This is a genomic window from Aeromonas sp., assembly GCF_051657805.1.
GTDB lineage: Bacteria > Pseudomonadota > Gammaproteobacteria > Enterobacterales > Aeromonadaceae > Aeromonas.
The window spans coordinates 1-111,389 of record NZ_JBOFLJ010000027.1 but is presented as its reverse complement, the minus strand read 5'-3'; the positions used below and the strand labels follow the sequence as shown (position 1 = coordinate 111,389).

Genomic DNA, 111,389 nt, shown 5'->3' with positions numbered 1-111,389 from the left:
GGCGGTCGAGGTGACGGTGGAGAGCCTGATTGCTCCCCCCGTGTTCGATTTCGGCATGCGCTGCTGCTACGTCTACACCCTGAGCCCGAACGGTCAGTTGCACGTCCAGTTGTGTGGCCAGCCCTACGGCGGCTATGACGACATCATCCCCAAGATCGGTTTCGAACTGGGTATCCGCCAGGATCTCGATCGGGTGCACTACCTTGGCATGGGACCGGGCGAGAACTATCAGGACAGCCGCCAGAGCAACTGGATCGACAGCTTCCAGAGCACGGTCGCCGAGATGTGGGAACACTACCCCTTCCCACAGGACAACGGCAACCGCCAGCAGGTGCGCTGGGCGACCCTGACCGACCGCCACGGCGAGGGTCTCTATGTGCGGCCCGATGCCCCCATCAACCTGAGTGTCTGGCCCTATAGCTGGGAGCATATCCACGCCGCCCAGCACATCAACGAGCTGGAACCTTGCGGCTATCTGACCCTGAATCTGGATCACCAGGTGCTGGGGCTCGGCTCCAACTCCTGGGGCTCCGAGGTGCTGGACTCCTGGCGGGTACGTTTCGAGCCCTTCTGCTTCGGCCTGACCCTGCTGCCCATCGCCCGCGGCAACCTCAATCCGGCCGCCCTGGCCGGGCTCGACCTCAGCATCAACGGCGGGAGGAACCTCGCATGATCACCCTGGATAACCTGACCCTGTTCAAGAACATCTACCGGGAGGGCAAGAAGTGGGGCCGCTGCGTGGAGGCCATCGACAACCTGCCAAACCTCAAGCCCGGCATCTGTCACTCCATCGGTGACTCCCTCACCTATCGGCTGCAGGAGGGGGCCAGCCCGGCTGGCGCCCTGTTCGAGGGGCAACGCCGCTACTTTGACATCCACTACTACCTGGAGGGGTCAGAGACGGTGGAATGGGCCGACAAGCGTGACCTGCAAACTGACTCGGCCTATGACGACACCACGGACCGCGAGTGGCTGGCCGGCGAGGTGCGAGAGCGCCAGCAGATCGGCAAGGGTCAGCTGGTGATCTTCGAGAACCACGAGGCTTATCGCTTCGTCGGGGATGGCGCGGTGCGCAAGCTGATCATCAAGGTCACGGTGGAAGGCGGCTACTTCAAAAACAAATAATCCGCTGCCGCTTTCGTACTGACAAAAGCCGCAAGGGCGAGGCTCACCCTACAGCCAATGCCTCGCCCTTGCGCCGACAATACATACAGGTCTGGAGATGGAAATGTCTGATACCAAACGCAACACGATAGGCAGGTTTGGATTGCTGTCGCTCACCTTTGCCGCCGTATTCAGCTTCAACAACGTCATCAACAACAATATCGAGATCGGCCTGGCCTCGGCCCCCATGTTCTTCCTGGCCACCATTTTTTACTTCATTCCGTTCTGCCTCATCATTGCGGAGTTCGTGTCACTGAATAAGAACTCCGAGGCGGGGGTCTATGCCTGGGTAAAAAGCTCCCTCGGCGGCCGCTGGGCCTTCATCTCCGCCTACACCTACTGGTTCGTGAACCTGTTCTTCTTCACCTCCCTGCTGCCGCGGGTCATCGCCTACGCCTCCTATGCCTTCCTCGGCTATGAATACATACTCACCCCGCTCGCCACCACGGCCTTGAGCATGGTGCTGTTCGCCTTCGCTACTTATGTCTCCACCAACGGCGCCAAGATGCTGGGTCCCATCACCTCGGTGACCTCCTCCCTGATGCTGCTGCTGACCCTCTCCTACATACTGCTGGCGGGCGCGGCCCTGGTGGGGGGCGTGCAGCCGGCGGATCCCATCACGGTGGAGGCGATGATCCCCGACTTCAGCTGGGCCTTCTTGGGGATCACCACCTGGATCTTTATGGCGGCCGGCGGCGCGGAATCGGTGGCCGTCTACGTGAATGACGTCAAGGGCGGATCCAAGTCCTTCGTGAAGGTGATCATCGTCGCCGGCCTCTTCATCGGCGTGCTCTACTCCGTCGCCTCCCTGCTGATCAACGTGTTTGCCCCCAGCGACACCCTGAAGTTCACCGGCGGTTCCGTGCAGGTGTTCGAAGGGCTGGCGGCCCATTTCGGTTTGCCGGAGATCCTGATGAACCGCTTCGTGGGCCTGGTCTCCTTCACCGCCATGTTCGGTTCCCTGCTGATGTGGACCGCCACCCCGGTGAAGATCTTCTTCTCCGAGATCCCGGCGGGTATCTTCGGCAAGAAGACGGTGGAGCTGAACGAAAATGGAGTGCCCGCCCGCGCGGCCTGGATCCAGTACCTGATCGTGCTGCCCCTGATGGTGATACCGACCCTGGGCTCCAATACCGCCCAGGATCTGATGAATACCGTCATCAACATGACCGCCGCCGCCTCCATGCTGCCACCCCTGTGCATCATGCTGGCCTACCTGAATCTGCGCCTGAAGCTGGATCACCTGCCGCGGGAGTTCAGGATGGGCTCGCGCACCACGGGGATCGCCGTGGTCTCTGTGCTGATCGCCATCTTCTCGGTGGGCTTCCTGGCCTCCACCTTCCCGACCGGCGCCGACATCATGACCATCATCTTCTACAACGTCGGGGGGATAGTGATCTTCCTCGGCTTCGCCTGGTGGAAATACAACAGATATGAGGCCTCCCTGAGTGCCGAGGCCCGCGCGATAGAGGCGCAGCCTGCCGCTCAGGTCCCCGTCCAGGTGTCATGAGTGCCCTTTTTACCCCAGATCAAACCGGGTGGCCGCGGCCACCCGTTACCGGTTGCACAACAGAGAACGAGGAGAGTGGAATGAGCGAGCAGATCGAGTTTGCCGAATTCAAGCGGGTTGAGATGAGGGTGGGCAGGGTGCTGGAGGTGGTGCGCCACCCCGGGGCCGACAAGCTCTACATAGTCCAGATCGACGTGGGAGGCGAGCGGCCACTGCAGACGGTCACCAGCCTGGTGCCCCACTACAGCGAGGCGGAGCTGCTGGGCAGCCAGGTGGTGGTGCTGACCAACCTCAAACCCACCAGGATGCGCGGCGAGCGCTCCGAGTGCATGTTGCTGTGTGCCGAGACGCCGGACGAGAGCCAGAGCGTGCTGCTGCAGCCTCGCGTGCCCATGGCGCCGGGCACGCCCATCGTCTGAAGATGATGGCGTCATAGAGAGAGTCGCAGGCGAGCCGGGAGGGCCAGCCTGACCATAACAAGAAAACAGAGGGCGGGCCCAACGCCCCTGCCGAACACATTCAGAGTCAAAGCGCCGCCTCGCGAAGCGGCGAGGTCCCCGGGAGGACAATATGTCGGATTCAATACGCGGCACCATAGGCAAGTTTGCCCTGCTGTCGATGACCTTTGCCGCCGTGTTCAACGTGCGCAACATAGTCAACAACAACATAGAGCTGGGGCTGAGCTCGGCGCCCATCTTCCTGCTGGCTACGCTCGTTTACTTTATTCCTTTCGTCTTCATCATTTCCGAGTTCGTCTCCGCCAACAGGCAGTCGGAATCGGGCATGTATGACTGGCTCAAGAAGCCGCTCGGTACCCGCATGGCCTACCTCGGCTCCTTCCTCTACTGGTTCGTGAACCTGTTCTGGTTCGTCTCATTGCTGCCAAACGTCATCGCCTACGCCTCCTACGCCATGCTGGGGTATGAGTACAGCTTCTCCCCCATGGTGACCTCCATCATCTCCATCGCCCTGTTCGCGGCGGCGACCCACATCTCCACCAAGGGGGCGAGCTGGCTCGGCAAGATCGCCGAACTGGTGGCCTACGGGGTGTTCGCCCTGTTTGCCATCTATGTGCTGGGGGCCCTGATGGCCCTGAGCGGCGATCATGTGCCGGCCCAGCCCATCACGCTGGAGGCCATGACCCCCACGGTCAACTGGGCGACGCTGGGCATCATGTGCTGGATCTTCCAGGCGGCGGGGGGCGCCGAAACGGCGGCGGCCTACCTCAATGACGTCAAGGGGGGCCAGAAGTCCTTCATCCGGGTGATCATCACCGCCGGCATCGTCATCGGCGCCATGTATGCCCTGGGTTCCCTGCTGGTGAACGTGTTTGTGCCGCGCGAAAGCCTCACCTACGCCGGCGGCATGGTGGAGATCTTCACCGGCATGGCCCAGTACTTCCAGGTCTCCGAGGCGCTGGTGGGCCGCTTCGTCGGCGTGGTGCTCTTCATCGCCATGTTCGGCTCCATGATGATGTGGACCTCGGCGCCGGTGAAGATCCACTTCTCCGAGATCCCCAAGGGGGTCTACGGCGAGAAGACCACAGAGCTGAACCAGCACGGGGTGCCGGTGCGCGCCGCCTGGTGGCAATTTGTGTTCGTGTTCGTGATGCTGGTGGTGAACGGCTTCGGCTCCGAGTCGGTGCAGCAGATGATGAACACCGCCATCAACCTCACCGCCGGCACCGCCATGTTGCCGCCGATCTTCATCATGGTGGCCTACTTCGTGTTCCGCTGGAAACACGACGATACCCCGCGGGACTTCCGCATGGGCTCCCGCACCTTCGGCATGGCCGTGGTGTCCGTGCTCATCCTCATCTTCGTGGTCAGCATGAGCGCCTCCGCCTTCCCGGCCGGGGTGGATCTGGTGCGGGCCTTCTTCATCAACGTCTTCATGACGGCGGTGTTCTCGGCCATCGCCTACTGGTGGATCTCCCGCTTCGAGAAGCGCCAGGCCGCCAAGCTGGTTGGGCCAAGCAAGGGGAGCAAGCTGGTCAAGGAGAGCTGACGACATCGCGGCTCCAGGAACAACGGGTGGCTCAGGCCACCCGTTTTTTATGTTTTTTCGTCCCCACTGCCCGGTCTATCGTTCAGCGTCACACCTGCATGGTGGGTAAACGTTTAATTTTCTTGAACACCTGCGGCCATCGCTCAACTTTGCGCCACCCATTTCTCGGGGTAAGCTGGGGATTCGTTGCAACGGGAGCTGTCCAGCAGCTCCTGTTGTCTTTCCTGTCGTCCCGCGTCCGAGTGCCTCGGCGAAGCGGGGCGCGCCTTCGATGGAGACTCTCCGTGCGTCTGGATCCCTTTACCTCTGTGCTGATTGCCGTGGTGGCCCTGGCCTCCTTCTTCCCCTGCGAGGGAGAGGTCGCCGTCTGGTTCGGTTGGCTCACCAAGCTGGCGGTGGCCCTGCTCTTCTTCATGCACGGCGCCAAGCTGTCGCGCCAGAACCTGCTGGCGGGGCTCGGCCACTGGCGGCTGCATCTGGTGGTCATGTTCAGCACCTTCGTGCTCTTCCCCCTGTTGGGGCTGCTGCTCACCCCCTTCGTACCTCACTGGCTGAGCCCGGCCATCTACCTCGGTTTCCTGTATCTGTGCGCCCTGCCCGCCACCGTGCAGTCGGCCATCGCCTTCACCTCATTGGCCGGCGGCAATGTGTCGGCGGCGGTGTGCAGCGCCTCGGCCTCCAGCATTCTCGGTATCTTCCTCTCCCCCGTGCTGGTGGGGCTGATGATCAAGGTGCAGGGGGAGGGTGTAGACACCTGGCACTCCATCCAGTCCATCATGGTGCAGCTGATGCTGCCCTTCGTGGTGGGTCACCTCTCCCGCCCGCTCATCGGCCGCTGGGTAGACGCTCACAGGCCCCTCATCGGCAAGCTGGATCAGAGCTCCATCCTGCTGGTGGTCTATGTGGCCTTCAGCGAGGCCGTGGTGCAGGGGATCTGGCATCAGGTGGGCTGGTATGATCTGGCCAGTATCGTGCTGCTGAGCTGCGTGCTGTTGGCGCTGGTGCTGGGTTGGAACGTCTGGATCAGCCGACGCCTCGGCTTCAACCGGGCGGACGAGATCACCATCGTCTTCTGCGGCTCCAAGAAGAGCCTGGCGAACGGCGTGCCCATGGCCAACGTCATGTTCCCCGCCGCCAGCGTCGGGGTCATGGTGCTGCCGCTGATGATCTTCCACCAGATCCAGCTGATGGTGTGCGCCGTGCTGGCGCGCCGCTACCGTGAGCGGACTGCCGAGCTCGCCCATCAGGAGGGGTGAGGCGCCGGCGAGGCGACAAGCGCGCTGCGTGGACAAGAGATAGACGTGAACGAGAGAGAGGGAGGCCGGTGCCTCCCTCTCTTTTTGCTGCCTCAGCTTCAGCGTTTGCGCCAGACGGTGAGCTGGGCCAGGGTGTGCTGGTACTTGCGGGCGGTCTCGCGGATGACGAAGGGCACATCCCGTGGCGGGCACAGCTCCTCGAACTCCGCCGCCAGCAGGCGCTGCAGGGCCTGATAGGTGGAGAGTGCCTCGCCATTCTCGCGGATACCGCCGAGCCAGTTCGCCTTGGGGGTGTAATCCGTCAGCCAGGTATAGGGGCTGGTGAGCACCAGCAGGCCGCCGCTGCGCAGCCTGGGGGCAATGTCGCGCAGGAAACGGGCGGGTTCCCGCAGCCGGTCGATGAGGTTGGAGGCGAGCACCAGATCGTAGTCTGTATACTTGGGCTTGAGGTTGCAGGCATCCCCCTGGCTGAAGTGGATACGATCGGCCTGCGCACTACCCAGATCCTGGGTGGAGAGCCGCGCCTCGCAATATTCCACCAGCTCTCCTTCCACCGGCATGGCGTAGCGGAAGCTGTCCTGGCTCGCCAGGGCCAGGGCCACGTCGATGAAGCGGGCCGAGTAGTCCACGGCGTCCACATGCTGGAAGTGGCGGGCCAGCTCGAAGCTGGCGCGGCCGGTGGCGCAGCCGATGTCCAGCGCCCGCTGGTGGTTGCTGCACAGCTCGCCGGCGAGATTGGCCAGGGTTTGGGCGTAGTTCGGGATCCCGAAGTGGGTCGGGCCGTACTGGAAGTCGAGATATTGCGCGACCAGCGTGTCGGTTTCGTAAGGATTCACGGTGATGGGTTCCTGATAACGGGAGACCAGATAGCGGAAGCCCGCGTGCTGGAAGAAGTGGCGGCGAAAGGCGTAGCGGGACGACTTGAGCGCCTCGTTGCCCGTGCTTATCCAGCTGCCCCCCTTGATGAGGCTGTGCTTGCCGTCGAAGGTGGGGGTGGAGAAGTCGTCGTAGAGGGGATGCACCTTGAACCCCTCGAAGCCGTCGATGGCTGTGCTGGTCCACTGCCAGACGTTGCCCACCAGATCGAAGAAGCCGGCCTGGGGGCAGGCGTTGACCGGGCAGGGGGAGGCGAAGCGGGCCAGGTTGATATTGCCGGGGGCTTCCAGCCAGTCAGGCTGATCCCCCGTCAGTTGTTCCCGCAGCAGCGCCCATTCCCCCTCGCTCGGCAACTGAATGGGCAGCCCGGTCTGGGCCGATTTCCAGCGGCAGAAGGCGGCGGCCTCCAGCTGGTTCACCTCGGCAGGCCAGTCCCAGGGCATGTCGACCTGTTCCGTCATCAGCCGAAGTTGCAGTTGATCCGGCTCGGCCGGATCGCCCACCCAGAAGCTCGGCATCCGCGCCCCGGCGAACTGGCGCCAGCCCCAACCCTCGTCATCCCACCAGGTCTGCTGCTGATAGCCATCCCCTTGCACGAACTCGAGGTATTCGGAGTTGCTCACCAGCATGCGGCTCGCCTGGAAGGGGGCCAGCTCTATGTGACGCTCGCCGTATTCGTTGTCCCAGCCATAGGTGGCATCCTGCTTGCCGAGGCGCACCCGCCCGCCCGCCACCGGCAGCAGATCGTTGGCGGGCACCTCCTCTGGCTGGTGGCAGCGTACCTCGCAGGCGGGCCAGTGGCGCCGTGGCCGCACCCAGGCCAGGGGCAGCTGGCGGATCAGCACGCTGGAGGTCTCGAGGTGGATGCGCTCGTGCTCTATGCCCATCAGGATGACCCAGGCCGGGCTCTGCCACTGGATGGGCAGTGCGATCGGCATGCGTTCGATGAAGTCAACCACCAGGGCGCGCACCCGGCCGCGGTAACTGCGGAGCTCGGCGACGGCGGGCCAGTCGTAGTGGGTCTCGTCCAGATCGTCCCAGCTCATCTCGTCCACCCCGATGGCGACCATGGCCTCGATGCGCGGATCGAGCCGGCTATCGATGAGACGAGCCGCCAGCAACTTGTTGATGAAGAAGGCGGCGGTGTGGCCGTAGTAGAAGATGAGGGGATGGCGAAGGGAGATGGCCTTGTTGAACCAGGCGCGCTCGTCCGCCAGGCAGTCGAACAGGGAGTCGTAGAGATCGAAGGTCTGGCAGAAGTAGGCGAGCAGCTCGCGGCGCTTCTGCTCGGGATCCTCGCCGGTCAGCAGCGGGGTGCGGGTCGGGGCTGGCAGGCCGCCGAGAGCGGCAAAGGGATGGCTGGCTTGGGTCACGCTCTGACTCCTTGTGGGCAGTGAAGACGGACGGTGCAGCGGATGCACAAAGTATCACTATTGGCTCAACAGACCGGCGCCACAACAAAAAACTGTCGACGGCGGGTGTCGTGACGACAGGATGAATGGGGTCTTGCAGTGAACAACGTCTCCATACGGGTATGGTCAGTTTCACCACTATATCGTCAGAATGGCACCTTACAGCCTGATGACATGGGCAATAAAGATAGCAAAATCCATAAAAATCATACGATTGAACTTATGGCACAAGGATTGCCATCTAGATCCCCGGATGAGTACAAACAGTCCGGACAGGGCCATCAACAAGGAGAGTGCAATGAAATGGATGCTGGGATTGATATTGGTGCTGGGGCTGGGTGGCTGCAGCAAGCTGGATGATACCCTAGTGAGCGGCGACGGCGCCGTCATCGAGCAGCGCCATCCCCTGGGCGAATCTGTGACCCGGGTGCAGGCCGGGGTGCCCGCCAATATCCATCTGGTGGTCGGGGAAGAGAGGGGCATCTTGATCCGCGGGCAGGAGAATCTGCTGTCCTATGTGGAGCTCACCGAGCGAGACGACAAGCTGGAGCTGGAGGTCAAGGATGGCTACCGGTTCGAGCACTTCGAACCCATCGACATCACCATCACCCTGCCCAGGGTGACGGAGCTGGCGCTGGCGGGCCTGGCTCGCGGGGACCTGAGCGGTTTCTCGGGGAATGAGTTGGTGCTGTCTGTGGCTGGGCTGGGAGACATAGTCGCCAGCCAGCTGACGCTGGATCGGCTGGAGGGCAATGTCGCCGGTGCGGGTAACCTGGATCTGGGGGCAGGCTCCGCCAAAGAGGTTGAGCTGAACCTCGCCGGTGCCGGCGGCGTGTCCGGTGCCGACTTCAAGGGTGAGGAGGTCGAGGTCAATATCGCTGGCAGTGGCGACGTGGAAGTGAATGCCAGCGAGCTGCTGAAGGTGGGCATCGCCGGCTCCGGCTCGGTGAACTATCTGGGCAACCCCAGGCTGGAGAGCGAGATCGCCGGCTCCGGCTCCATCTCCCGGGTCGGAAGCTGAGAACCCAGTTCCAACACAGCTAAAAAAACAGGCCCTGCAGGGCCTGTTTCGTTATCCGTCGTCCTGGGGTTTTCTCTCAGGCCAGGGGCAGGGCTAGGCGCAGATCCGCATTCAGCCGCATCAGCAGCCACTGCATGCCGGCCAGATGCTGGTGGTCGTGGCTGACCAGCAGGCGCACCAGACCGTCCAGGGTCAGCTCCCCGTAGTTGCCGTAGCGGGCTCGCCGTCCCCAGGCCGAGGGAGGCTGAGCCTTAAGCCAGGCGAGAGTCTCGGCGCGGGCGGCGCGAAAACGGGCCAGCTGGGTGGCGGGATCCTGGCGGCGATAATCGTTGTCCAGCGCCAGCTGATAGCCATCGAGGGAGGCGAGCTCGGGCAGATCCTCCTCCAGGGTGCGCTGAAAACGGACCCGATAACCCAGCACCTCGATATCCACCAGGTGGCAGAGGTGGCCCTGGGCGCTGAAGCGCTCGGAGGGAATGCCGTCCCAGTTGGCGGGCTCCCAGTTCAGGTATTCGGTGGGTACCTGGGCCAGCAGCTGTTCGAACTGATCCGGCATGGCCTGCAGGCTGGTGAAGAGATGCATCCTTGTCTCCCTTTCCTTGGATGATGCGGGCCGCCATTTGCAGGTGGCGCCCCGGGTCGCCCCTGACCGCCGAGGATCAGGGGAGGTGGTTGGCTAGCCGCCGAGATGCCCGGCGTGGAAACGCAGGTGCGCCTCGATGAAGCTCGCCACGAAGTAGTAGCTGTGATCGTAACCGGGGTGGCGGTTGAGCGTCAGGGGCCAGCCCTTGATGCCGGCGACCTCGGCCAGGGTATCGATGCCGAGCTGTTCGCTCAGGAAGGGGTCGTCCAGCCCCACGTCTACCAGGGTCGGCAGGGATGGGCCGTCGTGGTGACGCAGCAGCTGGCAGGCATCCCACTCCTGCCACAACAAGGGGTTGTTGCCGAGATAGGCACCGAGCGCCTTCTGGCCCCAGGGGCAGCGGCTCGGGTGGCTGATGGGGCTGAAGGCGGAGACGGACTGGTAGCGCCCGGGTTCGCGCAGGGCGGCGATCAGGGCCCCGTGGCCTCCCATGGAGTGGCCGCTGATGGCGCGCCGGGTCGAGACCGGGAAGTGGGTCTCGATGAGATCGGGCAACTCCCGGGTGACGTAGTCATACATCTGATAGTGATCGCGCCAGGGACTCTGGGTGGCGTTGACGTAGAAACCTGCCCCCATGCCGAGATCGTAGCCAGGGTCGTCCGCTACCCCTTCCCCGCGGGGGCTGGTGTCCGGCGCCACCAGGGCGATGCCGAGCTCGGCGGCGATGCGCTGGGCACCGGCCTTTTGCATGAAGTTTTCATCGGTACAGGTGAGGCCGGAGAGCCAGTAGAGCACGGGCACCTTCTGGCCGGTGAGGGCCTGGGGGGGCAGGTAGATGGCGAAGCGCATCTCGCACCCGAGCACGCTGGAGGGGTGGCGATACTGCTTGTGCCAGCCGCCGAAGCTCTTGTTGCTGCTGATGATGTCCAGATTCATCGACGAACTCCCGGGCCCCGCACGGGCGGGGCCCTCATGGTATCAGTAGTGGATGACGCTGCGGATGCTCTTGCCTTCGTGCATCAGCTCGAACGCCTCGTTGATCTGCTCGAGGGCCATGGTGTGGGTGATGAAGTCGTCGAGACGGAACTCACCCTGCATGTAGCGCTGCACATAGCTCGGCAGCTCGCTGCGACCGCGCACGCCGCCGAAGGCGCTGCCGCGCCAGACCCGGCCGGTGACCAGTTGGAACGGACGGGTGCTGATCTCCTGGCCCGCGCCAGCGACCCCTATGATGACGGACTCGCCCCAGCCCTTGTGGCAGCACTCCAGTGCGGCGCGCATCACCTTGACGTTGCCGATGCACTCGAAGGAGAAGTCGACGCCGCCGTCGGTCATCTCGACGATCACCTCCTGGATGGGCTTGTCATAGTCGTTCGGGTTGATGCAGTCGGTGGCACCGAGCTTGCGGGCCAGTGCGAACTTGCTCTCGTTGATGTCGATGGCGATGATGCGGCCGGCCTTGGCCAGACGCGCGCCTATGATGGCGGAGAGGCCTATGCCACCCAGCCCGAAGATGGCGACGCTCTCACCCTCTTTGACCTTGGCGGTGTTCATCACGGCGCCTATGCCTGTGGTGACGCCGCAACCCAGCAGGCAGACCTCCTCCAGCGGGGCGGCAGGGTCCACCTTGGCGATGGAGATCTCCGGCAGTACCGTGTATTCGCTGAAGGTGGAGGTGCCCATGTAGTGATAGATGGGCTGACCGTCCTTGGAGAAGCGGGTGGTGCCGTCCGGCATCAGCCCCTTGCCCTGGGTGGCGCGGATCTTCTGGCACAGGTTGGTCTTGCCGGACTTGCAGAACTTGCACTCGCGGCACTCCGGGGTGTAGAGGGGGATCACGTGATCGCCGACCTTGACGCTGGTGACCCCTTCGCCGATGGACTCGACGATGCCGCCCCCCTCGTGGCCCAGGATGCAGGGGAAGACCCCTTCCGGATCTTCACCGGACAGGGTGAAGGCATCGGTGTGGCAGACGCCGGTGGCGACGATGCGGACCCGCACCTCGCCGGCCTGGGGTGGCATGACCTCGACCTCTTCGATGGAGAGGGGCTGACCCGGGCCCCAGGCGATGGCGGCCTTACACTTGATGCTTTGAACCTGTGCCATGGATGATGTCCTTATGGTGGAGAGTTGAACGAAATGGGTTCGGACAACCAGTGTAGTTTCCCGCCGATTTGGTGATAATAAGGCGAAATATCAAATCACTTTTACAGATAGGTAATAATGTTCGGCTGGGAAGGGATCTGCGAGTTTGTCAGCGTGGCGGAGCAGGGGGGCTTCACCCCGGCGGCGCGCAAGCTGGGGGTGTCGGTGGCTCAGGTCAGCCGCCAGGTGGCGCAGTTGGAAGACAGGCTGCAGGCCAAGCTGCTGCTGCGCACCACCCGCCAGGTGCGGCTCACCGAGCTCGGGGAGATCTACTATCGCCACTGCCGCCAGTTGCTGGACAACCTCTACGAGGCGGAGCTGGCCCTCGGCCAGCATCAGGCCGAACCCCAGGGGCTGCTGCGCATCACGGCCCCCGTCTCCTACGGCGAGAGCCGCATCGCCCCCCTGGTGAACGACTTCATGGTGCGCTTCCCCCAGCTGGAGGTGACCCTCAACCTCACCAACCAGCTGCTAGACCTGGTGCACGAGGGGTTCGATCTCGCCATCCGCCTCGGCCATCTGAAGGATTCGACCCTGGTGGCCCGCAGGCTGGCCAAGCGGGTACCTTATGTGTGCGCCTCACCGGCCTACACCGCACGCCACGGCATGCCCAACAGCCTCTCCGAGCTCTCCCGCCACACCTGTCTGGTGGGCAATGGGGACGAGTGGCACTTCACCCTGGCCGGCCGTCCCCACAGCGTGCGGGTGCGCGGCATCTTGCAGTGCAACAGCGGCCACGCCCTGCTGGACGCGGCGCTCAAGGGCATCGGCATCATCCAACTGCCGGACTACTACGTGAGCGACCATCTGGCCCGGGGGGATCTCATCGAGCTGTTGCCGGAGCTGAGGGCGCCGGAGGAGGGGATCTGGGCCCTCTATCCCCACAACCGCCACCTCTCCCCCAAGGTGCGGCTGCTGGTGGATTATCTCGCCGAACGGCTGAGCGACCCCAGTCAGCCGGCCCTGGTGCGCCCCATCGGCTGAAGGTTTCCACCCCGCCACGCGCCCATAAAAAAGGCCCACTTCCGTGGGCCTGTTTGCATTTTTTGCACGGAGGGAAGCTATTCCCGTTCCTTGACGTAGGGGGTGCCGAGGGCCTTGGGTGCCACTGCCTTGCCGATGAAGCCGGCCAGCAGGAACACCGTCAGTATGTAGGGCAGCGCCTCGATGGCCTGTACCGGGATCGGGAAGTCGCCGATGCTGACCCCCTGCAACCGGATGGCGACCGCGTCGAGGAAGCCGAACAGCAGGCAGGCCGCCATGGCGCTCCAGGGTTTCCACTTGCCGAACACCAGGGCCGCCAGCGCCATGAAGCCCTTGCCCGCACTCATGTTCGGGATGAACTGGGCGGTCTGGGCCACGGCCAGATAGGTGCCACCTATGCCGGCCAGCAGACCGCCGATGATGAGGGCCGTGTAGCGCATGCGCACCACGGAGATGCCGGCGGTATCGACCGCGGCCGGGGCCTCGCCCACGGCGCGCAGGCGCAGGCCGAAGCGGGTGCGGAACAGCACCCACCAGGCCAGGGGCACGGCGGCGAAGGCCACGTACTCCAGTAGGGAGTGACCGCTCAGCAGCTCGCTGTAGAGCTGGCCGATGACGGGCACGTCGTACAGCTCCTTGGCGTAGGGCAGATCGATGGGGGCGAAGCGGGCCGCACCGGACAGCGCCGGGGTCTGGCCACCCTGATCGAACCAGTAACGGCCCAGGGTGACGGTCAGGCCGGCCGCCAGTATGTTAATGGCCATGCCGCTCACCACCTGATCACCCCGGTGGGTGATGGTGGCGAAGCCGTGCAGCAGGGCGAACAGGACGGCGATACCCACTCCGGCACCCAGCCCAATCCAGGCGGAACCGGTGACGGCTGCCGCCGCCGCACTGGCGAAGGCGGACGCCAGCAGCTTGCCTTCCAGGGCGATGTTGACTACCCCGGAGCGTTCACAAAACATGCCGGCCATGGCCGCCAGGATGAGCGGTGGTGCGGTACGTATGGTCGCATCCAGCATCAAGATCAGCGTTTCGAACATGGTCAGGCTCCTTTGACTTGCGCGGCTGAACGGTTGGCAAAGGCCAGGTAGCACTGCTCGATGCGCGGACGCAGCATGTGCTCCAGCGCGCCGCAGAACAGGATCACCAGACCCTGCAGCACCACGACGATGTTGCGGTCCACCCCGAACTCGAAGCTGAGCTCGGCGCCCCCCTGATAGAGGAAGCCGAACAACAGGCTGGCGATGATGACGCCGACCGGGTGGTTGCGCCCCATCAGGGCCACCGCGATGCCGGTGAAGCCGAAGCCCTCCACGAAGTTCAGCTTGATCTGGTGCAGCTCGCCCTGCAGCACGTTGAGGGCGAAGAAGCCCGCCAGCATGCCGGAGATCACCATGGCCAGGATCACCACCTTGGGATAGGAGATGCCCGCGTAGGCGGAGGCACTCTGGCTGGCGCCCACCGAGCGGATCTCGTAACCCCAGCGGGTATGCCAGATGAAGACCCACACCAGCAGTGCGCAGATCAGCGCCCAGAAGAAGCTGATGTTCAGCGGGCTGTTCGGCATCTCCACGCCGAAACCGGCCGCCAGCTCGCTCATCTTCGGCAGCCAGCTCGCCATGGCGAACACCTTGCTCTCGGTGGCCATGGATCCTGGCGGCTTGAAGACGTCGACCAGCAGGTAGGCCATCAGGGAGGCGGCGATGAAGTTGAACATGATGGTGGTGATGACGATGTGGCTGCCGCGCTTGGCTTGCAGCCAGGCCGGGATGAAGGCCCAGGCCGCACCGAACAGACCACCGGCTATGATAGCGAGCGGCAACAAGAGCGCGAACGGCAGCACATCACCGAGCAGCAGACAGACCAGGCCGACGCCGAGACCGCCGATGTAGGCCTGGCCCTCACCGCCGATGTTGAACAGGCCGGCGTGGAAGGCCACCGCCACCGCCAGACCGGTGAAGATAAAGCCGGTCGCGTAGTAGAGGGTGAAGCCTATGCCCTCGCCGGTGCCAAAGGCGCCGTACCACATGATCTCGGCGGCATCGATCGGGTTGATGTCGAGGTAGTAGAACAGGATGGCCGACACCAGGAAGGCCAGCAGGATATTGATCGCGGGCAGCACGCCCACGGAGATCCAGGCAGGGATACGTGCTTGGCTCATGGGCGAGCCTCCTTGGCAATCTCGTCGGGGACTATGTTAGCCATCATCAAACCGATAGTGCGTTCATCCGCCTTGGCGCCGTCCAGCTCACCGACGATGCGACCATCGGCGATGACCAGAATGCGGTCGGACAGACTCATGATCTCGTCCAGCTCCACCGACACCAGCAACACGGCCTTGCCCTTGTCGCGCATGGCGATGATCTGCTGGTGGATGTACTCGATGGCGCCGATGTCGACCCCACGGGTCGGCTGGCCGACCAGCAGCACATCCGGGTCCTGCTCCACTTCACGGGCGATCACCAGCTTCTGCTGGTTGCCGCCGGAGAAGTTCGCCGTCTTGTGCTCGGGATGGGGCGGGCGCACGTCCCACTTGTCCATCTTCTCCTGGCAGTCCTGGCGGATGGCCGCCTTGTCCTGCAGCATCCCCTTGTTGTACTGGCCACGCCTGTGATAGCCGAGGATGAAGGCCTCTTTCGCCTCGAAGCGATTGATGAGACCCATCTTGTGCCTGTCTTCCGGGATGTGGCCGAGACCGAAGTTGCGCACCATCTCGGGGTTGGCGGGCTGGTCGTGGTTCACCTGATGCACGGCGCTGCTGCCCTTGATGGTGAAGCTGCCCTTGCTCGGCTTGAGGATGCCGCCGAGCAGGCTGAGCAGCTCGGACTGGCCGTTGCCGGAGACGCCGGCGATGCCGACCACTTCCCCGGCCCGCACCTCGAAGCTGACGGACTTGACCCGCTCCACCTTGGCGTCATCGAAGTAGCTGAGCCCCTCGACCTTGAGCTTGGCCTCGCCCGGCTGGGCGGCGCCCTTGTCGACCTTGAGGCGCACCTTGCGGCCCACCATCAGCTCGGCCAGCTGCTCCTTGTCGGTATCCTTGGTGGCAACGTGGGCCACCATCTCCCCCCGGCGCATGATGGAGACCTGATCCGTGATGGCCAGGATCTCCCGCAGCTTGTGGGTGATGAGGATGATGGTCGCCCCCTGATCCCGCAGCTTTTTCAGCACCTCGAACAGGTGATCCGCCTCTTGCGGGGTCAGCACCCCGGTCGGCTCGTCCAGGATCAGGATGCGGGCGCCGCGATAGAGCGCCTTGAGGATCTCGACCCGCTGTTGCAGGCCCACCGGCAGATCCTCGACCTTCTCGTGCAGCGGCACCTCGAGACCATAGTCCCGGGCCAGCTCGCCGAGCAGTTTCTCGGCCGCCGCCAGGCTCTTGCCCAGGTGCCAGCCGTTTTCCGCGCCGAGGATGACGTTTTCTAACACTGTAAAATTGTTAACCAGCATGAAGTGCTGGTGCACCATGCCCACGCCCGCGGTGATCGCGTCTTGTGAGCCATGGGGTTTGAAGGGTTTGCCGTCGATCAGCATCTCGCCCTTATCGGCGTGGTAGAAACCGTAGATGATGCTCATCAGGGTCGACTTGCCGGCGCCATTTTCGCCGACGATGCCGTGAATGCTGCCTTTACGAACCTGAAGGTCGATCTGCTTGTTGGCGTAAACTTCGCCAAAGCGCTTATCGATACCTCTTAATTCGATGGCATAGCGATCTGTCTGGTCCATGATGCAGTCCTTGCGGGTCATGAAGTAGAGACTAAAAACCGGCCCGTGCGGGCCGGTCATCATAGGTTGAGAGTCGTAGCAGAGACTCAGTACTTACAGGAGTTGTCGCTCATGTAGTCGTGCACCTTGATCTTGCCGGCGATGATGTCGGCCTTGATGGCGTCGACCTTGGCCTTCATCTCCGGTGTGATCAGCTTGGCATTGTTCTCGTCCAGTGCCCAATCCACACCGCCTTCCGCCAGACCCAGGGACTGGATGCCAGGCTTCCACTCGCCCTTGGCGGCGTCATCCCAGCTCTTGTAAGCGGCCAGGCCGACAGATTTGACCATGGAGGTCAGCATGGTGCCCGGCTGCAGGTGGTTCTGGTTGGAATCCACGCCGATGGCCAGCTTGCCTTCGTCCTTGGCGGCCTGATAGACACCGATGCCGGTGCCGCCGGCGGCGGCATAGACAACGTCGGCGCCCTTGGCGAACTGGGACTTGGCCAGCTCTGCACCCTTGGCCGGGTCAGCAAAGGCGGCCGGGGTGGAGCCGGTCATGTTCTGGTATACGTCGATCTTCGGATTGATGTACTTGGCGCCCTGCTCGTAGCCGCACTGGAACTTGCGGATCAGCGGGATGTCCATGCCGCCCACGAAGCCGACCTTGCCGGTCTTGGAGGCGATGGCCGCCAGTGCACCCACCAGGAAGGAACCTTCATGCTCCTTGAAGATGAGGGACTGTACGTTCGGCTTGTCGACCACCATGTCGATGATGGTGAACTGGGTTTTCGGGAACTCGGTGGCGACCTTCTCTACCGCAGAGCCCATGTTGAAGCCGACGGCGACGATGGGACCGTTGCCACGGCTGGCCAGACGGCGCAGGCCCTGCTCACGCTGGGCTTCGTTCTGGGGTTCGAACTCCTTGACCTTGACGCCTTTGTCCTTGTTGTAGACTTCGACGCCGTTGCGGAACACGGCTTCGTTGAAGGACTTGTCGAATTTGCCGGCGGTGTCATAGATGACGGCGGGCTCGGAGGCCGCCTGGGCAGACAGGGCAGCGAGGGTGAGGGCGGCCACGGTGGCCAGCTTGAGCACTTTAGTCACGATCGTATCCTTGATTGTTATGTTGAGGGTCCACAACCCGCCGTAGCAGCAGGCTATAAAGCACGCTGGCTAACTGTAAGTGAGCCAACTTGTGGGTCAAGGAGATCATAAAGGAAAAACGTTTGCGTTAACGGTTTGAAATATAAGCAAATTGCTTTATAAGTGTTTGTTTTTAACCTTGTTTTCAGAACTAAATGCTGCGATTAATAGGGTTCAAATGACATTTTTGTTTGTATTCATCGAGTTATGCGCAAGCGTTTTCGTTGTTTGATGAAAAAGGCGGCTTCCATTGACGCTATTTTGTGGCATGGAAACAGCATCTTCTCCTGCTGCGAACGGCCACGGCCCTATGTCACGCGGATTTGGTCTCTGGCCGCTCAGGCCGTATAATCGCCGCCTGTATAAATAAACAGGAGTGGTGATGGACGTTTCAACCCTGCTCGACGGGCTCAACGACAAGCAAAGAGACGCGGTGGCGGCCCCCCGTTGCAACCTGCTGGTGCTGGCGGGTGCCGGTTCGGGCAAGACCCGGGTACTGGTGCACCGCATCGCTTGGCTGATGCAGGTGGAGCGTTGTTCACCCTTCTCCATCATCGCCGTGACCTTTACCAACAAGGCCGCCGCCGAGATGCGTGGCCGGGTCGAGAAGGTGATAGGCGACGGCGTGCGCGGCATGTGGATAGGCACCTTCCACGGCATCGCCCACCGATTGCTGCGGGCCCACCATCTGGATGCGGGCCTGCCGCAAGACTTCCAGATCCTCGACTCCGACGATCAGTACCGTCTCATCCGTCGGGTGCTCAAGGCGCTGAACCTGGACGAGAAGCACTGGGCTCCCCGCGCTGTGATGGGCTACATCAACGGCAAGAAGGACGAAGGCCTGCGCCCCGGCGACATCGATCTCTACGGCGACCCCGTCACCCGTACCTATCAGCAGATCTACAAGACCTACCAGGAGACCTGCGATCGCTCAGGGCTGGTGGATTTTGCCGAGCTCCTGCTGCGCGCCCACGAGCTGTGGCTGAACAAGCCGCACATCCTCGAGCACTACCGGGATCGCTTCCAGAACATATTGGTGGACGAGTTCCAGGATACCAACGGCATCCAGTACGCCTGGCTGCGGATGCTGGCCGGCGACAGCGGCCGGGTGATGATCGTCGGTGACGATGACCAGTCCATCTACGGCTGGCGCGGCGCCAAGATAGAGAACATCCAGCGCTTCCTGACCGACTACCAGGGGGCGGAGACCATACGCCTCGAGCAGAACTACCGCTCCACCGCCAATATCCTGAAAGCCGCCAACAGCGTCATCGCCAACAACGCGGAGCGCCTCGGCAAGGAGCTATGGACCGAGGGGGCCGAGGGCGAGCCGATCTCTCTGTATGCAGCCTTCAACGAGGTGGACGAGGCCCGCTTCGTGGTCGGTCGCCTCAAGGACTGGAAGGAGAAGGGGGGCCTGCTCACCGACTGCGCCATCCTCTATCGCTCCAACGCCCAGTCACGGGTGCTGGAAGAGGCGCTGATGCAGGACGCCATGCCGTACCGCATCTACGGCGGTCTGCGCTTCTTCGAGCGCCAGGAGATCAAGGATGCCATGGCCTACCTGCGCCTCATCAACAACCGCGGCGACGACGCCAGCTTCGAGCGGGTCGTTAACACCCCGACCCGCGGCATCGGCGATCGCACCCTGGAGATCCTGCGTAACAACGCTCGGGATCAGGGCCAGAACCTGTGGCAGTCCGCCAAAACCCTGCTCAACGACAAGGTGCTGACCGGCCGCGCCGGCAACGCGGTGCGCGGCTTCGTCGATCTCATCGATGCACTGGAGGAGCAGGTCTCCCTGCTGCCCCTGCATCAGCAGGCGGATATTGCCATCCAGCACTCCGGCCTCAAGGCCATGTATCTGGCGGAGAAGGGCGAGAAGTCCCAGGCGCGGGTGGAAAACCTGGACGAGTTGGTCACCGCCTGCCGCCAGTACCAGCGGCCGGACGAGTTGGAGGACATGAGCGATCTCTCCGCCTTCCTCGCCCACGCGGCGCTGGAGGCGGGGGAGGGTCAGGCGGACGAATACGCCGATGCGGTACAGCTGATGACGCTGCACAGCGCCAAGGGCCTGGAGTTCCCCCTGGTGCTGCTGGTCGGCGTCGAGGAAGGGATGTTCCCGAGCCAGCAATCCACCGAGGAGTCGGGCCGTCTCGAGGAGGAGCGCCGCCTCTGTTACGTGGGCATGACCCGCGCCATGGAGAAGCTCTACATCTGTTATGCGGAGAGCCGCCGCATCTACGGCCGCGAAATGTTCCACAAGCCGAGCCGCTTTATCCGCGAGATGCCCGCCGACTGCCTGGAAGAGATCCGGCTGCGCACCCAGGTGAGCCGCCCTACCCAGTACGGTCGTTTCAGCCAGAACGAGGTGCAGCAGAGCTTCGACGCCAGCGGCATCAAGCTCGGTCAGCGGGTGCTACACCCGAAATTCGGGGAAGGCATAGTGCTGAACTTCGAAGGGGTCGGCCAGCAGAGCCGGGTGCAGATCCAGTTCGACGACGTCGGCGCCAAGTGGCTCGTCACTGCCTACGCCAGATTGGAAGCGCTCTAATTCCCTCACCCTGACCCTCTCCCAACGGGAGAGGGGATCATCCTAGCGATAGTCCTTGCCCCCTTATCCTCCCGTGGGAGACGTGCTTTTTCCAGAGATCATCTTTGCTCCCTTCTCCTCTTGCGGGAGAAGGGTTGGGGACGAGGGGGACGTTTGCAAATGGTGTCGTGGCCTGCCGTCGTGCAGAACGCGAAGGCATGGCCCTCGACAGGGTTTCGCCCGCCCTGTGGGCCAGGCTAGTTATTCCTCTTTGCATTGCCAAGAAAAGTCACTAATTGATTACTGCTAATTAGTGGCTTCGCAATCATTCTTGGCGTTGGCTTGGTAATTGGAGGCTAATCACTCTCCTTGCTCCGCTTTGCCCCAACTGTATTTAACCGGATTGGCGGCTCCTTTTTTTTGGAAGGCTTTCGGAACGGATCTACCTACGTACTGAGACCGGATATTTTCAGGCGCTTCATGACCAAAAAAACCCAATCTGCCGGTCATTGGCTCGCGGCCAGGGAAATGTTCTGGTGTGGCTGGTAGCCACTGTTCTGGGACAAATGCACCGACAATCATGCCTTGAATGGTGGCTAGGACTAGTTCGGCTTCCTCGACCTTCACTCTACTCAGTTTCCAGGCATACCTGGTAGCTTCGTAGATTGAGTGCTCAGCGGCACTGCGGTTAATTGTGATGAGGAGAGCTTTGTGTTTAATCACGGCTGGTTTGGCTGCATAGCGGCGAATGATCTCAGTTGCATGCATTACGCCGAATTCGCCATTACCCATCCCGCCAGCAATATTGGTTAGTCCTGGATAAGCTTCGATAAGAGCGGCTTCTACCTCAAATGCCGTATTATCATCCATTCCATGGCGGTGAATCACATGCCCAACCTCTAACCCAGCCAAGTGAATCTCACGAATTCGCTTAAGTTTATTGCTTGGATCTTCGGAGTCCCCTTCTTCTCGAATATGTGCAAATACTCGATCTCCTACACCTTTCCCAACATAGAAGGTTTCACCATTGCGAGGGTCAATTAGCCGATACACATAAGTTTTTAGCTTCTCGGCTACACCCTTCGGAAATCCGTCAGTCTTATTATTGTTCATTAGTAGTCCTGTAACGCCCGCATCAATCTAGGCGAGAGCATTGGCAATGCCAAACCAAATGAGTTTCAATCTGGAATGAAACTGTATTTTCACTCTATATATCAAAGAGTGAGGATATTTTTCTTGCCTCAATATACTCCTAGTAATATGCACCACCTGCTTTAAAGGCAGTCCATGCTACGGCATACTGCCTTAATATGTGATGGGAGTCATTAATGTCTCGATGGATACCGATGATTGATCTCCTGAGGCGATGGCTCTGGCGAAAAACGCTGTTGGCGCTGCTGACCAGCCTGCTGTTTCTGCTCTCGTTCACCCTGTTTCAATACGCATCCTGGTGGCCAGCGCTGGAGGTCGATTCCTTCCTCGAATGGAACTGTTTCTCTTCAGGGCGCACCTTTACCGAACTAGCCCTGCCCATGCTGGAGTTTGGTGCCTTGTTGGGAGCTTTCTTCTGGCCGCTGTTTTTGTTGACACCGCGTTCACTGCTACCAGTGCTCTTTGCCGGGCTCTGGTTGTGGCAGACCTATGATATCGCCTTTATGACGGCGACAGCCTCTACTTGGCTACCGCGAGAAGTCATTCATGCCTTTATCCTGCCCCACACCCACTGGCTGTTACTTTCCCTGCTGCCGCCTCTGCTGCTGATCCGTTATCTCGGCAGGCGGCTGCTGGCACCGGCGCCAGAAACCCAGTCAGGGGCGGTCATAGTTTCAGGCAAGCCATAGCCAGAGTGGGGAAACAAGGCGTGGTCAGGGCCTGATCCGCACGGTTCTATGAGGGCCAACCCAAGGGGCCATGGGCATAAACGGGGAGAAACGCGGGGGAGGGGGAACCAGAAACCCGACCGTCTGACGGGGCGCGGCGGCCGGGTGAATTGTAAAGAGTAGGGTGACAGCTAATGCCGGTATCAGCCTAGTCTAATCAACTCGATGGGCGCGTAACGCTCTCGGGTGTTGGCCAGCAGTACGCACTTCTCGTGCTCTGCCTCATAGGGGGTCATATTGTCGGTGTGGGCCTCCTTCAGGGTATCGACGGCGCCGGTGGCGGCGATCATCACGCGCTGACCCAGGTGCAGCGCGTTTCTGTTCCGGTCATAGATCTTCATGACATCCTCCTTATCTGTGTCCAGGAAACCGCTTCAGACTACGCCTCTGAAAAAGGGTGATGCATGTCACAGATCAAAAAAGAGGCGAAGAGGGACTCATTGTGGGGTTGGGCTCCGGAGCATCGGCAGCATGGGCTTGCCGGGTTTGTCATCCCTTGTCGTCTCGCACCGAGACCCTCTGTGCTTTTTGCCAGTCAGGGCTCGAACCGGGGAGGGGATGCGCTATAGTGATGCCGCTTGTTTCACTGCCTTCAACCAACCGAGAGTGCATTATGAATCGTGATATCGCCGCCCAGTTTATCAAGATGCTGACCAACCTCGACCACTGCCTGGCCAAGGCCGAGGCCCACGCCGAAGGGAAGAAGTTCAACGTGGACAACTTTGTGGGCGAGCGTCTTATCGTCGACATGCTGCCCTTCTCCAAGCAGGTGCTGATCTGCTGCGACAGCGCCCGCGCCGTGATCGCCACCGCCAGCCTGAGCGAGCCGCCTGTGCTGGGGGACGATCCCAAGACCATGGCGGATCTGCGCGCCCATATCGGCAAGACCATCGCCTATCTGCAGAGCAAGCTGGAGGCCGATTTCAGCCAGTATACGAGCGGTCACTACTATCCCTATTGGGCCGGTGGCAAGGGCATGGATGGCCATACCTGCGTCCACGAGTACGGCATCCCGAACTTCTACTTCCACCTGACCATGGCCTATGCCCTGCTGCGCCAGGCCGGGGTGAACCTCGGCAAGGGTGATTATCTGGGTGGCCTGAACCTGCAATAAGAACCCATCCCATCAGGCTAGTTAACTCGCCATGTTGAACCCAGGCAGTGCTCGACATCCTCACGTACTCCAGTACGCTCCGGTTTCTGCGCGCTGGCTGTGTCCAAACTGCCTTCGACAATGACGCCTATTGGGATAGGAGTCGCGGTCTGTCGAAATGAAGAGAGCCTGCCAGTTTGGCAGGCTCTCTGTTTTTTGGGCGCCGGGTTCGGTCTGCGTTGGGCCCCTGACGCAGGGCCGTTATTCGCTCGGGAGCTCCGGCTCCACCAGGGCGGCGAGCTGGGCCAGGGACTCCTGCCAGCCGAGGTAACACATCTCCACCGGGATGACCGCCGGGATCCCGGCCTGCTCGATGGCGAGCTCGGTGCCGCACAGCACCTCTGTCAGTCTGATGGTGACCTTCATCTCCCCCGGCAGGTTGGGATCATCGAAGCGGTCCGTGTAGCGGATGCGCTTGCCCGGCTCCAGCTCCTGATATTCGCCGCCAAAGGCGTGGCTATGGCCGGTGCCGAAATTGGTGAACGCCATGCGAAAGTGGCCGCCGACCCTGGCGTCCAGCTCTGCCACCTTGCAGGTAAAGCCATTAGGCGGCAGCCACTTGGCCAGCGCCTCCCCTTCGATAAAGGCGCGATAGACCCGCAGGGGCGGGGCCTTGAGGACGCGATGCAGCGTCACTGTTCCTGTGCTCATATTGGATTCCTTCTCTGTGGTGTCCGAGCAAGGATAGTCGCTCGGGGGAAGGACAACCGGGGGTCGGGAGTCGTGGCGCCCCCATGGAAGGGTCAGCTTGCAGTCAGGCGTAGTTCACCCTGGTCGCCATGAGTGGCCGCATTTGCCGCTGGCGGCTCCTCCTCTGTCAGGCACGCCTGCACGCACTCCATAAACACCCGCATGGCGGGGCTGACAAACTTGCCGGCGTGGTGGGCGCACAGGGCCGTGATGACGAGGGGGGTGGGGGAGAAGGGCAGCTCCTGCAGCTCACCCGAGCTAAGCTCCCGCTCGATGGCGAAGCGGGGCAGGAAGGAGACGCCGAGGTTGCTGGCCACGCAGCGCTTGATGCTCTCTATGCTCCACAGCTCTATGGTGCCATCCAGGGTGATGGCGCGCTGGCGAAGGGTGCTCTCGAACAGCTGACGGAAGATGCACTGAGGCTCGTTGATGATGAAGCTGACCGGCAGGTGCTGATCCGGGCGGGTGAAGTCGATGCCGCTGAGGGCAGGGGAGGCTACCAGCACCAGGGGTTGCTCGCCAAAGCTCTCCATCTGCAGGGCGGCGTCGTTGCCGACCCGGTAGAAGATGCCGAGATCGGCCTCGTCCGCCAGCAGCGCATCGCGAATAACGTAGCAGTTCAGGGACTGAAGCGACAGGCGCACTCCCGGGGCCAGCCGCTTGAAGCGCTCGAGCACCGCCGGCATCTTGTAGGCCAGCAGGGTTTCGCCGATGGCGACCCTGAGCTCGCCGCTCGGCTCGGCGTCCTGCTGCGCCGCCTGGCGCAGACCCGCCATCACCCGGATCATCTCGTGCACATGGGGCATGATGTTCTGCCCAGCCTTGGTCAGGCACATGCGACGCCCTATTTTTTCGAACAGTTGCAGCGAAAGTTCCTGCTCCAACTGCTGGATATGGAAGGTTATCGTCGACTGGGTGCAGCAGAGCTTGCGGGATGCCTTCACGAAGGAGCCCTCCTCGATCACCGTCTTGAGGGTAATGAGACGTCGCAGATCCATGGGGACTCCAATTCATCGAAATAGTTGAATTAAGCATGCTAAAACATTCGATTTTTTGATGCCAGTGGCCGCGTTAAGGTATCACTCCCATTCGGAGAAACACCATGACCTCGACCCTTGTCAGCGCATTTTTGACCTACACCCTGATCACGGCCATGACGCCGGGACCGAACAACATCCTGGCCCTGAGCGCCGCCAACCAGCATGGTCTGCGCCGCAGCGGCCGGGTGCTGGCGGGCATGAGTGCGGGCTTCCTGCTGATCATGCTGCTGTGTGCCCTGTTCACCTTCACCCTGATCAGCCTCTCCCCCGGGCTGGTTGGCTGGCTCGGCTGGGCCGGGGCGGCTTATGTGCTCTGGCTGGCCTGGCGCATTGCGACCAGCGGCTCCAACCTGTCGAGCACAGATGGGGCCTTGCCCGGCTTCTGGACCAGCTTCTGGCTGCAGTTCGTGAACGTGAAGATCATCCTCTACGGCATCACGGCGCTCTCCACCTTCGTGCTGCCCCACACCACAGAATTCGTCTGGGTGCTGGGCGTCAGTCTGCTGCTGGCGCTGATCGGCACCTTGGGGAACCTCTGTTGGGCTCTGGCGGGTCATCTGCTGCAGCCCCTGTTCCAGCGCCACGGCCGCATCCTGAACCTGACCCTGGCGGCCCTGCTGGTCTACTGTGCGGTTCGAATGCTGATCTGACGGGGCACAGGCCGGGGCTGCGTCGCAGTCGTTCGCTAACACAGTGATTTTTCATCGGATCTTCGAGGAGTTGATCAAGATAGAGGTTATTGCCGCCGTTCGCTCATATAATCGCCGCCATGCAAGCGACTCGGAAGGATTCGATGATAAAGCTGATGGTGGCCCTGCTCGGGCTCTGCTACGCCAGTCTCGGCGGGGCGGCGCCCACTCCCTTCGTGACGACCCCTGCCGAGCAGCCGGTCAGCGCCGGGGCCCGGCAACAAGTTCATGGACAGGGGGTTCAACCGGTCGGCGCGGATCTCTCCATGGAGCCCCTGCTCTCCTGGTTCTCCGGCGAGTTCTCCAGCCGGGAGCAGGCCGGTTACGACAAGCGTTTCACCAGCGCCGAGCTGCGGCTGGTGGAGATCTGGCCCGACTACCGGGGCTTTCGCTGGGTCTATGCCGAACAGTTCCTCACCGAACGGGCGGTGCGACCGTTTCGCCAGCGCATCTACCGCTTCTCGCCGGTGCCGGATGGCCGCATCCTGATGGCGGAATTCACCATGCCGAGGGCCACCGACTTCGCCGGTGCCTGGCGCAGACCCGAGCTGCTCGATACCCTGACCCCGCAACAACTCTCCCTGCGCCAGGGCTGCGAGATCTGGCTGAGCCGCCAACTCACGGGGGAGTACAGGGGTCACAGCAAGGTGGGCAGCTGCGCCACCGACTTCGGCGGCGCCAGCACCCTGGTGCAATACCTCTGGATCGGCCCCAACAGCATCAGGCTGCTGGACAGGGCCTATGACAACGAGGCGCACCAGCGCTGGGGCAGTCCGGGGGAGGGTTATGTCTATCTGCGGCGGGTGAAGCAGCGGGGGGAGTGAGGGGCCGATTTGGCCCCTTTTTGATCCGTCTGACCCGGGCTCAGGGGAGGGCGCTGCGTCTAGTCGATCAGGGTGCCTATGCCGGCACCGATGAGCATGCCCGAGGTGGTATTGCCGCTGAGGCTGCCGACACCGGCACCGACCATGCCGCCGGCGACGGTCGAGCAGCCCGCCAGGAGCCAGAGGGCGAATAGCAGGGCGGTGGGGGTCAGTTTCATCTCTTCCTCCAATGGGCTCAGTGGCCCTGCTGGTTCTGCAGCCTGGGTTTGGCCACTTCGTTCCACATCACGACGATGACTGGGGTATCGAGCTTGCCCGGGTTCGCGCCGTACCAGCGATCGATGCGATCGGACACCTCACCGAGGGATATATCGGCGAGCCCGATCTTGGCCCGACGTGAGAAGGTCTGCTGCCCGGCGGGCACATGGCGCTCGTCCCAGTCGACGGCCACAGAGAGCAGGTTGGCCACCCCGAACAGGAAGGCGTGCCGCATCTGGGGCGTGGCCCGCAGCCAGTCGTTGCCATTGGCGAAGTGCTGGGCAGTGACCGCAGTGGCGGGGGATGGGGGGGCCACCTTCTCCTGTGCCGCAAGGGGGGAGGCGAGGGCGAGCAGGATGGCGACCGATGCCGCCAGGGAGTGAAGACGCTTCATGGGAGCCCTCTTGAATGGGGGAAGCGTTCGGTGGCAAGCCTGAAGAGGCGCCGCCAGACGCCCCTCTAGTATGGGCTCCTGCCGGCAGCCTTGCCTCCCGACACGGCGACGGAAGGCAGGGCGGGAATGGATGCCCCGGCCCGGGGCATCCAGAGGATCAGCGTGCCAGCCCGAACAGCGGCCGCAGGCGGATGCCGATCAGGCTGCCGCCGAGCGCCATCAACATCCAGACCCAGCCGTGCAGGCTGCCGGAGGCCGTGCCGTCGAAGTAACCGCCGAGGTTGCAGGCACTGTACATGGCCCCCATCCCCATCAATAAGCCCCCCAGTACGGCCGCCAGGCTGTTGCCGAGGCGCGCGGGCGCGAAGCTGGCGCCGCCGCTCAGGCAGCGGGCCAGGGCCGCCCCCAGGATCCCGAGCCAGAACATGCCCACCATGGGGTTCTGGAAGAAGGGCTGGGCCAGCTTGGGATTCTCCTGATAGAGGCCGAACAGGGAGGCGCCGCGCAGGGCCATCTCGTGCACGGCCCCCGTGATGGTCCAGGCCGAGCCGTGCAGGGCGACCACGGCGGAGTTGAGCAGGGCGATGAGGATGCCGCCGGTCAGCACGGTGAAGCGCCCATCCCGCCAGAAGGGGTTGCCGCCGCCGAGCAGGGGTTGCACCTCACCGGTGCGTTGCCGCTCGCTCTTGCGAAACAGCCAGAACAGGGCGCCGACCAGCGCCAGGTTCAGCACCATGCCGCTCCAGTGGTTGCCGGTCAGATCCTTGAACAGCACCGTCTGGCTGCTGAAGGTGGCATCCAGGGCCGGGCGGAACTGGCTGCTGATGAGGGTGCCTATGCCGTAGCAGACCAGCACCAGCCAGAAGCGGGGCTGCCCCTCGCCGCAGCAATAGAGGGTGCCGGTGGCGCAGACCCCGGCCAGCTGCATGCCGATGCCGAACAGGAAGGCGCCGACGATGAAGGGCACGCCGATGGCCATGACGTTGCCCACCATGGCATCCCCGAACAGGGCGTGGCTGAAGGAGAGGAAGCTGGTAAACAGCAGGATCTCGATGGCGATGGTCAGCAGGTGAATGCGCACATAGTAGCTGTTGCGCCGGGTCAGCATCTCGCGCCAGCCGAAGACGATGCCGAAGCGGCTGAAGGAGAGGGTGAAGCCGAAGCCGAAACCGATGAGGGCCATCAGGGCCCACTTCATGCCGAAGTGCTGGCCCAGATAGAAGAGCGCTCCCCCCGCGAGAGCCACGATGGGGAGCGACCATTGTCGAGTCATGCCGATACATCCTTCACATTGTTGTGGTAAAGGCGTGCATCCTAATCCCGCAATGAGTCCAACGCCAGTCCGATCGGGCCCGGGCACCCGAGTGAGTGCCGGGGGCTGCGCCGGCCGGCTTATTTGTTGCCCGCCTCCACCGCCGAGGGAGCGGGCTGCGGGGGTGTCCGGGTCCGGGCGGCACCGGCCAGGGCGCGATAGAGCAGCAGATAACCCAGGGCGCTCACCAGACTCGCCACCAGGAAGATCTCCTGCACAGGTACCCAACTGCCGAACAGCGCCACGATGAGCCCGGCCAGGGGCAGGCTGAGCTGATTGAGCAGCACCATCAGGCTGATCACCCGGCCCCGCTGCTGCTCCGCTATCCAGTGCAGTCGCTCGGTGCGGATGAAAACGTTGAACAGGCCGCACAGGCCGTAGCTGAGGCCGCAGCCCAGTAGATACCAGCCGAAGCTGGGAGCCCTGGCCATGATGAGGCCCCCCGCCAGGATCAGCAGGAAGGCGAGCTGCCCTATCCAGTAGACGCTGAAGCGGCGCAGCAGCCAGGGCATCAGCAGGAAGGCGGCGATGGAGATGATCCCCATGGTGAGCTGGACGCTGGCCAGGGTCTGATCGCTCTGACCGAACAGCCCCAGGGTCATGGGGGCGGCGGTGGCGAGGGCCAGGCCGACGATCAGGTTGACCAGCATGGCGAGCCCGACCAGGCGCAGCAGGGTGGGCTGGGCCAGCAGGGCTCCCAGCCCCTCCCTCAGCTCGGGCAGCAGGGCGCGCCGCCCCGCCGCCGGCACCAGGGAGGCTCCCCGGGTCAGCCCCAGCACGCCGGTGGCGCTCAGGGCGAACCCCAGGGCGCACCCCCACAGCAACTGGGTCGCCGGCATCCAGATGAGCAGGGCCGCCGCCAGGGCGGGGCCGAGCACGCTGGCCCCGTTGTTGGTGAGCTGCAACCAGCTCTGGGCCTTGGCCATCTCGGACTGGGGCACCAGCTGGGGCAATGTGGTCTCGAGGGCGATGAAGGCCTGGGCGTAGCAGAAGGCGCAGAGCGCCATCATCAGCAGGATGGGGGCCAGACCGCTGCCGGGCCAGAGGGTCATGATGAGGGCTGTGACCACGCAGGCCGCCGCTCTCAGACCGTCCGCCAGTATGTAGACGCGCCGCCCCCCGACCCGGTCGGCGAACACGCCGGCCAGGGGCAGGGAGACGAGGCGGGGCAGCCACTCGATGAAGAAGGCCAGCCCGGACAGGGCGACGCTGCCGGTGCTGCGATAGACCAGCAGGGGCACGGCAAACTGGAGGATCTGATCGCCGAGCCCGGACAGCAGGCGAGAGCCCAGAAAGACGGAGAAACGCATTCCCTGCATGGTGATGCTCCTCAGTAACTGGCGACGGGGGCGTCGCAGGTGATGACGGTGGCGGCCTCGATGGCCTCGGCCAGCGCGTCGAGCCGGGTGCGCAGGGTGTGATAGTCCGCATGGTGCAGCACTATGTGGCCCATGAAGCCGGCATTATCGGTTACCCGGCTGCTGACCCTGTCCCCCCTGCTCCTGCTGTAGCTGCCCTGATGCAGCGTGATCCCGAGCCCCCTGGCCAGCTCGGCCATGTCCGGCAACTGGTGCAGCACCCCCGCCTGACGGGGACGCAGCATGCGGATCCCGCTGTAACCGCGCAGAGCCGGCTGGACTGGCTGGTTCTGGCCCGTCATGGCCCAGTGCAGCCAGGCCTGCCAGGGATCGAACCCGTCGAAGCTCAGGGCCGCGAGATCCCAGATGTGCATGCCGGCCGGCCTCATGTTGCTCTCGACGGCGCTGGCCCCGTCCGCTCGCAGGAACAGCTCGTTGTGATAGGCCCCCCAGTCCTCGGCCAGCAACTGGCGCATGAACTCCCCGGCCTGCAACAGCCAGTCTCCCTGCTCCGGCGGGAGGGGGGCCGGCACTATCTGCTGGTATTCCGCCCGGTATGCCCCCGTGGTGGTGTGCTTCTCGGTCAGCCAGCGGCAGCCGGCGACATAGTCCCAGCTGTACTCCTGCGCCGCCTCGATGAGGGGCTCCATGATGAGACCGGCGGCTCTATAGGGGGCCAACTCTTCCCAGATGGCGGCGCAGTCGCTGTGTTCGAGGACGGCGATGCAGCCGCGGCTGTTGCCCTCCGCCACCGGTTTGATGAAGCCCCTGCCCCCGAGGGCCTGACGGGTGGCGATCAGCGACGCCAGGCTGTCGATGGGCTGGGCCGTCAGCGGCAGGTAGTGGGCCGGAGCAGCCGCCTCGGCCTCCATGAGCCGGAAGCGCCGCTTGTCGAGACCCGCCAGCGCCGCCTGGGGTTGGCCGCCCGGCAACCGGTAGTGCCGGGCCAGTTCGGCGCCGAGAGGCACTCCCCGATCGGAGAAGGGGAGTATGCCCACCGGAGTCAACGCCGCCTCGGTGAGCGCCTGGCTGACAGGGGGCAGGTCGGGGGACTGGCCGAGTTCGGCCTCGATCACCAGGTCGGCGGCCTGCGTATCCTGAGGTCCTATGCGCTCCACGACCAGCACCAGCTTGCAGCCGAAGCTGCGATGGGCCAGCTGGCGCAGCTTGGCGACATCATAGATGCGCACATTGTTGTAACCGACGATCACGAAACAGGGGGTCATGCGGATGCCTCCATCAACGAGGGGGAAGGGATAATCGTCTCGACAGGGGTCTGTGCCAGCAGTTCGGCGAGGGCCAGCGGCAGGCGCTCCCCGCGCCCCTGCACTATGCCGGAGAGGGGGGTGGCACCGGTGGCATAGCTGATGTTGCCGAGACGCGCCGTCCTGGGGGCGGCCTGATGCCAGCTATGGAGCAGTGCCCCCCAGCGCAGGGGCTCGAAGCGGATGTGCTGGGCCCCCGCGGTGTGGTGGGCCGGATAGACGAACCAGCCGTAGTGGGTGTCGCAGGGTGGCTTCGCCTGCTGAGCGATGACCCCGTGCAACTGGTATTGCAGATCGATGTGATAGAGGTTGATCCCGGTGCGCAGCGCGAAGGTCTCCGCCACGCCGGCCCCGCCGACCCGGCAGGCTGTCTCGAGGAAACAGGGGTGACCGCGCTCATCCTTGATCAGCTCGAAGTGGAAGCAGCCCTGGCGCTGGCCGAGGGCCGCCAGGGTACGGCGCAGCAGCCTGGCCATCGGCTCGTCACCGGGTACCTGCACCGAGCCAAGGGGCGCGCCCCCGGCGTAGTCCAGGCAGTTGCCGACGTAGCGGCTGGCGATCGACTGGATGACGACGCCATCGCGCAGGAAGCCGTCCAGATGATAGATCTCCCCCGGGACGAAGGCCTCGACGAAGTAGGTCTCCGGGGTGTCCAGGCGCTGGATGGCCTCGAGCACTGTCCGTCTGTCTCCCGCCACTATGCCCGTGCTGGACGCCTCCAGCCGGGGCTTGAGCACGAAGAGGCCGGGGCCGTCCGGCTGGCGCACGAAGTCGCCCAGTGACCAGAAGTCGGGCTGGGGGATGCCGGCGGCACGGCACTGGGTACGCATGGCCCACTTGTCGCGCAGGGGTAGTATGGCGGCCGGGGGATCCCCCGGGATGGCGAACTGCTCGCGCAGCTCGGCGGCGACCAGCAGCTCGTACTCGGAGCGGGCGATCAGCCTGTCCGCCCTGGCGAGCAGGGCGGCGCACTGCTGGCTCAGGGTCTGGGTCTCGAAGTGGCTGACCTCCTGATAGTGGCTGCCGGGGGGAAGGTCCCCCTGCCCACCGGGCAGGCAGAGGTAGTCGACCCTGTGCTCTGCATGATCGATCACCAGGTCGTAGCGGATCTTGGCATAGGGCAGCCGGTGCAAGATGACGATGTTCATGCTCGATACTCCACCTGGAAGTGATGGGCCGTACTGGCCGCGAAGTCGGGGAACTTGTGCTCGGGCAGATCCGAGATGTCCCACAGGGCCTGGCCGATGAAGATCTCCCGCTCGGTGTCGGGCAGGCGATCCCCGTGCTGGACGAACAGCCGCTGATCCAGCAGGGGAGCCTGGTCGGTGGGCTGAGGCTGGATCCGGGCGACCGTCTGCCCGCCCTGGCCGAAGAAAACCCGGAAGAAGCTGCGTCGGTTGGTCGGAGAAGAAGGGGCGGCGGGCTGGGCGAGCAGGCTGTCCAGCCAGCGGGAAAGCAGGTCGACGCCGGCGTGGTGCCGGGTGCTCTCCAGTATGTAGGCGCCGCCCACCCGTGGGTTGATCTCCACTATCTCCCAGCCCGACGGGGCCGAGAACTTGGCCTCGATATGAAACAGGCCAGTCTCTATCTCCAGACAGGCGAGGCAGCGTGCGACAAAGGCCTTGCCCGCGGCCAGCTGGGCTTCCCGCAGGGAGACGGGGGGGCACACGCAGGCGTTTTCCAGCACGGTGAATCCCTGCTGGCACACTTCGATCTTCTCATGCACGGCCAGGATCTCGGCCTGACCCTGCTCCACTATCACCTCGAAGCAGAACTCGGATCCGGCGATCAGATCTTCGATGATGAACTCGGGCTCACCCTGAAAGACGCCGGCATAGGCCTTGTCTGCGCAGGCTTGCTGCCAGAGCCGTGTCAGCTGCGACAGCTGGTCGAGTTGACTGGCTCGAAACGCCCCGAAGGAGGCGAGCCCTGTCCTCGGCTTGATGAAGAAGGCGTCACGGTCGGCGATCTGCTGCCAGCGAGACTCGGTGAGGGGATGCGCCTCTATGCGTGAAAGGCCGTGGCGGTGCAGCCATTGGCGCATGGTCAGCTTGTCCCGCAGCCGGGCCACGCCGTTGACGTCGAGATCCGTCGCACCAAGCATGGCGTTGGTCTCCGCCATCAGCTCGCGATAGGCGTCCCAGACACTGATGCAGGCGATCAGTTTGACGTCGGCCGAGAGCCGGGCCAGGAAGTGCGTGATGTCCTGCATGGTCAAGGCGTGGTCCTGGGTTACCTCGAGCCGGGTCACCCGATCGACCCAGGGGGGATTCAGCTCGCGCACCGGCTGGGAAGAGAGCACATGGCTGTCGAGGCCCCTGGCGGCGAGCAGTTGCTGCAGGGGCGTGACCATGGAGAGCTGTTGATGGGACAGGATGAGGATGCCCGGGCGTGAATTCATGGGATGACTCCTTGGGGGCCTGCCAAGGCAGGCCCCACCGGCTTGCTATGCCGCTTGCTCTGTGGCGTTGGCGTGGGTCTGGTACAGCTCGACGAAGAACAGCTTGAGCAGCTCCTGGATCTCGCTGAAGTAGCGCTTGATGTCGACGATGTCCTGCTCCTGTTCGATGAGCAGGTGCAGGATGTCCCACATCTCCTGGGTATGGTCTTCCACCAGATCCGTATTCAGATGGGCAGCCTGCCCCGCAATCTTCTCCTGGCCGAGGGAGTCGGCCATGGCCGCGATCTGCTTGGGGGTGATCTTCTGGGTGGTGTATTCGACCAGATAGCTGTAGCAGACCACGCCGATGGGCTTCTCGTGCTCGGCCACGAAATAGAGGTAGCCTGCCAGCAGCCGGGTATAGAAGCTGGGCTCGGTGCGGTAGATCTCCTCCTGGCTGACCCCGATGCGGGCCGCATCCTGGATGAAGAGGGTGTCGTGCAGCATCTCCTCGTCCTGATAGGCGGCGTACAGCTGGGCGGCCTCGGCGTTGATGCGGCTTATCTTGTGCAGGTTGTTGCACTGGGCGCTGCGCATCAGGCGGATGCGCCAGGCGTGCTCGATGAGGGTCTGGCGATAGTAAGCCAGGTTGATCTCGCTGCCCTCCAGATGACGGGCGAAGGGAACGGTACGGTTCCACTCGTCTATCTTGGTGTCCAGAAACGCATCCAGCTCCCGTTTCACCTGGGCGCTCTCCTGAAGAGAGAGCAGAGGCTTGCGGCGTGCGATGGCCTGATCCGTGATGCGGTTTTTCAATTCCATTTGATTTCCCTTGAGTTGGCTTAACGAAGAGTGACATCCCCCAGCACCCGGCATTGGCAGGCCAGGCGCAGGTTGGCATCGGTTTGCCCCTTGAGTGCGAACAGACGCTCCTCTCTGGGGGTCAGGGCCGAGAGATGTTGCAACCCCTCGACCACATTGATGGTGCAGGTACCGCAATTGCCTGCGCGGCAGGCGAAAGTGATGTGATCGTCCATATCGAGCAGCCGGATTGGCTCGGGTGAGTCGATGACGATGCCGGTTTCCAGAAAGGTGATGCTTGGCATGCTTGAATCCCAACGAATGAAGGGAGGCCACCAGAGGCCACCCGCACTGACGCCAACTCTAATGAGTGGATGGACAGTAGGGCAGGGAAAGGGGGTATTCATTTGGCATTACTTTGCCGGTAGAGTGGCCGGTAAAGTGAGGAAGGAGTCTCGCAGTCATGATGATCCCCGACCTGGCATTCAAGCCGAGGGAACCCAAGGTAGTACAGATCACGGACCATCTCGGTCAGCTGATTAAGGAGGGGGCCTTGCCGGCCGGCGCGCGCCTGCCCTCCATCCACGCCCTGATGCGGCAGTTCGGGGTGAGCAAGTTCACCGTGGTGGACGCCCTGGACAGGTTGAAGGGCCAGCAGCTGGTGCAGGCCAGCCAGGGACGCGGCTACTTCGTGTCGCGCCACAGCCCGCAGCCGGATAGCGACTGCCTGGGGCAGCTGCTGCCCCAGGACTTTCTGAGCGTCTCCCGCCGTGCCCTGATCGGCGAACAGGTCGCGAGCAGGCCGGGCTGTGGCTTCCTGCCCGCCGACTGGCTCGACGATGACAGCTTGCGCCAGGCCCTGCGTCAGGTGAGCCGTCAGCCCCATCTCAGGCTGGCGGAGTACGGGGACGCCGCCGGCTATCGCCCCCTGCGCGAGACCCTGAGGGCCCGTCTGGCCGGCCTCGGCATGTCCCTCGGCACCAGCCAGATAGTGACCACGGCCAATACCATGCAGGCTCTGGATCTGCTGCTCCGGCTGCTGGTGCGGCCCGGGGATGCGGTGCTGGTGGACGATCCCTGCTACTTCAACTTTCACGGCATCCTCGGCCTGCACGGCGCCCGGGTCTTCTCCCTGCCCCGGGGCCCCAACGGGCCCGACATGGCGCTGCTGGAGCGCTGGCTGAAGGAGGAGCAGCCCAGGCTCTACCTGACCTCTGGCCTGCTGCACAACCCGACCAGCCAGTCCCTCTCCGCCGCCCAGGCCTTCACCCTGCTGCAACTGCTGTCGCGCTGGAATTGCCATCTCATCGAGGACGATCTCTACGGGGATCTGCTGGGGGAGGGCATGCCCCGTCTGGCGAGCCTGGGGGGCTCTGAGCGGGTGACCTATGTCTCCGGCTTCTCCAAGCTGCTCAGCGCCAACCTGCGGATAGGCTTCGTGGTGGCGAGCCCGGCCCTGGCGGCGAGCCTGGCCGGGTTGAAGCAGGTGTGTGGCGGGGTCACCGCCGAGATCGGGGAGCGGGTGCTGACCAGTCTGCTGCGCGATGGCGACTATGACAGGCAGGTGCGTCGCATCCGGCAGCGCCTGTACGACGCTGGGGAGCGGGTCGATGGCTGGCTGCTGGGGCTGGGATGCCGGCTGGAATTCAACGGCCGGTGCGGCTTGTTTCGCTGGGTGAGGCTGCCCGATGGTGTCGATGGCGAGGTGCTGACCCAGGCCGCCCTGGCGGATGGCATTGCGCTGGCCCCGGGGTCACTGTTCACCCGGGGCCTGCAGGGCCGCCACTATATGCGGCTCAACCTGGCCCACACAGATCACCCCGAGCTGATGGCCCGCCTGGGCCGGCTGATTGCAACCTGCCGGGAGCAGGCCAGCGCCTGAGTCAGAGATAAGCGCTCGCCTCGACGGCCAGCTCGGCCAGGATGGAGAGGCTGACGGCGCAAAACAGCAGGCCGGTCACCAGGTTGAGCGGTCGCTGGACCCGGCCGAGCAGCCCCTGGGCGCGCGGGGTGGAGAGGCTCCAGGCCAGCAGGCCGAACCAGGCCAATGACAGCAGGAACAGCTCCAGGATCAGCAGGCCACGGGTCAGGCCATCCACCTGTGGCGTCACCATGGCCGCTAGCAACCCCATGAAGAACAAGAGCGCCTTGGGGTTGAGCAGGTTGGTGGCGAGGCCACTTTTGATGCCCTTGCGCCAGCCCTGGCGATCCCCCCCCGCCCTGAAGGCCTGCCCCGCCGCCCCCTGCCAGGCGCCCTTGAGCGCCCCATAGCCGAGCCAGCCGAGATAGAGGGCCCCCACCACCTTGACCCCGAGGAACAGCCAGGGATGGCTCGCGATCAGCAGGCTGATGCCGGTGAGGCTCAGGGTGGCGTGCAGCAGGATGGCGAGCGCTATGCCGAGCGCCGCCCCGAGGGCGGTTGGCCTGTGCAGACTGGTGCGCAGGATAAGGGCGAAGTCCGGGCCCGGGCTCGCCAGGGCGACGAGATGGATGAGACCTATGGTCAGGAACAGGCTGGTAAACATGGGATACCTCGACGACAAGACGAGGGCACAGCATGGGGCATGGTCGGGGTGGCTGGCTTGTAAAAGATTGCACGGCGGTGGCGAGGGGCCCGGGAGTTAGGGGGGCCTGATCGCCGGGCTGGCGGCTCTAGGGTCGCATCTGCTGGCGGTACTCCGCCGGGGTGAGCCCGAAGGCCTGGCGAAAACCGTGGTGGAAGTGGCTCTGATCGAAGAAGCCGACCGCCAGCGCCACCTCGCTCACCGGCAGGCCGCTGCCGAGCAGGCGTTTGCCCTGCTCGAGGCGCAGCCGCTTGAGCCAGGCGTAGGGGGTCATGCCGGTCTTCTTCTTGAACTGGCGCAGGAAGGCGAAGCGATCCAGCCCGAACTGGGCGGCGAGATCCTCCAGGCTGTGATGCCCGTCCAGCCGGCCGAGCAGATAGTCCCGCAGGTACCGCAGCTGGGGATCCGCCAGGGCGTGGCGCTCGGGGGAGAGGTGCAGCAGTTCGCCGAGCAGGCCGAGCAGCTCGCTCTCCGCCAGCAGGCCGTCCGGCTCGGGATTGTCCAGATACATGTGCAAGCGGGCGAAGCCCTGATAGAGGTCGGGTCGGCTCTGCAAGCCCTTGTCGAAGAAAGGTTCCGGGCTGTTTGGCAGCCAGCGGGCCAGCTGTTCGGGGGCGATGGCGAACACCCGCACCTCATACCCCTCCGGCAGCAGGCTCAGGCCGTCGTGCATCTCGTCCGGGTTGACGGTGGAGAGCTCGCCGCGCACCAGGTTGTGGCTGCTGCCCTTGTGGATGAACTTCTGGCCGCCCCGCTGCACCAGACCGATGTGGTAGTCCAGGTGCACGTGGCGGCCGTAGCTGAACTCCCTGTGGTGGGAGTGGGAGAGCTCGACCCCCGGCAGCAGCCGGGATTGCCAGTAGTGGATGCGGGATTGGGGTGCGTTCATGGGTTATTGATACCCCAAAACCCGCGTCCTGGCTTGTAGATTATTGCGACCCCATCAGGAGGCCGCGGGCTTCTGCCTGCCGTTGCGCAGGCCATCCAGGGTGAACAGCACCAGGGCGCTCCAGATGCAGGCGAAGGTGATCATCTTGTCCAGCGCCAGCGCCTCCCCGTACAGGGTGACCGCCAGGATGAACATCAGGCTGGGCCCTATGTACTGGAAGAAGCCCAGGGTGGAGAGCTTGAGCCGGGTAGCGGCGGCGGTGAAGCAGAGCAATGGGGCCGTGGTGACGGCGCCGGCGGCGATGAGCAGCAGGTTCAGGTGCCAGTCGTTCTGGGTGAGATGGCTGGTGGGGCTGTCGGCGAATCCCCACAGATAGATGGCCGCCGGCGGCAGCATGATAAGGGTCTCGATCAGCAGGCCGGTCAGGGCATCCAGCGCCAGTTTCTTGCGGATGAGGCCGTAGATGGCAAAGCTCGAGGCCAGCACCAGGGCAATCCAGGGCAGGGAGCCGAACGCGATGAGCTGGATGGCGACCCCGATGACGGCGAGCCCCACCGCCCACCACTGCAGGCGGCGCAGCTTCTCGCTCAGAAACAGCATGCCGAGCAGTACGTTGAACAGGGGATTGATGTAGTAGCCGAGACTGGCATCCAGCATGTGGCCGTTATTGATGGCCCAGATGAACAGCAGCCAGTTGCCGCCGACGGTGACCGAGGTGAAGGCCAGGGTGAGCAGCACCCTGGGCTGGCGCAAGACCGCCTGCACCTTGTGCCACTGGCGGGCGAGCAGGGTCAGCACCATCAGCAGGGCGCAGGACCAGATCATGCGGTGGGTCAGGATCTCGGCGGCCGGCACGGCGGCTATGGTCTTGAAGTAGATGGGGGCCAGGCCCCAAAGGGTATAGGCGCACAGGGCATAGATGACGCCCTGGCGCTGGCTGTGTTGCTGCATGCGGATAACCTTCACTGGAGGGCGGATGTTAGACAACATCGCAAAAGTGCAGTGTAGCCATCCTTTTGGGGGGAAAGAAGTGAATAAATTGGTCGGAGGCTATTTTTACAGCATGACCCAGGGTCAGCGTCGGCCCCCGCGGCGGATCTTCTCCACATCCCGCAGCAGCCACAGCATGAGCACGATGGCGGAGATCCAGGGGCCCCAGGTCACATAGGCTTCACCCTGACCCATCACGAAGAACAACAGCGGCAATCCCACTACCAGAAACAGGACACTTCCCAGGAAGAACAGCATTTTTATCTTTAAATTTAACGGCTTGCTATTTGATGATTATATCGATTGAGGCTTGTGATGAAAGGATAAAAATGAAAAAGGGGGATTTCTCCCCCTTTATTGCCTGATCTCGTCATATTCGACGTTAATCGAGCTGGATCCAGGTACTTTTCAGCTCGGTGTATTTCTCCAGGGCGTGGAGCGACTTGTCGCGGCCGTTGCCGGACTGCTTGAAGCCGCCGAACGGCATCGTCATGTCGCCGCCGTCCCAGTTGTTGACGAACACGGTGCCGGCGCGCAGGGCGCGGGAGCCCTTGACCGCCTTGTTGAGATCCGCGGTCCAGATGGCGGCGGCCAGGCCGTAGTCGGTGTCATTGCCGAGCGCGATGGCCTCTTCCAGGGTGTCGAAGCCGGTCACCGCCAGCACGGGGCCGAAGATCTCCTCCCGGAAGATGCGCATCTGGGGTGTCACCTCGTCAAAGATGGTGGGCTCTATATAGTAGCCACCGCTCTCGGTATTGGTGCGCTGGCCGCCGAGCAGCAGCTTGGCCCCCTCCTGCTTGCCGATCTCGATGTAGTTCAGCACCTGATCCATCTGGATGCCGTCCACCATGGCACCGATGCGGGTGGCGGGATCCAGCGGGTTGGATGAGATCCACTCCCTGGCGTGGGCCAGCAGCCGCTCCATGAACTGCGGCTTGATGCTGTTCTGCACCAGCAGGCGGGAGGCCGCGGTGCACACCTCCCCCTGGTTGTAGAAGATGGCGCCCACGGCGCTTTTCGCGGCGGCGTCCAGGTCCGGTGCGTCCGCCAGCACTATATTGGGGCTCTTGCCGCCACACTCCATAAAGGCGCGCTTCAGATTGGATTTCCCGGAGCACTGCACCAGATGCTTGCCGATTCGGGTGGAGCCGGTGAAGGTGATGCAATCCACGTCCATGTGCATGGCCAGCGCCTCGCCCACGGTATGGCCAAAGCCCGGCAGCACGTTGAACACGCCGTCCGGGATGCCAGCTTCCTTGGCGATACCCGCGATGCGCAGGGCGGTGAGGGGGGACTTCTCGGAGGGCTTGAGGATCACCGAGTTGCCGGTGGCGAGTGCCGGGCCCAGCTTCCAGCAGGCCATCACCAGGGGGAAGTTCCAGGGGACGATGGCGGCCACCACCCCGAGTGCCTCCCGGGTCACCAGCGCCAGCGCGCTCTCTTCTACCGGGGCGACCTGATCGTAGATCTTGTCGATGGCCTCGGCGTTCCAGGCGATGCAGTTGGCGGCGGCGGGGGCGTCATAGCCCATGGCGTCGCCGATGGGTTTGCCCATGTCCAGCGACTCCAGCAGCGCCAGCTCCACCTTGTTCAGGCGCATCAGATCGGCGAAGCGCTGCATGATCTGCTTGCGCTGTTTCGGGGCCAGCCCGCTCCAGCGCTTGTCATCGAAGGCGGCGCGGGCGGCCTGCACCGCCAGCTCGGCGTCGGCGGCGTCGCAGGACGCGACCTTGGTCAGCAGCTGGCCGTTGGCCGGGTTGATGCAGTCGAAGGTGGCGCCGTTGACGGCGTCCCGGTAGCTGCCGTCGATGAAGGCTTGGGAGGGCAGGGTCAGGTGGGAGGCCTTGTGTTGCCACTGGGCCAGGGTCAGGTCACTCATGTTCACTCCTTGAACCGACAGATAAGGTCTCTGCGTATCAATATGCTAAACATGCCGCCGCTTGTAAATCCATCCTGTAACATTTTATTAAACATTCGCCCTCGCCAGCGGTGAAGCACTGACGAGGGCGCTGGCCCGGTTCGGCCCGGTCTGCGCGGGTCTGACCGCCGTTGCCGACGGTCAGGAGCAGATGGGGGATGAGCCGGGATCGGCCAGGTTTGTGCGGGTCTGACCGCCGTTATTGACGGTCAGAAGCTGGCCGGGGTGTTGGCGGAGATTAGCACGCATTCGTGCTCATCCACGTTGCGGAAACGGTGGGGGGTGCGGCTGTCGAAGTAGTAGCCATCCCCCGGCGCCAGCAGATAGACCTGCTCGCCGACCGTGACCTCGACCTGACCCTGGATGACGATGCCGCACTCCTCGCCCTCGTGGCTCAGCATGTCGTCGCCGGTATCGGCACCCGGGGGCAGGATCTCCTGCATCATGCCGATGGCGCGGTTCGCACGGCTGTGACCCACCAACCTGTAGCTGATGGGGTGAGTGCCGAGATCCGGCATGTCGTCCGCACGGAAGATCACCTCGGAATCCATCTCCGTCTCATCGGTGAAGAAGCTGGCCAGGGACATGGGAATGCCCTCCAGCACCTTGCGCAGCGAGGCCACCGAGGGGCTCACCTGATTTTTCTCGATCTGGGAGATAAAGCCGTTGGTCACACCGGAGCGCTTGGCCAGCTCGCGCTGGGAGAGGGCCGCCTTGGTGCGAACCGCCTTGAGGCGGTGACCGATATCCATCGATAGACACTCCTTGACTGTTTACTATTATTAAAATTGTGTTAAATATCTTATACCACCCATGGCGGGTGACACCAAGCAGGGCGACACAGAGCCCTTTTTTATGGATTCAGGTGTTTAATTTAATAGGCAATGGCCAAGCGTTACTAAACGCCTTAAGGATGAGGTGACCATGAAACCTGTCAGCGACATCAATACCCCCGACATGTCCGCCTTCTGGATGCCCTTCACCGCCAACCAGCAGTTCAAGGCGGCCCCGCGCATCCTGAAGTCGGCGCAGGGGATGTATTATCACTCAGAGGATGGCCGCAAGATACTGGATGGCACCGCCGGCCTCTGGTGTTGCAACGCGGGTCATGGTCGGCGGGAGATAGCCGAGGCGGTCTCCCAGCAGATCTCCCACCTCGACTTCGCCCCCACATTCCAGATGGGCCATCCCCTGCCGTTCGAGTTGGCGAACCGGCTGGTTGAAATCGCCCCCAAGGGGCTGGGCCACGTCTTCTATACCAACTCCGGCTCGGAGTCCGTGGACACGGCGCTGAAGATCGCCCTGGCCTGGCAGCGAGCCCGGGGTCAGGGTACCCGCACCCGGCTCATCGGCCGTGAGCGCGGCTATCACGGGGTGGGCTTCGGCGGCATCTCGGTGGGGGGCATCCCCGGCAACCGCAAGTGGTTCGGCTCCCTGCTCGGCGGGGTGGATCATCTGCCTCACACCCTCAACATAGGGAAAAATGCGTTCACCAAAGGGCTGCCGGCGGAAGACCTCACCCTGGCCGATGAACTGGAGAAGATCGTCTTCTTGCACGACGCCAGCAACATCGCCGCCGTCATCGTCGAACCCATTGCCGGCAGCACAGGGGTCATAGTGCCCCCCCAAGGCTACCTCAAGCGGCTGAGGGAGATCTGCACCAAACACGGTATCTTGCTCATCTTCGATGAGGTGATCACCGGTTTCGGCCGCCTCGGCTCTCCCTTCGCCGCCCAGGAGTTCGACGTCATCCCCGACATGATCACCTGTGCCAAGGGCCTCACCAACGGAGCCATCCCCATGGGGGCCGTGCTGGTGAGCGACGGCATCTATGACGACATGATGGCCGCGGGCAAGGGGGCCATCGAGTTGTTCCATGGCTACACCTACTCCGGCCACCCGGTGGCCGCCGCTGCAGGCCTGGCGACCCTGGAGATCTATCGCAACGAGAACCTGCTGAGCCGCGCCGCCGATCTGGCGGGTTACTGGGAGGAGGCGGCCCATTCGTTGAAGGGCTGCAAGCATGTCAAAGACGTGCGCAACTACGGCCTGGTGGCGGGTATAGAGCTGGAATCCATGCCGGATGCGCCGGGCAAGCGTGCCTACGAGGTGTTCGTGCGCTGCTTCGAGAAGGGGGCCCTGATCCGGGTTACCGGCGACATCATCGCCCTGTCGCCGCCCCTCATCATTGAGCGCAGCGAGATCGACGACCTCTTCACCCTGTTGCAGGACGCCCTGCAAGCCCAGGCCTGATCACCCCTCATTTGCGGGGCGCCCGCTTGGGTGCCCCCTCCTCGCGCCTGACGCTCATGGCCGCGCAGGAACCCCATTCCACGGAGGATTTATGACCTACAGGATCAACAACTTCATCGGCGGCGAGACCACGGAGAGCCGCAGCGAGCGCTTTGGCACCATCTTCAACCCGGCCACCGGCCAGCAGCAGGGCCAGGTGGTGCTGAGCACCGCCGCCGAGTGCCAGGAAGCCATCGCCAGCGCCGAGCGCGCCTTCGCCGACTGGTCCCAGACCCCGCCTCTGGTACGGGCCCGGGTGATGTTTCGCTTCAAGGAGCTGATGGAACAGCACAGGGACGAGCTGGCCCGGCTCATCAGCCGCGAGCACGGCAAGGTGTTCTCCGACGCCCAGGGTGAGCTGACCCGGGGCCTGGAAGTGGTGGAGTTCGCCTGCGGCATTCCCCATCTGCTCAAGGGGGAGCACTCCCTCAACGTGGGCCGTGGGGTGGACAGCCACTCCATGATGCAGCCCGTGGGGGTCTGCGCCGGCATCACGCCGTTCAACTTCCCAGCCATGGTGCCGCTCTGGATGTTCCCGGTGGCGCTGGCCTGCGGCAACAGCTTCATCCTCAAGCCCTCCGAGAAGGATCCGTCGCTCTCCCTGCGCATGGCCGAGCTGCTCAAGCAGGCGGGCCTGCCGGACGGGGTGCTGAACGTGGTCAACGGCGACAAGGAGGTGGTGGATGTGCTGCTGACCGACCCGCGGGTGGCGGCGGTTTCGTTTGTCGGCTCCACCCCCATCGCCCAGTACATCTATGCCACCGCCTCGGCCCACGGCAAGCGGGTACAGGCCCTGGGTGGCGCCAAGAACCACATGCTGGTGATGCCGGACGCGGATCTCGATCAGGCGGTCTCCGCCCTGATGGGGGCGGCCTATGGCGCCGCCGGTGAGCGCTGCATGGCGATCTCGGTGGCCCTGGTGGTGGGCGACGAGACCGCCGATGCCCTGGTGGCCAGACTCTCGCCCCTGGTGGCGGCGCTGCGGGTCGGCCCGGGTCTGGGTCAGAGCCCGGAGAACGAGATGGGGCCTCTCATCAGCCGGGAGCATCTGGCCAAGGTGCGCGGCTACGTGGATCAGGGGGTGGCCGAGGGGGCCGAGCTGGTGGTCGATGGCCGCGGCTTGAGCCACGAGGAGGGCTACTTTATCGGCGGCAGCCTGTTCGACAGGGTGAGCCCCGAGATGCGCATCTACCGGGAGGAGATCTTCGGCCCCGTGCTCGCCATAGTGCGGGCGCCGGACTACGAGACGGCCCTGCGGCTCATCAACGAACACGAGTACGGCAACGGCACCGCCATCTTTACCTGCGACGGCGACACCGCAAGGGACTTCACCACGCGGGTGCAGGTCGGTATGGTAGGGGTGAACGTACCCATCCCCGTGCCCATGGCATTTCACAGCTTCGGTGGCTGGAAGCGGTCCATCTTCGGGCCGCTCAACATGCACGGGCCGGATGGGGTGCGTTTCTACACCCGGATGAAGACGGTGACCGCCCGCTGGCCCCAGAGCCTGCGTGCCGGCGCCGAGTTCTCCATGCCGACCATGAAATGACAACCATGCAGCAGCTAGCCCTGGCATGGCCCGGCGGAAGGGATCCGCCGGCTTGTCCCGCTATCCCTGTGAAGGAGTGACTGATGAGACTGGGAATTCTCGATTGTGACCGGCTTGACCCTGATCTGGTGGGTGACTTTGGCCCCGTTTACTCCGAGATGTTTATCAAGGGATTCCGGGCGCTGGCTCCGGCGCTGGAGTACAGGGTCTGGTCGGCCCTCGACGGCGAGCTGCCCGGGGACTTGACCGAGTGCGATGCCTGGCTCATCACGGGATCCCGCCACGATGCCTACAGCGATCTGCCCTGGATCCTGGCGTTGCGGGAGTGGATCCGCCAGGCCCACGACGCCAACGTCAAGCTGGCCGGGGTCTGCTTCGGCCATCAGGTGATCGCCCAGGCCCTGGGGGGCGAGGTGATGAAGTCCACCAAGGGCTGGGGGCTCGGCGTCTCCGTCCACCCCATGCTGGAGTCGGAACCCTGGATGCAGCCGGGGCTCGAGACCATCCGGATCCTGGCGAGCCACCAGGATCAGGTGGAGCAGCTGCCGCCCGGGGCGACCCGGCTGGCGGGCAACGATTTCTGCCCGAACTTCATGTTCCTGCAGGGGGACAACATAGTTGCCATTCAGGGTCACCCCGAGTTTTCGGTGGAGTACAACCGGGCGCTGATCGAGCGGCGGCGGGACAGGTTGCCGGATGCCCATTACCAGCGCAGCCTTTCCTCCCTGGAGGGGGAGGTGGACTCGGCCACCATGATGCAGTGGCTGCTGCAGTTTCTCGGCATCTTGCCGGTCGAGTCTGTCTAACGCCGTCGCTGGTTTGTCATATCCCCCCCGCTGATGCTAGATTTTGTAGCAAAATGAAGGATCAAGCGGCGATATGCCAAGTTCGGATGATACACTGGCCGCCATTTGTGGCGGCCTTGTTTTCTGATGTTGGCAGCCGCGCCAGCCTGTGAGGGTGCAACCTTGAAACTACAGCAGTTGAAGTATCTGATCGCGGTGCGGGACCACAACCTCAACGTCTCCGTCGCTTCCGATGCGCTCTATACCAGCCAGCCCGGGGTGAGCAAGCAGATCGGCCTGCTGGAGAGCGAGCTGGGGGTGCGCATCTTCGAGCGCCGCGGCAAGCACCTGCACCGCATCACCCCGGTGGGGGAGGAGATCATCAAGTGCGCCGAGGCCATGCTCAACATCGAGAGCAAGATCAAGGCCATCTCCCGGGAGTACCTGGATCCGACCGTGGGGACCCTCAATATCCATACCACCCACACCATAGCGCGGCATCTGCTGCCCAAGAGCGTCACCTATTTCACCAAGAAGTACCCCAAGATCTCGTTCCACCTGCACCCCGTGATGTCGGCCACCAAGGATCAGATCAGCAAGGGTTACTCGGATTTCTCCATCGTGGCCCACGAGATAGGCTTCGACAAGGAGCTGATCGCGCTGCCCGCCTACCTCTGGACCCTCTCCCTGGTGGTGCCTCTGGATCACCCCTTGGCCAAGGTGAAGAAGCCGACCCTGGAGCAGCTCTGTCAGTACCCCATCCTCAGCTACGAGAGCGGCGCCACCGGGCGTCAGGCGCAGGATGCTGTGTTCCAGGCGGCGGGACTCACCCCCAATTACTACATGACGGTGATGGATGCCGGCGTCATCAAGCGTTACGTGGAGCTGGGATTCGGCATCGGCATCATCGCCTCCCTGGTGGCGAACGACCACGATGCCCCCGGCCTGGTGGCCATCAATCTGGAGCACCTGTTCGCCCCCTGTCCGGCCCAGCTCTGCTTCAGCAAGAGCATCTTGCTGCAGAACTACATGTACGACTTCATCAGCTCCTTCTCTCCCCACCTCACCAAGGAGGTGATCCAGAACGTCATGCAGCAGCCGACCCAGGCGCGCATCGATGAGCTGCTGGCCGGGGTGGAACTGCCCGTCTACTGATTTCGTCCCGCATCCTCAACCCCGGGTTGAGGATGCCGCCATCGCGGGCCCCAGGCCCTGTCTTCGAGGTTTCCATGTCCCGCATCCTGCTGCTCGCCAATCTCAACTGTGATCACGTGCTCTCCCTGGCCGAACCCCTGGTGGCGGGGGCACGGCTGCAGTATGTGGATCAGGGGCGCAGGCTCGGCGGCGGCGCCGCCAACACCGGCATCGGCCTGGTGTGGGCGGGGCACGAGGTGCGCATCGCCTCCCGGGTCGGGCTGGACGAGACCGGCGACTGGCTGCTGGAACAGGCTACCTCATACGGCCTGGATTGCAGCCATGTGGAGCGTTTCGGTGGCGAGACCGGGGAGCTGCTGATCCTGGTGGACTCCACCGGTGAGCGCACCATACTCAGGCGCCCCCGCCGGCCGGATCTGCCCGGGGACTTGCCGAGCGAGGGGGTGGATTGCCTCTACGTGAACTACCCCGGCACCGCCATCATCGGCTACATGCGCCAGATGCTCGGCAAGAGCTTCGTCGTGGCCCAGTACCCCAAGGGGGGTCAGGCCCGCCGTCCCTGCCACGTGCTGGTGGCCTCCCGCTCGGATCTCGCCGAGGTGAGCGACCCCTGGCAACACGCCCGCCAGCTCGCCGGTGATCAGCTCGAATGGCTGGTGCTGACCGAGGGCAAGGCGGGGGCCGTGGCGATCCATGGCGAGGAGCAGATCCGGGTGGCGGCGCGGCCTGTCTCGGTGGTGGACACCACGGGGGCGGGAGATGCCTTCGCCGGCGGCCTCATTCACGGTCTGGCCCGGGGCATGGCTATCAAGGATGCCCTGCAGTGCGCGGTGGACTGGGGGGCCTTCGCGGTCGCCTCCGAGAGCTCCATCCCCTCCCAGGCCCTGAAAAACTGGTTGAAGCAGCCCCACTGACGGGGGCGTGGGGGGCGCTTTCATGAGGGCGCCCAGCCTGGCCGGATGGCGGGACTTCGCCGCCAGAAAGGGCCGAAACCCTGGCTTCAGCCTGCAAGTTTGCGATCAATCAAAGAAAGTGTCGATTTATGTACATCTTCGTCGACACCCGTCCGGCCTGCTCTTAACCTTGTCATTCCACGACTCGGCCAACGACGCGGACCCCGGGCAGGCGCCCCTGTCATCTCCCTCTCTTGGCCCCCGGTTGTCGTCCTGATTTCTGGCTTGTAGTAAGAGGCAAGTGCGACCATGCAACTGACACGATTTACCGACTACGCCCTGCGTACCCTGACGTTTCTGGCGATCCAGCCGAGTGATCGCCTGTCGACCATCACAGAGGTGGCCGACACCTTCGCCATCTCCCGCAACCACGTGGTCAAGATAGTGCACCAGCTCGGCATCAAGGGGTACATAGAGACGGTGCGTGGCAAGCATGGGGGCATCCGCCTCGGCCGCGCCGCCGTCTCCATCAACCTGCGGGACGTGGTGATGGACATGGAGCACGTGCTCTGCCCGGTGGACTGCAAGCGCGAGAACTGCCGCCTCTCCGGTGGCTGCCGCATCCAGGGCATCTTGCGCCGCGCCATGAACGCCTTCCTGGAGGTGCTGGGGGAGTACACCCTGGCGGATGCGGTGCGCGATCCCACCCGTCTGTGCCACCTGCTCGGCATAGAGCAGGAGAATATTCTGACCATGGCCTGAGGGTCATGATGGTGAAAGGGCCCCTCGGGGCCCTTTTGCTGCCTGGGATCCATGTCGGGGGACGAGTGCGTCGGGATGCAGAGGCTCGTGGTGCGCGGCCGGCGCCGTCAGGGCTGGGGGATCAGGGTGATGGCCCCGTGCAGGCAGGCGAGGCCGCAGGCGCCGCAGCCGTCGCAGGCCGCCATGTTGACGCTGATGCCGTCGCTGCTGGCCTTGATCGCCTGCTGGGGGCAGGCATCCTCGCACAACAGGCAGTAGAAGCCCTGGCGGGCCTGACAGCTCGCCTCTATCCGCACCCGGGTCTGCACCTGGCGGCCGAGGCGCAGGTCCAGCGCCCCCGTGGGGCAGGCCCTGGCACAGCTGCCGCAGTAGCTGCACTGGCCACAGGCGAGATCCAGCACGGGGGTGCCGGCAATGGGGCTGCCGTCATACTCCGGGCGATCGGCGGGCTTGAGCAGGGCGTTCGGGCAGGCTTCGAAGCAGTCGCCACAGCGGCTGCACAGGGAGATAAACTGCGACTCCTCGATGGCCCAGGGCGGGCGCGCCTCCTGGCAGGCCACGGCCGGTTTGGCGGTGTCCCCCAGTGCTTGCCTCAACCAGCGACAGAAAAAATGCGTCATGCCTACCCCAACTACCCAATAGGGGTTAATTTTAGCCAGTTCTCCGCCGACAAGCCAGAGAATAGCGCGCCCCAGGATCGCAAGCCGGGTTGCCCTTGTGTAAGCTAGGCGAGTCTTTTTACGTGGTTGAACATACACATGTGGTTATTTCTCTGGCGTGCCTCCCTGCTCTATGTCTTCCCGCTGCTGATGTGGGCCTATTGCCACATCAAGGAGATCGAGTTCGCCGAGCTCGATACCGGGGTCAACAGCCACAAGTGGGTGGTGCTGGCCGCCTACCTCATCTATGTGCTGCTCTGGCTGCTGCTTAACCGCTACCTCGAACTCTTCCTGCGCCAGCGGGGGCGCCGGTGATCCCCTCGGCGCTCTGGTTGCCTGCCCTGCTGGCGGGGCTGTTGGCCCTCGGGCTCGGCTGGCTGGTGGGGCGTCGCGGCGCCCGCGAGCAGAGCCTGCTGCTGGAGGAGCGCCATCAGGTGCTGCAGGACAGGTTCGACGAGTTGCAGGACGAGAAGATGCTGGGCCAGCAGAAGCTGGAACAGCAACAGGCCCTGTTGCTCAAGCTCACCGCCCGCCTCAAGGATGCCGAGGCGACTCTGCGCAGCGAGCGTCTGGCCAGCGCCGAGAAGCTGCAACTGCAGCAGCAGGCGGAGGCCCGCCTCAGCCAGCAGTTCGAGAATCTCGCCAACCGTATCTTCGAGCAAAACTCCGGTAACTTCCGAGAACTGAACCAGAACAGCCTGGATCTGCTGCTGACGCCGCTCAAGGAGCAGCTCGAGGGCTTCCGGCGTCAGGTGGGGGAGACCCACGCCCAGGAGACGGCCCAGCGCCACAGCCTGAAGTTCGAGCTGGAGCGCCTCGCCGAGCTCAATGCCCGCATGACGGAAGAAGCCGCGGCCCTGACCCGCGCCCTCAAGGGGGACAGCAAGCAGCAGGGCAACTGGGGGGAGGTGGTGCTGGCCCGGATCCTCTCCGAGTGCGGCCTGCGGGAGGGTCACGAGTACCACACCCAGGTCAATATCGAGGTGGAGAAGAACAAGCGCTACCAGCCCGATGTGATCGTCCACCTGCCTCAGGAGAAGGACATCATCATAGACGCCAAGGTGTCCCTGACCGCCTACGAGCGCTGGTACAACAGCGATGACGAGCTGGAGAAGGCGGTGGCGCTCAAGGAGCACGTCGCCTCGGTGCGCAACCACATCCGCGAGCTGGGTCGCAAGGATTACCAGCAGTTGCCAGGGGTGCGCACCCTGGACTACGTGCTGATGTTCGTGGCGGTGGAGCCCGCGTTTCTGACCGCGGTGGAGGCGGACCCCTCCCTGGTGCGCTACGGGCTGGATCACAACATACTGCTGGTGAGCCCCACCAACCTGATGGTGGCCCTGCGCACCATAGAGAACCTGTGGCGCTACGAGCGGCAGAACCAGAACTCGCGCCAGATAGCGGAGCGGGCCGGGCGCCTCTACGAGAAGCTGCGGCTGTTCGTGGAGGAGATGCAGCAGATGGGGGGCAGCCTGCACAAGGCGCAGGAGAGCTACGACAAGGCCATGGGGCGGCTGGTGAACGGCCGCGGCAACCTGATCGCCCAGGCGGAGCGTTTTCGCGAGCTGGGGGTGGAGGTGACCAAGCCCCTGCCGGAATCTCTGATCGACCGGGCGCTGGAGCGGGAAGACCAAGCCGACTAGCGTCCTGTGATCCGCTCATCCCATGAAGAAGGGCAGCCCGTGGCTGCCCTTCTCGTTTTTTGTCCGGCGCAGGGGTTCCACGCCTTATTGCTTCCAGAAGGAGGGGAAGAAGAGCACGGCCACCGTCAGGATCTCGAGGCGCCCCAGCAACATGCCGAACGACAGTATCCACTTGGCCGAGTCAGGCAGGCTGGCGAAGTTGGTGCTGGGGCCGATGACGGGGCCCATGCCCGGCCCCACGTTGGCCACGGCGGTGATGGAGCCCGAGATGGACGTCAGGGGATCCAGCCCGATGGCGGCGAGCAGGGCGGCGATCAGCAGTATGATGGCGAAGTAGGCCAGCACGAAGGAGATCAGGGAACGGATGATGGCGTCGTTGACGGGCCGGCCGTTGTACTTCTGCGGGAAGACGGCGGAGGGGTGCATCAGCTGGCGCATCTGCTTCTTGAACAGGGCGAAGGCCACCTGTACCCGGAAGATCTTGAGGCCGCCGGCGGTGGAACCGGAGCAGGCGCCGAGGGCCAGCAAGATGATGAAGAGGATGCTGGTGAGCGGCCCCCAGGCGCCGAAGTCGCCGAGACCGAAGCCCGTGGTGGTGAGCACGGAGACGATGTTGAAGCTGCTGATGCGCAGGGCATCCATAAAGTCGTAAATATCTCTGACCCACAGATAGAAGGTAACCACGACCGTCACCCAGATCACCAGCCAGAAGAAGCCCTGCACCTGGGCGTCCTTGAACAGGCTGTTGTCGCGGCGGGCGAGGGCCTGCACGTAGAGCAGGAAGGGCAGGCCGCCGAGGAACATGAAGAGGGTACCTATCCAGTGCGCCTCGTGGGAGAAGTGGGACATGGATTGATCCGAGGTGGAGTAGCCCCCCGTGCTGAGCGTGGTCATAGCGTGGTTGACCGCCTCGAACAGCGTCATGCCGCTCACCCAGTAGGCGAGGAAGCAGAGCATGGAGAGCACCAGATAGACCAGCACTATGTTGTTGGCCACCGTCTTGGCGCGCGGTGCGCTCTTGTCGGACCAATCCGAGCTCTCGGTCTGGAACAGCTTCATGCCGCCGACGTTGAGGTAGGGCAGCACGGCCACCGCCATCACGATGAAGCCGACCCCGCCGAGCCACTGCAGGATGGAGCGCCACAGCAGTATGCTGTGGGCCATGCCGTCGAGGCCGGACAGCACGGTGGAGCCCGTGGTGGTGACCCCGGACATGGTCTCGAAGTAGGCGTCGGCGAAGTTGATGTGGGTGATGAAGACGAAGGGCAGGGCGCCGAAGATGCAGGCCACCACCCAGACCGAGGTGGTGAGCAGGAACATCTCCCGCACCCCGAGGTGGAACACCGCCTTGCGGCCGTAGTGCAGGCAGAGCAGGGCGGCGCCGTGGGTGATGAGCACGGATTTCAGGAACTCGACGAAACCCTCAGAGCCGGTCAGCAGGGCCAGCAGGGTGGGCAGCCACATGAAGAGGGCCAGCTTGGAGAGCACCAGGCCGAGGGTGAAGACGATGGGACGCAGCTTGATCATGCAGGATAACCTGGTCGTTGATTAACAAAAGACCCGGACGATTCTCTGTAGAAAGGTCCGGGTCTGGTTGTTGTTGCCTGTCGCATGGCAGATCAGAGGAAGAAGGGGCTTGGCTGGAACAGACGCTCCACTTCCGGGATGTACTTCTTGTCCACCAGGAACATGACCACGTGGTCATCCTGCTGGATCTGGGTGCGATCGTGGGCGATCAGCACCTCATCCCCCCGGACTACGGCGCCGATCGTGGTGCCCGGCGGCAGCTTCAGCTCGCCCACCGTCTTGCCGACCACCTTGGAGGTGTTCTCGTCCCCGTGGGCGATGGCTTCGATGGCTTCGGCCGCGCCCCGGCGCAGGCTGTAGACGTTGGCGATGTCGGCCCGGCGCACATGGGTCAGCAGGGCCGAGATGGTGGCCTGCTGCGGCGAGATGGCGATGTCGATGGAGCCGCCCTGCACCAGATCCACGTAGGCGCCGCGCTGGATCAGCACCATCGTCTTCTTGGCACCCATCTTCTTGGCGAGCAGGGCCGACATGATGTTGGCCTCGTCCTCGTTGGTCACCGCGATGAAGACGTCGATCTGATCGATATGCTCCTCCGCCAGCAGCTCCTGATCCGCCGCGTCGCCGCAGAAGACTATGGTGTTCTCCAGCACCTCGGAGAGCTGCTCCGCCCGCTTCTGGTTGCGCTCGATCAGCTTGACGCTGTAGCGCTTCTCCAACTGACGGGCGAGGCCGGCCCCTATGTTGCCGCCGCCGACTATCATGATGCGGCGATAGGGGCTCTCGAGGCGCTGCAGCTCCGACATCACGGCGCGGATGTGGCCGGCCGCCGCGACGAAGAACACCTCGTCATCCGCCTCTATGATGGTGGTGCCCTGAGGGCGGATGGAGCGCCCCTGGCGGAAGATGGCGGCGACCCGGGTCTCGATGTTCGGCATGTGATCCCGCAGGGTGGAGAGCGCATTGCCCACCAGGGGGCCGCCGTAGTAGGCCTTGACCGCCACCAGACCCACCTTGCCGCCAGCGAAGTCCACCACCTGCAGGGCACCTGGGTACTCGATGAGGCGGCGCACATAGTCGGTCACCAGCTGCTCGGGGGCGATCAGGTGATCCACCGGCACGGATTCCGGCAGGAACAGGCGATCCCGTTCCACTAGGTAGGCCGGGGAGCGGATCCGCGCCACCTTGTTCGGGGTGTTGAACAGGGAGTAGGCCACCTGGCAGGCGACCATGTTGGTCTCGTCGCTGTTGGTGACCGCGACCAGCATGTCCGCATCCTGGGCACCGGCTTCGCGCAGCACCCTGGGATGGGCACCGTGGCCGTTCACCACCCGCAGATCGAACTTGTCCTGCAGCTCCCGCAGCCGATCGCTGTCGGTGTCAACGATGGTGATGTCGTTGTTCTCGCCGGCGAGGTTCTCCGCCAGGGTGCCACCGACCTGGCCTGCGCCAAGAATGATGATTTTCATAGAGAAATCTTGCTCAAGGTTGCTTCGAAACGAGGGCGCCCGCAGGCGCCCCAACCCTTCATCTGCAGCTTACTGCTTGATCAGCTTGGCGTAGTAGAAGCCATCCATCTCGGCTTCCCCCGGCAGGAACTGACGGCCCGGATGGTCCGGGTTGTCCTGCTCGTGCAGGGGTACCAGGCGGGCATCCGGGGTGGCGGCCAGGAAGGCGCGGATCTGATCCCGGTTCTCCTCCGGCAGCACGGAGCAGGTGGCGTAGAGCAGGATGCCGCCGCTCTTGAGCTTGGCCCAGAGGGCGCCCAGAATTCGGCGCTGCAACTCGGCGAGTTCGCGGATGTCCTGATCCCGGCGCAGCCACTTGATGTCGGGATGACGGCGGATGACGCCGGTGGCGGAGCAGGGGGCGTCCAGCAGGATGCGATCGAACTGGCCTTCCGGCCACCACTGATCCGGGGTGCTGGCGTCACCGTGGATCACCTGGGCGTGCAGGCCGATGCGATCCAGGTTCTCCTGCACCCGCTTGAGGCGGTTCTCGTCGGCATCGACGGCGACCACGCCGGCGAGCCCAGGCTGGCGCTCCAGCAGGTGGGCCGTCTTGCCGCCGGGGGCGGCGCAGGCATCCAGCACCCACTCGCCCGGTTGCGGGTCGAGCAGGCGGGCGGCCTGCTGGGCGGCGCCATCCTGTACCGAGCAGTCACCCTGCTCGAAGCCGGGCAGCTTGGTCACGTCGCAGGGGCGCTCCAGCAGGATGCAATCCTCGCCCTCTTCACCGGCCGCCGCGTTGATGCCGGCCTCCGCCATGCGCGCCAACATCTGCTCGCGGCTCTGGTGCTGGCCGTTGTTGCGGATCCACATGGGAGGGCGCTGGTTGTTGGCCTCCATGATGAACTCCCAGTCATCGGGATAGGCCTGGCGCAGGCGCTTGGTGAGCCATTCCGGGTGGCCGAGGCGCACGCTGGGGACACGGTCGATGCGCAGCAGTATGACCTCGGCACTGCGCTGGAAGTTGCGCAGCACGCCGTTGATGAGGCCGCGCAAGGAGCTGCCCTTGAGCAGCTTGACGGCGTTGACCGTCTCCGCCACCGCGGCATGGGCCGGAATGCGGGTGTAAATCAGCTGATAGAGGCCAACGAGGATCAGGTAGTGGAAGATGCGGCTCTTGTTCTTGAGCGGCTTGTCCATCATCTCACCCACCGCCGCGTCGAGACGGGGCAGCCAGCGCAGGGTGCCGTAGCAGAGTTCTTGCAGGAGGGCGCGATCGCGAGGGGCCACCTTCTCCTGGGCAGCAGGCAGAACGGCGGAGAGGGACTGACCCTGATCCAGCACCTGTTGAATAACGAGAGCGGCCTGTGCACGTGTTTTCATAGCGTTACCTTAAATGCGCAAGTCGGGGCCCGGGCCCCGCTTGTTTCAATTCAATTGCGTGCCGGGGGCAAACCAGTCGCGGCGGGAGTTGAGCAGATCCGCGGCCGACATGGCCTTCTTGCCGGGGGGCTGCAGGGCCAGCAGGCGCAGCACGCCCTTGCCGGTGGCGATGTCGATGCCCTGCTTGTCGGCCTTGAGCAGGGTGCCGGCCGCCTGACCGTGATCCTGGTCGATGACCTCGGCCTGCCACACCTTGATGGTCTGCTCGGCCACCTCGAACCAGCTGATGGGCCAGGGGTTGAAGGCGCGGATGCAGCGCTCGATGGCGACGGCCTCCATGGACCAGTCGATGCGGGCCTCTTCTTTGGAGAGCTTCTGGGCGTAGTTGGCCAGGGCGTCGTCCTGCTGCTCGGCTTGGGCTTCGCCGGCGGCCATGGCGTTCAGGGTATCGACCAGCGCCTGGGGACCCAGCTCAGCCAGCTTGTCATACAGACTGGTGGAGGTCTCATCTGCGGCGATGGGGCAAGTAACCTTGCGGATCATGGCGCCGGTATCCAGCCCCACGTCCATCTGCATGATGGTGACGCCGGTCTCGGCATCGCCTGCCCAGATGGAACGCTGGATGGGGGCGGCACCGCGCCAGCGCGGCAGCAGGGAGCCGTGGACGTTGATGCAGCCCAGACGGGGGGTATCGAGCACAACCTTCGGCAGGATCAGGCCATAGGCCACCACCACCATGAGATCGGCACCCAGGGCGGCCAACTCGGCCTGGGCCTCTTCATTGCGCAATGAGGCGGGCTGATAGACCGGCAGATCGTGGGCGAGGGCCAGCTCCTTGACCGGGCTGGCGGTGAGCTTCTGGCCACGGCCGGCGGGCTTGTCGGGCTGGGTGTAGACGGCGACGACCTCGTGGTCGGAAGACAACAACGCCGCCAGGTGACGGGCGGCGAAGTCGGGAGTACCGGCAAAAATCAGTTTCAGTTTATTCAATGGGGCAGATCCTTAGAGGACTTTGCGATCTTCACGGGCCATCTTTTCCAGCTTCTGACGGATGCGCTGGCGCTTGAGCGGGGACAGGTAATCCACAAACAGCTTGCCGACCAGATGATCCATCTCATGCTGAATGCAGATGGCGAGCAGATCGTCCGCTTCCAGCTCGAACGGCTGGCCGTTGCGATCCAGCGCCCGCACCTTGACCCACTCGGCCCGCGGCACCAGGGCGCGACTGCCGGGAACGGAGAGGCAACCCTCTTCGATGCCGGTGCTGCCGGACTGTTCCAGGATCTCGGGGTTGATCAGCACCAGCTGATCCTCGCGGTCTTCGGAGACGTCGATCACTATGATGCGCTGATGAATGTCCACCTGAGTCGCGGCCAGGCCGATGCCTTCCTCCGCGTACATGGTTTCGAACATATCATCTACAATCTGTTGTAACTCGGGTGTAATGGTCTCGACAGGGGCTGCGATGGTACGCAGGCGCTCATCGGGGAAACGCAATACATCTAGAATGGCCATAGTTTTTTCTTTAGTTTCGTATAAATGCAGTCAATATTGACGTAATTCTAGTCATTTACGCCGACAAAAAACAGCAACACTTTGCGAGCAGAAATAACAGGGAGTGTTATGTATCTGAAGCAAACCATCCTCGCCTGCCTGACGGCGGCCATGACGAGCGGCGTCCTGGCGGCGCCACTGGCTTTGAAAGCCGGTCATCCCGACAACTATGTGGTGCAAAAGGGCGACACCCTCTGGGACATCTCGGGCCAGTTTCTGGCGGAGCCCTGGCTCTGGCCACGCCTCTGGAACATCAATCCCCAGATTGCCAATCCCCACTGGATCTACCCGGGGGATGTGCTGCAACTGAGCTGGGTCAATGGGGAGCCTCGCCTCGGCAAGGCCAGCCAGGGAGGCAAGCAGGTCATCCACCTCTCCCCCAAGAATCGCTACGAGAACAAGGCCAACCCGGTGCCGACCCTGCCGCTCAGCGAGATAGGTCCCTTCCTGCAGACCGATCACATCCTGGCGAACAGCCAGCAGGCCAAAGAGATGCCCTATGTGCTCGGCAACAACGAGAAGCATGTCGGCATGCTGGAGGGGGACGTCCTCTACGTCCAGGGCACGCTGATCCCGGGCCAGGACTACGGCGTCTATCATCCCGGGACCATCTACAAGGACAAGCAGACCGGTGAGCAACTCGGTCAGGAGGCTGTCTTCGTCGGTGTGGTGCGGGCCGAGGAACAGTTGCCCAACAACACCGCCAGGGTGACCCTGGCCCAGAGTCGGCGGGAAGTTTATCAGGGGGACAAGGTGATGCCACTGCCGCCCCAGGAGACCCTCGCCGCCGTCTTCATGCCCAAGGCGGCCCCCGTCATCAGCCCCGGCTATGTGATCGAGCTGCCGAGCAAGGCCAGGGGAGGCGGCAAGTTTGACGTGGTGCTCATCAACAAGGGGCTCAGAGACAGCGTTTCCCCCGGCGATGTGCTGGATATCCAGCGCCCGGGGGCCGAGATGGTGGACAAGAATGGCAAGGTCTCTTACCGCGAATATGCCTCCGTCTATGACAAGGCGTTCTACTCTGCCGGCAAGTCTTCCCTGCCGTCGGAATCCGTGGCCAGGGTCATGCTGTTCAAGGTATACGACAAGCTGAGCTATGGCCTGATCTTGCAGAGCCGGGAGCTGGTGAGCTCGGGTTATCAGGTCAGCAACTTCTGACGTGCGACTGCCTCCCGATCGCCTCGCCCTGTGGTTGACCCTGAATGCGGTAAGCGGCATTGGGCCGGTGACCGCCTCCCGCCTGCTGAGTCACTGTCAGGGCGACATTGAGGCCCTGTTTGCGCGCGATGACGGTCAGTTGCGCGCCATGGGGCTCAACGAGCAGCAGCTTCGGCAGCTCAGGTGGCCGGGTCCCGAGGTGGAACAGGGGCTGCGCTGGGCCAGTCAGCCCGGCCATCATCTGATCTGCCTGAATTCCCCCCAATATCCCTCCCTGTTGCAAGAGATCCCGGCGGCGCCTCTGCTGCTCTATTGCCGTGGCGATCTGGCCGCCCTGGCATTGCCGCAACTGGCCATGGTGGGCACCCGTCACCCCACCCATGCGGGTAAGGATAACGCCGCTCGCCTGTGTGCTGAATTAGTGGAATGCGGGCTTGCCATCACCTCAGGCCTGGCCCTCGGTATCGACGGTGTCTGCCATCAGCAGGCGCTGGCAACAGGGGGGACGACCCTGGCTGTGCTGGGCTCCGGGCTCGACTGCCTCTACCCCAAACGCCATCAGGGCCTGGCGGAGCAGGTTCTGGTACAGGGAGGCTTGCTCATCTCGGAGTTGGCGCCGGACAAGGGGGCCCTGGCCGAACATTTCCCGCGCCGCAATCGCATCATCAGCGGCTTGTCGCTTGGCACCCTGGTGGTGGAGGCTGCCGAGCAGAGCGGCTCCCTCATCACGGCCCGCTACGCCCTGGAGCAGGGGCGGGAGGTGTTTGCCGTGCCCGGTGCCCCGCAGAATCCCCAGGCGGCGGGCTGCAACCGGCTGATCCAGCAGGGGGCCAAGCTGGTGCTGACTGCGGCCGACATCCTGGAGGAGTTGCCGACGCTGGCGGCCGCGATGAGACCCGCCGAGCATTCCCCTGAGCCTTCGCATAATAGCGAATTGCCTTATGCCGATTTGTTGGATAACGTAGATTATGAAGCCACGAGCGTGGATACCGTTGCCGAACGGTCCCGGCTTCCTGTCGAACAAGTTCTCGGCAGGTTGGTAGAGCTGGAGCTGGCCGGTGCAGTGATGGCGGTAGCCGGTGGATACGTCAGAACGAGGAGGGCGAATCATGTTTGATGTATTGATGTACCTTTTCGAGACCTACATCCACAGCGATGCAGATGTGATGGTCGAGCAAGATGAACTCACCGACGAACTGAGCCGGGCCGGTTTCAACCCGGACGAGATCGAGAAGGCGCTCAACTGGCTGGAACGGCTGGCCAATCTGCACGACAGCGAGCGGGAGGTGTATGTCAGCGCCAGCGCGCAGGGGTCGATGCGGATCTATGCTCCGCAAGAGCTGGCCCGCCTCAGCACCGAGTGCCGCGGTTTCCTGCTGTTCCTGGAACAGGCGCAGGTACTGAACGCCGAGACCCGCGAGATCTGTATCGAACGCCTGCTCGAGCTGGATAAACCGGATATCGAGCTGGATGATCTCAAGTGGGTCGTCATGATGGTTCTTTTCAACGTGCCAGGCAGTGAAAACGCCTACCAGCAGATGGAAGAGCTGGTGTTTGATGAGTCAGACGGCGTCATCCACTGACAGTCCAGCGCCGCGCTGGTAGAATTCAGGCCATCTGGATTCCGAGGCGCGGCCCATGTCAAAGATCGATCACCACCTGTTTTCAGCCCACGAGCCTGCGTTCGAGCGAGAGCCCTGCCCGCAGTGTGGCGCCGAGCTGGTGATCCGCCAGGGCAAGCATGGCCCTTTCCTGGGTTGCTCCGCCTACCCCGCCTGTGACCATATTCGTTCCCTCACCCCCTCCGGCCGAGACATCGAGAAAGTGCTGGAAGGATCGGCCTGCCCGGATTGCGGACAGCCGCTGGCCATCAAGAAGGGGCGCTACGGCCTCTTCGTCGGCTGTACCCAGTATCCGGCCTGCCAACACATCGAATCCCTGCAGGAGCGTGACGACACCCAGATCCTCTGCCCGGAGTGCGGCAAGGGTCATCTAGTGAGCCGCACCTCCCGCTACGGCAAACAGTTTTACTCCTGCGACGGTTACCCCCACTGCAAATACGTGGTGAACGACAAGCCGATCCCCATGCCCTGCCCCCAGTGCGGCTGGGGCATCATGGTGGAGAAGAAGGTGAGGGGAACGCTGAGCTGGGTCTGCCCGCAAAAGAAATGCGGCCATCAGAGCGAGCGGGTATAATCTCGCCGCCGTAACCAAATTGAAACATCTCGGGGGAGCCGGATCCCGGCTGGCGCAGGCGCCCACGGGGCCGAGTCCATTTTGACCGCTTACCCCTCTCCCCGATGCAGTTCAACCCGAACCAGTGACGAGGTGGCAGCCAGCCTGCCCATTTCCTATGCAAAACGAATTTGAACAAGCCGTCGCCGCCCTTCGTGCGGATGGAGTGATCGCCTATGCGACCGAGGCCGTGTTCGGTCTGGGTTGCGATCCCGACTCCGAGCTGGCGGTACAGCGATTGCTGACCATCAAGCAGCGGCCGGTGGAGAAGGGCTTGATCCTGATCGCCGCCGATCTGGCGCAGTTGCAGGACTACATCGACCTGAGCCAGCTCAGTGCCGAGCAGCTTGAGAGAGTGGAGGCCAGCTGGCCCGGCCCCTTCACCTGGATCATGCCGGCCCGCCCCAGCACCCCGGCCTGGCTGACCGGTCGTTTCGATACCCTGGCGGTGCGGGTGAGTGGCCATCCCCAGGTGCAGGCCCTGTGCCGCGCCTATGGCAAGCCGCTGGTCTCCACCAGTGCGAACCTGACCGGTGAAGAACCCGCCCGCAGCACCGCCGAGATCGGCGCTCCGCTGGCGGACATGCTGGCTTATATATTGCCGGGGAACGTCGGCGGGCAAGCCAACCCGTCCGAGATCAAGGACGCCAGAACCGGCGCCGTCATCCGCCCCTCCTGAGGGACAGTACCCCGCGGCAGCGGGTTGGCCCGGGCATGACCCCATAATAAAACGGGCGGGACGGGATCCCCCCTGACTGGAGACGAGATGAGCAAACCGGACGTGGCCGGGATCAAGGCCTTCCTGCTGCAGTTGCAGGATCAGGTCTGTCGTGGCCTCGAGCAGGCCGATGGGACTGGGCGCTTCGTGGAGGATGCCTGGACCCGCGAGGGGGGTGGCGGTGGCCGCACCCGTGTGCTGCGCCATGGCGCCGTGATCGAGCAGGGGGGGGTCAACTTTTCTCACGTCCATGGGGATGCCATGCCTGCCTCGGCGACTGCTCACCGCCCCGAGCTGGCGGGCCGTCGCTTCGAGGCCATGGGTGTCTCCCTGGTGATCCACCCCCACAACCCCTATGTACCGACCAGCCATGCCAACGTCCGCTTCTTCATCGCCGAGAAGGAGGGGGAAGCGCCCATCTGGTGGTTCGGCGGCGGCTTCGATCTGACGCCTTTCTATCCCTTCGACGAGGATGTGCGGCACTGGCATCGGGTCTCCCACGATCTATGCCAGCCCTTCGGTGAAGGCGTTTACCCCGAGTTCAAGGGCTGGTGTGATCGCTACTTCTTCCTCAAACACAGGGGGGAGACCCGGGGGGTCGGCGGCCTCTTCTTCGACGATCTGAACCGCTGGCCGTTCGAGGAGTGCTTCGCCTTTATGCGGGCCGTGGGGGAGGGCTACCTCGCGGCCTATCTGCCCATCATAGAGCGCCGCAAGGCAATGCCCTTCGGCGAGCGGGAGCGGGAGTTCCAGCTCTATCGCCGCGGTCGTTATGTGGAGTTCAACCTGGTCTACGACAGGGGCACCCTGTTTGGCCTGCAGACCGGCGGCCGTACCGAGTCCATCCTGATGTCCATGCCCCCGCTGGCCCGTTGGGAGTATGACTGGCAACCCGAGTCGGGGAGCCCAGAGGCGGCGCTCTATCGTGACTACCTCACGCCAAGGGAATGGTTGTGACAAAAGGGGCCCATGGCCCCTTTTCGCTGCCGATTTTTGGCTTGTTCCCGGACAGGAAAACCCGTTAAATCGGGACATGACCCTCTGATGGAACTCCCCGATGGATCGTTATCTGGTTTTTGGCCACCCGGTGCGCCACAGCAAGTCCCCCTTCATCCATACCCTGTTTGCCAGGCAGACCCAGCAGGCGCTGGAGTATGGTCTGGCCGAGCCCGCCCCCGACGAGTTTGAGACAAGCCTGCGCGCCTTCTTCGCCGAGGGGGGCAAGGGCTGCAACGTGACCGTCCCCTTCAAGGAGCAGGCGTTCTCCTTGGTCGACAGATTGAGCCCGCGGGCCAGGCGGGCGGGGGCCGTCAACACCATCAAGCTGACCGATGACGGCGTGCTGCTGGGGGACAACACGGATGGCGCTGGCCTGGTGGCGGATCTCAAGGCGCATGGGGTGGCGTTGGCAGGGAGCCGGATCCTGCTGCTCGGTGCCGGTGGGGCAGCGAGAGGGAGCCTGGCCCCCCTGTTGGCCGAGTCGCCGCATGAGTTGGTGATCGCCAATCGCACCCAGGCCAAGGCGGCCCGGCTGGCCGAAGAGTTCCAGGATCTGGGAGCTATTCAGGCCGTGGCGTATGAGGCGTTGCAGGGACCGTTCGATCTCATCATCAACTCCACCTCCGCCAGCCTGCAGGGGGACTTGCCCCCCCTCTCCCCGGCGTTGATCCACGGCGACATCGCCATCTACGACATGATGTACGGCGCCACAGATACCCCCTTCATCGCCTGGGCCAAGTCCCACGGGGCCCGGCTGACCATGGATGGCCTGGGCATGCTGGTGGAACAGGCCGCCGAAGCCTTCACCGTGTGGCGCGGTCTTCGTCCCGGTACTAAACAGGTATTGAGAGAGCTGAAACGCAATCTGGGGATCCTGTGAACCAAGGCATACTATTTCCCGACCTGATGAGCTGGGAAGAACAGGCGCAGCGAGTGCATTTCCCGGCCCAGTGGCAGGGGGCTCGGATCGACTGCTATATCAGCCGGCGGCGACTGGAGAAACTGGCTGGCCTGAGCCTCGCGAGGGAGGAGGAGATCCTCAAGGCCTTCGAAGCCCTGCGCTTTGATATCGAGGAGTTGGCAGAAAAACTCATTGAAGAACAAGCATTTGGTGAGGACGGCGCCATCTACTTGTAGATTTTTCAAGTTTTTTTCCGATACAGCGGAACTTGAGTGAAAAACTGCTGACTAACTAGATAGTTGAGGAAGTGCTAGCTAGTCACCTTTATAACTCCCCGGTCTTCGTACTGGGGATTTTTTTATCTGCATGAAAAATAAAGAAATTTATGTCATTCATTTTTCATGAAACTAAATTACATAAATTACTTTCACTTTTTGCTGCTTTGCTGTACAGTTCTCTGCGTAGGGTACAGAGGTAAGATGTTCTATCTTTCAGACCTTTTATTTCACGTAATTGAATGTGGCTGAATAGCAGCCCCGATGAGTCATCGTCGGGGCGTTTTTTTATGGGATTCGTTTAGAGTAAATGCTTTAGTTCGTCCAATTTTTTGTTAGAATGGGGGCCTTTCTTGAGGAAAACCAATCGTCTTTGTTCTCGAGAATTAGCTTTTTCCCAATTTTTTGAATTGATTGCTTAGGGCCAGTCTTGCGGATCGCTGCACTGGCCTCATTTTTGTCCTTTCTTCATGCCTACCGCCTTTGTCCCGTAATAAACTTTCAGTTTGGTGTTTATCTTGTCCCGAAAAAGCCCCATATCCGGAAAATCATGAAAACGCTGTCAATGCAGTAATAAGTTAATTATTGCTACATTCTAAGTGTTTATCACATTGATTATTAAGGAATCGACTTCCTGGGCGACGGAGCGCAGCGAGGCTTCGGGGAGAGGGGGAAAGAGAAGAGGGAAACTGAAAGTCTTTCAATCAGCGGAGAACCAACTCCGCTCATTGCAGGGAGGCGAGGAGTGTTTACTCCCCGGCCTGATCTTCTTCGTCACCGTCTACCGGCGCTATGTCGGCACCGGACAGATACCAGCCCGTCAGGGTCTGGGCCAGCTTCTCGACACCTATGTTGGTGAGGGAAGAGAAGGCTTCCACCTGGATCTGCGGACCCAGTTCCGCCACGGCCTGACGCACCTTGATGACCTGATTGTTGCGGGGACCCGGGCTCAGCTTGTCCGCCTTGGTCAGCAGCAGCATGACCGGCAATTCGCGGTGGGCGCTCCACTCCAGCATGTTCATGTCGGTCTCCTTGAGCGGGTGGCGGATGTCCATCAGGATCACCAGCCCTTTCAAGGACTCACGGCGCTGCAGGTATTCAGCCAGCGACTTTTGCCACTTCAGCTTCATTTCCAGCGGGACCTGGGCATAACCATAGCCCGGCAGATCCACCAGGCGCTTGCCCGGTTCCAGCTCGAACAGGTTGATCAGCTGGGTACGGCCAGGGGTCTTACTGGTACGCGCCAGGTTCTTGTGCTTGGTCAGGGTATTCAATGCAGACGACTTGCCGGCGTTGGAGCGACCGGCAAACGCAATCTCGACACCCCCATCATTCGGCAGGTGGCGGATATCGGGTGCGCTGGTCACAAAATGCACCTTATTGAAATTCAGAGTTTGTGTATCCAACGTAAATTCCCTATAGAGAGAGAGGGTTATCAGTTACTTTATTGTAAAATCGTGTAAAATAGCGTCGCTTATACGCGTTTATTTTAACATGCCTTCGGCGGCATGGGATCTGGAAGCCTAATAACGAGAAAGTTGGAACGCCATGAAGAACCTAGTCATTACTCTTGCTCTGATGGTTGGCGTAACTGGGATGGCACAAGCCAAGGGCGATGCCGCTGCGGGACAAACCAAGGCGGCCGTCTGCGCAGCTTGCCATGGACCGGACGGCAACAGCCCAGTCGACATGTATCCCAAGATTGCTGGTCAGCACGCATCATATATCAAAAAACAATTAGTTGAACTGAAGGCTGCCGCTTCAGGCCAAACTGGCCGGGTGGCACCCATCATGGGACCCATGGCCTTGCCCCTGTCCGAACAGGACATGGATGACCTGGCCGCCTACTTCTCCACCCAGAAGGTCACGCCGCTGGCCGTGCCGGATGAGGTTGTTGCCGCCGGCAAGGCGCTCTACATGGGTGGCGACATGAGTCGGGGTCTGGCGGCTTGCACTGCCTGCCACGGGCCGCGGGGCTCGGGTGTCGAGCAGGCCAAGTATCCCAGCCTGTCTGGGCAGCATCCTGCCTATATCAAGGCGCAGCTCATCGCCTTCCGCAGCGCTGCCCGGGAGAATGACCCCAACGGTATGATGCGGGACGTGGCCAGGAAGCTGACGGATGAAGACATAGAGTCATTGTCCAAATACGTGGCCGGTCTGCACTGATAACAGCTGTAACCTATCTTGTTGAAAAGCACGGGGAACTCAATAGTTCCCCGTTTCTTTTTCACCTTTAGCCCCATTGGCCATAAATGGCCTGAGTTGTTGTAAGAGATCTCCCATTTTCTGGTTCGCCCGGGCTGAAACAGACATCAGCCTTCATTCTCGAAACCATAATTTTCAATATCTTAGGTATGAGCAGATAGTTTTATCTTCGTTTGAAAACATTCTGAGTGGATTGAGCCATTCTGCCAACTTGTTACAGTGAGCTCATGGAGTGACCCCTGGGCGCATGTCCCATCGGGTTGGACAGGAAGTCGGCTCAGCATGCACAGGTGATGAGCACGGGATAGCAAGACCAGGATGGTGATCGCCCGGGATGGGCGAGGCTGCGGGAGGCAACCACCCCGGATGGATGGCAGGATGTCGTCGAGACGGGTCAGGCAAGCACACGCACATTCAGGAACGACCTATAAGGGTCAGGAAGACCCCACAACACGATGCGCAGAAGTACGCCCAGGGACAAGGCGTTTTGCAACCAGGGAATGGGACTCGCATAAACATATAAAGGCAGCTTCGGCTGCCTTTTTTCCATTGGGTGATTAACCCGCTCAGGCATTCTGTGTCAAAATAGCAGCAACATGCCCAGAGGATGCCGATCCTGCGGTGTTCAGCGGTCAATATGGCCGAATTGGTGCAGGATCCTCCTCTTGTCCCAGATTTACTGTTCCCGCCCCAGCATCCTTCCCGCCCCAAGCAATCACGGGATCGGGCTTCAATCCAGCTATTTGTCGGAGTCATTCATGTCGGCCAAACAACCCACCCGCAAGCCCACCGGCAAGCGCAAAGAATCAGATGCCAGTGCCCAGGAAGGCCGCGAGCGCAAGCGCGCCGCCAAGCGAAAGGGTTTGAAAGCAGGCTCCCGCCAACAGGCAGGGTCTGAGCAGAAACAAGGCAGCGGTAAGCAGGCCAAGGATCCGCGCATCGGCTCTCGCAAGCCGGTCGTGCTGATCGTGGAAGAGAAGAAGAGCAAGCCGGTGGCCCCCAAGCCACTGAAAGAGAAGAAGCTGGTGATGACGCCGGAGCAGGAGCTCGCCTCCATCGAGAACGACGACCGTCTGAACGATCTGCTGGATCGCCTGGATAACGGCGAGACCCTGGCGGCGGGCGAACAGACCTGGGTCGATCAGCGCGTCGATCGCTATCAGGAGCTGATGGACGAGCTCGGCATCATAGACACCGATGAAGACGAAGACGGCGATTTCGATGACGCCGACTTCGACGAGCCGAGCCAGCCCGCCTCCGAAGAGGAGCTGTGGGAGCGCTTCAGCCAGGTTGACTATCAGCCTGAGCCCAAGCCCGAGCCGAAGAAGAAGTGATGAGTGGATGGATGCTGGCCGCCCTGCTGGGTGGCCTTGTCTTGCTGGGGCTGGCGGTCTATGTCGGCACCCTGCTGGCTCGCCTCAAGCGTCAGCACGACATGCAGCAACAGGCCATCGCGGCCCGCAATGAACGGATCCTCGAGAGCGTCAGGGTGATCGCCCATGCGGTACGGGACGGTCAGTGTGACTACTCGGAAGGGGCCATTCGCCTGACCAATCTGCTGGATGCCCTGCAGATCAAGGGGGGGCGCGCCTTCACCGAGGAGTTCCCCGGTCTGTACGGCCTCTACGAGAAGGTGAAGGAGATGCCGACTCACGAGGCGAGGCGGGCGCTCAAGCGCAATGAAGTGATGAGGATGGATCTCGAGCGCAGCGGCTATGAAGCCGAGCTGGAGGCGCAGATCCTCAAGGATGTCGCCCTGTTGAAGGACTTCCAGTTAAGCCGTCGATAAAAAGAGAGAGGAAGCAAGCGTGCAAGTAGAACAGATTGTGTGGGACCAGGCCCTGATCGAGAAATACAACTACAGCGGCCCGCGTTATACCTCCTATCCCACCGCGCTGGAGTTCAACGAAGGGTTCGGTTACCCGGATTTCGTCCACGCCGCCGGCCAGTACCCGGCCCGCAACCTGTCGCTCTACGTGCACATCCCCTTCTGCCACAAGCTCTGCTACTACTGCGGCTGCAACAAGGTGATCACCCGCCACCAGCACAAGGCCGATCAGTACCTCGACTTCCTCGAGCAGGAGATCAAGGCCCAGGCTCCCCTGTTCAAACACAGGCTGGTGACCCAGCTGCACTGGGGCGGTGGCACGCCGACCTATCTGAACGAAGCCCAGACCCGGCGCCTGATGGCCATGTTGCGGGAGCACTTCCAGTTTGCCGACGAAGGCGAGATCAGCATCGAAGTGGATCCGCGGGAGATAGAACTCTCCATGTTGGATGTGCTGCGGGAAGTGGGCTTCAACCGCATCAGCCTCGGGGTGCAGGACTTCAACAAGGCGGTCCAGGTCGCGGTCAACCGCGAGCAGGACAACGACTTCATCCGCGCCATGCTGGAGCGCGCCCGCGCGCTCGGTTTCCGCTCCACCAACCTCGATCTGATTTACGGCCTGCCCCACCAGAACCGCGACAGCTTCCACCACACCCTGGAAGAGGTGCTCAAGACGGATCCGGCCCGCCTCTCCATCTTCAACTATGCCCACCTGCCGAGCCGTTTCGCCGCCCAGCACAAGTTGAAGGAGGCGGACATGCCGGCCCCCCGCGAGAAGCTGGCCATGTTGCAGGACACCATCGCCTTCCTCACCGGCCAGGGTTACCAGTTCATCGGCATGGATCACTTCGCCAAGCCAGACGACGAGCTGGCGGTGGCCCAGCGAGAGGGCAAGCTGCACCGCAACTTTCAGGGCTACACCACCCAGGGGGACTGTGATCTGCTGGGCCTCGGCGTCTCCTCCATCAGCATGATCGGCGATGCCTACTCCCAGAACCAGAAGGATCTCAAGGCCTATTACGCCCAGGTGGACGAGCTGGGCCATGCCCAGTGGAAGGGGTGCTCCCTCAACCGGGATGACCTGATCCGCCGGGAGGTGATCAAGCGCCTCATCTGCGACTTCTCCCTGAACTTCGCCGCCGTCGAGCAGGCCCACGGCCTGGTGTTCAGGGAGTACTTCGCCGAGGATCTCAGGCTGCTGCAGACCTTCGTCGACGATGGCCTGGTGCGCATGAACGACGACGGCCTGGAGGTGGTCTCCACCGGCCAGCTGCTCATTCGCAACATCTGCATGTGCTTCGACGTTTACCTGCGCAACAAGGCGCGCCAGCAGCAGTTCTCCCGGGTGATCTGACCGATTGCCGGCTGGTAAGAATAAAAAAACCGCCTCTCGGCGGTTTTTTTATTGGGGGCGGGATGGGGATTATCCCTGGCGGTTGGCGGCGCGGGCGCTCAGTTCGGCCTTCTCAGCCTCGCTCAGGAAGGCCAGCGTCAGACCATTGCGCTGTGCGGTACGGATTTCATCCCCAGTCATGCCGGCGGCCGGGGCTGCGACCTCGTACTCGTAGGGCAGATCTATGCCTTCCACAGCTGGGTCGTCTGTGTTGAGGCAGGCCAGTACACCGGCGGCCAGGAACTGGCGGATCGGGTGCTGGGCCAGGCTTGCGACCGTGGTGGTCTGCAGGTTGGAGGTGAGGCAGGACTCGATGCCGATGCGATGCTCCGCCAAGTAGGCCATCAGGGCCGGATCCTGGATCGCCTTGACGCCGTGACCGATACGCTCGGCCCCCAGGTCGCGAATGGCCTGCCACATGCTCTCCGGGCCCGCCGCCTCGCCGGCGTGCACGGTCACGCGCATACCCGCATCCCGCACCCGGCGGAAGTGGTCGGTGAACAGCTCGCCCGGGAAGCCCAGCTCGTCCCCCGCCAGATCGATGGCGACCAGGCGATCCCGGTGAGCCAGGCAGGCATCCAGTTCGACCCGGCACTGCTCGGTGCCGAAGGTGCGGCTCATGATGCCGATGAGGTTGGTCTTGATGCCAAAATCACGGCTGCCGGCGGCGACGCCGTCTATGATGGCCTCCACCACGCCCTGCGGGTGCAGCTTGTGGGCCATGGCCATGTAGGCCGGGCTGAAGCGCAGCTCGGCGTAGTCGATACCGGCGCGCAGCAGATCTTCCACGTTCTCGTAGGCGACCCGGCGGCAGGCATCGTAATCGGCCAGCACGGCCACGCCCCAGTCCAACTTCTTCAGGAAGGCGACCAGGCTCGGCTCGTTCTCGACGATCTGCACGTGGGGGCGCAGCGCCTCCAGCTCATCGGCGGGCAGTTGGATGTTGTGTTGCCGACCCAGCTCGAGAATGGTCTGGGGACGGATGTTGCCGTCCAGATGGCGGTGCAGGTCGGTCAGGGGGAGGGATCTGTCAATCATGGTGGCGCCTTCTGCGAGTCGGGTTGGAAAGCCTGCCATTCTAGGCGGGACTCCTGAAAAAGATACCCCGTTTGCGCGCAAACGGGGTCTGATTGGCCAGGGATTCGTCAAGGCGTGATGGGAATCGTTTTTCCCAACGGCTCAGGGAATGTCGAGTTCCTTGAGCTTGCGGGTCAGGGTGTTGCGGCCCCAGCCGAGCAGGCGGGCGGCCTCCTGCTTGTGGCCACGGGTGTGCTCCAGCGCGGTTTCCAGCATGATCCGCTCGAACTGGGGCAGGGCATCGGCCAGGATGTCGGTCTCCCCCAGCGCCAGCTTGGCGGCTACCCAGTCCTGCAACTGCTGTTGCCAGCCACCGGTGAGGGCGGGCTGGCCCGGCTCCGCCGTGCTGGTGATGGGGGTCAGCAGCTCCGGCGGCAGATCGCTCACCAGCACCTCCTGGCCCGAGGCCATCACGGTCAGCCAGCGGCAGACGTTCTCCAGCTGGCGCACGTTGCCCGGCCAGGGCAGGCGGCTGACATAGGCCTGGGTGTCCGGGTGCAGGCTCTTGGCCTCCACGTTCAGCTCCTTGGCGGCGCGTAGCAGGAAGTGCTGGGCGAGCTGGGGGATATCTTCGCGGCGCTCCTTGAGGGCCGGGATGTGGATGCGGATGACGTTGAGGCGGTGGAACAAGTCCTCCCGAAACTCGCCGTCCGCGACCCGCTTCTCCAGGTTCTGGTGGGTGGCGGCGATGATCCGTACATCCACCTGTACCGGCTGATGGCCGCCGACCCGGTAGAACTGGCCATCCGCCAGCACCCGCAGCAGCCTAGTCTGCACCTCGAGGGGCATGTCCCCGATTTCGTCCAGAAACAGGGTGCCGCCGTCGGCCTGCTCGAAGCGGCCGTGGCGTATGTTGTTGGCACCGGTGAAGGCCCCCTTCTCATGGCCGAACAGCTCGGATTCGATGAGATCTTTCGGGATGGCCGCCATGTTGAGGGCGATGAAGTTCTTGTGGGAACGGGGGCTGTGCTTGTGCAGGGCGTGGGCGACCAGCTCCTTGCCGGTGCCGCTCTGGCCGTTGATGAGCACAGAGATGCTGGAGCGCGACAGCCGGCCGATGGCGCGAAACACCTCCTGCATGGCGGGGGCCTCGCCGATGATCTCCGGGCTGTTGCCGGGCTCCTGCTGGCGCCCTTTGCGCTTGGTACGCTGCTCTTTCAAGTGATTCTCGGCCCGGCGAACCAGACTGACCGCCTCGTCGATGTCGAACGGCTTGGGCAGGTATTCGAAGGCGCCACGCTGGTAGGCGTTGACCGCACTGTCCAGATCCGAGTGGGCCGTCATGATGATGATGGGCAGGTCTGCCTGACGGCGGTGAATTTGCTCCAGCAGGCTGAGGCCGTCGATACCTGGCATGCGGATATCGGACAGGATCACGTCCGGCGAGCGGATCTCCAGGGAGCTCAGCAGGGCCTCGCCGTCGGCAAAGCTCTCGCAGTCGAAACCTTCGCTGCCCAGGGTGCGCTCCAGGACCCACCGGATGGAGCTGTCGTCATCGACGATCCACACTTTTGCTGTCATGAGGTTCCCTTATTTGCGAAGCGGTAGATAGATGGTGAATTCGGTGTGGCCCGGCCAGCTGATGCAGTCGATGCGCCCCTTGTGCTGATTGATCAGGTTCTGGGCGATGGAGAGCCCCAGCCCTGTGCCCCCCTCCTTGCCGGTGATCATGGGGTAGAAGAGGGTGTCGCGGATGGCATCCGGAATACCAGGCCCGTTGTCGATGATCTTGATCTCGGCCGCCAGCCGGTAGCGCTGGCCGTGGATGGTGATCTGGAAGGCGGTGCGAGTCTTGATGCGGATGAGCCCGGTTTGTTCCCCCAGGGCCTCGGCGGCGTTGCGCACTATGTTGAGGAAGGCCTGCTGCAGCTGATCCGGCTCCATCTCGAATTCCGGAATACTGGGGTCGTAGTCCCGCTCGATCCGGATCTGGGGCAGCAGCTCCAGATCTACCAGGCGGCGCACCTGCTCAAGGACCGAGTGGACGTTGTGCATCTGATGGCGGCCGGGGCGCTGGGGACCGAGCAGGCGATCGACCAGCACTCTCAATCTATCTGCCTGCTCTATGATGATGCCCGTGTATTCGCGCAGCGCCGGGTCCGGCAGCTCCTTTTGCAGCAACTGGGCCGCGCCGCGCAGGCCGCCGAGGGGGTTCTTGATCTCGTGAGCCAGGCCGCGCACCAGCTCCTTGGCCGCCTGCTGCTGGGCGTGCTGCTGCAGCTCCTGGCTGATCTTCTTCTGCTGATCGATCTTGCGCAGCTCCACCACCATCAGCCGCTGCTCGCTGTTGGAGAGGGTATCGGCCATGGGGCTGACGCTGATCTCCACCAGCCTGGGCTCCCCTTCCACCACCAGGGTGACTTCGCTGTCGGTGAAGCCCTGCCCCGAAATGAGGCACTGCTTGAAACGCTGCAGATCGAGGGAGATGTGCTCGAGTAGATAGGGCAACTCGATGCCGATCAGGCGCCGTTCGCTGAGGGAGAGCAGCTGCTCGGCCGCCGGGTTGACGAATTGAATGCAGAGCCGCTCGTCCATCAGGATGACGGCGGTCAGCAGGTTGTCCAAGAGGGTCTTGGCGTTGTCCGAGCGGGTTGGCACAGGTTTCTCCCTAAAACGGTGCTGCTCACCGGTTATGCACCGATATGGTGCATTGAGTTTACCCGCATCGGTGCATCACATCACCCCTAATTGGCCTTGGGGGTGGCCTTGGGAGCCTGATCCACCGTGGTTCTGTGCAGGTAGAAGGTGGTTGGCTTGGATTTAGCAAGGATCGTACCGTCTTTGGCGAGCAGCTCGAGCTGTGCCTGATGGGCGCCGCGATCCAGGTTTTCTACCCGGATGGCCAGGCTGTTGTGGACCAGAGGGGCGGCCTTGCCGTTGAGCAGCAGGCGCAGATCGAACTGCACCGGCGGCTGGGGGCTGACCTCGGCCTGGAAGACGATGTTGCCGGTGTTGTCGCGCAGGGTGCTGCCCGGCTCGGGGGAGATCAGCTCGATCGCCAGCTTGGCGGCCTCTTTCGCCTTCTTCTCGTCCACCCCGGTCAGATGGTTGAAGTTGTCGACCTGGACCGAGTGGGGGGCGGTGCCGATGAGGGGGGAGACCCGCAGGTCTATCTCTTTCGCGCTCTTACCCGGGGGAGGGGCGTCCGTGTAGTGGGTCACGCCGTTGGCATCGACCCAGGAGTAGACTCTGGCGGCTTGGGCGGTGCAAGGCAGCATCAGCAAGAGGCTCAGTATCCATGGAACTCTGTTCATCCATCTCTCCTTGACGGGGTTCAGCTTAATCCTATCAGAGAAAAAAACGGTCAGACCGATTGTCGGCGATATGGTGCAGACATAGATCGATAAGTTAGATGCTTCCCCGACGGTAGCGCCTGCAGAGCCGGTCAGACGGGTATAAAAAAACCCGCCAGTCGGCGGGTTTTCATGATGATGACGCGAGGACACCCAATTAGACGGAGTAGTACAGCTCGAACTCCAGCGGGTGCGGGGTCATGCGTACGCGATCCACGTCCTGCTGCTTCAGCTCCAGGTAGGAGTTGATGAAGTCGTCGCTGAACACGCCGCCGCGGGTCAGGAACTCGCGATCCGCGTCCAGGGCGGACAGGGCTTCGTCCAGAGAGCCGGCAACGGTCGGCACTTCGGCGGCTTCTTCCGGCGGCAGGTCATACAAGTTCTTGTCCATGGCATCGCCCGGATGGATCTTGTTGATGATACCGTCCAGACCGGCCATCAGCTGGGCGGCGAAGGCCAGGTAGGGGTTGGCAGCCGGATCCGGGAAGCGAACCTCGATGCGACGGGCTTTCGGGCTCGGCACTACCGGGATGCGGATGGAGGCGGAGCGGTTGCGGGCGGAGTAGGCCAGCATGACCGGTGCTTCGTAGCCCGGCACCAGACGCTTGTAGGAGTTGGTGGTCGGGTTGGCGAAGGCGTTGATGGCCTTGGCGTGCTTGATGATGCCGCCGATGTAGTGCAGCGCCATCTCGGACAGACCGCCGTACAGGTCGCCGGCGAACAGGTTGACGCCGTTCTTGGCCAGGGACTGGTGGCAGTGCATGCCAGAGCCGTTGTCGCCGAACATGGGTTTCGGCATGAAGGTGACTGTCTTGTTGTAGGCGTGGGCCACGTTGTGGATCACGTACTTCAGCACCTGCACTTCATCAGCCTTCAAGGTCAGGGTGTTGAAGCGGGTCGCGATCTCGTTCTGACCAGCGGTCGCCACTTCGTGGTGGTGCGCTTCGACCACCTGACCCATCTCTTCCAGCACCAGACACATGGCGGCGCGGATGTCCTGGGAGGAGTCAACCGGCGCAACCGGGAAGTAGCCCCCCTTGACGAAGGGACGGTGCCCCTTGTTGCCATGCTCGTAGTCGGTACCCGAGTTCCAGGCCGCTTCTTCGGATTCGATCTTCACGAAGCTGTGGCCCATGGTGTTGGAGAAGGTGATGTTGTCGAACATGAAGAATTCCGGCTCCGGCCCGAACAGCACGGTGTCGGCGATGCCGCTGGACTTCAGGAAATCTTCGGCACGCTTGGCGATGGAGCGCGGATCGCGGTCGTAGCCTTGCATGGTGGCGGGCTCGAGTACGTCACAGACGATGTTCAGGGTGGTCTCTTCGGTGAAGGGATCCAGCTTGGCGGAGGCCGGGTCCGGCATCAGCACCATGTCAGACTCATTGATGCCCTTCCAGCCTCCGATGGAGGAACCATCGAACATCTTGCCATCTTCGAAGAAGTCTTCATCGACCTGATGGGAAGGAATGGATACGTGCTGTTCTTTACCCTTGGTGTCGGTAAAGCGCAGATCAACAAACTTGACTTCGTGTTCCTGGATCAGGGCCAAAACGTTCTGGGCTGACATGCTAAGTAACCTCCGGTGTTAAAACTCTTTGGGTGAATGCGTCGTCACATTCACATAAGCCAGTATCGTGCCAAGTTTGTGACAGCTTGATTTCAGGGCATTTGCACCGTTTCAGGCTGTCGGGTCACCCGCTCTCGTGCAGAGTTGCGCCTCATAGTGGTGCAACCTTGGATCGTTTTGGTGCACCAATGTGGTGCGCCAGCGTTCCAACGCCATCTAAGCAGGCTTTTCACCCGGGGTCTATGATCCTGATCCCCTGTTGTGCACGAATGGTCTGCAATTCTGCTAGGCAGATCACAAAGGCGAGAGTACAATTAGCGCCCAATTTTACCCGGTGATTTGAGGCGAGAATGTTAGAGAATTTACGCAATATTGCGATTATTGCGCACGTTGACCACGGCAAAACGACTCTGGTTGATAAGCTGCTGCAGCAATCCGGCACTCTGGATCGCACCAGCGAAGGTCAGGAACGGATCATGGACTCCAATGATCTGGAACGGGAACGTGGCATCACCATTCTCGCCAAGAACACTGCGATCCGCTGGAACGACTACCGCATCAACATCGTTGATACCCCGGGTCACGCCGACTTCGGTGGTGAGGTTGAGCGCGTACTGTCCATGGTTGACTCCGTGCTGCTGCTGGTCGACGCCGTCGACGGCCCGATGCCGCAGACCCGTTTTGTGACCCAGAAGGCGTTCGCCCAGGGTCTGAAGCCGATCGTGGTCATCAACAAGATCGACCGTCCGGGTGCTCGTCCTGACTGGGTAATGGATCAGGTATTCGACCTGTTTGACAACCTGGGTGCCACCGATGAGCAGCTGGACTTCAAGGTTGTTTACGCCTCTGCACTGAACGGCTGGGCCACCATGGATCAGGACGTGCCGTCCGAGAACATGGAACCCCTGTTCCAGGCCATCGTCGACAACGTGGAAGCCCCCAAGGCTGACGCCGACGGCGGTTTCCAGATGCAGATCTCCCAGCTGGACTACAACTCCTACGTCGGTGTTATCGGTATCGGCCGTATCACCCGTGGTCGCGTCAAGACCAACCAGCAGGTCACCATAGTCGGTGCCAACGGCAAGAGCCGTACCGGCAAGGTCGGTCAGGTGCTGGGTTACCTGGGTCTGTCCCGTACCGAAGTGGCCGACGCGCAAGCGGGCGACATCATCGCCATCACCGGCCTGGGCGAGCTGAAGATCTCCGACACCGTCTGTGACAACAACGCCGTCGAAGCCCTGCCGCCGCTCTCCGTTGACGAGCCGACCGTGAACATGACCTTCCAGGTCAACACCTCCCCGTTCGCCGGTAAAGAAGGCAAGTTCGTGACCTCCCGCAACATCCTGGAGCGTCTGAACCAGGAGCTGGTCCACAACGTGGCCCTGCGCGTGGAAGAGACCGAAGATCCGGACAAGTTCCGCGTCTCCGGCCGTGGTGAACTGCACCTGTCCATCCTGATCGAAAACATGCGTCGCGAAGGTTACGAGCTGGCCGTATCCCGTCCGGAAGTTATCCTGCGCACCGTTGACGGCGTTCTGCAAGAACCGTTCGAAACCGTTACCGTGGACGTGGAAGAGATCCACCAGGGTTCCGTGATGGAGCAACTCGGCCTGCGTAAGGGCGAGATGACCAACATGACCCCGGATGGCAAGGGCCGTGTCCGTCTGGACTTCATGATCCCGAGCCGTGGCCTGATCGGCTTCCAGACCGAGTTCCTGACCATGACTTCCGGCACCGGTCTGCTGTACCACACCTTCGACCACTACGGTCCGCACAAGGGTGGCAGCATCGGTGAGCGCCAGAACGGCGTGCTGATCTCCAACGCCACCGGCAAGGCGCTGACCTTCGCCCTGTTCGGCCTGCAAGATCGCGGTCGTCTGTTCATCGGTCACGCGACCGAAGTCTACGAAGGCCAGGTGATCGGTATCCACTCCCGCTCCAACGACCTGACCGTCAACTGCCTGAAGGGCAAACAGCTGACCAACATGCGTGCCTCCGGTACCGACGAAGCCCAGGTGCTGACTCCGCCGATCCGCATGACCCTGGAACAGGCCCTCGAGTTCATCGACAACGACGAGCTGGTCGAGATCACCCCCAAGGCGATCCGTATCCGCAAGAAGCTGCTGACCGAGATGGATCGCAAGCGCGCCGGTCGTGCTTGATATCTGTTCATCGACAGACCAAAGAGAGGCCTTATGGCCTCTTTTTTTATGGGCGTCAGATCCCTGCATCCACGGCTCTGACGGGTCAGGAGGGCAGGCAGGTGGCCAAATGGCCACCCTATCTGACACAATATCCCCATGATGAATTGTTCGAGAATTGCGATGTTGCAGAAAATCCGTGGCCGCCTCGGTCATGCTGTTTCCTTCTTGCGCCACGATGGTGGCCACTTCGCCCAGTTTGTCTGGGGCCGTTTCCAGCAGGACAGGCTGACCGTCACCGCCGGCTACCTGGCCTATGTGACCCTGCTCTCCCTGGTGCCCATGATCGCTGTGGTGTTCGGCATGATGTCCGCCTTCCCGGTGTTCCAGAGCCTGAAACAGGGGATGGAGCAGTTCGTCTACCACAACTTCGTGCCCACCGCCGGCGAGATGCTCAAGGAGTACATAGACGGCTTCGTGGCCAATGCCACCAACACCACGGCTGTGGGGATCGGCGCCCTCATCGTGGTGGCCCTGATGCTGATCTCGGCCATCGACAAGAACCTGAACTACATCTGGCGCTCCACCCAGAACCGTCCCCTGGCCCAGGCCTTCGCCATGTACTGGATGATCCTGACCCTGGGGCCCGTGCTCATCGGCGCCAGCCTCGCCATCTCCTCCTATATCCTGTCCCTCAAGCTGTTTGCCGCCGACAGCCTGTTCGGTGCCGGCTACCTGTTGCTGCGCAGCCTGCCGTTCCTGTTCTCCGTGCTCACCTTTTTGCTGATCTACACGGTCGTGCCGAACTGCAAGGTGCGGCTGACCCACGCCTTCATCGGCGCCCTGGTGGCGGCCACCCTGTTCGAGCTGGCCAAGCGCGGTTTCGCCATCTATATCACCAACTTCCCCTCCTATCAGGCCATCTACGGCGCCCTGGCGACCATTCCGATCCTGTTCGTCTGGGTCTATCTGAGCTGGCTGGTGATACTGCTCGGTGCCGAGACCACCGCCTGCCTCGGAGAGTACGAGAAGCCGGGCGCCGAGGAGCTGGGCTGAGCTCGCGGCCTGCCATCGCCATGTCCAAGTGGGCGCCGTGCCGAGACATTGGCCTGACCCCATCCCTTATTGCTAACATCAACGACCGCCTTCTGGCGGTCGTTTCTTTCCCACAGACAGAGGAGTCGCGGGTGATTGCATTGATCCAACGGGTTGCCGAGGCCAGCGTGACGGTGGACGGCGAGGTGGTGGGGGCCATAGACGGGGGCCTGCTGGTGCTGCTCGGGGTGGAGCAGGGGGATGATGAAGCCAAGGCCGACAAGCTGCTGCACAAGGTGAGCGGTTATCGCATCTTCTCCGACGAGAACGGCAAGATGAACCTCAACGTGAGCCAGGCCGGCGGCAGTCTGCTGGTCGTCTCCCAGTTCACCCTGGCGGCGGATACCGGCAAGGGGATGCGGCCGAGTTTCTCCGGCGGCGCCCACCCGGTGGAGGCCGAGCGGCTGTATGAGTACTTCGTCGCCAGGGCGCGGGCGGGCGGTCTGCCGACCGAGACCGGCCGCTTCGCCGCCGACATGAAGGTGAGACTGCTCAACGATGGCCCGGTGACCTTCTGGCTGCAGGCCTGAAAACCTGTCGAGGTGTCGACGGCCTCCCTCGGCGGATCGGCGGCCGACCTTATGGCTGCTGGCGGCGGCTGTGCAAAATCACATTGCGGTAACCGGGCACGGCATGGGCCTCGGTGGGCCCTATCCACTCCCGGGTCAGCCGCAGGGCCTGATCCTGCTCGAGACGGGTGCGCGGCAGCAGGTTGACGATGAGGGTTCCCTCTAGGCGCTGGGCCAGGGCCTGATAGAGGGGGGCTTGGAACAGCAGCAGCGGGTTGCCGTCCTGGCTGAACAGGTCCAGCAGCACCAGATCATAGCGCTCACGACTCTGGAGCAGGAAGTGGAGTGCGTCGGCCTGGTGCAGCCGCGGAGCCCGCAGGGTCGATGGTTGAAAGAACTGCTGGAACAGGGTGAGGATCTCGGCGTCCAGATCCACGCAATCGTGCCGTGCCTTGGGCCAGCGCATCGCCAGATGGCGGGTGAGATCCCCGCCGCCGAGCCCGAGCTCCAAGATCCGGTTCGCCCGCGCGGGCAGCCGTTCGGCGATGCTCTGCTGATGGGGCAGGCAGAGGCTGCCAGGCTCGGCCAGGCTCATGGCGGACTGCACCACGCCGTCCATCTCCAGCCAGCGGTGCTGCCGGTTTTCCAGGATACTGAGGCGACGTTCGGGTTTGACGCTGAGGTGCAATAAGTGATCGGCTTGGTACGCTTGCAGATTGAAGTCCATGAATTTGCACGGCAAGATGGATTTCGACCAGTGTAACTCAAGGATGTATCTATGTACCGGGTGGTCACCCCCCAAACGGCAGCCGAGCTGGATGCTTACTACCAATTGCGCTGGGAGCTGCTGCGCAAGCCCTTCAATCTACCCGTCGGCTCCGAGCGGGACGAATACGACACCGTCGCCATCCACCGCCTGATGCTGACCGAGGACGGTACCCCCATCGCCGTCGGTCGCCTGTTCGTCGGCGGTGACGAGGCCCAGATCCGCTTCATGGCACTGCGGCCCGAGTACCGGGGCCAGGGGCTGGGGGCGCGCATGGTGGAGGATCTCGAACAGCTGGCCCGGGACGAGAAGGTGAAGCGGCTGGTGATGAACGCCCGCCAGGAGGCGGTGGAGTTCTATCGCCGCTGCGGCTTTCTGGAGGTGGGGGAAGGTCCCGTCTCCTTCGGCCGCATCCCCCATCGCCAGATGATCAAGTCCCTGAGCCCGCTGCAGACCATCCAGTTCCGGCCGGAGTGGTGTCAGGATCTCACCACCCGCTGGTCTCGGGGCATCCCCATCAGCGAGAAGATGGGAGTCCACATCACCCATTACGACGGCCAGACCTTCCACCTCAAGGCCAACCTGGCGGCCAACCTCAACGTGCACGACACCATGTTCGCCGGCAGCATCTACAGCCAGTGTGTACTGGCGGGCTGGGGCCTCATCTGGCTGCAATTGAAAGAGGCCGGGCTCGGGGGGGACATAGTCCTCGCGGAGGGGAACATCAAATACTACAGGCCGGTGAGCGAGGAGCCGGAGGCCAGGGTGGCCCGTGAAGGCATGCCCGCCGTGCTGGATCCCCTCAAGAACAAGGAGTCCGCCAAGTTCAGCCTGCGGGTGCAGCTGTTCAGTGGTCGCAAGCTGGCGGTGGAGTTCGCCGGCCAGTACGTGGTGCAGCCCATCAAGCGCGGCTAATAGCGTCGCGAACCTGCATTACTCATAGCAACAAGGCCTCGTGATGAGGCCTTGTTCGTTTATTGCGTTGCCGCCTGTGGCGCCGGTTTGGGCTGCACCGGCCGCCAGAGGGGGCTGCTGCTGCCCTGGGCCGGGTAGCGCACGCCGGGATCCCAGCCGCACTCGCTCTGCCCGCTCGGGAAGCCCCACCCCAGAGTAGGGGTATCGAGGGGGCCGCGCCATTGGGCCAACAGCTCGGCGCAGCGCTGCTTGTTCAGCACCCCGAGGTCCAGCTGCCACTCTCCCTTGGCGAAATCCACCCCACCCCGCAGGGCGAGCAGGTGGGTGATGGTGGAGGCGCCGGCCTGCTCGATCTTGAGTTGGCCCTGCTCCGCCTTGGCCTGCAACTTGACGCGGTAGAAGGGGGTGTCTCCCTTCTGCAGCGCCTGCCACAGCGCCTCCGGCGTCAGGGTCGGCGGCTGGGCTCCCTTGAACCACTCGTCCAGCAGGGGATCGATGGCGACCTTGTCCCAGAAGGGGTCCTTGGCATCCAGGCTCAGGCTGCCCTGCAGGGTGCTGCGCCAGCTGTCCGGGGTCTCCCCCACGATGGCCTGCAGATCGGCGTTGATGTCCAGTTTGCCCGCCAGCGAAACCGGTGATGGAGAGCCGGGGTGCTGCAGCTTGTTCCACTGCTCCAAATCCAGCTGCTTGCCCTGCAACTGCAGGCTGCTGCTCTGGCCCGGCTCCTTGCCCCACTGGCCGCTCAGGCTGAGGGAGCCCTCGTCCGGCAGGGTGCTGGTCAGCTTGTTGAGCTGCCAGGCGCTGGGGGTGAGCTCGCCGTCCAGCTCGCCGTTGCGGGCGCTGAGACCGTCCCACACCAGCTCGAACCACTTGCTCTCCACCCGGGCACGGCCCAGCAGGGGGCCAGGCTGGCTGCCGCGCAGGCTGAGGTCGGTCAGGTAGAGTTGCCAGCCGGTCAGCGACAGCGGCAGGGCGTCGTCGAAGGAGAGCACCTTCAGCCGATCGAACGTCAGCTTGCGCACGTCGATCTGCCGGGGGCGCCAGCCTTGCCAATCCCGCCACCAACCGTCCGGCAGGCTGATGTCCATGCCGCTCAGACTCATCTCCTTGAGGGTCAGTCGTTGCAGATCCGGGTCCAGCGCCAGCTCCAGGTTGAACTCCCCCTCGTAGGCCTTGCCCTGCAGCTCGGCATCGTATTGCTGGGGGGAGAAGGCGAGCCGCCCCTTGATCTGCTCCAGCTGGAACAGGCCGCGGCCGAAGTCGGCCAGGGTGCCGCTGAGGTAGCCGCTTGGGCGGCTGCCGGCCTGCCAGTCGAAGCCGGTCAGCTGGCCGCTGAAGTTGTTGAGGGCGATCTCCTGGCCGATGGCGTTGACGCTGGTCTGCTCGAACTGGCCCCTGTTCAGGCTGATCTTGCGCAGGGGGAACTCACCCTCCGGTATGTCGCCGAGCTCGACCCGCAGGGCGCGGGCCTTGAGATCGTGCAACTGCAGGCTGCGTTCCGGCCAGTTGAGCACCATGCCGCTCTCCAGCAGACCGTCGAACAGATTGGTGGTCAGCTTGTCGGTGCTGAGCACCTGCCCCTCCAGCCTGCCCTTCAGGCTGAGGCGGGCCAGGGTGAGCTGGGGGATCTCCAGCTGATTGATGCCGAGGGTCAGGTTGGCCTGGGGCTGGCGCTTGGGATCGATCAGCTCCCAGTCGCTCAGGGTGGCGCTCAGGCCGCGCAGGGTCAGCGCCGGGCTCAGCAGGCTGAGGTTGTCTATGGAGCTGTCGCCGATGGTCAGCGAACGTACCGGCAGGGTGGGCAGCTGGTTGGGGAGCGGCAGCTTGATGATGGGGCGGATGAGGTCGAGATGGGCGATGCGCACGTCCCGGTTCAGCCAGTCGATCTTGTCTATCTCCAGGTAGATCTTGTCCAACTGCACCGCATCCCCGTAGTGCACCTGCTCCGCCAGCAATGTGTAGGGGTGAAGCGGATTGAACACCAGCCGGCCTATGGTGATGGGTACCCCGGTCTGCTGGCTCAGCCAGTCGGCGATGGGGCCTTTGGCGCGCTCGGCGTCGAACAGGCCGAGACCCACCCAGACGAACAGCAACAGGAAGGCAAAGAGATAGAGCAGGGCGCGTAGCCAGGAATTCATCGGTGCTTTTCCTCCCTCGGAGTGTCGTCAGGCGTTGGAATAGTGATCTCTCAGGCCGAGCCAGCGGCGGATCAGGGGGTCGACATGGCTGGGATGCCTGTCCATCAGGAAGCGAGCCATCTTCTGTACCTGAGGGATGAGCGGCTGGTCGCGCACCAGGTCAGCAATCTTGAGATCCGCGAGCCCGGTCTGGCGGGTGCCGAGCAGTTCCCCCGGGCCGCGCAGTTCGAGATCCCGCTGGGCGATGAGGAAGCCGTCATTGGTCTCTCTCAATACCCCGAGCCGGCTCTGGGCCGTCTTGGAGAGCGGCGCGTGGTAGAGCAACACACAGTGGGAGGCGACGGATCCCCGTCCGACCCGGCCGCGCAGCTGGTGCAACTGGGCCAGCCCGAGTCGCTCCGGGTTCTCGATGATCATCAGGCTGGCGTTCGGCACGTCCACCCCCACCTCGATGACTGTGGTGGCGACCAGCAGTTGCAGTATGCCGGCCTTGAACTCCTCCATCACCCGCTGCTTCTCGATGGGGCGCATGCGACCGTGCACCAGGCCGATGTGCAGGCCGGGCAACTTGGCCTGCAGCTCGGCGGCTGTGTCCTCGGCGGCCTGGCACTCCAGCACCTCGGACTCCTCGATCAGGGTGCAGACCCAGTAGGCCTGCTTGCCCTCCTCGCAGGCCAGCCTGACCCGCTCGATCACGTCGCCGCGACGGCTGTCCGGCAGAGCGACCGTGGTGATGGGGGTGCGCCCCGGCGGCAGCTCGTCGATGACGGAGGTGTCGAGATCCGCGTAGGCGGTCATGGCCAGGGTGCGGGGTATGGGGGTAGCGGTCATGATCAGCTGATGGGGATGAACCCCCTCCCGCTCCCCCTTCTCCCGCAGGGCGAGGCGCTGGTGCACCCCGAACCTGTGCTGTTCGTCGATGATCACCAGGGCGAGGCGCTGGAACACCACCTGCTCCTGGAAGATGGCGTGGGTGCCCACCACCATCTTGACGCTGCCATCGGCAATGGCGGCGAGCGCCTCTTCCCGCGCCTTGCCCTTCTGCTTGCCAGACAGCCAGCCGACCTGGATGCCGAGGGGCTCCAGCCAGTTCGCGAAGTTGATGGCATGTTGCTCGGCCAGCAGTTCGGTCGGGGCCATCAGCCCCACCTGGCAGCCGTTGCCGATGGCCTGCAGGGCCGCGAGCGCCGCCACCAGCGTCTTGCCGGAGCCCACGTCCCCCTGCACCAGCCGCATCATGGGATAGGTGCGCTGCAAGTCCTGGCTGATCTCCGCCACCACCCGGTTCTGGGCCCCGGTCGGCTTGAACGGCAGTGCGCCGAGCAGCTGCTTGACCAGGGTGGGGGCGGGCTTGAGGGCGCGGGCGAGCTGGGTCTGGGCCTGGGCTCGGACTTTGAGCACCGACAGGTTGTGGGCCAGCAGCTCTTCGAGCACTAGCCGCTGCTGGGCCGGATGCTGGCCGCTCTCGAGCAGCGCCAGCGCCACCGAGGGGGGCGGGCGATGCAGCAGGCGCAGGGCGGCGGCGAGTTCGATCTGGTGCGGATAGAGGCCGGCTGGCAGCAGCTCCTCCACCCCATAGAGATCGAGCTGGGCCAGGGCCTGGTCGGTGAGGCTGCGCAGGGTTAGCTGGCGCAAGCCCTCCGTGGTGGGGTAGACGGGGGTGAGGGCCTCCTCGGTCTGGCCGGCCTGTTCCTCGCCGAGCAGCTTGTACTCGGGGTGGGCCATCTCCAGCCCGTATTTGCCGGGGCGCACCTCGCCGAAGCAACGGAGCAATCGGCCCTGGGCCAGGCTGTTCTTCTGGGCGGCGGTGAAATTGAAGAAGCGCAGGGTCAGGGTGCCGGTGCCATCGCTGATGCGGCACACCAGCATGCGGCGGCGCCCCATGACCAGCTGGGTATCCTGGATCTCCCCCTCGACCGCGCCGTGCAGACCCGGCGGCAGATCGCCGATGGGCCACACCTGGGTGCGATCCTCGTAACGTAAGGGGAGGTGGAACAGCAGGTCCTGCACGGTGGCGAGTCCCAGCCGTTCGAGTTTCTCCAGCATCTTGCTGCCGACGCCCTTGAGGCTGTCGAGGGAGATTTTATCCAATTTCATCAATTAGATGCCCGGAAACACTGTAAATATGTCCAGATGATAGGGGTTATTGATGTTGCGATGCAAGCCGCGCCTTGCCCGGGTGTGACGATGGCGCGCCATGAATGACAAAGGCCTGCCGAGATTGGCAGGCCTTTGAAGGGGCGAGACGGGCCGCGCTTCGCACCCTGGATAATGCGCTCTGACCCGTCAGCGGTTGGTGTGCTGACCTAGATGATGCGCTTGAGCAGCAGATGGGCCTTGACCCTGTGGATCCGGGCCAGCAGCTTGCGCACCTGATCCGGGTAGTCCTGGATCTGCTCTATCTGATCGAAGCGGCTGATGCGACGGGTATGGGCCAGGATGTTCTCCCGCTCCTCGGCGAAGCGCGCCCGCAGGTGATGGTGCTGATCGTGTACCAGCAGGCCGTTCTCCAGATCCAGCGCCCAGGCGCGGGGGTTGAGGTTGTTGCCGGTGAGCAGTGCCCACTCCTCGTCCACGAAGATCCCCTTGAGGTGATAGGAGTTCTTCTCGCAGCACCAGAGCATCAGGTTGAGGCGGCCGCTGTCGATGTGACGCTGGTTGCGTTCGGCAAACTTGCGCAGGTTGGTCTCGTACAGATAGGGCAGGCCGCCTATGGTGGAGAACTTCTCATCCGGCGGGATGAAGAAGTCGTTCGCCGTCTTGTCGCCGACCACTATGGTCACCTTGCAGCCGCGCTTGAGCAGCGCCTCCACGTCCTTATTCAACTCCTTGGGGGGGTTGAAGTAGGGGGTGCAGATGAAGATCTCGCGATCTGTGGCCCGCACCAGGTTGCGGATCATCCGGTTCAGCTGGTTGCCGCGCTTGCCCAGGCCCGCCATGGGGGTGACGGCCACCTCCTGGCTGTTGGGCAGTATGGTCTCGAAGCGGTACTGACTGGTGCGCAGGGCCTGCTTGAAGCGGCGGATCTGCCCTTTCAGCTGCTTGGCACCCGGGATGCCGGTGCGATCCAGCCGCTGGACGGCGTCACTGCGCAGGAAGACGTCGTCCACGTAGTTGACCATGCTGCGGGTCAGCGCCTGGCTGCGGATCTGGTGATAACGGTCGAAGCGGTAGCGATCCTGTTGGTGCAGGTAGATGTCGTTCAGGCTGGCGCCCGAGTAGAGCAGGGTGTCGTCGAAGATGAAGCCCTTGAGGTGCAAGACCCCGAGCAGCTCGCGCCCCTTCACCGGCACGCCGTAGATCTCGATCGGGTGCTCGTGGCGGGCGGCCATCTCCTGATACATCAGGTGGTTGCCACCCTGCTTGCCCTTGCCGATGAGGCCGCGCTGGGCGCGATGGAAGTCGACGAAGACCTTGATGTCGAGGGCCGGGTTGCGTTGCTTGGCGGCATAGAGGGCGGAGAGGATCTCCCGCCCCGCCTCATCGTCTTGCAGGTAGAGGGCGATCAGATAGATGCGCTGAGTCGCGCCGGCGATGAGGGAGAGGATCCGGCTCTTGAATTCCTTGGCGCTGCTGAGTACCTGAAACTGATCGGCGGAGACCGCGATCTGGGGCAAACGTGTCAGCGACTGTCGATAATGTGCCGATGAATGCATAGAGAAACCTGAAATCACGGGGTTAAGCGTTCCACTCGGGGCAATGAATAGGCGATTCTAGCAACCTCACTCCCTCAGCCAAAGTAAAAGAATCATCAAGAAGTTGAAAAGGCCTCACATGGGAGGCCTTTTCGATGGGTCGCTGCCTTACAGGAAACTGTAGATGATCATCGCCATGACCCCACCCGTGGTGCCTATGATGGTCTCCATCACGGTCCAGGTCTGCAGGGTCTGCTTCTCGCTGAGGCCGAGGTAGCGGTTGGCCAGCCAGAAGCCGGAGTCGTTGACGTGGGACAAGACGATGGCCCCGCCGCCGATGGCGATGGTGATGGCGGCCAGCTGGGCGCCATTGAGACCAAGTGGCTCCAGCATGGGCAGTACCAGGCCGCAGGCGGTCAGCATGGCGACGGTGGCCGAGCCCTGGATGACCCGCACCGCGGCGGCCAGGATGAAGGCCAGCGCGACTATGGGCAGGCCGGAATCCGCCAGGGTGTTGCCGAGGGCGGCGCCGACGCCGGAATCCACCAGTACCTGCTTGAACACGCCGCCGGCACCCGTCACCAGGATGATGACGCCGGCAGGCTGGATGGCGCTGTTGCAGACGTTCATCACCTCGTCACGGGACATGCCGCGACGCACCCCCAGCAGATAGAAGGCGGCCAGGCAGGCGACCATGATGGCGGTGAAGGGGTGGCCGATGAACTCCAGCCAGTCGTGCAGGGTGGAGCCCGCCTCCACGAAGCGGCTGACGATGGTCTTGAGGCCGATCAGCAGCAGCGGCAGGCCGATGAGGCCCATGGCCAGCCCGAAGGAGGGCAGTGTCTTGCTGTCGTCGTGAATGCTGTTCTGGGCATCGGCGGGGAGCGGCACGTCCACGACCTTGCTGATCAGCTGGCCAAACAGCGGGCCCGCCAGGATCATGGCCGGAATGGCGGCGACCAGGCCGAACAGTATCATGTAGCCGAAGTCGGCACCCAGCTGGGAGGCCACCAGGATGGGGCCCGGGGCGGGAATGAGGAAGGCCTGGCAGGTGGCGATGCCCGCCAGCAGGGCGATACCTATCTTCACCACGCTACCGCCGCCGCGGCGGACGATGGCGAAGGCGACCCCGATCAGCAGCACCACGGCCACGTCGAAGAAGAGCGGCAGGGCGCACACAAAGCCGGTGAGGGTCATGGCCCAGTTGGCGCGCTTGACGCCGAAGGTGCCGAGCAGGGTGTGGGCTACCCGGTCGAGGGCGCCGGTCACTTCCATGACCTTGCCGAACATGGCGCCAAGCGCCACCACTACGGCCACGAAGCCGAGGGTGCCTCCCATCCCTTTCTGGATGGTGGCGGCGATCTCGGCCGGGTTCATGCCGGCGGCGAGGCCGGCGACCATGGAGACCAAGATGAGGGAGACGACGGCGTGCAGGCGGGCCTTCATCACCAGAAAGAGCAGCAGCACTATGGAGCCGGCTGCCGTCATGATCAGGGAGAGGTCTGACATTGTTATGCGTTCCTTATTCCAAGTTCGATAGCGATAGCCTGGTGCGCGGGCATCAAGCATATCTGCATGATTTATTTATATTTATTTTTCACTCGTCGACCCGTGATGGCGGGGATGACTGAGTGTGTCCAGTCTGTGGCAGACTTCACATTTCTAGTTGTTACCGGTAACATGTTACCGGTAACGTGCTAAGTTAGAACCCATCGACAGCACGTTTTTTGAAAAATGAGATAGAGGTCAAACAATGGCGGGTAAGAGCATTATCGTGATGGGTGTGTGTGGTAGCGGCAAGTCCAGCGTCGGCCTTCGGGTGGCCCAACTCCTCGGCGCCAAGTTCATCGACGGTGATGACTTGCACCCCCGTGCCAATATCCAGAAGATGGCGGGGGGCAACCCCCTCAACGACGAGGACCGCGCCCCCTGGCTCGAGCGGATCCGTGATGCGGCTTACAGCCTAGAGCAGAAGAACGAGCTGGGGGTGATCGTCTGCTCCGCCCTCAAGAAGCAGTACCGGGATCAGATCCGCGAGGGCAACAACTCGGTGCACTTCCTGTTCCTCGACGGCAGCCAGCCCCTGATCCTCGAGCGGATGCGCGCCCGCAAGGGCCACTTCATGCGTGAAGGCATGGTGCAGAGCCAGTTTGATACCCTGGAGCGGCCGGATGGCGAGGCCGGGGTATTCCATATCGATATAGACGGTACCTTCGAACAGGTGGTCGATCGCGCCGTCACAGCATTGGAGCAAGCCCAATGATCCATCAGGTAATTGCCAGCGTCACCGACCGCATCCGCGAGCGCAGTCGCGCCCGCCGCGCCGCCTTCATGGCCCGCATCCAGCGCCAGGCCGAGCAGGGCAAGACCCGCGCCGCCCTGGCCTGCGGCAACCTGGCCCACGCAGTGGCCGCCTCCAGCTGTGACGAGAAGGGGCGCATCCTCGACATGACCCGTGCCAACGTCGGCATAGTCACCGCCTACAACGACATGCTGAGCGCCCATCAGCCCTATCAGGGCTATCCGGACCAGATCAAGACGGTGCTGGCGGAGCTCGGCCACAGCGCCCAGGTGGCCGGCGGCGTGCCCGCCATGTGCGACGGCGTGACCCAGGGGCAGCCGGGGATGGACATGTCCCTGTTCTCCCGGGATCTCATCGCCCAGGCCACGGCGTTGTCGCTGTCCCACAACACCTTCGACGCCACCCTGCTGCTCGGCATCTGCGACAAGATAGCCCCGGGCCAGATCATGGGGGCGCTCTCCCATGCCCATCTGCCCACCGCCTTCGTCCCCGCCGGCCCCATGGCCAGCGGCATCAGCAACGACGAGAAGGTGAAGGTGCGCCAGCAGTACGCCGCCGGCGAGGTGGGTCGCGACGCCCTGCTCAAGATGGAGTGCGGCGCCTACCACTCGGCCGGCACCTGCACCTTCTACGGCACCGCCAACACTAACCAGCTGGTGTTCGAGGCCATGGGCCTGATGCTGCCGGGCTCCGCCTTCGTGCATCCCCACAGCGAGTTGCGCCAGGCCCTGACCGCCGAGGCGGCCCGCCGCATCAGCGCCATGATCCCGGGCTCTCCGGCCTATCGCCCCCTCTGTCAGGTGCTGGACGAGCGCGCCCTGGTGAACGGCCTGGTGGCCCTGCTCGCCTCAGGTGGCAGCACCAACCACAGCATCCACATGGTGGCGCTGGCCCGGGCCGCCGGCCTGGAGCTGACCTGGGATGACCTGAGCGATCTCTCCGATGTGGTGCCGCTGCTGGTGCGTATGTACCCGAACGGCCCGGCGGACGTGAACGCCTTCGAGCAGGCCGGCGCCGTGCCGGGCCTGATGCGCCGTTTGGCCCAGGAGGGACTGATCCACATGGATGCCACCCCGGCCTTCGGCGAGATGGAGGATTACCTCAGCCGTCCGCAACTGCGGGATGGGGAGCTGGTGTGGCAGCCGGTGGGGGAGAGCCAGGATCCGAGCGTCTTGTCCCCCTCAGGGTCAGTGTTCCAGGCCACCGGCGGCACCAAGCTGCTGGCGGGTAACCTGGGCCGCGCCGTGGTCAAGGTCTCCGCCGTGGCACCGGAATACCGCGTCATCGAGGCGCCTGCCCGGGTCTTCTCCTCCCAGCATGCCGTGGAGGCGGCCTACAAGGCCGGTGATCTCAATCAGGATGCCGTCATCGTCGTGCGTCACAACGGTCCGGCCGCCAACGGCATGCCGGAGCTGCACAAGCTGATGCCGGTGCTCGGCAACCTGCAGAAGGCGGGTCACAAGGTGGCCCTGGTCACCGACGGCCGCCTCTCCGGCGCCTCCGGCAAGATCCCGGCCGCCATCCACGTTACCCCGGAAGCCCTGCACGGCGGTGCCATCGGCCTGCTGCGAGACGGGGATCTGCTGCGGGTGGATGCCGAGACCGGCCGCCTCGATTGCCTGACCGACTTGAGTGGCCGCACTCAGGCCGAGATTGACCTGACCCTGGAGCAAGAGGGCTGGGGTCGTGAACTGTTCAGCGTGATGCGTCGCGCGGTATCGAGCGCCGAGTGTGGCGCCACCATCTTTGATTAAGGAAGAGCTATGCAAAACTGGAAAGTGACTCCCGCCGAGGTGTTTGCCGCCTCCCCCCTGGTACCCGTGATGGTCATCAGCGACCTGGAGCAGGCCCTGCCTATGGCCAAGGCTCTGCTGGCCGGCGGCATCTCGGTGTTCGAGATCACCCTGCGCACCCCGGTGGCGCTGGACGCCATCGCCCTCATCGCCCGCGAGATGCCGGAGGCCATGGTGGGCGCGGGGACTGTGCTCAACTGCGCCCAGTTTGACGCCGCCGTGGCCGCCGGTGCCCGCTTCGTCATCTCCCCGGGCATGACCCCGGCCCTGCTGGCCCATGCGGCCGGGAGCACGGCGCCGCTGATCCCCGGGGTGGCGACGCCGTCCGAGGTGATGCAGGCGCTGGAGGCAGGCTACGATCACCTGAAATTCTTCCCGGCCGAGGCGAACGGTGGCACCAAGGCGCTGTCCGCCATCGCCGCACCCCTGCCCCAGGTGAAATTCTGCCCCACCGGCGGCATAGGCCCGAAGAACGTGGCCGACTATCTGGCGCTGAAATGCGTGGCCACCGTCGGCGGCTCCTGGATGCTGCCGGCTGACGCGGTCAAGGCCGGCAACTGGGACGAGGTGACCCGCCTCTCCCGTGAAGCGGTTGAATTGGTTAAACGCTAAGCCTTCACAGTTTAGAAAAATCAAACAGGCCACCCCGGGGTGGCCTGTTTTTCATTCGAAGGGGAATGAGGGGCGCATGTCTCCCCCAGAGGGCGAGGCCCGGAGCCGTCTAGCCCAGGCTCTCCCCCTCATAGAGGGAGAAGCCCATGTCCCTGCGGCGCTCGGGCTGGGGTTGGCCGCTCAGCCGGGCTAGCAGCATGGCCGCCGCCTCGCGCCCTATCGCCTGGCGCGGGGTGACTATGCTGGCGAGCTTGGGGGTCATGGCGTGGCCGATGTCGAGGGCGTTGCTGCCGGCGATGGCGACCTGCTGGGGCACGGGGATCCACTTGGCCTGGCACTGCAGCAGGGCCCCCACCGCCAGGTCGTCGTTGGTGCAGAACAGGCCGTCCAGATCCGGATAGCGCGCCAGCGCCTGATCCAGCAACTGGCCCCCCAGGGTGAAGGTGGAGGATTGCTCGGTCAGCAGGTGCCGCCCCTCGAGACCGGCCTCGTTCATCGCCTGGTAGTAGCCCTCCATCCGCAACTGGGTGCGCACGTCGAGCCGGGCCCCCAGATAGACCACCTTGCGCCGCCCCCGGCGCAGCATCTCTGTTACCATGGCCCGGGCGGCGGCCCTGTGATCCATGCCGACCACCATGTCGATGGGATCCTGGGGCAGATCCATGGTCTCCACCACAGGGATGCCGGCGGTGGCGATCATCTTGCGGGTGCGCTCCGTGTGCTGGCTGTCCGAGAGGATGAGGCCATCCACGTTGTAGGAGAGCAGGGAGGCGACCTGCTCCTCCTCCCGCTGGGGGCTGTAGCCGTAGTGGGCCAGCAGGGTCTGGTAGCCGGCGGGCCGGGTCACCGACTCGATGCCGTGTACCACGGCGGAGAAGACCTGGTTGGAGAGGGAGGGGATCAGGATGCCGATGGCCTTGCTGGTGGCGTTGGAGAGGATCTCCGGCGCCCGGTTCGGAATGTAGCCGAGGGCCTCCACCGCGGCGGCGACCCGCTCGCGGGTGCCTTCGGCCACGGCCTGGGGATCCCGCAGATAGCGGCTGACGGTCATCTTGGTGACGCCGGTCAGGTCGGCGATGTCTTGCAGGGTGGGGCGGCGCTTGCGGGTGTCGTTCATCTCGGGATCCGGTGAAAATGTTACAGGTAACATTACCGGTTTTGCGCAACAAAGTCAGCATATGACACCATGGGAGGAGGATCCCGATGATCAAGGGCAAGCGCTTCGAGGGGAAGCGGTTCGAGCAGCGGGAGGTGGATGAGGAAGACTTCAGTGACTGCCGCTTTATCGACTGCAACTTCTCCTGGCTGGATCTGAGCGAGAGCCGCTTCGTCGACTGCAGCTTCTACGACAGGGAGCGCGAGCTGGGCTGCCAGTTGCAGGGCTGCGATCTGCGGGAGGCCAGCTTCCTGCGATGCGATCTCACCCTGGCGGACATGAGCCGCAGCCAGTGCCTGGGGCTGGAGCTGCGGGAGTGCCAGGCCATGGGCATCAACTTCGCCAACGCCAGCTTCGCGAACCAGATCACCCCGAGGAGCTACTTCTGCGAGGCGCACCTGACGGGCAACAACTTCAGCTACGGCAACTTCGAGGGCTGCCTGCTGGAGAAGTGTGAACTCGGCGGCAACCGCTGGCAGGGGGCCAACCTGCTGGGGGCTTCCCTGGCGGGGTCGGATCTCAGCGGTTCCGAATTCGGGCAAATAGACTGGACCAGCTTCAACCTGCAGGGCTGCGACCTGCGCCAGTGCGATCTGCCCGGGCTGGATCTGCGGCGGGTCAACCTGGAGGGGGTGCAGATCAGCGAAGAGCAGCAGCAGGGGCTGCTGGAGCAGATAGGGCTGATCGTCTTCCCCTGATGGGCAGGAGAGTGGGGCAGGGGGATAGGCCGAATATTCGGTAAGTTTTCATCATCCCTGGCCATCCGCCGGATCGAAAAAGCCTGCATCATGCAGGCTTTTTATCGGGGACGTGGGTCCTTGATGGAATGGGGACGGCTCAGCGCCTGGCCAGCCACTTGGTGGGGTTGATGGCCTCACCCTGATAGCGGATCTCGAAGTAGAGGCCGGATCGCTCCTGACCGCCGCTGTCGCCCACCAGGGCCACGGGTTCCCCCTGCTCCACCTTCTGGCCGACCTGGCGCAGCAGCGACTGATTGTGACCGTAGAGGCTCATATAGCCCTTACCATGATCGATGACCAGCAGCATGCCGAAGCCGTCCAGCCAGTCCGCGTAGACCACCTGACCCGGAGCGACCGCCTTGACCTGGGTGCCTTCACTGGCGCCGATCAGGGTGCCCTTCCACTTGAGCTCGGCGGTGCGCGGCGAGCCGTAGGCGATGAGGATGGGGCCCTGCACCGGCCAGCGCAGGCTGCCGTTGGTGCTGAGGCCACCGTAGCCATTGCTCGCCTTGGCGCTGTTGCGGGCGGCGGCTTGCTGCTGCTCCACCCTGTTCTGCTGTTCGCTGACTCTCTTCTGCTCGGCGGCGAGTCGTTGCTGCTCGCCGACTTGTCGCTGTTGGGCCGCGATCCGCTGTTGCTCCTCGATGCGTTTCTGCTCGGCGGCCAGGCGTTGTGCCTCCAGCCGGCGTTGGCGCTCCTGCTCGGCCTTCAGCTTGGCGAGGCGTTCCCGCTCCGCCCGCTCGCGCCGCTCCTTCTCTTCCTGCTGCCGGCGCAGCTCTTCCAGCCGGGCCTTGAGGGCCTTCTCCGCCTTCACCAGCTTGCTCAGCTTCTGCTCGTCATCCTGCACCGATTGCTGCAGCTGGTTGCGCACGGTGGCACGGCTCTGCTGGCTGGCCAGCAGGCTCTGATGGGTGGCCTGTTGATCGGCGAGCAGGCTCTGCAGCTTGCTCTCGGTCTCCCTGGTGGCCTGCTGGTTGTGGGCCAGCTTGGTGCGGGTCGCGCGCAGGGTTTCGATGGCCTCGATACGGGCCTTGTTGAGATAGTCGAAATAGTCGAGGGCGCGGCTCAGTTTGGCCGGATCCTGCTGATTGAGCAGCAGCTTGAGGTAGTCATGATTGCCCGCCTGGAAGGCGCTCTCCGCCTGTTTGGCCAGCAACTGTTTCTGATGGCTGGCCTGTCGTTCCAGCTCCAGCTTGTCCTGTTGCAGCTTCACCAGCTTCTGCTGGTTCTGTTTCAACTGCAGTTTGGTCTGATCGAGTTTGGCGGCGGCGGCCGAGATGGCCTGTTCATCCGCCTTGAGCTGGGTGTTGAGTTTGGCCAGCTCTTGCTTGCTCAGTCTGATGGTCTTCTGCTGCGCCTTGATCTCGCTCTGCATGGCCCCAAGCTGCTGATTGGCAGCCTGCGCCTTGCCGGCGCCGCCGAGCAGGCAAAAAAACAGCGCGCCGGCCAACAGGCCGACGCGACTGGTTTTGGTTGAAATAACTTCGCATCCCCGCATGGGGAAGGATTATTTCAGAATCATCAGGGGCTTGCCAGTCATTTCCGGCGGCACCGGCAGGCCCATCAGGGTCAGCATGGTGGGGGCCAGATCGGACAGTTTGCCGCCTTCAGCTACCTCGGCCTTGCGACCGAAGTAGATGAGGGGAACCGGCAGATTAGTGTGGGCGGTATGGGCCTGACCAGTCTCTTCGTCCATCATCTTCTCGGCGTTGCCGTGGTCGGCGGTGATGAGGCATTCGCCACCCACTTCGGCCAGGGCCTCGGTGACGCGACCGATGCAGTGGTCGACGGCTTCACAGGCCTTGACGGCCGCATCGAACACGCCGGTGTGGCCGACCATGTCGCCGTTCGGGTAGTTGCAGATGATGACGTCGTACTTGCCGCTCTTGATGGCGCCGACCAGCTTGTCGGTCAGCTCGCCAGAGCTCATCTCGGGCTGCAGGTCATAGGTGGCGACTTTCGGGCTGGCGACGATCTCGCGATCCTCACCGGTGAAGCAGGCCTCTTCGCCACCGTTGAAGAAGAAGGTGACGTGGGCGTACTTCTCGGTCTCGGAGATGCGCAGCTGGGTCTTGCCCTGCTTGGCCAGCCATTCACCCAGGGTGTTGACCAGGGCGGTGGGCGGGTAGGCGCAGGCGGTCTTGATGTCGGCCGCGTACTCGGTCAGCATCACGAAGTTCAGCTTGGGAGTGGCGGTGCGGGCGAAGCCGGTGAAGTCGCTGTCGACGAAGGCACGGGTGATCTCGCGGGCACGGTCGGCACGGAAGTTCATGAAGATCAGCGCATCGCCATCCTGCATGGGGGCGGCGGCACCGATACGGGTAGCCTTGACGAACTCGTCGTTCTCGTCGCGGGCATAGGCATTGGCCAGGGCCTCGGTGGCGCTGTCGGCAGTGAACTCGCCCTTGCCCTGGGTCATCAGGTCATAGGCCTGCTGCACGCGGTCCCAACGGTTGTCGCGGTCCATGGAGTAGTAACGACCGATCATGGAGGCGAAACGACCCTTGCCCAGCTTGGCGAACAGGGCGTCGAACAGCTCGATGGAGGACTGGGCGGAGCGCGGCGGCACGTCACGGCCATCCAGGAAGGCGTGGAAGTAGATCTGCTCGGCGCCACGCTTGGCGGCCATCTCGATCATGCCCATGATGTGCTCTTCGTGGCTGTGCACGCCACCCGGGGACATCAGGCCCATGATGTGCACGGCCTTGCCCTGGGTCACTGCGGAGTCAACAGCCTTGGCCAGCTCGACGTTCTGGAAGAAGTCGCCGTCCTGGATCTCCTTGGAGATGCGGGTCAGCTCCTGATAGACGATGCGACCGGCGCCGATGTTGACGTGACCCACTTCGGAGTTACCCATCTGGCCATCGGGCAGGCCCACGTCCAGGCCGGAGCCGGAGATCAGGGTGCTGGTGTAGTCACGGGCGAGACGGTCGAGGTTGGGGGTCTTGGCGGCAGCGACGGCGTTGTACTCTTGCTTGGTGCTGTAGCCCCAACCGTCCATGATGACCAGAACCAACGGTTTCTTAGCTGTTGACATAAGGCTATGTCCTCTCGGATAGGAATGAATTGCGGGAACTGAAACTAGCGTAATATTACTACATCTGCCGAAATAGTCACCTGATAGCCAAGTCCCTCTGTGGCCTGGGTTTTTAACTGTTACCCTGCTGTATTCGGCATGTTGCCGGCTTGTCTGCCCATCGGTTTTTTCGTCCCGTCGCGGGATTCACTTCGTGATTTTCATGGCCTGACGGCAGCCATTTTCTCCCCGCAAACGGCGGCCAATCCCCGATGGGAGCTTGCTCTCGCTTTACCGCCAAGGTGGCTGATCTTATCAAGGGCCCCATGTATACTCGGGCACTTGTCTTGGTCCCTGGATAGTAGAAGATGCAAGAGTATTTGGATTTTGCGACCCGCAACCCGCTGCTGACCGCAGCCTGGTTGGGTCTGGCAGGCACCCTGGTTTACACCACGGTGCGTGCTCGTTTGTCTCCGGTGAAGTCGGTGAACAACCACACGGCCACCCTGCTGATCAACCGTGAAAATGCCACAGTGGTGGATATTCGCAGTCAGGATGAGTTCGCCAAGGGTCATCTGGCCGGTGCTCACCATCTGCCCCTCACCCAGATCCAGGCCAACAATCTGGGCCCGGTTGAAAAGCACAAAGACGCCCCCATCATAGTGGTGTGCGAGTCGGGGATGACCGCTGGTGGTGCGGGTCGCCAACTGAGCAAGGCCGGCTTCAAGCAGGTATATACCCTCAGCGGTGGCATGGCCCAATGGCGGGCAGAGAATCTGCCGGCGACCAAAAAACGCTGATTTAAGGGCCCGCGCCCACTCATTTTCTTAAAAAGGAATCAAACGAAATGGCTGACGAAATCAACAACCAGGAAGTACAACCGGAATTCCACATCCAGCGCGTTTACACCAAGGATGTCTCTTTCGAAGCGCCGAATACCCCGCACATCTTCCAGAAAGAGTGGCAACCGGACGTCAAGCTGGACATGGACACCAAGACCAACGTCCTGGCCGACGGCGTGTACGAAGTGGTGTTGACCCTGACCGTGACCTGCAAGCTGGAAACCGAGACCGCCTTCCTGTGTGAAGTGCAGCAGGCCGGTATCTTCACCATCGGCAACCTGCCGGAAGCCCAGCTGGCTCACTGCCTGGCCGCCTTCTGCCCGAACATCCTGTTCCCGTACGCCCGTGAAGCCGTGGCCAACCTGGTGAGCAAGGGTTCCTTCCCGCAGCTGAACCTGGCACCGGTCAACTTCGATGCCCTGTTTGCCCAGCACATGGCGCAAGCACAGGCCCAGCAGGCGGCTGCGGAAGCCTGATAATGGCCGACCAGATCGCTATCTCGGTCCTGGGGGCGGGGTCTTACGGCTCCGCCCTTGCCATTTCTCTGGCGCGCAACGGTCATCCGACCCTGCTGTGGGGTCACGATGCCGCCCACGTCGCCGAGCTGGAGCGGGATCGCTGCAACAGGGCCTTCCTGCCGGACGTACCCTTCCCCGCGGATCTGCAGCTGACGTCGGATCTGCAGGCGGCGGTACAGGCGGCCCCCGTGCTGCTGCTGGTGGTGCCGAGCCATGTGTTCGGCCAGGTGCTGACCCGGGTCAAACCCTTCCTGCGCCCGGACACCCGCATCGCCTGGGCCACCAAGGGGCTGGAACCGGACAGCGGTCGTTTGCTGCAGGAGGTGGCCCGCGAGGTGCTGGGTGACGAGATACCGCTGGCGGTGATCTCCGGCCCGACCTTCGCCCGCGAGCTGGCCGCCGGTCTGCCGACCGCCATCTCGGTCGCCTCGACCCACGACGACTTTGCCGACGATCTCTCCCTGCTGCTCCACTGTGGCCGCTCGTTCCGGGTCTATACCAACCCGGACTTCATCGGTCTGCAGCTCGGTGGCGCGGTCAAGAACGTCATCGCCATCGGTGCCGGTCTCTCTGACGGGCTCGGCTTTGGCGCCAACGCCAGAACCGCGCTCATCACCCGGGGTCTGGTGGAGATGCAGCGTCTCGGCGCCGCCCTCGGTGCCGATGCCAAGACCTTCATGGGGATGGCGGGGCTCGGGGATCTGGTGCTGACCTGTACCGATAACCAGTCCCGCAACCGCCGCTTCGGTCTGGCACTGGGTGCCGGCAAGGACGTGAACACCGCCATGACCGAGATCGGTCAGGTGGTGGAAGGCTATCGCAACACCAAGGAGGTGCATCTGCTGGCGGCCCGCTGCGGCGTCGAGATGCCCATCTGCGAGCAGATCTTCAAGGTACTCTACGAGGGGAAGAACCCGAAAGAGGCCGCCATTGCCCTGCTCAGCCGGGACAAGAAGGACGAGTAGCCGTCATGGTGCTCGGTGCGCCGGATAGCAAAAGGCCCTGCCAATTGGCAGGGCCTTTTTCATGGGCAGGGCGGGGAGATCAATAGTAGGAGTGATCGCCGCGCTGGTGCTCGGTGGCATCTTTCACGCCATTGAGCTCGCCCGGGAATTTCTCCAGCAGCTGCTTCTCGATCCCCTCTTTCAGGGTGTAGTCGACCATGGAGCAGCCGTTGCAACCACCGCCGAACTGCAGGATGGCCAGCTTGTCCTCGGTCAGCTCGACCAGGGTCACCTTGCCGCCGTGACCGGCCAGCATGGGGTTCACCTCGGACATCAGCACGTATTCGATGCGATCGATCAGGGGGGCGTCGTCGGCCACCTTGCGCATTTTGGCGTTCGGTGCCTTTAGGGTGAGCTGGGAGCCCATCTGATCGGTGACGAAGTCGATGGTGGCGTCCACCAGGAAGGGGGCGCTCAGGGGATCGACCAGGCAGTCGAAGCCGCTGAAGGGCAGGTGTTGATCTTCCGGATCGACCGCGTCGGGTGGGCAGTAAGAGACGCCGCACTCGGCATTCTGGGTTCCCGGATTGACCACAAACACCCGGATGTTGGTGCCATCAGGCTGCTTCTCCAGCAACTTGCGGAAGTGGGCCTGGGCGGTGTCGGAAATGCTGATCATCACTATCCTCATAAACCTGAGTGTACGACTAAGGTATTCATGATAACTCTCTTGGCAGGGCTTGGGTAGCATGGCGGCGGCAGCTTGTGATGCGCGGCGAAAGATCACCGCCGACGCTGGCCGTGGAGTCCAGCAACTAAGCCGTATCTGGCCGCTATCCCCTTCGTATTCCTATTTGATGTGCCTCAGGGTGCGGCAGAGCGCCCACACCTCCACCCGTTCGACACCGCTCTCACGAAGCAACCGACTGAGTTGCCCCGCCGTGGCCCCCGTGGTGACCACATCGTCGAGCAGGGCCACATGGCGATAGGCGTGGGGGGCAATCCGGAAGGCGCCGCGCAGGTTGCGCCGACGCTGACCCGCGCTGAGGTGGGTCTGCTGCGGGGTGGCCTTGGCTCTGCGCAGCAGCCTGGTGTCACAGGGGATGCCGGTGATCTCGCCGAGCGCATGAGCAATCTCCTCCGCCTGATTGAAGCCGCGCCACCACAGGCGCCACCAGTGCAGGGGCACCGGCAGTATGACCTCGGGAGGCTGCGCCAGCTCCAGGTGATCCGCCAGCACGCGGGCGAGCGGCGGCGCCAGCAGGATCTGGCCCCCGTACTTCAGACCGGGGATGAGCAGGGGGTAGGGGGGCAGATAGTCCCCGATCACCTGTAGCCGCTGCCAGGGGGGCGGCCTGCGCTGGCAGCGACCGCAGACCCGCTCCGCTTCTTCTATATACTCCGGCAACGGGGCGGCGCAGAGTCGGCAACGGCACTGGGGTTGACGAAGTGCCGATCGGCACCAGTTACACAGCAGGGGATGCTCATCACAGGGTTGGCGGCAGAGCTGGCACAGCCCCAGCCAGTCGGAGGGGCGGCCGAGGATCGGGCTTGCTTTGCCGAGCAGCAGCTTTAACATGCGGGCATCCACGCAGATACACAGGATCTTGAGTCTAGATGAGCATATCGGTTGAACGGTTTGGCCAGGGCCCTGACCTGGCGTTGTTGCACGGCTGGGGGATGAACGGGGCCGTCTGGCACGGCATAGTCCCGGCGCTGTCTCAGCACTATCGTCTGCACCTGATCGATCTGCCGGGGTTTGGCAACAGTCCCCTGCAGGAAGGCAGTGACTACTCCTTGCCCTGGTTGGCGGAGCAGGTTGCCGCCGTCTTGCCGGCGCGCTGTCATCTGCTCGGCTGGTCCCTCGGTGGTCTGGTGGCGAGTCAGCTGGCCCTGACCCGGCCAGAGCGGTTGCAGTCCCTGATCACCGTGGCCAGCTCCCCCTGCTTCATGGCGCGGGAGGAGTGGCCCGGCATAGCCCCCAAGGTGCTGGCCGGTTTCAACCAGATGCTGGCGGGGGATTTCAAGCAGACCATAGAACGCTTCCTCGCGATCCAGGCCATGGGCAGCGAGCACGCCCGTGACGACATCCGCCAACTGCGCCACTGGCTGGCGGAACGCCCGGCCCCCCAGCTGGCTGCGCTGGAATCGGGTCTCGGTCTGCTGGCTGATATCGACCTGCGCGATGAGCTGGCGGCGTTGAGCCTGCCCTGGCTGCGGATCTATGGCCGGCTGGACTCGCTGGTGCCCAAGGCCAGCATACCGCTGCTGGACGAGCGCTATCCCCACAGCCAGAGCCGGGTGCTTGACAAGGCCTCCCACGCCCCCTTCATCTCCCATCCGGATCAGTTCATCACCCTGGTGCGACAATTCATCGGCTGAGCCTCATCTGGCTAAATAGTGAGCCGCAGGCTTCAATAACGCCTCGTTCTGGTTGATAATTGGCCAACAGCAGAGGAGTGATGCAATGCGTATCGATTCAGCCATGACCACGGGCGTACAGGGGTTCCAGCGGGCGGAGCAGCAGGCCGCCCAGGCCTCCAGCCAGATAGCCCGCCTCAATACCCCGGCGGGTGACCAGGTCCAGTTGCCGGATGAGCTGGTCAATCTCAAGGTCGCCGAGCTGCAGGCCGGCGCCTCCGCCAAGGTGATCCAGACCGCCAGCGACATGATGGGCACCCTGATCGACATCCGGGTCTGAGATGAACATCCACGTCAACCCGTCACCCATCATTGCCAATCCGCTGCATCCGCAGACGGCATGGATGGGTGTCTTGATCGACATCCTGGCCTGAGATGAACATCAACGTCAGCCTGCCGCCCATCATTCCGAACCAGCTGCATCCGCAGACGGAAGCGGCGCAGACTGACAATCGCCGTGCCGAGCTGGTCCCCCAGCTGCGGCAGGGGGAGGCCGCCAACGCCGAGTCCGGTGTCGCCTCCCAGAAAGACCGCACCAGATCTGCCCCCAACAATCCCAACCCGCAATCCCAGTCCAGAGACAATGCCCAGACCGGCAATCCGGCGGCCTTGCCCCATCGTTTCGTGGAAGCCACGGACGAGGAGGGGAGGCGCAGGCAGCAGCAGGAGTCCGGTCAGCAGGAACAACAGAAGCAGCAGCGGCAGATCGAGGTGCTGGCGGAGCGGGGTCTGGAGGTGCGCAAGCACGAGCAGGCTCATCAGGCGACCGGCGGCGAACATGCGGGCAGCCCGACCTATGAGTATGCCCAGGGGCCGGATGGCAAGCGCTATGCCACGGGGGGCGAGGTAGCCATCGATATCGGCGTCATCCACGGGGATCCCGCCGCGACCCTGGCCAAGATGCAGCAGGTGCGTGCCGCCGCCCTGGCACCGATAGAGCCCTCTTCACAAGATCTGAGCGTGGCCCGCAGCGCCACGGTCAAGGAGGCGCAGGCGCGCAAGGAGTTGATGGCGGCAGGATCAGAGGAGCCGTCGACCAGCCCCCTCGGCCTTTATATGGACAAACGCAATCGGGTCATCGCCCATCACTATCAGCAGGCGAGCCGGCCGGCGCCCCGCCAGAGCTTCGGCCTGGATATCTGAGTGACGCCGGGATGCAACATTCGCCGCTCGTGATGACATACACCACCAGGCAGTGAGTCAGGCACTGACAATAAAAAAGCCCCTCGCGGGGCTTTTTGTATATTGGGCTTCTTACTTCTTGGCCTTGGAGAGGGCGGCGGCGAAGGCGTTGCCCATGGCGCCATCCATTCCGGCCTGGGGGGCACTCTGACGAGGCTCGTTGCGCGGCTTGTCTCTGCCGGCGTGGCCCTGGCGTGGTTCCGCCGGCTTGCGCCCCGGCCCGCTCTTCTCGCCAGCCTTCTCCTGCAGGCGCATGGTGAGGCTGATCCGCTTGCGGGGGGCATCCACCTCAAGCACCTTGACTCGCACTATGTCACCGGCCTTGACCACCTCGCGGGGATCCTTGACGAAGCGATCGGTCAGGGAGCTGATATGCACCAGACCATCCTGATGGACCCCGATGTCGACGAAGGCGCCGAAGTTGGTGACGTTGGTGACCACCCCTTCCAGCACCATCTCGGGCACGAGATCGCTTATCTTCTCCACCCCTTCCTTGAAGGTGGCGGTCTTGAACTCGGGGCGCGGATCCCGGCCCGGCTTGTCCAGCTCGCCGATGATGTCAGTGACCGTGGGTACGCCGAAGCGCTCGTCGGTGTAATCGGCGGGTCTCAGGCTCTTGAGCAGGCTGGTGTTGCCGAGCAGGCTCTCCACCTGCTGCTGGAGCCGCGCCAGGATCCGCTCCACCACGGGGTAGGACTCCGGGTGCACCGCCGAGCCGTCCAGCGGGTTGCTGCCGCCACGGATGCGCAGGAAGCCGGCGCACTGCTCGAACGCCTTGGGGCCGAGCCGGCTCACCTTGAGCAACTGCTGGCGGTTGTGGAAGGCGCCGTTGTCGTCCCGGTAGGCGACGATGTTCTGGGCCAGGGTCTGGGAGAGGCCGGAGACCCGGTTCAGCAGGGCGACCGAGGCGGTGTTCACATCCACCCCGACCGCGTTTACGCAATCCTCGACCACGGCGTCCAGTCGGCGGGCCAGCTGGCTTTGACCCACATCGTGCTGATACTGGCCCACGCCGATGCTCTTGGGATCGATCTTGACCAGCTCGGCCAGGGGATCCTGCAGCCGGCGGGCGATGGAGACGGCACCGCGGATGGAGACGTCGAGATCCGGGAATTCCTGGGAGGCGAGCTCGGAGGCGGAGTAGACGGAGGCGCCCGCCTCGCTCACCACGATTTTCTGCGCCTTGGCGGCGGGGTAGCGCTCGAACAGATCGCTCACCAGGCGGTCGGTCTCCCGCGAGGCGGTGCCGTTGCCGATGCTGATGAGTTCGACCCTGTGCTTCTGGCACAGCTCGCTCAGGGTCTTGAGGCTCTGATCGATCTGGCGTTTCGGTTCGAACGGATAGATGGTGGCGTGATCCACCAGCTTGCCGGTGGCATCGACCACGGCGACCTTGACCCCGGTGCGGATGCCGGGGTCCAGACCCATGGTGCAGCGCATGCCGGCCGGCGCCGCCATCAGCAGATCCTTGAGGTTCATGGCGAATACCTTGATCGCCTCCTCCTCGGCGCTCTCGCGGATGCGGCCGACGAGCTCGGTCTCCATCTGCAGGGAGAGCTTGATCTTCCAGGTCCAGCTCACCACCCCCTGCAGCCACTTGTCCGCCGGGCGGTTCTGCAGGGCCAGCCTGAGGTGGTGGGCGATGATCCCCTCGCAGGGGCTGGCACTCTCGTCCTCGCCGGTCACCAGCGCCAGGTTGAGCACCCCCTCGTTGCGGCCGCGCAGCATGGCCAGTACCCGGTGGGAGGGGGCCTTGTGCAACGGTTCGTCGTGTTCGAAGTAGTCCTTGAACTTGGCCCCCTCCTGCTCCTTGCCCGCCACCACCCGGGCGCGCAGGGTGGCGTTGTGCCACAGGTAGTCCCGCAGCTTCTCCAGCAGGTCGGCCTGCTCGGCGAAGCGCTCCATCAGAATGTAGCGGGCGCCATCGAGGGCGGCCTTGGTATCGGTGATGCCCTGCTCGGGGTTGAGGAAAGCTGCCGCCGCCTGCTCGGGATCCTGCATGGGGTCGGTGAGCAGAAGATCCGCCAGGGGCTCGAGCCCGGCCTCGATGGCCATCTGCCCCTTGGTGCGGCGTTTGGGCTTGTAGGGCAGGTAGAGATCCTCGAGCCGGGTCTTGCTGTCCGCCTCGCGCAGATCGCGGGCGAGCTCCGGGGTGAGTTTTCCCTGCTCCTCGATGGAGCGGATGATCACCTGGCGGCGATCCTCCATCTCCCGCAGGTAGCCGAGCCGGCTCTCCAGGGTGCGCAGCTGGCTGTCGTCCAGACCGCCGGTCACCTCCTTGCGGTAACGGGCGATGAAGGGCACGGTCGAACCTTCATCCAGCAGGCGTACGGCAGCCTGTACCTGTTCGGGGCGAGCATTGAGCTCGGTGGCGATCTGTCTCTCTATGAGTTGGCTCTGCATCGGGGATCTCTAATGGTCGGTTCTATCTAACTGGCCTGAGGGGTGCCCTGGCTCAGGAAGAGGGCACAACTCGGCCGGTTTGCGCCCTGGGCACCGGGTGGGAGCACTATATGGGCTCGAGGCGGTGGATGCCAGCCCGGCCGGGGACGTGGCCGGCGGGTCGACCCGAATGGGGGCCGGGGAGGCCGACCCCTCGCCAGTTTATTTGGGGTAGCTTATCTCGTTCACATACCAGCAGGCGTCACCCACTGGCGTACGCACTATGGCCTCATCCCCCACTTCCTTCTTGAGCAGGGCGCGGGCCATGGGGGAGTCGATGGAGATGTAATCCTTGCGACTGAAGATCTCGTCATAGCCGACGATGCGAAAGCGCTTGGTCTCTCCCTCCTCGCTCTCCACCTCAACCCAGGCGCCGAAGAACACCTTGCCCTCCTGGGAGGGGGAGTAGTCGACTATGGTGAGCTCCTCCAGACACTTGCGCAGGTAACGCACCCGTCTGTCTATCTCCCGCAGCCGCTTCTTGTTGTACTGGTAGTCGGCATTCTCGCTGCGGTCCCCGAGGCTGGCCGCCCAGGCGACCTTCTTGGTGACCTCGGGCCGCTCCTCTCGCCACAGCATGTCGTGCTCTTGTCGCAGCCTGTTGTAGCCTTCTCGCGTGATGAGTTTGGTTTTCATGGCGTAATCAGCCCCTGTTACGACTGGGTAAGGGAGGTTGTACTGGCCGGGAGCTCTGTCATGGCGCCCCGGTGTGAGCGCAAAGGTATCAGAGAGCCCCGGCCCCTGACCATAGTCCGGGTCTCCGAGCGAGGTCGGGGTAATAACCGGTAACATATTTATGCTTTTCCCCCGGGAGGGGGCGCCCTAGTATTGGGATCAGACAGAGAGGAGTGGCAAGCATGAGTCAGCAATACAAGGTCCTGGTGGTCGACGACGACCTGAAATTACGTTCCCTGCTGGAGCGTTACCTCACCGAACAGGGGTTCATGGTGCGGGGCGTGGCCAACGGGGAGCAGGCCGACCGCCTGCTGACGCGCGAGAATTTCAGCCTGATGGTGCTGGATCTGATGCTGCCGGGGGAGGATGGCCTCTCCATCTGCCGCCGACTGCGGGAGGCGGGCAACCAGATCCCTGTGCTCATGCTCACCGCCAAGGGGGATGAGGTGGATCGCATCGTCGGCCTCGAGATGGGGGCCGACGACTACCTGCCCAAGCCGTTCAACCCCCGTGAACTGCTGGCCCGGATCCGCGCCGTCTTGCGCCGCCATACCGTCGAGCTGCCTGGTGCTCCCTCCGCCGCCGAGAAGATGGTGACCTTCGGTGCCTATCAGCTGAACCTGGCGACCCGGGAGCTGAGCCGGGGCGGTGAACCCGTCTCCCTGACCAGCGGCGAGTTTGCCGTGCTCAAGGTGCTGGTGAGCCATCCCCGCGAGCCACTCTCCCGGGACAAGCTGATGAACCTGGCCCGTGGCCGGGAATACACCGCCACCGAGCGCAGCATAGACGTGCAGGTTTCCCGCCTGCGCCGCCTGCTGGAGCAGGATCCGGCCCAGCCGCGCTACCTGCAGACCGTCTGGGGTCTGGGCTATGTGTTCGTGCCGGATGGTGAGGGCGCATGAAGAAAGTGAGCAGCATGTTCTCCCGCATGCTCTGGTTTCTGGCCGCCGTGCTGGTGGTCTATCAGTTTGTCTCCTACGTCACCTTCTACAACTACCTGCTGTCGCCCACAGTCAAGCAGATCAGCCACCTGCTGGCCAACCAGGTCAAACTCATCTTCCCCGTGGACAACAATCAGCTGGCCCTGAGCGACGATGCCGAGGCCCTGGTCTATGTGGCGACCGGCAGCGACATCTATACCCAGAGCGAGGCGGAGCAGCACGGGCTGAACGACTCCAAACCCTATCCCTTCCTCGAAGAGAACATCAGCAGCGAGCTGAAGGGCAAGACCCGGGTCAGGGTCGAGATCCAGGATCACTACATCATCTGGATCCAGCCGCCCCAGGCGAACCAGATGTGGGTGCGGATCCCCCTGACCGAGATCGAGGATGACGACATAGAGCCGCTGCTGCTCTACATGAGCGTGCTGCTGGTGGTGACCCTGTTCGCAGCCTGGCGCTTCGCCCGCCAGCTGGTGCGCCCGCTGGAGGATCTGGAGGCGGGGGCCGTGGCGGTGGCCCGGGGCAACTTCCCGGATGCACTGGGGGAGCTGGGCTCCCGGGAGGTGCGCCGGCTGACCCGCACCTTCAACCACATGTCGAGCTCCATCAAGAGCCTGATCGAGGAGCGCAACCTGATGATGGCGGGGGTGTCTCACGACTTGCGCACGCCGCTGACCCGCATCCGGCTGGCGACCGAGATGATGTCCTCCGGAGATGAGTACCTCAAGGAAAGCATCAACGCGGACATCGACGAATCCAACGCCATCATCGATCAGTTCATCGACTACATCCGGCCGGACGAGGGGCTGGATATCCAGCAGATCGATCTGACCCAGTTGATCCACGACGCCCTGCTGATGCAGACGGATCAGGGGCTGGAGGTGGAGCTGCTGCTGCCGGAGCAGGCGGTGCGGGTGGCCTGCAACCCCGTCAGCCTGAGGCGCATCCTCAACAATCTGTCGGGCAACTCCTTGCGCTATGGGGCGAGCCGGCTGCAGGCAGAGCTGAGGGACGATGGCCACTGGGTGCGGCTGCGGCTCTCAGACAACGGTCCCGGCATCGCCGAGCAGGACTATCAGCGGGTACTCAAGCCCTTCATGCAGGGCAATGTGGCGCGTACCGGTGGTGGCAGTGGGCTGGGGCTGGCCATAGTCGCCAAGATAGTGTCCCAGCATCACGGCACCATCCGGCTCGGCGGTTCGGCGCTCGGAGGCCTGCTGGTGGAGATACGGCTGCCGAAGCAGCAGCCGCTGGAGTGGATAGATTGAGAGAAGGGCGCATCGATGGATGCGCCCTTCTGCTTTCTCAGATTTCGGGTTCGACCTTGCTGCGATAGCGCTTGCCGTATTTCAGCTGCTGGATGAGCAGGGCCGCCACGATCAGCGCCAATCCGATGGGGGTCGCCGGGTGTATGGCCTCGCCGATGAGCAGGTTCAGCAGCACCAGAGAGGCGAACGGGGAGATGAAGATGAGGTTGCTGATGGGCGCCGTGTTGGTGGCGTGGCGCAGGGCCATCAGCCAGAGCACGAAGCCGAAGCCCATCTCGAACAGCCCCACATAGATGGCGCCGACCCAGCCCTGCCAGGCGGTCATGGCGAAGTCGGCCATCAGCCAGGTCACCGCGACGATGAAGGGCAGGCTGATGAGGAAGCCGAGCAGCAGGCTGACGATGGGATCCCCCTGATTGCGGGTGTTGAGGATCCAGTAACTGGCCCAGATGAGGGTCGATACCAGCGCCAGCGTCACCCCGAGCGGGCTGTCGAACTGCAGGCCGAACACGTCCCCCTTGGTGGCGATGACCAGGGCGCCGAAGTAACCCAGCACTATGGCGACTCCGTCACGGCGGCGCAGCTTCTGGCCGAGGAAGGGCACCGCCAGCAGGCTGAGGGTGATGGCCCAGGTGTAGTTTAGGGTCTGGGCCTGCTGGGCGGGCAGCAGATCATAGGCCTTGAACAGCAGCAGGTAATAGAGGAAGGGATTCAACACCCCCAGGGCCAGATAGTAGAGGGGGCGGGCCTTGATATAAGTCAGCAGCAGGGACAGCTTGCCCTGTTTGGCGACGATGGCAGTGAGGGTCAGGGTCGAGGTGAAGGCGGCGACGAGCAGCAACTGCACCGGCTCGAAATAGGTGAGAGAGATTTTGAAGGCGGTGGCCACAGTCGACCAGAGCGCCACGGCGCAGAGTCCATACTGGTAGGCTTTTTTCTGATCTTTGAGCATCGAGGTCGTTCCGTTGACAGAGGCGAGGGCGCAGTCTAGCAGCCGGATCGACCCCTTGTCGTCACTGCCGCATGGATGTCATGGAGGGCTGTTTTGACGAGATCCGTCCGCGACGGATGATTGTGCACAATCTGTTCACCATCCCTTGCATGAATTGAAAAAATCCGTATAATCCCCTCCGCTTACCCATGAGGTAAGCCAGACGATATGTCTGCTTGCTGAGCGTCTTGTTTACGGGGGCCAGCCATACAGTCCTCCCGATATGGGAGGAAACGTGAAAAATCACACCTCTGGCGGGAATATTCCCGGTCGGGCGGTGTTGATTTATGTTCTTTTATCTATTGGAGCTCTGTCAATGCAGAACCAAAGAATCCGTATCCGCCTGAAGGCTTTTGATCATCGCCTGATCGATCAATCCACTGCGGAAATCGTTGAAACTGCAAAGCGCACCGGCGCGCAGGTTCGCGGTCCTATTCCGCTGCCGACTCGCAAAGAGCGCTTCACCGTTCTGATCTCCCCGCACGTCAACAAAGACGCGCGTGATCAGTACGAGATCCGCACTCACAAGCGTCTGGTAGACATCGTTGAACCGACTGACAAGACCGTAGACGCTCTGATGCGTCTGGATCTGGCAGCTGGTGTAGACGTCCAGATCAGCCTGGGTTAATTACGGAAAGAGGTTGATAACAATGACAATCGGTCTTGTAGGTCGCAAAGTGGGTATGACTCGCATCTTCACCGAAGATGGCGTTTCTATCCCGGTGACTGTTATCGAAGTTGAAGCTAACCGTGTAACTCAGGTCAAATCTGTAGAAACCGACGGCTACAACGCTATTCAGGTTACCACTGGCGCCAAGAAAGCCAGCCGTGTGACCAAGCCGGAAGCTGGCCACTTCGCCAAAGCTGGTGTAGAAGCCGGTCGCGGTCTGTGGGAATTCCGCCTGAACAACGGTGAAACTTTCACTGTTGGTAGCGAGCTGAAAGTAGATCTTCTCGCTGACGTTAAGCTGGTAGACGTTACCGGCACATCCAAGGGTAAAGGTTTTGCCGGTACTGTTAAGCGCTGGAACTTCCGTACCCAGGATATGACCCACGGTAACTCTCTGTCCCACCGTGTACCTGGCTCCATCGGTCAAAACCAGACCCCGGGCCGTGTATTCAAGGGCAAAAAGATGGCTGGTCACATGGGTGCTGAGCGTGTAACGACTCAGAACCTGGAACTGGTTCGTGTTGACGCTGAACGCAACCTGCTGCTCATCAAAGGCGCAGTACCGGGTGCAACCAACGGCAACGTGATCGTTAAACCTGCCGTCAAAGCGTAACGTCTGAGGAGATAGTAATGGAATTGGTAATGAAAGACGCCAAGAGCGCTCTTGAAGTTTCCGAGACTACCTTCGGGCGCGAATTCAACGAAGCCCTGGTTCACCAGGTTGTCGTTGCTTATGCCGCTGGTGCCCGTCAGGGTACTCGTGCGCAGCTGACTCGCTCTGAAGTGTCTGGTGGCGGCAAAAAGCCGTGGCGTCAGAAGGGTACTGGTCGTGCCCGTGCTGGCTCCATCCGTTCGCCCATCTGGCGTTCCGGTGGTGTGACCTTTGCTGCTAAGCCGCAAGATCACAGCCAAAAAGTAAACAAGAAGATGTACCGCGGCGCTATCCGTAGCATCCTGTCCGAGCTGGTACGTCAAGAGCGTCTGATCGTTGTTGAGAAATTCGGCATCGAAGCTCCGAAGACCAAAGAACTGATCGCCAAGCTGAAAGAGATGGAACTGACTGACGTTCTGATCGTGACCGCTGAAGTCGATGAGAACCTGTTCCTGGCTGCTCGCAACCTGTACAAAGTTGACGTGCGTGACGTTGCCGGTATCGACCCGGTCAGCCTGATCGCCTTCGACAAGGTTCTGATGACTGCTGATGCAGTGAAGCAAATCGAGGAGATGCTGGCATGATCCGCGAAGAACGTCTGTTGAAAGTTCTGAAGGCTCCGCACATCTCTGAAAAGAGCACCATGGTTGCAGAAAAGCAGAACACTATCGTGTTCAAAGTTGCTGTTGATGCTACCAAGGCGGAAGTCAAAGCTGCAGTTGCGAAACTGTTCGAGGTCGAAGTTGAGACCGTCCGTACCCTGAACATGAAGGGTAAGACCAAGCGCGCAGGTGCACGCGTAGGCCGTCGTTCCGATTGGAAAAAGGCTTATGTCACCCTGAAAGCGGGTCAGGACATCGACTTCATGGGCGCAGCCGAGTAAGAGGAGTTCTCAAAAATGGCAATCGTTAAGTGCAAGCCTACTTCTCCGGGCCGCCGCCACGTCGTCAAGATCGTCAACCAAGAGCTGTACAAGGGCAAGCCCTTCGCCGCTCTGCTGGACAGCAAAAGCAAGTCCGGTGGTCGTAACAACAACGGCCGCATCACCACCCGTCATATCGGTGGTGGTCACAAGCAACACTACCGTCTGGTCGACTTCAAGCGCGACAAAGACGGCATTCCGGCCAAAGTAGAGCGTCTGGAATACGATCCTAACCGTACCGCAAACATCGCCCTGGTGCTGTATGCAGACGGTGAACGTCGTTACATCCTGGCTCCGAAAGGCCTGAAAGCAGGTGATGCTATCGCTTCTGGTGCTGATGCTGCGATCAAGGTAGGTAACACCCTGCCGATGCGTAACATCCCGGTCGGTTCTACCGTTCACGCCGTAGAGATGAAGCCTGGTAAAGGTGCCCAGCTGGCTCGTTCCGCTGGTACTTTCATCCAGATCCTGGCTCGCGAAGGTAACTATGTAACTCTGCGTCTGCGTTCCGGCGAAGTACGTAAAGTTCTGGCCGAGTGCCGCGCTACCATCGGTGAAGTGGGTAACTCCGAGCACATGCTGCGTCAACTGGGTAAAGCCGGTGCAAACCGCTGGCGTGGTATTCGTCCGACCGTTCGCGGTATGGCGATGAACCCGGTTGATCACCCGCACGGTGGTGGTGAGGGTCGTAACAAGGGCATGCAGCCTGTGTCCCCATGGGGCCAGAAGGCTAAGGGCTTCAAGACCCGTAAGAACAAGCGTACCGACAAGTACATCGTACGTCGTCGTAACAAGTAATTGTTAACATAGAGGAATCACCATGCCACGTTCTCTCAAGAAGGGTCCATTTATTGACCTGCACTTGCTGAAGAAGGTAGAGAAAGCGGTGGAAAGCGGGGATAAAAAGCCGGTTAAGACCTGGTCCCGTCGTTCAATGATCATCCCGAACATGATCGGTTTGACCATCGCTGTCCATAATGGTCGTCAGCACGTTCCGGTTTTCGTTACCGAAGAAATGATCGGTCACAAACTGGGTGAATTCGCACCGACTCGTACTTATCGCGGCCATGCTGCTGATAAGAAGGCTAAGAAGCGCTAAGGGATAAATGATGGAAGCTATCGCTAAACACCGTTATGCCCGTACTTCTGCCCAGAAAGCTCGTCTGGTAGCCGATCAAGTACGTGGTCTGTCCGTAGACAAGGCTCTGAACATCCTGACCTTCAGCCCGAAAAAGGCTGCTGTTCTGGTGAAGAAAGTGCTGGAATCTGCCATTGCCAACGCTGAGCACAACGAAGGCGCCGATATCGACGCCCTGCGTGTTGCCACCATCATGGTAGACGAAGGTCCCTCCATGAAGCGCATCCGCCCGCGTGCCAAAGGTCGCGCGGATCGTATCCTCAAGCGTACCGCTCACATCACTGTAGTGGTATCCGACGCTAAGGCTGGGAGATAAGCAATGGGTCAGAAAGTACATCCTAATGGCATTCGCCTGGGTATTACCAAGCCTTGGAATTCTACCTGGTTCGCGAACACCAAAGACTTCGCTGACAACCTGTACAGCGATTTCCAAGTACGCCAGTTCCTGACCAAGGAGCTGAAAAACGCTTCCTTGTCCAAGATCACCATCGAGCGTCCGGCCAAGAGCATCCGTGTGACCATTCACACCGCTCGTCCGGGTGTCGTGATCGGCAAGAAAGGCGAAGACGTTGAGAAACTGCGCAAAGCTGTAGCCACTATTGCTGGCGTGCCTGCTCAGATCAACATTTCCGAAGTCCGCAAGCCGGAGCTGGATGGCAAACTGGTTGCCGACAGCATCACTTCTCAGCTGGAACGTCGCGTAATGTTCCGTCGCGCCATGAAGCGCGCCGTACAGAACGCCATGCGCCTGGGTGCCAAGGGCATCAAAGTTGAAGTGTCCGGTCGTCTGGGCGGCGCTGAAATCGCGCGTACCGAATGGTACCGTGAAGGTCGTGTGCCGTTGCACACCCTGCGTGCCGACATCGACTACGCAACTTCTGAAGCCCACACCACTTACGGTGTGATCGGCGTTAAAG

General features: G+C 62.9%; 110 protein-coding genes (1 of these 110 running past the window's edge). 58 read left to right on the top strand and 52 right to left on the bottom strand.

The features are described from left to right. The 6 genes from ebgA to ACRCYW_RS13465 form a co-directional block, all read left to right on the top strand. Positions 1-673, top strand: partial view of a beta-galactosidase subunit alpha gene (gene ebgA / locus ACRCYW_RS13490; protein ID WP_438550595.1) — the final stretch only. It extends 2,396 nt beyond the left edge of the window; the window shows 673 of its 3,069 coding nt (coding positions 2,397-3,069); its start codon lies beyond the left edge, outside the window; the stop codon is at positions 671-673. Continuing rightward, complete coding sequence (locus tag ACRCYW_RS13485; protein WP_438550594.1) at positions 670-1,125, top strand: beta-galactosidase subunit beta; 456 nt, start codon at positions 670-672, stop codon at positions 1,123-1,125. The genes ebgA and ACRCYW_RS13485 overlap by 4 nt, the downstream gene beginning before the upstream one ends. 103 nt (positions 1,126-1,228) lie before the next feature. Then, positions 1,229-2,674 (top strand): amino acid permease, encoded by a 1,446-nt coding sequence (locus tag ACRCYW_RS13480; protein WP_438550593.1) that lies wholly within the window; start codon positions 1,229-1,231, stop codon positions 2,672-2,674. Between the two features lie 80 nt (positions 2,675-2,754). After that, the gene (locus ACRCYW_RS13475) at positions 2,755-3,093 is read left to right on the top strand and encodes a tRNA-binding protein (RefSeq protein ID WP_438550592.1); all 339 of its coding nucleotides are present in this window, start codon (positions 2,755-2,757) and stop codon (positions 3,091-3,093) included. A gap of 151 nt (positions 3,094-3,244) precedes the next feature. After that, on the top strand, positions 3,245-4,681 hold the full coding sequence (locus ACRCYW_RS13470; RefSeq protein ID WP_438550591.1) for an amino acid permease: 1,437 nt from the start codon (positions 3,245-3,247) through the stop codon (positions 4,679-4,681). A 284-nt stretch (positions 4,682-4,965) separates the two neighbouring features. Beyond that, positions 4,966-5,937: a bile acid:sodium symporter family protein gene (locus ACRCYW_RS13465; RefSeq protein ID WP_438550590.1), complete on the top strand. Its 972-nt coding sequence runs from the start codon at positions 4,966-4,968 to the stop codon at positions 5,935-5,937. A gap of 98 nt (positions 5,938-6,035) precedes the next feature. On the opposite strand, the gene ovoA is transcribed toward ACRCYW_RS13465, so the two are convergent. Further along, positions 6,036-8,186: a 5-histidylcysteine sulfoxide synthase gene (gene ovoA / locus ACRCYW_RS13460; protein ID WP_438550589.1), complete on the bottom strand. Its 2,151-nt coding sequence runs from the start codon at positions 8,184-8,186 to the stop codon at positions 6,036-6,038. A gap of 337 nt (positions 8,187-8,523) precedes the next feature. Here ovoA and ACRCYW_RS13455 point away from each other — a divergent pair, with 337 nt between their 5' ends. Further along, positions 8,524-9,246, top strand: coding sequence for a head GIN domain-containing protein (locus ACRCYW_RS13455; RefSeq protein ID WP_438550598.1), 723 nt, complete (start codon positions 8,524-8,526; stop codon positions 9,244-9,246). 76 nt (positions 9,247-9,322) lie between these two features. Here the strand turns inward: ACRCYW_RS13455 and ACRCYW_RS13450 are convergent, their stop codons facing one another. The 3 genes from ACRCYW_RS13450 to ACRCYW_RS13440 form a co-directional block, all read right to left on the bottom strand. Beyond that, positions 9,323-9,829: a DinB family protein gene (locus ACRCYW_RS13450; RefSeq protein ID WP_438550588.1), complete on the bottom strand. Its 507-nt coding sequence runs from the start codon at positions 9,827-9,829 to the stop codon at positions 9,323-9,325. 93 nt (positions 9,830-9,922) lie between these two features. Continuing rightward, positions 9,923-10,765 (bottom strand): S-formylglutathione hydrolase, encoded by an 843-nt coding sequence (fghA, locus tag ACRCYW_RS13445; RefSeq protein ID WP_438550587.1) that lies wholly within the window; start codon positions 10,763-10,765, stop codon positions 9,923-9,925. A 42-nt stretch (positions 10,766-10,807) separates the two neighbouring features. Beyond that, positions 10,808-11,935, bottom strand: coding sequence for an S-(hydroxymethyl)glutathione dehydrogenase/class III alcohol dehydrogenase (locus ACRCYW_RS13440; protein WP_438550586.1), 1,128 nt, complete (start codon positions 11,933-11,935; stop codon positions 10,808-10,810). 117 nt (positions 11,936-12,052) lie between these two features. Here ACRCYW_RS13440 and ACRCYW_RS13435 point away from each other — a divergent pair, with 117 nt between their 5' ends. Beyond that, on the top strand, positions 12,053-12,958 hold the full coding sequence (locus ACRCYW_RS13435; protein ID WP_438550585.1) for a LysR substrate-binding domain-containing protein: 906 nt from the start codon (positions 12,053-12,055) through the stop codon (positions 12,956-12,958). Between the two features lie 77 nt (positions 12,959-13,035). Here the strand turns inward: ACRCYW_RS13435 and ACRCYW_RS13430 are convergent, their stop codons facing one another. The 4 genes from ACRCYW_RS13430 to ACRCYW_RS13415 all read right to left on the bottom strand — a co-directional run bounded on the left by ACRCYW_RS13430 (position 13,036) and on the right by ACRCYW_RS13415 (position 17,772). Further along, positions 13,036-14,001 carry an ABC transporter permease gene (locus tag ACRCYW_RS13430; protein ID WP_438550584.1) on the bottom strand — a complete coding sequence of 322 codons (966 nt, stop codon included), beginning with the start codon at positions 13,999-14,001 and terminating at the stop codon, positions 13,036-13,038. Between the two features lie 2 nt (positions 14,002-14,003). Beyond that, positions 14,004-15,122: an ABC transporter permease gene (locus ACRCYW_RS13425; RefSeq protein ID WP_438550583.1), complete on the bottom strand. Its 1,119-nt coding sequence runs from the start codon at positions 15,120-15,122 to the stop codon at positions 14,004-14,006. Next, positions 15,119-16,687: an ABC transporter ATP-binding protein gene (locus ACRCYW_RS13420; protein ID WP_438550582.1), complete on the bottom strand. Its 1,569-nt coding sequence runs from the start codon at positions 16,685-16,687 to the stop codon at positions 15,119-15,121. The genes ACRCYW_RS13425 and ACRCYW_RS13420 overlap by 4 nt, the downstream gene beginning before the upstream one ends. A gap of 86 nt (positions 16,688-16,773) precedes the next feature. After that, positions 16,774-17,772, bottom strand: coding sequence for a BMP family lipoprotein (locus ACRCYW_RS13415; protein WP_349920579.1), 999 nt, complete (start codon positions 17,770-17,772; stop codon positions 16,774-16,776). A gap of 421 nt (positions 17,773-18,193) precedes the next feature. Here ACRCYW_RS13415 and uvrD point away from each other — a divergent pair, with 421 nt between their 5' ends. Then, the gene (gene uvrD / locus ACRCYW_RS13410; protein WP_438550581.1) at positions 18,194-20,365 is read left to right on the top strand and encodes a DNA helicase II; all 2,172 of its coding nucleotides are present in this window, start codon (positions 18,194-18,196) and stop codon (positions 20,363-20,365) included. A 339-nt stretch (positions 20,366-20,704) separates the two neighbouring features. On the opposite strand, the gene ACRCYW_RS13405 is transcribed toward uvrD, so the two are convergent. After that, positions 20,705-21,457, bottom strand: a complete 753-nt coding sequence (locus tag ACRCYW_RS13405) for an LEM-3-like GIY-YIG domain-containing protein (RefSeq protein WP_438550580.1) — start codon at positions 21,455-21,457, stop codon at positions 20,705-20,707. A 233-nt stretch (positions 21,458-21,690) separates the two neighbouring features. Here ACRCYW_RS13405 and ACRCYW_RS13400 point away from each other — a divergent pair, with 233 nt between their 5' ends. After that, positions 21,691-22,185: a hypothetical protein gene (locus tag ACRCYW_RS13400; protein ID WP_438550579.1), complete on the top strand. Its 495-nt coding sequence runs from the start codon at positions 21,691-21,693 to the stop codon at positions 22,183-22,185. 182 nt (positions 22,186-22,367) lie between these two features. Here ACRCYW_RS13400 and ydfZ read toward each other — a convergent pair whose 3' ends face one another. Then, on the bottom strand, positions 22,368-22,565 hold the full coding sequence (gene ydfZ / locus ACRCYW_RS13395) for a putative selenium delivery protein YdfZ (RefSeq protein WP_438550578.1): 198 nt from the start codon (positions 22,563-22,565) through the stop codon (positions 22,368-22,370). A gap of 272 nt (positions 22,566-22,837) precedes the next feature. On the opposite strand from ydfZ, the gene ACRCYW_RS13390 reads away from it, so the two are divergent. After that, positions 22,838-23,338: a DUF1993 domain-containing protein gene (locus ACRCYW_RS13390; protein ID WP_438550577.1), complete on the top strand. Its 501-nt coding sequence runs from the start codon at positions 22,838-22,840 to the stop codon at positions 23,336-23,338. 240 nt (positions 23,339-23,578) lie between these two features. Here ACRCYW_RS13390 and ACRCYW_RS13385 read toward each other — a convergent pair whose 3' ends face one another. Further along, positions 23,579-24,028 (bottom strand): SRPBCC family protein, encoded by a 450-nt coding sequence (locus tag ACRCYW_RS13385; protein ID WP_438550576.1) that lies wholly within the window; start codon positions 24,026-24,028, stop codon positions 23,579-23,581. A gap of 92 nt (positions 24,029-24,120) precedes the next feature. Next, positions 24,121-25,065 (bottom strand): LysR family transcriptional regulator, encoded by a 945-nt coding sequence (locus ACRCYW_RS13380; RefSeq protein ID WP_438550575.1) that lies wholly within the window; start codon positions 25,063-25,065, stop codon positions 24,121-24,123. 104 nt (positions 25,066-25,169) lie between these two features. Here ACRCYW_RS13380 and eamB point away from each other — a divergent pair, with 104 nt between their 5' ends. Both eamB and ACRCYW_RS13370 read left to right on the top strand, forming a co-directional pair. Continuing rightward, positions 25,170-25,757, top strand: coding sequence for a cysteine/O-acetylserine transporter (eamB, locus tag ACRCYW_RS13375; RefSeq protein WP_438550574.1), 588 nt, complete (start codon positions 25,170-25,172; stop codon positions 25,755-25,757). A 143-nt stretch (positions 25,758-25,900) separates the two neighbouring features. Next, positions 25,901-26,620, top strand: a complete 720-nt coding sequence (locus ACRCYW_RS13370) for a chromophore lyase CpcT/CpeT (RefSeq protein ID WP_438550573.1) — start codon at positions 25,901-25,903, stop codon at positions 26,618-26,620. Between the two features lie 59 nt (positions 26,621-26,679). On the opposite strand, the gene ACRCYW_RS13365 is transcribed toward ACRCYW_RS13370, so the two are convergent. The 9 genes from ACRCYW_RS13365 to ACRCYW_RS13325 all read right to left on the bottom strand — a co-directional run bounded on the left by ACRCYW_RS13365 (position 26,680) and on the right by ACRCYW_RS13325 (position 34,693). Then, positions 26,680-26,838, bottom strand: coding sequence for a hypothetical protein (locus ACRCYW_RS13365; RefSeq protein ID WP_438550572.1), 159 nt, complete (start codon positions 26,836-26,838; stop codon positions 26,680-26,682). A gap of 17 nt (positions 26,839-26,855) precedes the next feature. Next, a complete protein-coding gene (locus ACRCYW_RS13360; protein WP_438550571.1) occupies positions 26,856-27,272 on the bottom strand; it encodes a hypothetical protein in 417 nt (138 codons plus the stop codon). Between the two features lie 157 nt (positions 27,273-27,429). Then, the gene (locus tag ACRCYW_RS13355; RefSeq protein WP_438550570.1) at positions 27,430-28,545 is read right to left on the bottom strand and encodes a YeeE/YedE family protein; all 1,116 of its coding nucleotides are present in this window, start codon (positions 28,543-28,545) and stop codon (positions 27,430-27,432) included. A gap of 119 nt (positions 28,546-28,664) precedes the next feature. Then, positions 28,665-29,903 (bottom strand): MFS transporter, encoded by a 1,239-nt coding sequence (locus tag ACRCYW_RS13350; RefSeq protein ID WP_438550569.1) that lies wholly within the window; start codon positions 29,901-29,903, stop codon positions 28,665-28,667. 11 nt (positions 29,904-29,914) lie between these two features. Continuing rightward, positions 29,915-31,168, bottom strand: coding sequence for an ATP-grasp domain-containing protein (locus tag ACRCYW_RS13345; RefSeq protein ID WP_438550568.1), 1,254 nt, complete (start codon positions 31,166-31,168; stop codon positions 29,915-29,917). Then, positions 31,165-32,355 (bottom strand): ATP-grasp domain-containing protein, encoded by a 1,191-nt coding sequence (locus tag ACRCYW_RS13340; RefSeq protein ID WP_438550567.1) that lies wholly within the window; start codon positions 32,353-32,355, stop codon positions 31,165-31,167. The genes ACRCYW_RS13345 and ACRCYW_RS13340 overlap by 4 nt, the downstream gene beginning before the upstream one ends. Then, the gene (locus ACRCYW_RS13335) at positions 32,352-33,608 is read right to left on the bottom strand and encodes an ATP-grasp domain-containing protein (RefSeq protein WP_438550566.1); all 1,257 of its coding nucleotides are present in this window, start codon (positions 33,606-33,608) and stop codon (positions 32,352-32,354) included. The genes ACRCYW_RS13340 and ACRCYW_RS13335 overlap by 4 nt, the downstream gene beginning before the upstream one ends. Before the next feature lie 45 nt (positions 33,609-33,653). Continuing rightward, the gene (locus tag ACRCYW_RS13330) at positions 33,654-34,409 is read right to left on the bottom strand and encodes an iron-containing redox enzyme family protein (protein WP_438550565.1); all 756 of its coding nucleotides are present in this window, start codon (positions 34,407-34,409) and stop codon (positions 33,654-33,656) included. Between the two features lie 20 nt (positions 34,410-34,429). Further along, complete coding sequence (locus tag ACRCYW_RS13325) at positions 34,430-34,693, bottom strand: 2Fe-2S iron-sulfur cluster-binding protein (protein ID WP_438550564.1); 264 nt, start codon at positions 34,691-34,693, stop codon at positions 34,430-34,432. A 158-nt stretch (positions 34,694-34,851) separates the two neighbouring features. On the opposite strand from ACRCYW_RS13325, the gene ACRCYW_RS13320 reads away from it, so the two are divergent. After that, positions 34,852-36,270, top strand: a complete 1,419-nt coding sequence (locus tag ACRCYW_RS13320) for a PLP-dependent aminotransferase family protein (RefSeq protein WP_438550563.1) — start codon at positions 34,852-34,854, stop codon at positions 36,268-36,270. 1 nt (position 36,271) lies between these two features. On the opposite strand, the gene ACRCYW_RS13315 is transcribed toward ACRCYW_RS13320, so the two are convergent. From ACRCYW_RS13315 to ACRCYW_RS13290, 6 genes are all read right to left on the bottom strand, one after another. Then, positions 36,272-36,913 carry a LysE family translocator gene (locus ACRCYW_RS13315; protein ID WP_438550562.1) on the bottom strand — a complete coding sequence of 214 codons (642 nt, stop codon included), beginning with the start codon at positions 36,911-36,913 and terminating at the stop codon, positions 36,272-36,274. Between the two features lie 127 nt (positions 36,914-37,040). Then, positions 37,041-37,841 carry a helix-turn-helix domain-containing protein gene (locus tag ACRCYW_RS13310; RefSeq protein WP_438550561.1) on the bottom strand — a complete coding sequence of 267 codons (801 nt, stop codon included), beginning with the start codon at positions 37,839-37,841 and terminating at the stop codon, positions 37,041-37,043. A gap of 54 nt (positions 37,842-37,895) precedes the next feature. Beyond that, positions 37,896-38,792, bottom strand: coding sequence for an EamA family transporter RarD (gene rarD / locus ACRCYW_RS13305; RefSeq protein WP_438550560.1), 897 nt, complete (start codon positions 38,790-38,792; stop codon positions 37,896-37,898). 123 nt (positions 38,793-38,915) lie between these two features. After that, the gene (locus ACRCYW_RS13300) at positions 38,916-39,089 is read right to left on the bottom strand and encodes a hypothetical protein (protein WP_349920594.1); all 174 of its coding nucleotides are present in this window, start codon (positions 39,087-39,089) and stop codon (positions 38,916-38,918) included. Positions 39,090-39,213: 124 nt separating this feature from the next. Next, positions 39,214-40,710 carry an aldehyde dehydrogenase gene (locus ACRCYW_RS13295; RefSeq protein WP_438550559.1) on the bottom strand — a complete coding sequence of 499 codons (1,497 nt, stop codon included), beginning with the start codon at positions 40,708-40,710 and terminating at the stop codon, positions 39,214-39,216. Between the two features lie 248 nt (positions 40,711-40,958). Continuing rightward, positions 40,959-41,501, bottom strand: a complete 543-nt coding sequence (locus ACRCYW_RS13290) for a cupin domain-containing protein (RefSeq protein WP_100861370.1) — start codon at positions 41,499-41,501, stop codon at positions 40,959-40,961. 172 nt (positions 41,502-41,673) lie between these two features. On the opposite strand from ACRCYW_RS13290, the gene ACRCYW_RS13285 reads away from it, so the two are divergent. The 6 genes from ACRCYW_RS13285 to ACRCYW_RS13260 all read left to right on the top strand — a co-directional run bounded on the left by ACRCYW_RS13285 (position 41,674) and on the right by ACRCYW_RS13260 (position 48,185). Continuing rightward, positions 41,674-43,002 (top strand): aspartate aminotransferase family protein, encoded by a 1,329-nt coding sequence (locus ACRCYW_RS13285; protein ID WP_438550558.1) that lies wholly within the window; start codon positions 41,674-41,676, stop codon positions 43,000-43,002. A 91-nt stretch (positions 43,003-43,093) separates the two neighbouring features. Then, positions 43,094-44,590, top strand: coding sequence for a CoA-acylating methylmalonate-semialdehyde dehydrogenase (locus ACRCYW_RS13280; protein ID WP_438550557.1), 1,497 nt, complete (start codon positions 43,094-43,096; stop codon positions 44,588-44,590). 83 nt (positions 44,591-44,673) lie between these two features. Next, positions 44,674-45,396, top strand: coding sequence for a glutamine amidotransferase-related protein (locus tag ACRCYW_RS13275; protein WP_438550556.1), 723 nt, complete (start codon positions 44,674-44,676; stop codon positions 45,394-45,396). 162 nt (positions 45,397-45,558) lie between these two features. After that, positions 45,559-46,530 (top strand): LysR substrate-binding domain-containing protein, encoded by a 972-nt coding sequence (locus tag ACRCYW_RS13270; RefSeq protein WP_438550555.1) that lies wholly within the window; start codon positions 45,559-45,561, stop codon positions 46,528-46,530. Between the two features lie 74 nt (positions 46,531-46,604). Next, positions 46,605-47,444 carry a PfkB family carbohydrate kinase gene (locus ACRCYW_RS13265; RefSeq protein ID WP_438550554.1) on the top strand — a complete coding sequence of 280 codons (840 nt, stop codon included), beginning with the start codon at positions 46,605-46,607 and terminating at the stop codon, positions 47,442-47,444. 288 nt (positions 47,445-47,732) lie between these two features. Next, positions 47,733-48,185 carry an Rrf2 family transcriptional regulator gene (locus tag ACRCYW_RS13260; protein ID WP_438550553.1) on the top strand — a complete coding sequence of 151 codons (453 nt, stop codon included), beginning with the start codon at positions 47,733-47,735 and terminating at the stop codon, positions 48,183-48,185. A gap of 107 nt (positions 48,186-48,292) precedes the next feature. On the opposite strand, the gene ACRCYW_RS13255 is transcribed toward ACRCYW_RS13260, so the two are convergent. Further along, positions 48,293-48,805 (bottom strand): ferredoxin-type protein NapF, encoded by a 513-nt coding sequence (locus ACRCYW_RS13255; protein WP_438550552.1) that lies wholly within the window; start codon positions 48,803-48,805, stop codon positions 48,293-48,295. 138 nt (positions 48,806-48,943) lie between these two features. On the opposite strand from ACRCYW_RS13255, the gene ACRCYW_RS13250 reads away from it, so the two are divergent. Both ACRCYW_RS13250 and rmuC read left to right on the top strand, forming a co-directional pair. Beyond that, positions 48,944-49,159 carry a hypothetical protein gene (locus ACRCYW_RS13250; RefSeq protein WP_167388953.1) on the top strand — a complete coding sequence of 72 codons (216 nt, stop codon included), beginning with the start codon at positions 48,944-48,946 and terminating at the stop codon, positions 49,157-49,159. Next, the gene (gene rmuC, locus ACRCYW_RS13245; protein ID WP_438550551.1) at positions 49,156-50,487 is read left to right on the top strand and encodes a DNA recombination protein RmuC; all 1,332 of its coding nucleotides are present in this window, start codon (positions 49,156-49,158) and stop codon (positions 50,485-50,487) included. The genes ACRCYW_RS13250 and rmuC overlap by 4 nt, the downstream gene beginning before the upstream one ends. A gap of 84 nt (positions 50,488-50,571) precedes the next feature. Here rmuC and ACRCYW_RS13240 read toward each other — a convergent pair whose 3' ends face one another. From ACRCYW_RS13240 to def, 5 genes are all read right to left on the bottom strand, one after another. After that, complete coding sequence (locus ACRCYW_RS13240) at positions 50,572-52,014, bottom strand: TrkH family potassium uptake protein (RefSeq protein ID WP_438550550.1); 1,443 nt, start codon at positions 52,012-52,014, stop codon at positions 50,572-50,574. A gap of 92 nt (positions 52,015-52,106) precedes the next feature. Next, positions 52,107-53,483 (bottom strand): Trk system potassium transporter TrkA, encoded by a 1,377-nt coding sequence (trkA, locus tag ACRCYW_RS13235; RefSeq protein ID WP_438550549.1) that lies wholly within the window; start codon positions 53,481-53,483, stop codon positions 52,107-52,109. A 69-nt stretch (positions 53,484-53,552) separates the two neighbouring features. Next, on the bottom strand, positions 53,553-54,845 hold the full coding sequence (gene rsmB, locus ACRCYW_RS13230; RefSeq protein WP_438550548.1) for a 16S rRNA (cytosine(967)-C(5))-methyltransferase RsmB: 1,293 nt from the start codon (positions 54,843-54,845) through the stop codon (positions 53,553-53,555). A gap of 45 nt (positions 54,846-54,890) precedes the next feature. Beyond that, a complete protein-coding gene (gene fmt / locus ACRCYW_RS13225) occupies positions 54,891-55,835 on the bottom strand; it encodes a methionyl-tRNA formyltransferase (protein ID WP_438550547.1) in 945 nt (314 codons plus the stop codon). A 12-nt stretch (positions 55,836-55,847) separates the two neighbouring features. Beyond that, on the bottom strand, positions 55,848-56,360 hold the full coding sequence (gene def / locus ACRCYW_RS13220; RefSeq protein ID WP_349920608.1) for a peptide deformylase: 513 nt from the start codon (positions 56,358-56,360) through the stop codon (positions 55,848-55,850). A 108-nt stretch (positions 56,361-56,468) separates the two neighbouring features. On the opposite strand from def, the gene ACRCYW_RS13215 reads away from it, so the two are divergent. The 8 genes from ACRCYW_RS13215 (at position 56,469) to ACRCYW_RS13180 (ending at position 62,646) form a co-directional block, all read left to right on the top strand. After that, entirely contained in the window at positions 56,469-57,557 is a 1,089-nt protein-coding gene (locus ACRCYW_RS13215) for a LysM peptidoglycan-binding domain-containing protein (protein ID WP_438550546.1), read from the top strand. A gap of 1 nt (position 57,558) precedes the next feature. Next, a complete protein-coding gene (gene dprA, locus ACRCYW_RS13210) occupies positions 57,559-58,674 on the top strand; it encodes a DNA-processing protein DprA (protein ID WP_438550545.1) in 1,116 nt (371 codons plus the stop codon). Further along, on the top strand, positions 58,667-59,140 hold the full coding sequence (locus tag ACRCYW_RS13205; RefSeq protein ID WP_438550544.1) for a DUF494 family protein: 474 nt from the start codon (positions 58,667-58,669) through the stop codon (positions 59,138-59,140). The genes dprA and ACRCYW_RS13205 overlap by 8 nt, the downstream gene beginning before the upstream one ends. Positions 59,141-59,195: 55 nt before the next feature. Next, the gene (locus tag ACRCYW_RS13200; RefSeq protein WP_438550543.1) at positions 59,196-59,753 is read left to right on the top strand and encodes a topoisomerase DNA-binding C4 zinc finger domain-containing protein; all 558 of its coding nucleotides are present in this window, start codon (positions 59,196-59,198) and stop codon (positions 59,751-59,753) included. A gap of 157 nt (positions 59,754-59,910) precedes the next feature. After that, positions 59,911-60,471: a Sua5/YciO/YrdC/YwlC family protein gene (locus tag ACRCYW_RS13195; protein ID WP_438550542.1), complete on the top strand. Its 561-nt coding sequence runs from the start codon at positions 59,911-59,913 to the stop codon at positions 60,469-60,471. An 87-nt stretch (positions 60,472-60,558) separates the two neighbouring features. Next, positions 60,559-61,467, top strand: a complete 909-nt coding sequence (gene hemF / locus ACRCYW_RS13190; RefSeq protein ID WP_438550541.1) for an oxygen-dependent coproporphyrinogen oxidase — start codon at positions 60,559-60,561, stop codon at positions 61,465-61,467. A 100-nt stretch (positions 61,468-61,567) separates the two neighbouring features. After that, on the top strand, positions 61,568-62,389 hold the full coding sequence (aroE, locus tag ACRCYW_RS13185; protein ID WP_438550540.1) for a shikimate dehydrogenase: 822 nt from the start codon (positions 61,568-61,570) through the stop codon (positions 62,387-62,389). Then, positions 62,386-62,646 carry a DUF1488 domain-containing protein gene (locus ACRCYW_RS13180; protein ID WP_438550539.1) on the top strand — a complete coding sequence of 87 codons (261 nt, stop codon included), beginning with the start codon at positions 62,386-62,388 and terminating at the stop codon, positions 62,644-62,646. The genes aroE and ACRCYW_RS13180 overlap by 4 nt, the downstream gene beginning before the upstream one ends. Positions 62,647-63,434: 788 nt before the next feature. Here ACRCYW_RS13180 and yihA read toward each other — a convergent pair. Then, positions 63,435-64,091, bottom strand: a complete 657-nt coding sequence (gene yihA / locus ACRCYW_RS13175) for a ribosome biogenesis GTP-binding protein YihA/YsxC (protein ID WP_438550538.1) — start codon at positions 64,089-64,091, stop codon at positions 63,435-63,437. A 142-nt stretch (positions 64,092-64,233) separates the two neighbouring features. Between yihA and ACRCYW_RS13170 the strand changes: the two genes are divergently transcribed. The 4 genes from ACRCYW_RS13170 (at position 64,234) to hemN (ending at position 68,072) form a co-directional block, all read left to right on the top strand. Next, positions 64,234-64,851, top strand: a complete 618-nt coding sequence (locus ACRCYW_RS13170) for a c-type cytochrome (RefSeq protein ID WP_438550537.1) — start codon at positions 64,234-64,236, stop codon at positions 64,849-64,851. A gap of 797 nt (positions 64,852-65,648) precedes the next feature. After that, entirely contained in the window at positions 65,649-66,224 is a 576-nt protein-coding gene (gene yihI, locus ACRCYW_RS13165) for a Der GTPase-activating protein YihI (protein ID WP_438550536.1), read from the top strand. An 11-nt stretch (positions 66,225-66,235) separates the two neighbouring features. Continuing rightward, positions 66,236-66,679 carry a DUF2489 domain-containing protein gene (locus ACRCYW_RS13160; RefSeq protein WP_438550597.1) on the top strand — a complete coding sequence of 148 codons (444 nt, stop codon included), beginning with the start codon at positions 66,236-66,238 and terminating at the stop codon, positions 66,677-66,679. A gap of 19 nt (positions 66,680-66,698) precedes the next feature. Next, positions 66,699-68,072, top strand: coding sequence for an oxygen-independent coproporphyrinogen III oxidase (hemN, locus tag ACRCYW_RS13155; protein ID WP_438550535.1), 1,374 nt, complete (start codon positions 66,699-66,701; stop codon positions 68,070-68,072). 69 nt (positions 68,073-68,141) lie between these two features. Here hemN and add read toward each other — a convergent pair whose 3' ends face one another. The 5 genes from add to glnA form a co-directional block, all read right to left on the bottom strand. Beyond that, positions 68,142-69,149, bottom strand: coding sequence for an adenosine deaminase (add, locus tag ACRCYW_RS13150; RefSeq protein ID WP_438550534.1), 1,008 nt, complete (start codon positions 69,147-69,149; stop codon positions 68,142-68,144). Positions 69,150-69,290: 141 nt separating this feature from the next. Next, positions 69,291-70,709: a nitrogen regulation protein NR(I) gene (gene glnG / locus ACRCYW_RS13145; RefSeq protein WP_438550533.1), complete on the bottom strand. Its 1,419-nt coding sequence runs from the start codon at positions 70,707-70,709 to the stop codon at positions 69,291-69,293. Between the two features lie 9 nt (positions 70,710-70,718). After that, positions 70,719-71,786: a nitrogen regulation protein NR(II) gene (glnL, locus tag ACRCYW_RS13140; protein ID WP_438550532.1), complete on the bottom strand. Its 1,068-nt coding sequence runs from the start codon at positions 71,784-71,786 to the stop codon at positions 70,719-70,721. Between the two features lie 86 nt (positions 71,787-71,872). Beyond that, positions 71,873-72,442: a DUF4124 domain-containing protein gene (locus ACRCYW_RS13135; protein WP_438550531.1), complete on the bottom strand. Its 570-nt coding sequence runs from the start codon at positions 72,440-72,442 to the stop codon at positions 71,873-71,875. A gap of 196 nt (positions 72,443-72,638) precedes the next feature. Further along, positions 72,639-74,048 (bottom strand): glutamate--ammonia ligase, encoded by a 1,410-nt coding sequence (gene glnA / locus ACRCYW_RS13130; RefSeq protein WP_349920623.1) that lies wholly within the window; start codon positions 74,046-74,048, stop codon positions 72,639-72,641. A gap of 350 nt (positions 74,049-74,398) precedes the next feature. Here glnA and typA point away from each other — a divergent pair, with 350 nt between their 5' ends. The 3 genes from typA (at position 74,399) to dtd (ending at position 77,814) form a co-directional block, all read left to right on the top strand. Next, complete coding sequence (gene typA, locus ACRCYW_RS13125) at positions 74,399-76,210, top strand: translational GTPase TypA (RefSeq protein ID WP_349920624.1); 1,812 nt, start codon at positions 74,399-74,401, stop codon at positions 76,208-76,210. 162 nt (positions 76,211-76,372) lie between these two features. Next, positions 76,373-77,245, top strand: coding sequence for a virulence factor BrkB family protein (locus ACRCYW_RS13120; protein WP_438550530.1), 873 nt, complete (start codon positions 76,373-76,375; stop codon positions 77,243-77,245). Between the two features lie 131 nt (positions 77,246-77,376). Beyond that, positions 77,377-77,814, top strand: coding sequence for a D-aminoacyl-tRNA deacylase (gene dtd, locus ACRCYW_RS13115; protein WP_438550529.1), 438 nt, complete (start codon positions 77,377-77,379; stop codon positions 77,812-77,814). Positions 77,815-77,863: 49 nt separating this feature from the next. Here dtd and ACRCYW_RS13110 read toward each other — a convergent pair whose 3' ends face one another. Beyond that, the gene (locus ACRCYW_RS13110; protein WP_438550528.1) at positions 77,864-78,520 is read right to left on the bottom strand and encodes a spermidine synthase; all 657 of its coding nucleotides are present in this window, start codon (positions 78,518-78,520) and stop codon (positions 77,864-77,866) included. Positions 78,521-78,571: 51 nt separating this feature from the next. On the opposite strand from ACRCYW_RS13110, the gene ACRCYW_RS13105 reads away from it, so the two are divergent. Continuing rightward, the gene (locus ACRCYW_RS13105; RefSeq protein ID WP_438550527.1) at positions 78,572-79,474 is read left to right on the top strand and encodes a YiiD C-terminal domain-containing protein; all 903 of its coding nucleotides are present in this window, start codon (positions 78,572-78,574) and stop codon (positions 79,472-79,474) included. A 59-nt stretch (positions 79,475-79,533) separates the two neighbouring features. Here ACRCYW_RS13105 and ACRCYW_RS13100 read toward each other — a convergent pair whose 3' ends face one another. The 4 genes from ACRCYW_RS13100 to gntU all read right to left on the bottom strand — a co-directional run bounded on the left by ACRCYW_RS13100 (position 79,534) and on the right by gntU (position 86,756). Next, positions 79,534-81,612: a membrane assembly protein AsmA gene (locus tag ACRCYW_RS13100; protein WP_438550526.1), complete on the bottom strand. Its 2,079-nt coding sequence runs from the start codon at positions 81,610-81,612 to the stop codon at positions 79,534-79,536. Positions 81,613-81,639: 27 nt separating this feature from the next. Then, entirely contained in the window at positions 81,640-83,709 is a 2,070-nt protein-coding gene (gene recG / locus ACRCYW_RS13095; RefSeq protein ID WP_438550525.1) for an ATP-dependent DNA helicase RecG, read from the bottom strand. 209 nt (positions 83,710-83,918) lie between these two features. Then, entirely contained in the window at positions 83,919-85,268 is a 1,350-nt protein-coding gene (gene pssA, locus ACRCYW_RS13090) for a CDP-diacylglycerol--serine O-phosphatidyltransferase (protein WP_438550524.1), read from the bottom strand. 147 nt (positions 85,269-85,415) lie between these two features. Beyond that, positions 85,416-86,756, bottom strand: coding sequence for a gluconate transporter (gntU, locus tag ACRCYW_RS13085; RefSeq protein ID WP_438550523.1), 1,341 nt, complete (start codon positions 86,754-86,756; stop codon positions 85,416-85,418). A gap of 244 nt (positions 86,757-87,000) precedes the next feature. Here gntU and ACRCYW_RS13080 point away from each other — a divergent pair, with 244 nt between their 5' ends. The 3 genes from ACRCYW_RS13080 to ACRCYW_RS13070 are packed head-to-tail and all read left to right on the top strand — an operon-like array spanning position 87,001 to position 89,954. Next, complete coding sequence (locus tag ACRCYW_RS13080; RefSeq protein WP_438550522.1) at positions 87,001-87,510, top strand: gluconokinase; 510 nt, start codon at positions 87,001-87,003, stop codon at positions 87,508-87,510. Further along, positions 87,507-89,303: a phosphogluconate dehydratase gene (gene edd / locus ACRCYW_RS13075; RefSeq protein ID WP_438550521.1), complete on the top strand. Its 1,797-nt coding sequence runs from the start codon at positions 87,507-87,509 to the stop codon at positions 89,301-89,303. Before ACRCYW_RS13080 ends, edd begins: the two co-directional genes overlap by 4 nt. Before the next feature lie 9 nt (positions 89,304-89,312). Next, positions 89,313-89,954, top strand: a complete 642-nt coding sequence (locus ACRCYW_RS13070) for a bifunctional 4-hydroxy-2-oxoglutarate aldolase/2-dehydro-3-deoxy-phosphogluconate aldolase (protein ID WP_438550520.1) — start codon at positions 89,313-89,315, stop codon at positions 89,952-89,954. 109 nt (positions 89,955-90,063) lie between these two features. On the opposite strand, the gene ACRCYW_RS13065 is transcribed toward ACRCYW_RS13070, so the two are convergent. Continuing rightward, positions 90,064-91,071 carry a substrate-binding domain-containing protein gene (locus ACRCYW_RS13065; RefSeq protein ID WP_438550519.1) on the bottom strand — a complete coding sequence of 336 codons (1,008 nt, stop codon included), beginning with the start codon at positions 91,069-91,071 and terminating at the stop codon, positions 90,064-90,066. An 86-nt stretch (positions 91,072-91,157) separates the two neighbouring features. Here ACRCYW_RS13065 and ACRCYW_RS13060 point away from each other — a divergent pair, with 86 nt between their 5' ends. Then, complete coding sequence (locus tag ACRCYW_RS13060; protein ID WP_438550518.1) at positions 91,158-91,808, top strand: Qnr family pentapeptide repeat protein; 651 nt, start codon at positions 91,158-91,160, stop codon at positions 91,806-91,808. A gap of 139 nt (positions 91,809-91,947) precedes the next feature. Here the strand turns inward: ACRCYW_RS13060 and ACRCYW_RS13055 are convergent, their stop codons facing one another. Both ACRCYW_RS13055 and gpmM read right to left on the bottom strand, forming a co-directional pair. Next, entirely contained in the window at positions 91,948-93,348 is a 1,401-nt protein-coding gene (locus ACRCYW_RS13055; protein WP_438550517.1) for a peptidoglycan DD-metalloendopeptidase family protein, read from the bottom strand. Between the two features lie 9 nt (positions 93,349-93,357). Then, positions 93,358-94,887, bottom strand: a complete 1,530-nt coding sequence (gene gpmM, locus ACRCYW_RS13050) for a 2,3-bisphosphoglycerate-independent phosphoglycerate mutase (RefSeq protein ID WP_438550516.1) — start codon at positions 94,885-94,887, stop codon at positions 93,358-93,360. Between the two features lie 347 nt (positions 94,888-95,234). Here gpmM and ACRCYW_RS13045 point away from each other — a divergent pair, with 347 nt between their 5' ends. The 3 genes from ACRCYW_RS13045 to gpsA are packed head-to-tail and all read left to right on the top strand — an operon-like array spanning position 95,235 to position 97,191. Continuing rightward, the gene (locus tag ACRCYW_RS13045; protein WP_438550515.1) at positions 95,235-95,666 is read left to right on the top strand and encodes a rhodanese-like domain-containing protein; all 432 of its coding nucleotides are present in this window, start codon (positions 95,235-95,237) and stop codon (positions 95,664-95,666) included. A 47-nt stretch (positions 95,667-95,713) separates the two neighbouring features. Then, the gene (gene secB / locus ACRCYW_RS13040) at positions 95,714-96,184 is read left to right on the top strand and encodes a protein-export chaperone SecB (protein WP_438550514.1); all 471 of its coding nucleotides are present in this window, start codon (positions 95,714-95,716) and stop codon (positions 96,182-96,184) included. 2 nt (positions 96,185-96,186) lie between these two features. Continuing rightward, positions 96,187-97,191, top strand: coding sequence for an NAD(P)H-dependent glycerol-3-phosphate dehydrogenase (gpsA, locus tag ACRCYW_RS13035; RefSeq protein WP_438550513.1), 1,005 nt, complete (start codon positions 96,187-96,189; stop codon positions 97,189-97,191). A gap of 79 nt (positions 97,192-97,270) precedes the next feature. On the opposite strand, the gene nfuA is transcribed toward gpsA, so the two are convergent. Then, the gene (gene nfuA, locus ACRCYW_RS13030) at positions 97,271-97,849 is read right to left on the bottom strand and encodes a Fe-S biogenesis protein NfuA (protein WP_011704302.1); all 579 of its coding nucleotides are present in this window, start codon (positions 97,847-97,849) and stop codon (positions 97,271-97,273) included. Between the two features lie 171 nt (positions 97,850-98,020). Continuing rightward, positions 98,021-98,749 (bottom strand): ComF family protein, encoded by a 729-nt coding sequence (locus tag ACRCYW_RS13025; RefSeq protein WP_438550512.1) that lies wholly within the window; start codon positions 98,747-98,749, stop codon positions 98,021-98,023. A gap of 38 nt (positions 98,750-98,787) precedes the next feature. On the opposite strand from ACRCYW_RS13025, the gene bioH reads away from it, so the two are divergent. The 3 genes from bioH (at position 98,788) to ACRCYW_RS13010 (ending at position 100,734) form a co-directional block, all read left to right on the top strand. Beyond that, positions 98,788-99,552 carry a pimeloyl-ACP methyl ester esterase BioH gene (gene bioH, locus ACRCYW_RS13020; RefSeq protein WP_438550511.1) on the top strand — a complete coding sequence of 255 codons (765 nt, stop codon included), beginning with the start codon at positions 98,788-98,790 and terminating at the stop codon, positions 99,550-99,552. A gap of 85 nt (positions 99,553-99,637) precedes the next feature. Continuing rightward, complete coding sequence (locus tag ACRCYW_RS13015; RefSeq protein ID WP_438550510.1) at positions 99,638-99,871, top strand: flagellar biosynthesis protein FlgE; 234 nt, start codon at positions 99,638-99,640, stop codon at positions 99,869-99,871. 95 nt (positions 99,872-99,966) lie between these two features. Further along, positions 99,967-100,734, top strand: a complete 768-nt coding sequence (locus tag ACRCYW_RS13010) for a putative metalloprotease CJM1_0395 family protein (RefSeq protein WP_438550509.1) — start codon at positions 99,967-99,969, stop codon at positions 100,732-100,734. A gap of 111 nt (positions 100,735-100,845) precedes the next feature. On the opposite strand, the gene ACRCYW_RS13005 is transcribed toward ACRCYW_RS13010, so the two are convergent. Together ACRCYW_RS13005 and greB are read right to left on the bottom strand one after the other, a co-directional pair. Further along, on the bottom strand, positions 100,846-103,176 hold the full coding sequence (locus ACRCYW_RS13005; protein WP_438550508.1) for a Tex family protein: 2,331 nt from the start codon (positions 103,174-103,176) through the stop codon (positions 100,846-100,848). A 201-nt stretch (positions 103,177-103,377) separates the two neighbouring features. Then, on the bottom strand, positions 103,378-103,851 hold the full coding sequence (gene greB / locus ACRCYW_RS13000) for a transcription elongation factor GreB (RefSeq protein WP_438550507.1): 474 nt from the start codon (positions 103,849-103,851) through the stop codon (positions 103,378-103,380). A gap of 221 nt (positions 103,852-104,072) precedes the next feature. Between greB and ompR the strand changes: the two genes are divergently transcribed. Together ompR and envZ are read left to right on the top strand one after the other, a co-directional pair. Then, the gene (gene ompR, locus ACRCYW_RS12995; RefSeq protein WP_438550506.1) at positions 104,073-104,792 is read left to right on the top strand and encodes an osmolarity response regulator transcription factor OmpR; all 720 of its coding nucleotides are present in this window, start codon (positions 104,073-104,075) and stop codon (positions 104,790-104,792) included. Then, positions 104,789-106,099: a two-component system sensor histidine kinase EnvZ gene (envZ, locus tag ACRCYW_RS12990; RefSeq protein ID WP_438550505.1), complete on the top strand. Its 1,311-nt coding sequence runs from the start codon at positions 104,789-104,791 to the stop codon at positions 106,097-106,099. Before ompR ends, envZ begins: the two co-directional genes overlap by 4 nt. Positions 106,100-106,136: 37 nt before the next feature. Here the strand turns inward: envZ and ACRCYW_RS12985 are convergent, their stop codons facing one another. Then, positions 106,137-107,051 (bottom strand): DMT family transporter, encoded by a 915-nt coding sequence (locus ACRCYW_RS12985; RefSeq protein WP_438550504.1) that lies wholly within the window; start codon positions 107,049-107,051, stop codon positions 106,137-106,139. A gap of 355 nt (positions 107,052-107,406) precedes the next feature. Between ACRCYW_RS12985 and rpsJ the strand changes: the two genes are divergently transcribed. From rpsJ to rpsC, 8 genes are all read left to right on the top strand, one after another. Then, positions 107,407-107,718, top strand: coding sequence for a 30S ribosomal protein S10 (gene rpsJ / locus ACRCYW_RS12980; RefSeq protein WP_005307944.1), 312 nt, complete (start codon positions 107,407-107,409; stop codon positions 107,716-107,718). A gap of 22 nt (positions 107,719-107,740) precedes the next feature. Further along, positions 107,741-108,373, top strand: coding sequence for a 50S ribosomal protein L3 (gene rplC / locus ACRCYW_RS12975; RefSeq protein WP_010672559.1), 633 nt, complete (start codon positions 107,741-107,743; stop codon positions 108,371-108,373). A gap of 17 nt (positions 108,374-108,390) precedes the next feature. Continuing rightward, positions 108,391-108,996: a 50S ribosomal protein L4 gene (rplD, locus tag ACRCYW_RS12970; protein WP_005340616.1), complete on the top strand. Its 606-nt coding sequence runs from the start codon at positions 108,391-108,393 to the stop codon at positions 108,994-108,996. Continuing rightward, positions 108,993-109,295, top strand: coding sequence for a 50S ribosomal protein L23 (gene rplW, locus ACRCYW_RS12965; protein ID WP_005307955.1), 303 nt, complete (start codon positions 108,993-108,995; stop codon positions 109,293-109,295). The genes rplD and rplW overlap by 4 nt, the downstream gene beginning before the upstream one ends. Positions 109,296-109,310: 15 nt before the next feature. Continuing rightward, positions 109,311-110,132, top strand: a complete 822-nt coding sequence (gene rplB, locus ACRCYW_RS12960) for a 50S ribosomal protein L2 (protein ID WP_100292730.1) — start codon at positions 109,311-109,313, stop codon at positions 110,130-110,132. Between the two features lie 22 nt (positions 110,133-110,154). Further along, positions 110,155-110,433: a 30S ribosomal protein S19 gene (gene rpsS, locus ACRCYW_RS12955; protein ID WP_005307960.1), complete on the top strand. Its 279-nt coding sequence runs from the start codon at positions 110,155-110,157 to the stop codon at positions 110,431-110,433. Positions 110,434-110,443: 10 nt separating this feature from the next. Then, positions 110,444-110,788, top strand: coding sequence for a 50S ribosomal protein L22 (rplV, locus tag ACRCYW_RS12950; RefSeq protein ID WP_005319741.1), 345 nt, complete (start codon positions 110,444-110,446; stop codon positions 110,786-110,788). Positions 110,789-110,791: 3 nt separating this feature from the next. Continuing rightward, on the top strand, positions 110,792-111,389 hold a 598-nt coding region (gene rpsC, locus ACRCYW_RS12945; protein WP_438550503.1), incomplete at its 3' end, for a 30S ribosomal protein S3.

Bases quoted from the DNA above. Each gene is read 5' to 3' on its own strand.
- hemF (WP_438550541.1), top strand. From the start codon at position 60,559: ATGAGCAAACCGGACGTGGCCGGGATCAAGGCCTTCCTGCTGCAGTTG.
- nfuA (WP_011704302.1), bottom strand. From the start codon at position 97,849: ATGATCAGCATTTCCGACACCGCCCAGGCCCACTTCCGCAAGTTGCTG.
- aroE (WP_438550540.1), top strand. From the start codon at position 61,568: ATGGATCGTTATCTGGTTTTTGGCCACCCGGTGCGCCACAGCAAGTCC.
- ACRCYW_RS13045 (WP_438550515.1), top strand. From the start codon at position 95,235: ATGCAAGAGTATTTGGATTTTGCGACCCGCAACCCGCTGCTGACCGCA.
- greB (WP_438550507.1), bottom strand. From the start codon at position 103,851: ATGAAAACCAAACTCATCACGCGAGAAGGCTACAACAGGCTGCGACAA.
- ACRCYW_RS13470 (WP_438550591.1), top strand. From the start codon at position 3,245: ATGTCGGATTCAATACGCGGCACCATAGGCAAGTTTGCCCTGCTGTCG.
- ACRCYW_RS13370 (WP_438550573.1), top strand. From the start codon at position 25,901: ATGATAAAGCTGATGGTGGCCCTGCTCGGGCTCTGCTACGCCAGTCTC.
- ACRCYW_RS13425 (WP_438550583.1), bottom strand. From the start codon at position 15,122: ATGAGCCAAGCACGTATCCCTGCCTGGATCTCCGTGGGCGTGCTGCCC.
- ACRCYW_RS13290 (WP_100861370.1), bottom strand. From the start codon at position 41,501: ATGGATATCGGTCACCGCCTCAAGGCGGTTCGCACCAAGGCGGCCCTC.
- ACRCYW_RS13440 (WP_438550586.1), bottom strand. From the start codon at position 11,935: ATGGCACAGGTTCAAAGCATCAAGTGTAAGGCCGCCATCGCCTGGGGC.
- typA (WP_349920624.1), top strand. From the start codon at position 74,399: ATGTTAGAGAATTTACGCAATATTGCGATTATTGCGCACGTTGACCAC.
- ACRCYW_RS13170 (WP_438550537.1), top strand. From the start codon at position 64,234: ATGAAGAACCTAGTCATTACTCTTGCTCTGATGGTTGGCGTAACTGGG.
- ACRCYW_RS13365 (WP_438550572.1), bottom strand. From the start codon at position 26,838: ATGAAACTGACCCCCACCGCCCTGCTATTCGCCCTCTGGCTCCTGGCG.
- trkA (WP_438550549.1), bottom strand. From the start codon at position 53,483: ATGAAAATCATCATTCTTGGCGCAGGCCAGGTCGGTGGCACCCTGGCG.
- ACRCYW_RS13340 (WP_438550567.1), bottom strand. From the start codon at position 32,355: ATGAACATCGTCATCTTGCACCGGCTGCCCTATGCCAAGATCCGCTAC.
- ACRCYW_RS13295 (WP_438550559.1), bottom strand. From the start codon at position 40,710: ATGAGTGACCTGACCCTGGCCCAGTGGCAACACAAGGCCTCCCACCTG.
- recG (WP_438550525.1), bottom strand. From the start codon at position 83,709: ATGAAATTGGATAAAATCTCCCTCGACAGCCTCAAGGGCGTCGGCAGC.
- ACRCYW_RS13385 (WP_438550576.1), bottom strand. From the start codon at position 24,028: ATGAGCACAGGAACAGTGACGCTGCATCGCGTCCTCAAGGCCCCGCCC.
- ACRCYW_RS13025 (WP_438550512.1), bottom strand. From the start codon at position 98,749: ATGTTAAAGCTGCTGCTCGGCAAAGCAAGCCCGATCCTCGGCCGCCCC.
- ACRCYW_RS13355 (WP_438550570.1), bottom strand. From the start codon at position 28,545: ATGACTCGACAATGGTCGCTCCCCATCGTGGCTCTCGCGGGGGGAGCG.
- rarD (WP_438550560.1), bottom strand. From the start codon at position 38,792: ATGCAGCAACACAGCCAGCGCCAGGGCGTCATCTATGCCCTGTGCGCC.
- ACRCYW_RS13335 (WP_438550566.1), bottom strand. From the start codon at position 33,608: ATGAATTCACGCCCGGGCATCCTCATCCTGTCCCATCAACAGCTCTCC.
- ACRCYW_RS13455 (WP_438550598.1), top strand. From the start codon at position 8,524: ATGAAATGGATGCTGGGATTGATATTGGTGCTGGGGCTGGGTGGCTGC.
- edd (WP_438550521.1), top strand. From the start codon at position 87,507: ATGATCCATCAGGTAATTGCCAGCGTCACCGACCGCATCCGCGAGCGC.
- gpsA (WP_438550513.1), top strand. From the start codon at position 96,187: ATGGCCGACCAGATCGCTATCTCGGTCCTGGGGGCGGGGTCTTACGGC.
- uvrD (WP_438550581.1), top strand. From the start codon at position 18,194: ATGGACGTTTCAACCCTGCTCGACGGGCTCAACGACAAGCAAAGAGAC.
- ACRCYW_RS13240 (WP_438550550.1), bottom strand. From the start codon at position 52,014: ATGATCAAGCTGCGTCCCATCGTCTTCACCCTCGGCCTGGTGCTCTCC.
- ACRCYW_RS13100 (WP_438550526.1), bottom strand. From the start codon at position 81,612: ATGAATTCCTGGCTACGCGCCCTGCTCTATCTCTTTGCCTTCCTGTTG.
- rpsS (WP_005307960.1), top strand. From the start codon at position 110,155: ATGCCACGTTCTCTCAAGAAGGGTCCATTTATTGACCTGCACTTGCTG.
- gpmM (WP_438550516.1), bottom strand. From the start codon at position 94,887: ATGTCAACAGCTAAGAAACCGTTGGTTCTGGTCATCATGGACGGTTGG.
- ACRCYW_RS13390 (WP_438550577.1), top strand. From the start codon at position 22,838: ATGAATCGTGATATCGCCGCCCAGTTTATCAAGATGCTGACCAACCTC.
- ACRCYW_RS13005 (WP_438550508.1), bottom strand. From the start codon at position 103,176: ATGCAGAGCCAACTCATAGAGAGACAGATCGCCACCGAGCTCAATGCT.
- ACRCYW_RS13260 (WP_438550553.1), top strand. From the start codon at position 47,733: ATGCAACTGACACGATTTACCGACTACGCCCTGCGTACCCTGACGTTT.
- ACRCYW_RS13205 (WP_438550544.1), top strand. From the start codon at position 58,667: ATGTTTGATGTATTGATGTACCTTTTCGAGACCTACATCCACAGCGAT.
- rplW (WP_005307955.1), top strand. From the start codon at position 108,993: ATGATCCGCGAAGAACGTCTGTTGAAAGTTCTGAAGGCTCCGCACATC.
- gntU (WP_438550523.1), bottom strand. From the start codon at position 86,756: ATGTCAGACCTCTCCCTGATCATGACGGCAGCCGGCTCCATAGTGCTG.
- ACRCYW_RS13450 (WP_438550588.1), bottom strand. From the start codon at position 9,829: ATGCATCTCTTCACCAGCCTGCAGGCCATGCCGGATCAGTTCGAACAG.
- ACRCYW_RS13110 (WP_438550528.1), bottom strand. From the start codon at position 78,520: ATGGACTTCAATCTGCAAGCGTACCAAGCCGATCACTTATTGCACCTC.
- ACRCYW_RS13200 (WP_438550543.1), top strand. From the start codon at position 59,196: ATGTCAAAGATCGATCACCACCTGTTTTCAGCCCACGAGCCTGCGTTC.
- add (WP_438550534.1), bottom strand. From the start codon at position 69,149: ATGATTGACAGATCCCTCCCCCTGACCGACCTGCACCGCCATCTGGAC.
- ACRCYW_RS13430 (WP_438550584.1), bottom strand. From the start codon at position 14,001: ATGTTCGAAACGCTGATCTTGATGCTGGATGCGACCATACGTACCGCA.
- ompR (WP_438550506.1), top strand. From the start codon at position 104,073: ATGAGTCAGCAATACAAGGTCCTGGTGGTCGACGACGACCTGAAATTA.
- ACRCYW_RS13135 (WP_438550531.1), bottom strand. From the start codon at position 72,442: ATGAACAGAGTTCCATGGATACTGAGCCTCTTGCTGATGCTGCCTTGC.
- ACRCYW_RS13060 (WP_438550518.1), top strand. From the start codon at position 91,158: ATGATCAAGGGCAAGCGCTTCGAGGGGAAGCGGTTCGAGCAGCGGGAG.
- ACRCYW_RS13010 (WP_438550509.1), top strand. From the start codon at position 99,967: ATGAACATCAACGTCAGCCTGCCGCCCATCATTCCGAACCAGCTGCAT.
- ACRCYW_RS13320 (WP_438550563.1), top strand. From the start codon at position 34,852: ATGATGATCCCCGACCTGGCATTCAAGCCGAGGGAACCCAAGGTAGTA.
- ACRCYW_RS13405 (WP_438550580.1), bottom strand. From the start codon at position 21,457: ATGAACAATAATAAGACTGACGGATTTCCGAAGGGTGTAGCCGAGAAG.
- ACRCYW_RS13275 (WP_438550556.1), top strand. From the start codon at position 44,674: ATGAGACTGGGAATTCTCGATTGTGACCGGCTTGACCCTGATCTGGTG.
- rsmB (WP_438550548.1), bottom strand. From the start codon at position 54,845: ATGAAAACACGTGCACAGGCCGCTCTCGTTATTCAACAGGTGCTGGAT.
- ACRCYW_RS13400 (WP_438550579.1), top strand. From the start codon at position 21,691: ATGATTGATCTCCTGAGGCGATGGCTCTGGCGAAAAACGCTGTTGGCG.
- ACRCYW_RS13350 (WP_438550569.1), bottom strand. From the start codon at position 29,903: ATGCAGGGAATGCGTTTCTCCGTCTTTCTGGGCTCTCGCCTGCTGTCC.
- ACRCYW_RS13315 (WP_438550562.1), bottom strand. From the start codon at position 36,913: ATGTTTACCAGCCTGTTCCTGACCATAGGTCTCATCCATCTCGTCGCC.
- rplD (WP_005340616.1), top strand. From the start codon at position 108,391: ATGGAATTGGTAATGAAAGACGCCAAGAGCGCTCTTGAAGTTTCCGAG.
- ACRCYW_RS13300 (WP_349920594.1), bottom strand. From the start codon at position 39,089: ATGCTGTTCTTCCTGGGAAGTGTCCTGTTTCTGGTAGTGGGATTGCCG.
- ACRCYW_RS13255 (WP_438550552.1), bottom strand. From the start codon at position 48,805: ATGACGCATTTTTTCTGTCGCTGGTTGAGGCAAGCACTGGGGGACACC.
- rplV (WP_005319741.1), top strand. From the start codon at position 110,444: ATGGAAGCTATCGCTAAACACCGTTATGCCCGTACTTCTGCCCAGAAA.
- ACRCYW_RS13055 (WP_438550517.1), bottom strand. From the start codon at position 93,348: ATGCGGGGATGCGAAGTTATTTCAACCAAAACCAGTCGCGTCGGCCTG.
- envZ (WP_438550505.1), top strand. From the start codon at position 104,789: ATGAAGAAAGTGAGCAGCATGTTCTCCCGCATGCTCTGGTTTCTGGCC.
- def (WP_349920608.1), bottom strand. From the start codon at position 56,360: ATGGCCATTCTAGATGTATTGCGTTTCCCCGATGAGCGCCTGCGTACC.
- ACRCYW_RS13330 (WP_438550565.1), bottom strand. From the start codon at position 34,409: ATGGAATTGAAAAACCGCATCACGGATCAGGCCATCGCACGCCGCAAG.
- ACRCYW_RS13265 (WP_438550554.1), top strand. From the start codon at position 46,605: ATGTCCCGCATCCTGCTGCTCGCCAATCTCAACTGTGATCACGTGCTC.
- ACRCYW_RS13485 (WP_438550594.1), top strand. From the start codon at position 670: ATGATCACCCTGGATAACCTGACCCTGTTCAAGAACATCTACCGGGAG.
- ACRCYW_RS13015 (WP_438550510.1), top strand. From the start codon at position 99,638: ATGCGTATCGATTCAGCCATGACCACGGGCGTACAGGGGTTCCAGCGG.
- ACRCYW_RS13070 (WP_438550520.1), top strand. From the start codon at position 89,313: ATGCAAAACTGGAAAGTGACTCCCGCCGAGGTGTTTGCCGCCTCCCCC.
- yihI (WP_438550536.1), top strand. From the start codon at position 65,649: ATGTCGGCCAAACAACCCACCCGCAAGCCCACCGGCAAGCGCAAAGAA.
- ACRCYW_RS13195 (WP_438550542.1), top strand. From the start codon at position 59,911: ATGCAAAACGAATTTGAACAAGCCGTCGCCGCCCTTCGTGCGGATGGA.
- ACRCYW_RS13435 (WP_438550585.1), top strand. From the start codon at position 12,053: ATGTTCGGCTGGGAAGGGATCTGCGAGTTTGTCAGCGTGGCGGAGCAG.
- ACRCYW_RS13360 (WP_438550571.1), bottom strand. From the start codon at position 27,272: ATGAAGCGTCTTCACTCCCTGGCGGCATCGGTCGCCATCCTGCTCGCC.
- ACRCYW_RS13280 (WP_438550557.1), top strand. From the start codon at position 43,094: ATGACCTACAGGATCAACAACTTCATCGGCGGCGAGACCACGGAGAGC.
- glnA (WP_349920623.1), bottom strand. From the start codon at position 74,048: ATGTCAGCCCAGAACGTTTTGGCCCTGATCCAGGAACACGAAGTCAAG.
- ACRCYW_RS13475 (WP_438550592.1), top strand. From the start codon at position 2,755: ATGAGCGAGCAGATCGAGTTTGCCGAATTCAAGCGGGTTGAGATGAGG.
- ACRCYW_RS13325 (WP_438550564.1), bottom strand. From the start codon at position 34,693: ATGCCAAGCATCACCTTTCTGGAAACCGGCATCGTCATCGACTCACCC.
- rpsJ (WP_005307944.1), top strand. From the start codon at position 107,407: ATGCAGAACCAAAGAATCCGTATCCGCCTGAAGGCTTTTGATCATCGC.
- ACRCYW_RS13120 (WP_438550530.1), top strand. From the start codon at position 76,373: ATGTTGCAGAAAATCCGTGGCCGCCTCGGTCATGCTGTTTCCTTCTTG.
- ACRCYW_RS13160 (WP_438550597.1), top strand. From the start codon at position 66,236: ATGCTGGCCGCCCTGCTGGGTGGCCTTGTCTTGCTGGGGCTGGCGGTC.
- ACRCYW_RS13250 (WP_167388953.1), top strand. From the start codon at position 48,944: ATGTGGTTATTTCTCTGGCGTGCCTCCCTGCTCTATGTCTTCCCGCTG.
- ACRCYW_RS13080 (WP_438550522.1), top strand. From the start codon at position 87,001: ATGGCGGGTAAGAGCATTATCGTGATGGGTGTGTGTGGTAGCGGCAAG.
- eamB (WP_438550574.1), top strand. From the start codon at position 25,170: ATGACCTCGACCCTTGTCAGCGCATTTTTGACCTACACCCTGATCACG.
- rplC (WP_010672559.1), top strand. From the start codon at position 107,741: ATGACAATCGGTCTTGTAGGTCGCAAAGTGGGTATGACTCGCATCTTC.
- ACRCYW_RS13480 (WP_438550593.1), top strand. From the start codon at position 1,229: ATGTCTGATACCAAACGCAACACGATAGGCAGGTTTGGATTGCTGTCG.
- secB (WP_438550514.1), top strand. From the start codon at position 95,714: ATGGCTGACGAAATCAACAACCAGGAAGTACAACCGGAATTCCACATC.
- ACRCYW_RS13345 (WP_438550568.1), bottom strand. From the start codon at position 31,168: ATGACCCCCTGTTTCGTGATCGTCGGTTACAACAATGTGCGCATCTAT.
- pssA (WP_438550524.1), bottom strand. From the start codon at position 85,268: ATGCATTCATCGGCACATTATCGACAGTCGCTGACACGTTTGCCCCAG.
- ACRCYW_RS13065 (WP_438550519.1), bottom strand. From the start codon at position 91,071: ATGAACGACACCCGCAAGCGCCGCCCCACCCTGCAAGACATCGCCGAC.
- rplB (WP_100292730.1), top strand. From the start codon at position 109,311: ATGGCAATCGTTAAGTGCAAGCCTACTTCTCCGGGCCGCCGCCACGTC.
- ACRCYW_RS13380 (WP_438550575.1), bottom strand. From the start codon at position 25,065: ATGGATCTGCGACGTCTCATTACCCTCAAGACGGTGATCGAGGAGGGC.
- ydfZ (WP_438550578.1), bottom strand. From the start codon at position 22,565: ATGAAGATCTATGACCGGAACAGAAACGCGCTGCACCTGGGTCAGCGC.
- ACRCYW_RS12985 (WP_438550504.1), bottom strand. From the start codon at position 107,051: ATGCTCAAAGATCAGAAAAAAGCCTACCAGTATGGACTCTGCGCCGTG.
- ACRCYW_RS13310 (WP_438550561.1), bottom strand. From the start codon at position 37,841: ATGAACGCACCCCAATCCCGCATCCACTACTGGCAATCCCGGCTGCTG.
- ACRCYW_RS13105 (WP_438550527.1), top strand. From the start codon at position 78,572: ATGTACCGGGTGGTCACCCCCCAAACGGCAGCCGAGCTGGATGCTTAC.
- ACRCYW_RS13215 (WP_438550546.1), top strand. From the start codon at position 56,469: ATGTATCTGAAGCAAACCATCCTCGCCTGCCTGACGGCGGCCATGACG.
- fghA (WP_438550587.1), bottom strand. From the start codon at position 10,765: ATGAATCTGGACATCATCAGCAGCAACAAGAGCTTCGGCGGCTGGCAC.
- glnG (WP_438550533.1), bottom strand. From the start codon at position 70,709: ATGACAGCAAAAGTGTGGATCGTCGATGACGACAGCTCCATCCGGTGG.
- ACRCYW_RS13285 (WP_438550558.1), top strand. From the start codon at position 41,674: ATGAAACCTGTCAGCGACATCAATACCCCCGACATGTCCGCCTTCTGG.
- ACRCYW_RS13420 (WP_438550582.1), bottom strand. From the start codon at position 16,687: ATGGACCAGACAGATCGCTATGCCATCGAATTAAGAGGTATCGATAAG.
- bioH (WP_438550511.1), top strand. From the start codon at position 98,788: ATGAGCATATCGGTTGAACGGTTTGGCCAGGGCCCTGACCTGGCGTTG.